General features: G+C 68.8%; 107 protein-coding genes and 1 riboswitch (2 of these 108 running past the window's edge). Of the genes, 61 read left to right on the top strand and 46 right to left on the bottom strand.

All coding sequences use genetic code 11. The features are described from left to right. On the top strand, positions 1-305 hold the end of the coding sequence (locus tag KOE53_RS10255; protein ID WP_188058497.1) for a DEAD/DEAH box helicase. Its footprint begins 1,291 nt before the window's first position; the window shows 305 of its 1,596 coding nt (coding positions 1,292-1,596); the start codon falls outside the window, past its left edge; it ends in the stop codon at positions 303-305. A gap of 105 nt (positions 306-410) precedes the next feature. On the opposite strand, the gene KOE53_RS10260 is transcribed toward KOE53_RS10255, so the two are convergent. The 3 genes from KOE53_RS10260 to KOE53_RS10270 form a co-directional block, all read right to left on the bottom strand. Continuing rightward, positions 411-860 (bottom strand): cupin domain-containing protein, encoded by a 450-nt coding sequence (locus KOE53_RS10260; protein ID WP_188058398.1) that lies wholly within the window; start codon positions 858-860, stop codon positions 411-413. Between the two features lie 149 nt (positions 861-1,009). Further along, positions 1,010-1,783 (bottom strand): IclR family transcriptional regulator, encoded by a 774-nt coding sequence (locus tag KOE53_RS10265; protein ID WP_188058399.1) that lies wholly within the window; start codon positions 1,781-1,783, stop codon positions 1,010-1,012. Between the two features lie 22 nt (positions 1,784-1,805). Next, the gene (locus KOE53_RS10270; protein ID WP_188058400.1) at positions 1,806-2,819 is read right to left on the bottom strand and encodes an AraC family transcriptional regulator; all 1,014 of its coding nucleotides are present in this window, start codon (positions 2,817-2,819) and stop codon (positions 1,806-1,808) included. A 160-nt stretch (positions 2,820-2,979) separates the two neighbouring features. Between KOE53_RS10270 and KOE53_RS10275 the strand changes: the two genes are divergently transcribed. From KOE53_RS10275 to KOE53_RS10290, 4 genes are read left to right on the top strand one after another with little or no spacing between them, the layout of a single operon-like run. Continuing rightward, the gene (locus KOE53_RS10275; protein WP_188058401.1) at positions 2,980-3,762 is read left to right on the top strand and encodes an SDR family oxidoreductase; all 783 of its coding nucleotides are present in this window, start codon (positions 2,980-2,982) and stop codon (positions 3,760-3,762) included. A 32-nt stretch (positions 3,763-3,794) separates the two neighbouring features. After that, the gene (locus tag KOE53_RS10280) at positions 3,795-5,048 is read left to right on the top strand and encodes a styrene monooxygenase/indole monooxygenase family protein (RefSeq protein ID WP_188058402.1); all 1,254 of its coding nucleotides are present in this window, start codon (positions 3,795-3,797) and stop codon (positions 5,046-5,048) included. A 20-nt stretch (positions 5,049-5,068) separates the two neighbouring features. Further along, positions 5,069-5,620 (top strand): flavin reductase family protein, encoded by a 552-nt coding sequence (locus KOE53_RS10285; protein ID WP_188058403.1) that lies wholly within the window; start codon positions 5,069-5,071, stop codon positions 5,618-5,620. Further along, positions 5,617-7,200 (top strand): phytoene desaturase family protein, encoded by a 1,584-nt coding sequence (locus tag KOE53_RS10290; RefSeq protein ID WP_188058404.1) that lies wholly within the window; start codon positions 5,617-5,619, stop codon positions 7,198-7,200. Before KOE53_RS10285 ends, KOE53_RS10290 begins: the two co-directional genes overlap by 4 nt. Before the next feature lie 109 nt (positions 7,201-7,309). Here KOE53_RS10290 and KOE53_RS10295 read toward each other — a convergent pair whose 3' ends face one another. The 3 genes from KOE53_RS10295 to KOE53_RS10305 form a co-directional block, all read right to left on the bottom strand. Then, on the bottom strand, positions 7,310-8,458 hold the full coding sequence (locus KOE53_RS10295) for an aminotransferase class V-fold PLP-dependent enzyme (RefSeq protein ID WP_188058405.1): 1,149 nt from the start codon (positions 8,456-8,458) through the stop codon (positions 7,310-7,312). 33 nt (positions 8,459-8,491) lie between these two features. Further along, positions 8,492-10,009 carry a Na+/H+ antiporter NhaC family protein gene (locus KOE53_RS10300; RefSeq protein ID WP_188058406.1) on the bottom strand — a complete coding sequence of 506 codons (1,518 nt, stop codon included), beginning with the start codon at positions 10,007-10,009 and terminating at the stop codon, positions 8,492-8,494. 63 nt (positions 10,010-10,072) lie between these two features. Then, positions 10,073-10,438, bottom strand: a complete 366-nt coding sequence (locus tag KOE53_RS10305; protein WP_188058407.1) for a hypothetical protein — start codon at positions 10,436-10,438, stop codon at positions 10,073-10,075. Between the two features lie 161 nt (positions 10,439-10,599). Here KOE53_RS10305 and KOE53_RS10310 point away from each other — a divergent pair, with 161 nt between their 5' ends. Then, complete coding sequence (locus KOE53_RS10310; protein ID WP_188058408.1) at positions 10,600-11,142, top strand: helix-turn-helix domain-containing protein; 543 nt, start codon at positions 10,600-10,602, stop codon at positions 11,140-11,142. Between the two features lie 79 nt (positions 11,143-11,221). Here the strand turns inward: KOE53_RS10310 and KOE53_RS10315 are convergent, their stop codons facing one another. From KOE53_RS10315 to KOE53_RS10335, 5 genes are all read right to left on the bottom strand, one after another. Further along, positions 11,222-11,623: a RidA family protein gene (locus KOE53_RS10315; RefSeq protein WP_188058409.1), complete on the bottom strand. Its 402-nt coding sequence runs from the start codon at positions 11,621-11,623 to the stop codon at positions 11,222-11,224. Between the two features lie 14 nt (positions 11,624-11,637). After that, positions 11,638-12,414: a cyclase family protein gene (locus KOE53_RS10320; RefSeq protein ID WP_188058410.1), complete on the bottom strand. Its 777-nt coding sequence runs from the start codon at positions 12,412-12,414 to the stop codon at positions 11,638-11,640. Between the two features lie 96 nt (positions 12,415-12,510). Beyond that, positions 12,511-14,892 carry a bifunctional salicylyl-CoA 5-hydroxylase/oxidoreductase gene (locus KOE53_RS10325; protein WP_188058411.1) on the bottom strand — a complete coding sequence of 794 codons (2,382 nt, stop codon included), beginning with the start codon at positions 14,890-14,892 and terminating at the stop codon, positions 12,511-12,513. A 71-nt stretch (positions 14,893-14,963) separates the two neighbouring features. Further along, on the bottom strand, positions 14,964-15,860 hold the full coding sequence (locus KOE53_RS10330) for an acyl-CoA thioesterase (RefSeq protein ID WP_188058412.1): 897 nt from the start codon (positions 15,858-15,860) through the stop codon (positions 14,964-14,966). An 11-nt stretch (positions 15,861-15,871) separates the two neighbouring features. Further along, positions 15,872-16,732, bottom strand: a complete 861-nt coding sequence (locus KOE53_RS10335; RefSeq protein ID WP_353055634.1) for a fumarylacetoacetate hydrolase family protein — start codon at positions 16,730-16,732, stop codon at positions 15,872-15,874. 173 nt (positions 16,733-16,905) lie between these two features. On the opposite strand from KOE53_RS10335, the gene KOE53_RS10340 reads away from it, so the two are divergent. Continuing rightward, entirely contained in the window at positions 16,906-17,301 is a 396-nt protein-coding gene (locus tag KOE53_RS10340) for a RidA family protein (protein ID WP_188058413.1), read from the top strand. Between the two features lie 69 nt (positions 17,302-17,370). On the opposite strand, the gene KOE53_RS10345 is transcribed toward KOE53_RS10340, so the two are convergent. After that, entirely contained in the window at positions 17,371-17,856 is a 486-nt protein-coding gene (locus KOE53_RS10345; RefSeq protein ID WP_188058414.1) for a VOC family protein, read from the bottom strand. Between the two features lie 162 nt (positions 17,857-18,018). Between KOE53_RS10345 and KOE53_RS10350 the strand changes: the two genes are divergently transcribed. From KOE53_RS10350 to KOE53_RS10390, 9 genes are all read left to right on the top strand, one after another. Then, positions 18,019-18,840: a PaaX family transcriptional regulator gene (locus KOE53_RS10350; RefSeq protein ID WP_188058415.1), complete on the top strand. Its 822-nt coding sequence runs from the start codon at positions 18,019-18,021 to the stop codon at positions 18,838-18,840. Between the two features lie 219 nt (positions 18,841-19,059). Further along, positions 19,060-20,262, top strand: coding sequence for an ABC transporter substrate-binding protein (locus tag KOE53_RS10355; protein WP_188058416.1), 1,203 nt, complete (start codon positions 19,060-19,062; stop codon positions 20,260-20,262). A gap of 12 nt (positions 20,263-20,274) precedes the next feature. Then, positions 20,275-21,051 (top strand): ABC transporter ATP-binding protein, encoded by a 777-nt coding sequence (locus tag KOE53_RS10360; RefSeq protein WP_188058417.1) that lies wholly within the window; start codon positions 20,275-20,277, stop codon positions 21,049-21,051. Further along, on the top strand, positions 21,048-21,764 hold the full coding sequence (locus KOE53_RS10365) for an ABC transporter ATP-binding protein (protein WP_215401696.1): 717 nt from the start codon (positions 21,048-21,050) through the stop codon (positions 21,762-21,764). The genes KOE53_RS10360 and KOE53_RS10365 overlap by 4 nt, the downstream gene beginning before the upstream one ends. Further along, complete coding sequence (locus tag KOE53_RS10370) at positions 21,761-22,642, top strand: branched-chain amino acid ABC transporter permease (RefSeq protein ID WP_188058418.1); 882 nt, start codon at positions 21,761-21,763, stop codon at positions 22,640-22,642. The genes KOE53_RS10365 and KOE53_RS10370 overlap by 4 nt, the downstream gene beginning before the upstream one ends. Continuing rightward, positions 22,639-23,727, top strand: coding sequence for a branched-chain amino acid ABC transporter permease (locus KOE53_RS10375; protein ID WP_188058419.1), 1,089 nt, complete (start codon positions 22,639-22,641; stop codon positions 23,725-23,727). The genes KOE53_RS10370 and KOE53_RS10375 overlap by 4 nt, the downstream gene beginning before the upstream one ends. A gap of 118 nt (positions 23,728-23,845) precedes the next feature. Continuing rightward, positions 23,846-26,014 (top strand): thiamine pyrophosphate-dependent enzyme, encoded by a 2,169-nt coding sequence (locus KOE53_RS10380; protein WP_188058420.1) that lies wholly within the window; start codon positions 23,846-23,848, stop codon positions 26,012-26,014. Continuing rightward, positions 26,011-27,639, top strand: a complete 1,629-nt coding sequence (locus KOE53_RS10385; protein ID WP_188058421.1) for an indolepyruvate oxidoreductase subunit beta family protein — start codon at positions 26,011-26,013, stop codon at positions 27,637-27,639. The genes KOE53_RS10380 and KOE53_RS10385 overlap by 4 nt, the downstream gene beginning before the upstream one ends. Before the next feature lie 48 nt (positions 27,640-27,687). After that, entirely contained in the window at positions 27,688-27,903 is a 216-nt protein-coding gene (locus tag KOE53_RS10390) for a hypothetical protein (protein WP_188058422.1), read from the top strand. Here the strand turns inward: KOE53_RS10390 and KOE53_RS10395 are convergent. From KOE53_RS10395 to KOE53_RS10405, 3 genes are read right to left on the bottom strand one after another with little or no spacing between them, the layout of a single operon-like run. Beyond that, positions 27,900-28,325 (bottom strand): YchJ family protein, encoded by a 426-nt coding sequence (locus KOE53_RS10395; RefSeq protein ID WP_241095549.1) that lies wholly within the window; start codon positions 28,323-28,325, stop codon positions 27,900-27,902. The two genes, KOE53_RS10390 and KOE53_RS10395, sit on opposite strands and share 4 nt — an antisense overlap. Next, positions 28,322-30,013: a DUF885 domain-containing protein gene (locus KOE53_RS10400; RefSeq protein ID WP_188058423.1), complete on the bottom strand. Its 1,692-nt coding sequence runs from the start codon at positions 30,011-30,013 to the stop codon at positions 28,322-28,324. Before KOE53_RS10400 ends, KOE53_RS10395 begins: the two co-directional genes overlap by 4 nt. Then, the gene (locus KOE53_RS10405; RefSeq protein WP_188058500.1) at positions 30,010-31,767 is read right to left on the bottom strand and encodes a long-chain-fatty-acid--CoA ligase; all 1,758 of its coding nucleotides are present in this window, start codon (positions 31,765-31,767) and stop codon (positions 30,010-30,012) included. Before KOE53_RS10405 ends, KOE53_RS10400 begins: the two co-directional genes overlap by 4 nt. A 123-nt stretch (positions 31,768-31,890) precedes the next feature. Here KOE53_RS10405 and KOE53_RS10410 point away from each other — a divergent pair, with 123 nt between their 5' ends. Together KOE53_RS10410 and KOE53_RS10415 are read left to right on the top strand one after the other, a co-directional pair. Continuing rightward, entirely contained in the window at positions 31,891-32,115 is a 225-nt protein-coding gene (locus KOE53_RS10410; RefSeq protein WP_188044591.1) for a hypothetical protein, read from the top strand. Between the two features lie 5 nt (positions 32,116-32,120). Further along, positions 32,121-32,954, top strand: a complete 834-nt coding sequence (locus tag KOE53_RS10415; protein WP_188058424.1) for an enoyl-CoA hydratase/isomerase family protein — start codon at positions 32,121-32,123, stop codon at positions 32,952-32,954. Positions 32,955-32,966: 12 nt separating this feature from the next. Here the strand turns inward: KOE53_RS10415 and KOE53_RS10420 are convergent, their stop codons facing one another. Then, positions 32,967-34,550, bottom strand: a complete 1,584-nt coding sequence (locus KOE53_RS10420; RefSeq protein WP_188058425.1) for an aminotransferase class I/II-fold pyridoxal phosphate-dependent enzyme — start codon at positions 34,548-34,550, stop codon at positions 32,967-32,969. Between the two features lie 124 nt (positions 34,551-34,674). On the opposite strand from KOE53_RS10420, the gene KOE53_RS10425 reads away from it, so the two are divergent. Beyond that, positions 34,675-35,613, top strand: a complete 939-nt coding sequence (locus KOE53_RS10425) for a LysR family transcriptional regulator (RefSeq protein WP_188044594.1) — start codon at positions 34,675-34,677, stop codon at positions 35,611-35,613. Positions 35,614-35,644: 31 nt separating this feature from the next. Here KOE53_RS10425 and KOE53_RS10430 read toward each other — a convergent pair whose 3' ends face one another. Continuing rightward, positions 35,645-37,171: an MDR family MFS transporter gene (locus KOE53_RS10430; protein ID WP_188044595.1), complete on the bottom strand. Its 1,527-nt coding sequence runs from the start codon at positions 37,169-37,171 to the stop codon at positions 35,645-35,647. A gap of 126 nt (positions 37,172-37,297) precedes the next feature. Between KOE53_RS10430 and KOE53_RS10435 the strand changes: the two genes are divergently transcribed. Then, the gene (locus KOE53_RS10435) at positions 37,298-38,167 is read left to right on the top strand and encodes a hypothetical protein (RefSeq protein WP_188058426.1); all 870 of its coding nucleotides are present in this window, start codon (positions 37,298-37,300) and stop codon (positions 38,165-38,167) included. Positions 38,168-38,251: 84 nt separating this feature from the next. On the opposite strand, the gene KOE53_RS10440 is transcribed toward KOE53_RS10435, so the two are convergent. The 6 genes from KOE53_RS10440 to KOE53_RS10465 form a co-directional block, all read right to left on the bottom strand. Next, positions 38,252-39,025, bottom strand: a complete 774-nt coding sequence (locus KOE53_RS10440) for an amino acid ABC transporter ATP-binding protein (RefSeq protein WP_188058427.1) — start codon at positions 39,023-39,025, stop codon at positions 38,252-38,254. Then, positions 39,022-39,876: an amino acid ABC transporter permease gene (locus KOE53_RS10445; RefSeq protein WP_188044734.1), complete on the bottom strand. Its 855-nt coding sequence runs from the start codon at positions 39,874-39,876 to the stop codon at positions 39,022-39,024. Before KOE53_RS10445 ends, KOE53_RS10440 begins: the two co-directional genes overlap by 4 nt. Before the next feature lie 64 nt (positions 39,877-39,940). Continuing rightward, the gene (locus tag KOE53_RS10450) at positions 39,941-40,756 is read right to left on the bottom strand and encodes an ABC transporter substrate-binding protein (RefSeq protein WP_188044598.1); all 816 of its coding nucleotides are present in this window, start codon (positions 40,754-40,756) and stop codon (positions 39,941-39,943) included. Between the two features lie 145 nt (positions 40,757-40,901). After that, positions 40,902-42,197, bottom strand: a complete 1,296-nt coding sequence (locus KOE53_RS10455; protein ID WP_188044599.1) for an amidohydrolase family protein — start codon at positions 42,195-42,197, stop codon at positions 40,902-40,904. A gap of 39 nt (positions 42,198-42,236) precedes the next feature. Next, positions 42,237-43,721 carry a carboxylesterase/lipase family protein gene (locus KOE53_RS10460; RefSeq protein WP_188058428.1) on the bottom strand — a complete coding sequence of 495 codons (1,485 nt, stop codon included), beginning with the start codon at positions 43,719-43,721 and terminating at the stop codon, positions 42,237-42,239. Positions 43,722-43,730: 9 nt separating this feature from the next. Beyond that, positions 43,731-45,044 carry an MFS transporter gene (locus KOE53_RS10465; protein WP_188058429.1) on the bottom strand — a complete coding sequence of 438 codons (1,314 nt, stop codon included), beginning with the start codon at positions 45,042-45,044 and terminating at the stop codon, positions 43,731-43,733. 193 nt (positions 45,045-45,237) lie between these two features. Here KOE53_RS10465 and KOE53_RS10470 point away from each other — a divergent pair, with 193 nt between their 5' ends. Beyond that, positions 45,238-46,008, top strand: a complete 771-nt coding sequence (locus KOE53_RS10470; protein WP_188058430.1) for a phosphatase PAP2 family protein — start codon at positions 45,238-45,240, stop codon at positions 46,006-46,008. On the opposite strand, the gene KOE53_RS10475 is transcribed toward KOE53_RS10470, so the two are convergent. From KOE53_RS10475 to KOE53_RS10485, 3 genes are read right to left on the bottom strand one after another with little or no spacing between them, the layout of a single operon-like run. Further along, entirely contained in the window at positions 45,981-47,870 is a 1,890-nt protein-coding gene (locus KOE53_RS10475) for an adenosylhomocysteinase (RefSeq protein ID WP_251364287.1), read from the bottom strand. The genes KOE53_RS10470 and KOE53_RS10475 overlap by 28 nt on opposite strands. Beyond that, positions 47,867-48,469 carry a hypothetical protein gene (locus tag KOE53_RS10480; RefSeq protein ID WP_188058431.1) on the bottom strand — a complete coding sequence of 201 codons (603 nt, stop codon included), beginning with the start codon at positions 48,467-48,469 and terminating at the stop codon, positions 47,867-47,869. The genes KOE53_RS10475 and KOE53_RS10480 overlap by 4 nt, the downstream gene beginning before the upstream one ends. Positions 48,470-48,522: 53 nt before the next feature. Further along, a complete protein-coding gene (locus tag KOE53_RS10485) occupies positions 48,523-49,035 on the bottom strand; it encodes a glutathione peroxidase (protein WP_188044604.1) in 513 nt (170 codons plus the stop codon). A gap of 60 nt (positions 49,036-49,095) precedes the next feature. On the opposite strand from KOE53_RS10485, the gene KOE53_RS10490 reads away from it, so the two are divergent. Beyond that, the gene (locus tag KOE53_RS10490; RefSeq protein WP_188044605.1) at positions 49,096-49,410 is read left to right on the top strand and encodes a GNAT family N-acetyltransferase; all 315 of its coding nucleotides are present in this window, start codon (positions 49,096-49,098) and stop codon (positions 49,408-49,410) included. A 60-nt stretch (positions 49,411-49,470) separates the two neighbouring features. Here the strand turns inward: KOE53_RS10490 and KOE53_RS10495 are convergent, their stop codons facing one another. Further along, a complete protein-coding gene (locus KOE53_RS10495; protein WP_251364288.1) occupies positions 49,471-50,859 on the bottom strand; it encodes an aspartate aminotransferase family protein in 1,389 nt (462 codons plus the stop codon). 166 nt (positions 50,860-51,025) lie between these two features. On the opposite strand from KOE53_RS10495, the gene KOE53_RS10500 reads away from it, so the two are divergent. Both KOE53_RS10500 and KOE53_RS10505 read left to right on the top strand, forming a co-directional pair. Further along, positions 51,026-51,988, top strand: coding sequence for a phosphotransferase (locus KOE53_RS10500; protein WP_188058432.1), 963 nt, complete (start codon positions 51,026-51,028; stop codon positions 51,986-51,988). Next, on the top strand, positions 51,985-52,641 hold the full coding sequence (locus KOE53_RS10505) for a GntR family transcriptional regulator (protein ID WP_188058433.1): 657 nt from the start codon (positions 51,985-51,987) through the stop codon (positions 52,639-52,641). The genes KOE53_RS10500 and KOE53_RS10505 overlap by 4 nt, the downstream gene beginning before the upstream one ends. A 4-nt stretch (positions 52,642-52,645) precedes the next feature. On the opposite strand, the gene KOE53_RS10510 is transcribed toward KOE53_RS10505, so the two are convergent. Continuing rightward, positions 52,646-53,308 (bottom strand): asparagine synthase, encoded by a 663-nt coding sequence (locus KOE53_RS10510; protein ID WP_188044608.1) that lies wholly within the window; start codon positions 53,306-53,308, stop codon positions 52,646-52,648. 150 nt (positions 53,309-53,458) lie between these two features. Beyond that, a riboswitch (guanidine-III (ykkC-III) riboswitch) is annotated at positions 53,459-53,524 on the top strand. Between the two features lie 11 nt (positions 53,525-53,535). Between KOE53_RS10510 and KOE53_RS10515 the strand changes: the two genes are divergently transcribed. The 6 genes from KOE53_RS10515 to KOE53_RS10540 all read left to right on the top strand — a co-directional run bounded on the left by KOE53_RS10515 (position 53,536) and on the right by KOE53_RS10540 (position 57,383). After that, entirely contained in the window at positions 53,536-53,856 is a 321-nt protein-coding gene (locus KOE53_RS10515) for a DMT family transporter (RefSeq protein ID WP_188044609.1), read from the top strand. Further along, positions 53,857-54,261, top strand: a complete 405-nt coding sequence (locus KOE53_RS10520; protein ID WP_188058434.1) for a DMT family transporter — start codon at positions 53,857-53,859, stop codon at positions 54,259-54,261. Then, the gene (locus KOE53_RS10525) at positions 54,258-54,656 is read left to right on the top strand and encodes an NUDIX hydrolase (RefSeq protein WP_188058435.1); all 399 of its coding nucleotides are present in this window, start codon (positions 54,258-54,260) and stop codon (positions 54,654-54,656) included. Before KOE53_RS10520 ends, KOE53_RS10525 begins: the two co-directional genes overlap by 4 nt. Positions 54,657-54,775: 119 nt before the next feature. Beyond that, on the top strand, positions 54,776-55,732 hold the full coding sequence (locus KOE53_RS10530; RefSeq protein WP_215401697.1) for a metal ABC transporter substrate-binding protein: 957 nt from the start codon (positions 54,776-54,778) through the stop codon (positions 55,730-55,732). Next, on the top strand, positions 55,729-56,526 hold the full coding sequence (locus tag KOE53_RS10535; protein ID WP_188058437.1) for a metal ABC transporter ATP-binding protein: 798 nt from the start codon (positions 55,729-55,731) through the stop codon (positions 56,524-56,526). Before KOE53_RS10530 ends, KOE53_RS10535 begins: the two co-directional genes overlap by 4 nt. Continuing rightward, positions 56,523-57,383 (top strand): metal ABC transporter permease, encoded by an 861-nt coding sequence (locus tag KOE53_RS10540; RefSeq protein WP_188044614.1) that lies wholly within the window; start codon positions 56,523-56,525, stop codon positions 57,381-57,383. The genes KOE53_RS10535 and KOE53_RS10540 overlap by 4 nt, the downstream gene beginning before the upstream one ends. Positions 57,384-57,392: 9 nt before the next feature. On the opposite strand, the gene KOE53_RS10545 is transcribed toward KOE53_RS10540, so the two are convergent. Both KOE53_RS10545 and KOE53_RS10550 read right to left on the bottom strand, forming a co-directional pair. Further along, positions 57,393-58,514, bottom strand: a complete 1,122-nt coding sequence (locus KOE53_RS10545; protein ID WP_188058438.1) for an enoyl-CoA hydratase/isomerase family protein — start codon at positions 58,512-58,514, stop codon at positions 57,393-57,395. 53 nt (positions 58,515-58,567) lie between these two features. Beyond that, complete coding sequence (locus KOE53_RS10550) at positions 58,568-59,899, bottom strand: MFS transporter (RefSeq protein ID WP_188058439.1); 1,332 nt, start codon at positions 59,897-59,899, stop codon at positions 58,568-58,570. A gap of 122 nt (positions 59,900-60,021) precedes the next feature. Here KOE53_RS10550 and KOE53_RS10555 point away from each other — a divergent pair, with 122 nt between their 5' ends. From KOE53_RS10555 to KOE53_RS10565, 3 genes are all read left to right on the top strand, one after another. Further along, a complete protein-coding gene (locus KOE53_RS10555) occupies positions 60,022-60,858 on the top strand; it encodes a DUF3097 domain-containing protein (protein WP_188058440.1) in 837 nt (278 codons plus the stop codon). A gap of 94 nt (positions 60,859-60,952) precedes the next feature. Continuing rightward, complete coding sequence (locus KOE53_RS10560; protein WP_188044617.1) at positions 60,953-61,813, top strand: arginase family protein; 861 nt, start codon at positions 60,953-60,955, stop codon at positions 61,811-61,813. A 20-nt stretch (positions 61,814-61,833) separates the two neighbouring features. Further along, entirely contained in the window at positions 61,834-62,214 is a 381-nt protein-coding gene (locus tag KOE53_RS10565; protein WP_188058441.1) for a Fe-S oxidoreductase, read from the top strand. Here KOE53_RS10565 and KOE53_RS10570 read toward each other — a convergent pair. Beyond that, positions 62,211-62,657 carry a hypothetical protein gene (locus KOE53_RS10570; RefSeq protein WP_188058442.1) on the bottom strand — a complete coding sequence of 149 codons (447 nt, stop codon included), beginning with the start codon at positions 62,655-62,657 and terminating at the stop codon, positions 62,211-62,213. The two genes, KOE53_RS10565 and KOE53_RS10570, sit on opposite strands and share 4 nt — an antisense overlap. Before the next feature lie 81 nt (positions 62,658-62,738). On the opposite strand from KOE53_RS10570, the gene KOE53_RS10575 reads away from it, so the two are divergent. From KOE53_RS10575 to KOE53_RS10605, 7 genes are all read left to right on the top strand, one after another. Beyond that, positions 62,739-63,722: an alpha/beta hydrolase gene (locus tag KOE53_RS10575; RefSeq protein WP_188058443.1), complete on the top strand. Its 984-nt coding sequence runs from the start codon at positions 62,739-62,741 to the stop codon at positions 63,720-63,722. Positions 63,723-63,895: 173 nt separating this feature from the next. Beyond that, positions 63,896-65,446: an ABC transporter substrate-binding protein gene (locus KOE53_RS10580; protein WP_353055636.1), complete on the top strand. Its 1,551-nt coding sequence runs from the start codon at positions 63,896-63,898 to the stop codon at positions 65,444-65,446. Then, complete coding sequence (locus KOE53_RS10585) at positions 65,443-66,396, top strand: ABC transporter permease (protein ID WP_188044621.1); 954 nt, start codon at positions 65,443-65,445, stop codon at positions 66,394-66,396. Before KOE53_RS10580 ends, KOE53_RS10585 begins: the two co-directional genes overlap by 4 nt. After that, the gene (locus tag KOE53_RS10590) at positions 66,393-67,355 is read left to right on the top strand and encodes an ABC transporter permease (protein ID WP_241095544.1); all 963 of its coding nucleotides are present in this window, start codon (positions 66,393-66,395) and stop codon (positions 67,353-67,355) included. The genes KOE53_RS10585 and KOE53_RS10590 overlap by 4 nt, the downstream gene beginning before the upstream one ends. Next, positions 67,352-68,158, top strand: a complete 807-nt coding sequence (locus tag KOE53_RS10595) for an ATP-binding cassette domain-containing protein (protein ID WP_188058444.1) — start codon at positions 67,352-67,354, stop codon at positions 68,156-68,158. The genes KOE53_RS10590 and KOE53_RS10595 overlap by 4 nt, the downstream gene beginning before the upstream one ends. Continuing rightward, positions 68,155-69,000, top strand: a complete 846-nt coding sequence (locus KOE53_RS10600; protein ID WP_188058445.1) for an ATP-binding cassette domain-containing protein — start codon at positions 68,155-68,157, stop codon at positions 68,998-69,000. The genes KOE53_RS10595 and KOE53_RS10600 overlap by 4 nt, the downstream gene beginning before the upstream one ends. Before the next feature lie 60 nt (positions 69,001-69,060). Beyond that, entirely contained in the window at positions 69,061-69,795 is a 735-nt protein-coding gene (locus KOE53_RS10605; RefSeq protein ID WP_188044624.1) for a tyrosine-protein phosphatase, read from the top strand. On the opposite strand, the gene KOE53_RS10610 is transcribed toward KOE53_RS10605, so the two are convergent. From KOE53_RS10610 to KOE53_RS10620, 3 genes are all read right to left on the bottom strand, one after another. Continuing rightward, on the bottom strand, positions 69,782-70,552 hold the full coding sequence (locus KOE53_RS10610; protein WP_188058446.1) for a DUF1684 domain-containing protein: 771 nt from the start codon (positions 70,550-70,552) through the stop codon (positions 69,782-69,784). The genes KOE53_RS10605 and KOE53_RS10610 overlap by 14 nt on opposite strands. A gap of 64 nt (positions 70,553-70,616) precedes the next feature. Then, a complete protein-coding gene (locus tag KOE53_RS10615) occupies positions 70,617-70,889 on the bottom strand; it encodes a zf-HC2 domain-containing protein (RefSeq protein WP_188044626.1) in 273 nt (90 codons plus the stop codon). Then, a complete protein-coding gene (locus tag KOE53_RS10620) occupies positions 70,886-71,515 on the bottom strand; it encodes a sigma-70 family RNA polymerase sigma factor (protein WP_188044627.1) in 630 nt (209 codons plus the stop codon). The genes KOE53_RS10615 and KOE53_RS10620 overlap by 4 nt, the downstream gene beginning before the upstream one ends. Before the next feature lie 128 nt (positions 71,516-71,643). On the opposite strand from KOE53_RS10620, the gene aroA reads away from it, so the two are divergent. From aroA to bcp, 3 genes are read left to right on the top strand one after another with little or no spacing between them, the layout of a single operon-like run. After that, complete coding sequence (gene aroA / locus KOE53_RS10625) at positions 71,644-72,999, top strand: 3-phosphoshikimate 1-carboxyvinyltransferase (RefSeq protein WP_188058447.1); 1,356 nt, start codon at positions 71,644-71,646, stop codon at positions 72,997-72,999. Next, positions 72,996-74,054, top strand: a complete 1,059-nt coding sequence (gene rsgA, locus KOE53_RS10630) for a ribosome small subunit-dependent GTPase A (RefSeq protein ID WP_188058448.1) — start codon at positions 72,996-72,998, stop codon at positions 74,052-74,054. The genes aroA and rsgA overlap by 4 nt, the downstream gene beginning before the upstream one ends. 9 nt (positions 74,055-74,063) lie before the next feature. Next, positions 74,064-74,546 (top strand): thioredoxin-dependent thiol peroxidase, encoded by a 483-nt coding sequence (gene bcp / locus KOE53_RS10635; RefSeq protein ID WP_188058449.1) that lies wholly within the window; start codon positions 74,064-74,066, stop codon positions 74,544-74,546. Between the two features lie 18 nt (positions 74,547-74,564). Here the strand turns inward: bcp and KOE53_RS10640 are convergent, their stop codons facing one another. Further along, on the bottom strand, positions 74,565-74,996 hold the full coding sequence (locus KOE53_RS10640) for a hypothetical protein (RefSeq protein WP_188044631.1): 432 nt from the start codon (positions 74,994-74,996) through the stop codon (positions 74,565-74,567). A gap of 203 nt (positions 74,997-75,199) precedes the next feature. On the opposite strand from KOE53_RS10640, the gene KOE53_RS10645 reads away from it, so the two are divergent. Next, positions 75,200-75,448 (top strand): WhiB family transcriptional regulator, encoded by a 249-nt coding sequence (locus KOE53_RS10645; RefSeq protein WP_188044632.1) that lies wholly within the window; start codon positions 75,200-75,202, stop codon positions 75,446-75,448. 143 nt (positions 75,449-75,591) lie between these two features. Here KOE53_RS10645 and argG read toward each other — a convergent pair whose 3' ends face one another. Together argG and KOE53_RS10655 are read right to left on the bottom strand one after the other, a co-directional pair. Then, positions 75,592-77,013 (bottom strand): argininosuccinate synthase, encoded by a 1,422-nt coding sequence (argG, locus tag KOE53_RS10650; protein ID WP_188044633.1) that lies wholly within the window; start codon positions 77,011-77,013, stop codon positions 75,592-75,594. Between the two features lie 58 nt (positions 77,014-77,071). Next, complete coding sequence (locus tag KOE53_RS10655; protein ID WP_188044634.1) at positions 77,072-77,923, bottom strand: aldo/keto reductase; 852 nt, start codon at positions 77,921-77,923, stop codon at positions 77,072-77,074. An 86-nt stretch (positions 77,924-78,009) separates the two neighbouring features. Between KOE53_RS10655 and hrpA the strand changes: the two genes are divergently transcribed. The 4 genes from hrpA (at position 78,010) to KOE53_RS10675 (ending at position 84,936) form a co-directional block, all read left to right on the top strand. Next, positions 78,010-81,852 carry an ATP-dependent RNA helicase HrpA gene (hrpA, locus tag KOE53_RS10660; RefSeq protein ID WP_188058450.1) on the top strand — a complete coding sequence of 1,281 codons (3,843 nt, stop codon included), beginning with the start codon at positions 78,010-78,012 and terminating at the stop codon, positions 81,850-81,852. Positions 81,853-81,878: 26 nt separating this feature from the next. Next, the gene (gene ppgK / locus KOE53_RS10665) at positions 81,879-82,685 is read left to right on the top strand and encodes a polyphosphate--glucose phosphotransferase (RefSeq protein WP_188044636.1); all 807 of its coding nucleotides are present in this window, start codon (positions 81,879-81,881) and stop codon (positions 82,683-82,685) included. A gap of 61 nt (positions 82,686-82,746) precedes the next feature. After that, positions 82,747-83,955 (top strand): MFS transporter, encoded by a 1,209-nt coding sequence (locus tag KOE53_RS10670; protein ID WP_188044637.1) that lies wholly within the window; start codon positions 82,747-82,749, stop codon positions 83,953-83,955. A 93-nt stretch (positions 83,956-84,048) separates the two neighbouring features. Beyond that, positions 84,049-84,936: a DUF4349 domain-containing protein gene (locus tag KOE53_RS10675; RefSeq protein ID WP_188058451.1), complete on the top strand. Its 888-nt coding sequence runs from the start codon at positions 84,049-84,051 to the stop codon at positions 84,934-84,936. 74 nt (positions 84,937-85,010) lie between these two features. Here the strand turns inward: KOE53_RS10675 and KOE53_RS10680 are convergent, their stop codons facing one another. Continuing rightward, complete coding sequence (locus KOE53_RS10680) at positions 85,011-86,366, bottom strand: HNH endonuclease signature motif containing protein (RefSeq protein ID WP_188058452.1); 1,356 nt, start codon at positions 86,364-86,366, stop codon at positions 85,011-85,013. Between the two features lie 256 nt (positions 86,367-86,622). Continuing rightward, positions 86,623-87,204, bottom strand: coding sequence for a helix-turn-helix transcriptional regulator (locus KOE53_RS10685; RefSeq protein WP_188044640.1), 582 nt, complete (start codon positions 87,202-87,204; stop codon positions 86,623-86,625). A gap of 140 nt (positions 87,205-87,344) precedes the next feature. Here KOE53_RS10685 and speB point away from each other — a divergent pair, with 140 nt between their 5' ends. The 7 genes from speB to KOE53_RS10720 all read left to right on the top strand — a co-directional run bounded on the left by speB (position 87,345) and on the right by KOE53_RS10720 (position 94,558). Next, positions 87,345-88,292 carry an agmatinase gene (gene speB, locus KOE53_RS10690; RefSeq protein ID WP_188058453.1) on the top strand — a complete coding sequence of 316 codons (948 nt, stop codon included), beginning with the start codon at positions 87,345-87,347 and terminating at the stop codon, positions 88,290-88,292. An 82-nt stretch (positions 88,293-88,374) separates the two neighbouring features. After that, positions 88,375-88,779 (top strand): nuclear transport factor 2 family protein, encoded by a 405-nt coding sequence (locus tag KOE53_RS10695; protein WP_188058454.1) that lies wholly within the window; start codon positions 88,375-88,377, stop codon positions 88,777-88,779. Further along, positions 88,776-90,185: a purine-cytosine permease family protein gene (locus KOE53_RS10700; protein ID WP_188058455.1), complete on the top strand. Its 1,410-nt coding sequence runs from the start codon at positions 88,776-88,778 to the stop codon at positions 90,183-90,185. Before KOE53_RS10695 ends, KOE53_RS10700 begins: the two co-directional genes overlap by 4 nt. A 4-nt stretch (positions 90,186-90,189) precedes the next feature. After that, positions 90,190-90,831, top strand: coding sequence for a cyclase family protein (locus KOE53_RS10705; protein WP_188058456.1), 642 nt, complete (start codon positions 90,190-90,192; stop codon positions 90,829-90,831). A gap of 140 nt (positions 90,832-90,971) precedes the next feature. Then, positions 90,972-92,327, top strand: coding sequence for an NAD-dependent succinate-semialdehyde dehydrogenase (locus KOE53_RS10710; RefSeq protein ID WP_188044645.1), 1,356 nt, complete (start codon positions 90,972-90,974; stop codon positions 92,325-92,327). A gap of 84 nt (positions 92,328-92,411) precedes the next feature. Beyond that, positions 92,412-93,401 (top strand): ABC transporter ATP-binding protein, encoded by a 990-nt coding sequence (locus tag KOE53_RS10715; RefSeq protein WP_241095543.1) that lies wholly within the window; start codon positions 92,412-92,414, stop codon positions 93,399-93,401. Then, positions 93,398-94,558, top strand: coding sequence for an ABC transporter permease (locus KOE53_RS10720; RefSeq protein WP_188058457.1), 1,161 nt, complete (start codon positions 93,398-93,400; stop codon positions 94,556-94,558). Before KOE53_RS10715 ends, KOE53_RS10720 begins: the two co-directional genes overlap by 4 nt. Positions 94,559-94,628: 70 nt before the next feature. Here KOE53_RS10720 and lysA read toward each other — a convergent pair whose 3' ends face one another. From lysA to KOE53_RS10740, 4 genes are all read right to left on the bottom strand, one after another. Next, positions 94,629-95,954 (bottom strand): diaminopimelate decarboxylase, encoded by a 1,326-nt coding sequence (lysA, locus tag KOE53_RS10725; protein WP_188058458.1) that lies wholly within the window; start codon positions 95,952-95,954, stop codon positions 94,629-94,631. A gap of 62 nt (positions 95,955-96,016) precedes the next feature. Further along, complete coding sequence (locus KOE53_RS10730) at positions 96,017-96,949, bottom strand: universal stress protein (RefSeq protein ID WP_188058459.1); 933 nt, start codon at positions 96,947-96,949, stop codon at positions 96,017-96,019. Beyond that, positions 96,946-98,412, bottom strand: coding sequence for an amino acid permease (locus tag KOE53_RS10735; protein ID WP_188058460.1), 1,467 nt, complete (start codon positions 98,410-98,412; stop codon positions 96,946-96,948). Before KOE53_RS10735 ends, KOE53_RS10730 begins: the two co-directional genes overlap by 4 nt. A 57-nt stretch (positions 98,413-98,469) precedes the next feature. Next, on the bottom strand, positions 98,470-100,053 hold the full coding sequence (locus KOE53_RS10740) for an aminotransferase class I/II-fold pyridoxal phosphate-dependent enzyme (RefSeq protein ID WP_251364290.1): 1,584 nt from the start codon (positions 100,051-100,053) through the stop codon (positions 98,470-98,472). Positions 100,054-100,193: 140 nt separating this feature from the next. Between KOE53_RS10740 and KOE53_RS10745 the strand changes: the two genes are divergently transcribed. Next, on the top strand, positions 100,194-101,114 hold the full coding sequence (locus KOE53_RS10745; RefSeq protein WP_188044650.1) for a LysR family transcriptional regulator: 921 nt from the start codon (positions 100,194-100,196) through the stop codon (positions 101,112-101,114). 74 nt (positions 101,115-101,188) lie between these two features. Continuing rightward, the gene (locus KOE53_RS10750; protein ID WP_188044651.1) at positions 101,189-101,932 is read left to right on the top strand and encodes an IclR family transcriptional regulator; all 744 of its coding nucleotides are present in this window, start codon (positions 101,189-101,191) and stop codon (positions 101,930-101,932) included. Positions 101,933-102,044: 112 nt separating this feature from the next. Here KOE53_RS10750 and KOE53_RS10755 read toward each other — a convergent pair whose 3' ends face one another. Beyond that, positions 102,045-105,704: a proline dehydrogenase family protein gene (locus KOE53_RS10755; protein WP_188058461.1), complete on the bottom strand. Its 3,660-nt coding sequence runs from the start codon at positions 105,702-105,704 to the stop codon at positions 102,045-102,047. Positions 105,705-105,774: 70 nt separating this feature from the next. Between KOE53_RS10755 and KOE53_RS10760 the strand changes: the two genes are divergently transcribed. The 3 genes from KOE53_RS10760 (at position 105,775) to KOE53_RS10770 (ending at position 109,298) form a co-directional block, all read left to right on the top strand. Next, positions 105,775-106,683: a LysR family transcriptional regulator gene (locus KOE53_RS10760; protein WP_188058462.1), complete on the top strand. Its 909-nt coding sequence runs from the start codon at positions 105,775-105,777 to the stop codon at positions 106,681-106,683. A gap of 165 nt (positions 106,684-106,848) precedes the next feature. Beyond that, entirely contained in the window at positions 106,849-108,645 is a 1,797-nt protein-coding gene (locus tag KOE53_RS10765; protein WP_188058463.1) for a thiamine pyrophosphate-binding protein, read from the top strand. A 56-nt stretch (positions 108,646-108,701) separates the two neighbouring features. Continuing rightward, complete coding sequence (locus tag KOE53_RS10770) at positions 108,702-109,298, top strand: TetR/AcrR family transcriptional regulator (RefSeq protein WP_188058464.1); 597 nt, start codon at positions 108,702-108,704, stop codon at positions 109,296-109,298. A 59-nt stretch (positions 109,299-109,357) separates the two neighbouring features. Here KOE53_RS10770 and KOE53_RS10775 read toward each other — a convergent pair whose 3' ends face one another. After that, positions 109,358-110,347 carry a methyltransferase gene (locus KOE53_RS10775; protein ID WP_188058465.1) on the bottom strand — a complete coding sequence of 330 codons (990 nt, stop codon included), beginning with the start codon at positions 110,345-110,347 and terminating at the stop codon, positions 109,358-109,360. 181 nt (positions 110,348-110,528) lie between these two features. On the opposite strand from KOE53_RS10775, the gene KOE53_RS10780 reads away from it, so the two are divergent. Then, positions 110,529-111,251 carry an alpha/beta fold hydrolase gene (locus tag KOE53_RS10780; RefSeq protein ID WP_188058466.1) on the top strand — a complete coding sequence of 241 codons (723 nt, stop codon included), beginning with the start codon at positions 110,529-110,531 and terminating at the stop codon, positions 111,249-111,251. Positions 111,252-111,257: 6 nt separating this feature from the next. Here the strand turns inward: KOE53_RS10780 and KOE53_RS10785 are convergent, their stop codons facing one another. Then, positions 111,258-111,679: the final stretch of an aldo/keto reductase gene (locus tag KOE53_RS10785; protein WP_353055637.1), read on the bottom strand. The gene runs 577 nt beyond the window's last position; the window shows 422 of its 999 coding nt (coding positions 578-999); its start codon lies off the right edge, out of view — the gene reads right to left on this strand; it ends in the stop codon at positions 111,258-111,260.

Consider the following 111,679-nt stretch of genomic DNA (forward strand, 5'->3'; position numbering starts at 1 on the left):
CCGGCAAGAACGCGCAGCGCAAGCGCGCACGCGGTCACGTCGAGGGTGGCCGTGGCGAGGGCCAGGGCCGCGCAGGATCGGGCCGTTCCGGCTCGGGCCGCGGCGGCCAGGGCGCCGGTCGCGGTGGCCAGGGCGCAGGATCCGGCCGTTCGGGCCAGGGCCAGGGTTCGGGCGCAGGCCGCTCGGGCCAGGGCGCAGGCTCGGGTTCGGGTCGCTCGGCGGCCCCCCGTGGCGGCGCCTCGCGCGGCTCGTCAGCGGGCGCCGGTGCTCCGGTTGTCGTGCAGCGTCGTCGCCGTACGGTGTAGCGCACACTAGCTCTAGCAGAAACAGGCAAGCGCCGATCCGATTGTTCGGGTCGGCGCTTGCCTGTTGTGTGCCCGGCGGACCTGGCACACGCGAAGCGTCCAGCGCTAGTCAGCCAGATCGACCACGAGGTCAGAGACGTCCTGATCCGTGAGGTTCACAACAATGTTGTCGGGGGTGCGCGTGGTTAGCCAGACGAGTTCCTGCGAGCGGCTCGCGTTGCCCTCGATGTGGGGCACGAACGGCGGGACGTAGACGAAGTCGCCCTGTTCGAAGTAGATAATCTCGTCGTAGCGCTCGCCGAAGCGGATGTAGCCGCGACCGTGCAGCACGTAGCCGCCGGTCTCTGCCTCGCCGTGGTGGTGCGGGTCGGAGTGCTCCCCCACCGCGGTATGCACGCGTCCGAACCACAGGCCCACGACGTCCGTGCTCTCCGCCGAGACGCCAGAGTAGCGCTGCGCCTTCGCGGTCTGGCCCGGGGCGAGCGGAAGCTCGGCGCCGCGCTGCACGCTGATGCGCTTGAAGGGGCGGCCCAGGGGATCGTTCTGTTCGGTCATGTTGGAGTCCTTTCGCGGTGCCACGCGGCAGCGCGGGCGAAGTCCCGCGGCGGCGCATGAGGTCATCTCCGACGGTACCCACTGGTCGGGACATGCCTTGAAAAATTCCACATAGCGGGAAAAGCACCGCCGGACGGATCCTGCCCGGACTAGAACGCGAGCAGGGACTCGATCGACGCGGCGGCAGCGCGGAGGGCATCCAGCACCTCACGCTCGTACGGTGACAACGGCGCGCCGGCGCTCGACGGGCCGATGCGCGAGAGCGGAGCGGCGATCGTCAGGCTGCTGATCACCTCGCCGTTCGGCCGGCGTACGGGGACCGCGATCGCGTACATATCGTCCTCAGACTCCCCCAGGTTCCGCGCAAAGCCGTGTTCGCGCACCCGCGAAAGTTCCGCGGAAAGCTCCTCATGCGAGGCGATGGCCGCCGGAGTTCCCGCGGCGAGCGCCTCATGCAAGTACACGTCGCCCAACCGGTCCTCGTCGAGCGCGGCGAGCAGGACTTTCCCGCCAGCCGCGGTGTGCGCGAACGGACCCTGGCCGACTCGGCTCGTCACCCGCACGCGCCGCTGGGACTCCACCGACGAGGCGAAGAGGCAGGTCTTGCCGCGCAGCACCGAGAGGTGCACGGTCTCGCCGGTCTGCTCCTGGAGTTCTTCCATCACCGAGCGACTGACGGCGACGCAGTGCTCGAGCGCTGTCACCTCGGACGAGAACAGCATCGCGGAGCCGAGCTCATAACGCTTGCCGCCGACTTCCTGTCGCACGAATCGCTGCTCGCGCAAGGTCGCCATGAGCCGATGCGCGGACGAGGTGCCAACGCCGATCTCGGCAGCGACCTCCGACAGGCGCAGCGGCCCGCGCCTGCGCAAGAGATGCAATATCTCGAGCGCATGCGTCACAGAGTTGAGCGTGGCGTTCATTGTTCCTGTCGGCGGCGCGCGGTCAGCTGCGCAGGGTCTCGGTGGGCGTCTCACCATATCGCTTGCGATAGTCCGAGGCGAAGCGCCCCAGGTGAGTAAACCCCGAGCGCTCCGCGATGCTCGTGATCGTGATCCGCGTGGGGTCGCCATCTAGCAGCAAGGCGCGTGCCTTGCGCAGCCGAGCCTCGCGCAGGATCGCCGTCGGGGTGCTGCCAGTCGCGATCCGGACGTGTTCCTGCAGCGTGCGCAGCGGTACGCCGAGTTGCTGCGCGATGTCGACCACGCTCACCCCCTGTTCGGCGGCGGCCTCGGCAGCTGTCTCGAAGCGGCGTGCGAGCAGGTCGCCGCGCGGGGCGCTGAAGCCCTGCGGGCTTTGCCACACGTCGAGCGATCGACTCACCGCGTTGTCGACGGCACCGAGCAACCTCGCGCAGAGCAGGTCGGCGCTGAGCTTACGGGCGTACTCTCCGCCCACCGTGGTGCGTTCAAGCACCTCGTGGAAGTCGATGACTGCGCGCAGGAAATCGGCGCCCTCCCTGGTGTCGAGGCGCATCTGCAGCCCGAGATCGAGCCGTTCGGCATCGACCAGGTACACGCTCTGTGCCATTGCCCGCAGGCGCTCGCGCTCGACGTACACGATGAGCGTCGGCGTGCCGGCGCCCCAGCGCATTGAGAAGCTGCGATCGATTGGGGGCACCGTGGCAATGAGAGGGGACGATTCGACCAGTGCGTTGCCGACATCGAGGGTAGCGCGGCCCTTCAACGGAATCTGCACGAGGTAGAAATTCTCCAGGCCGCCGTCGACGCTGATGCGCACCGCCTCGCCGTAGTCCAGCAGCTCGATCCCCACCCCAGACTGGTGCGCGGATCGCAGTCTCATGCGCACCTCACGGCGCTCCAGCGGGCTGAGGTCGTGCTCGCAAAAGAGCCGAGAGATCGTTTCGTGCGCCTCTCCCACGGCATACGCCGTGGTTGTCGGCCTCGATGACAGCACCTCGTCCGGGCCGAGCAGGGCCCCGAATGACCTCAGCGTCATCGATTTCCTCCGGCCTTCATTGGCAAGTCGCGCGAATCGGACAGGGCCTGCGTCATACGGATAGTCGCGCACACCATCTGGGCGATTTGCTGGCCTCAAGCATATTCGCCGATGTCCGCATCGGCCAGCACGAGTTCAACGGAGAACGGGAGAAGCTTTCATGGCACAACTGAGCAATCGAGTCGCCCTCGTAACGGGAGGGGCCACGAAGATTGGGCGCGGAGTGGTCGAGGCGCTCCGCGCCGAGGGTGCGACCGTCGTCGTCGCCGACATCGACGCCGCCGGCCTCGCCCAGCTTTCATCCGAGGTCGATGCGCAGCACTGCGACATCACTGACGACGCCCAGATCGCCGAGCTCGTCTCCGGAATCGTCTCACGACACGGCGGGCTCGACGTCGTCGTAAACCTCGCCGCAACCTACCTCGATAACGGCGCAGACACCTCGCGCGCCGACTGGCTGACCGGCCTCAACGTCAATCTGGTGAGCGGCGCCCGGCTGACCGCCGAGGCCCGCCCGCACCTCGCGAAGAGCGGCCACGGCGCGGTCGTAAACTTCAGCTCCATCTCGTCCTCCGTCGCGCAGACCGGGCGCTGGGTGTACCCGGTCAGCAAAGCCGCGATCGTTCAGCTGACGAAGCTGCAAGCGATCGATCTGGCAGACGACGGCATCAGGGTGAACTCCGTAAGCCCCGGCTGGACCTGGTCGAACGTGATCGAGGAAGTGTCTGAGGGAGACCTCGAGCACGCCGACAGCGTCGCCGCGAACTTCCACATGCTCGGCCGACTTGGACGGCCCGAGGAACTCGGCCGAGTGGTCGCGTTCCTCGCCTCCGACTCCGCAAGCTTCGTTACCGGCGCCGACTGGGCCGTCGACGGCGGGTACTCCGCCCTCGGCCCCGAGCAGCGCTCATCCGCGATCCCCCTGCTCGCTCCAAACAACTAATCCGATCTATTTCGCACCACGAAAGGTCTCTCATGTCACAACGTCACATCACCATCGTCGGTGCCGGCCAGTCCGGCCTGCAGCTCGGCCTCGGGCTGCTGCAGCACGGCTACGCCGTCCGCCTCATCTCAGACCGCACGCCCGAGCAGATCGCCTCGGGCCGTGTCGCGTCGAGCCAGTGCATGTTCGCGCAGGCCACCGGTTACGAACGTGCAGTCGGAGTTGAGCTTTGGGACAACGCTCCCCCCGTCGAAGGCATCGGCTTCACCGTGCCTCACCCCGAGCAGCCGGGTGAAAAGCTCTTCAGCTGGGCCGGCCGTCTCGACAGCCCCGCGTATGCGGTTGACCAGCGCATCAAGTTCCCAGCGCTCATCACCTCGTTCCTCTCCAAGGGAGGCGAGGTCGTCTATGAAGAGGCCGACATCGAATCGCTCGAGCGGTACACCCTCGAGTCCGAGCTCGTCATCGTCGCCGCGGGCAAGGGCGAGATCGCGCGCGGCTTCGAGCGCGACGCTGAGCGCAGCACCTACGACACTCCGCAGCGCGCGCTGGCGCTCACCTACGTGCACGGGCTCGAGGAGAGCCCGGACTTCTCGCGGGTGAGCTTCAACCTCATCCCGGGCGTCGGCGAGTTCTTCGTCTTCCCGTCGCGCACACTCAGCGGCGACTGCCACATCTTCGTGTTCGAGGGCATCCCCGGCGGCCCGCTCGACCGCTGGCAGGGCCTCACGCCTGAACAGCACCTCGATGCCTCCCTCGACGTTCTCAAGACCTTCCTGCCCTGGGAAGCCGATCGCGCAAAGAACGTCACGCTGACGGACGACCTGGGCGTGCTGCAGGGCCGCTTCGCGCCGACGGTGCGCAAGCCCATCCTGACGCTTCCGTCGGGCCGCACGGTGCTCGGCATGGCCGACGTCGTGGTGCTCAACGACCCGATCACGGGCCAGGGTTCCAACAATGCATCCAAGAGCGCGCAGAGTTACCTTGAGGCGATCCTGGACCACCAGAACCTGCCATTCGACCGCGCCTTCCAGCAGAACGCATTCGAACGCTACTGGGCTCGGATCAAGCCGGTGGCCGATTGGACCAACGCGCTGCTCATGCCGCCGCCACCCCACGTGCTGCAGGTGCTTGGTGCCGCGGCGCAGTACCCCGAGATTGCCCACCGCTTCGCCAACGGGTTTAGCGACCCGGTCGACTACGGCGACTACTTCCTCGACCCGGCAGGATCCGAGCGCTACCTCGCCGAAGTCGGGGCCCGTGCCGCCGTCCCCGTTCCCGCCTAGCCGAGAGAAAGCCCCTCATCATGTCGAATCGATCTCAACTTCTGGAGGAGTCGGTGCCCACGTCAAATGTCACGCCGGACAACTTCGATCCGCGCGATCTGCGCAACGCGCTCGGCCAGTTTGCGACGGGGGTGACCGTGATCACCGCGGTCACCCCCGACGGGCAACGCATCGGAGTCACGGCGAACTCGTTCACCTCAGTCTCGATGGACCCGCCCCTCGTGCTGTGGTGCCCGGGCAAGCACCTGCGCAGCCTCCCCGCGTTCCTGGCGGCCAGCCACTTCGCGATCAATGTCCTCGCGAGCGACCAGCATGAGCTCTCTCGCCAGTTCGCGGCGAACAACGCCGACAAGTTCGCCGGCGTCGCTACCCGCGACGGCGTCGCCGGAGTCCCGGTGCTCGAGGGGGCGCTTGCCACCTTCGAGTGCCGCACCGTAGCACGACACGACGCCGGGGACCACGTCATCTATATCGGGCAGGTCGAACGATACGCACACGCCCCCGCAGATCCCTTGGTTTTCCAGGGCGGAAGCTACCATGACACCAGAGCTCACTGGTCGGAGGATTCATGACAACGGTTGTCATCGGAAGCGGTATCAATGGCATGGTCGCGGCGGCGGAACTCGCCCTCGCAGGCCGGGAAGTGGTGCTCGTTGAGCGGGCCCCACAGATTGGCGGCTTCATCGCCGCCGGTGAGCGCACGCTCCCCGGTTTCGTGCACGATACCTATTCGTCTTGGCACCCGCTGTTTGTCTCCGGCGCCGCGTTCGCCGAGCTCGGTGACGCGCTCGCTGAACGCGGCCTGAACTACAGCAACAACGACACGGTCGTGACCGCGAGCACCGCGGAGGTCGCAGGCTCGCGGCGTACGGTAATCGGCTATCGCGACCCCGCGCGCACCGCAGAGGCGTTTTCCAGCCCGCAGGATCGCGATGCGTACCTGGGCATGCTCGAGGAGTTCGGCCCGCGCGCGCCGTTCGTCTTCGGCGCACTCGGCGCCGAGCTCGGGTCGAACCGTGTCGCTGCCGGGCTCGGGTGGAAGGCGCTGCGCGCCCTCAAGCCCAAGGGCCTCGAGTCGCTTGCCCGTGACGCGCTCACGAGCGGGCGCGGCTACCTCCGCCGCAATTTCACGGGTTGGGAGGCCGACCAGCTGTGGACGGCTTGGCTGCTGCACTCGGGGCTCGGCCCGGACCAGGCGACCGGCGGAATGATGCTCCCGGTCTTCGCCGCCGCCATGCACCAGTTCGGCCTGCCCATCGTCACGGGCGGCGTCGGGTCCTTCCTCACCGCTTTCGAGCGGCTGCTGCGCGACTCGGGCGTCGAGATTCGCACGAGCGAAGAGGCTGAGGAGATTGTCGTCGTGAACGGCAAGGTCTCGGGCGTGCGCACCTCATCCGGGTTCATCGCGGCCGACACCGTGCTCGCGAGCGTCTCGCCGGGCGCGCTGTACGACACCTTGTTGGGTGCTGCCCCCCAGGTCGCGGCGCAGCGCGCGGGCGCCCAGACCTACCGACCCGGGCGCGCGGCCATGCAGTTGCACTTTGCCTTGGATCGTCCGCTGCAGTGGGAGGACGAGGCACTAAGCGAGGTCCCTCTCGTGCACCTGAGCGACGGCGCTGGCAGCACCGGCATCGCCTGCGCGCAGGCCGAGGCAGGCTTCTTGCCTACAACCCCGACCGTGGTGGTCGGCCAGCAAAGCGCCGTCGACCCGAGCCGCGCGCCGGAGGGCAAGGCCACTCTCTGGCTGCAGTTGCAGGAGGTGCCGTTCGCGCCGATCGGCGACGCCGCCGAAAAAATCGACGTCACCGGCGGCTGGGACAGCGCCGACCTGCGCGCCCGCTACGTCGATCGGGTGCTCGACCGGCTCGAGCACTTCGCGCCGGGCACCCGCGAGACGGTGCTCGCGAGCGACATCATCGCGCCCACCGACCTGCTCGCAGCGAACCCGAACGCCATCGCGGGCGACCCGTACGGAGGCTCCGCCGAGCTCGATCAGAACCTGCGCTGGCGCCCCTTCCCCGGGGCTGCCGAGCACAAGACGCCCGTGGCGGGCGTGTGGCACATTGGCGCGGCGACACACCCGGGTCCCGGCCTCGGCGCAGGGTCAGGCCACATTGTCGCCCAGCGCCTCATCTCGGGCAAGACGAGGTAGTCACCCCTCACGATCGTTGCCGGGGCAGTGCCGCGGGCACAGAAGACGCCAGGAGCCCGGGTTTCCACCTGAGCTCCTGGCGTTTTCTGACGGGCCGAGAACGAACTCGCTACAGGGCCCGCAGCGCCTCGACGAGCGCATCAATGTCGCGCTGAGCCGAATAGGCGTGCAGCGACAGGCGCAGCCGAGAGCCGCGGGGCGAGGTGCCGATGCGTGATTCGGCGAGCTTCGCCGCGAGCGCGTCAGGGTCGTCGGTCACAATCGCGACCTCTGGGCCGCGGTGGGCCGGGTTCTCGGGGTAGTCGATCTCGTAGCCGAGCGCTTGCAGCTCGGCAGCGAGCGACTCGCGCAGGGCCTCGATGTGAGGCCAGCATTCGGCGAGGTCGATTTGCTCGAGCATTTGATACCCGGCGACCGCTGCGTACGCCGACGGAATGGCGTGCGTTCCGGTCTCGAAGCGGCGTGCACTGTTCGGGTAGTCGACGAGCGCGGGGTCGAACTCGAACGGGTTTACCCGCCCAAACCAGCCGGTCAGCACTGCGTTGCGCTCAGCACTCTCGGGCTCGCGCACGAAGAGTGCGGCGATGCCCGGGAGTCCGAGCAGGTACTTCAGGTTGCCCGTCACGAGGAAGTCGCACTGCAGCTGCTCCACCGAGAATGGGAGGACACCGGCCCCCTGATAGGCGTCGACGAACACGAGCGCGCCGACCGAGTGGGCGTACTCGATGACGCGGTCAATCTCGGGGCGGGTGCCGTTAATGTAGCTCACGAGTGGGATCGAGACGAGCTTCGTGCGCTCGTCGATGCGCGAAATCCAGTTCTCTGCGAGGAGCGAATCCTCGATTCCGGGCACGTTCACGACCTCGATCCCGTCGCGCTGGGCTCGCCATACGTTGCCCACCGATGGGAACTCGAGGTCCGAGGTCACGAGGCGATTGCGCGGGCCAGACCAGTCGAGCGATGACACCACCTGGAAGGCGCCCTCGCTCGCGCATGACAGCACCGCAACCTGGTCGCCTTCGCACCCAAGAAACGCGGCGCTCAGGGCGCGGTACTGCTCGACGACGCCCACCCAGGCACCCCAGGGCGCCTGGGAGTCGATCAGCGACGCCGTCATCCGCTGCATGGTGTGGGCGAGGTGGTCTGAGAGTGCGCCCTGGCTGCACGTGGCGAAGTGCGGTGCGGTGTTGAGCTGTGAAAACTGCCGTCGGAACTGCTCTGGGGTGAGCGGGGCGGCCGACGTAACGTTGAGTGACATGATGCCTCGATTCTGTAGTGAGTGCGTGGGGGGCTAGCCGAGCAATTCCGTGGCGGGCCGCGGCGCCGCGGCGCCTCCCACCGATTCCGCACGGACGGGCTCGGGATCCGGCACGATGTCCTCGAACCGCTTGACGGGTTCGCCGTTGATGGACTCGAAGCGTCGCCCCCAGCCGGTGACGATCGAGAAGATCATCACCAGGCTGAACATGATGGGGTAGAAAGAGACGAATGCCGCGGTGACCGGCGAAATGACCGGCATCCCCTCGACGTTGGTGGTGAGCTGGTTGATGATGAAGAGGAAGGCGCTGAACGACGGCACGATCGCCGCGAAGCCCATGGCGAACCCCTCCATCACGTTCGCTCGGCGGAAGGGGTGGAGCTTCACGCGCCCTCCGATCTCGTCGGCAATGACCGAGAACGGCACGATCGAAGGCCCGACGACGCCCGCGAAGATGGTCGTAGTAACCGTCTGGCCGATCGCGATGGCGGCCTCCGCTCCGCGCGGGCTCCGCGCCCACTTGCGGCGAGAGAGCGCGGAGATGATGACCTCGAAGACTCCCGCCTCGCGCATGACGCCGATCATGCCGAAGACCGCGATCGACAGGCAGATCAAGGGCAGCATGCCGTTGACACCGTCGAAGAGGAACCCGCTCGGGGCGCCGTCAGTAACGTACATGATGTCCTGCGGGGTGAGCAGGCCGGCCAGGAGCGCGACGACGGTACCCGAGATGAGGCCGACGGTGATCGCGAGGTAGAGGCTGCGCTTCCAAAAGGCGACGACGAGCAGCGCGAGCACCGGCAGTAGCATGATGAGCCCCCGCGGCGAGTAGCCGGTCGCGTCGACGACCCCGTCTTGCAGCGCGGGAGCCGCAATGTTGCCGAGCACCCAGAACAGCACGAAGCTGATTCCGGCGGCGGTGAGCGCGTACTTCGCACGAGTGCCGACCACTCCCGCAACCTCCGCGCTGCCCGCGCGACGGCGGTAGCGCTGCGTGGACGCTGAAATGATCGTCGTGTCCGAGATCGGGGCAAGGCTGTCGCCGAACATGGCGCCCGAGAAGATCGCGCCGGCGAGCAACAGAGCGTCTGCCCCGACCGCACCGCCCGCGGGGTAGAAAATCGGGAACGCGGTGAACATTGTGCCGAGCGAGGTTCCCGTCGACATTGACATTGCGCAGCACGCCAGAAAAACGATGGCGATGAACAGGCCGCCGGTGACATTCAGCTCAGCGGCGAGCCAGACAAAGCCCTCGGAGACTCCGGTCGATTCGAGCAGGGACGAGAGGGGCCCGACCGCGAAGAGAATCATGACGACCGTCATTGCAATGGGATTGGCGAGGCCCTTGACCACGCTATCCCAGTAGCGGCCGTACTCCTTGGCGAAGACGCCCGCGAGAATAATGCCGACGATGCCGGCGGTCGTGAGGGCCGACATGTCAAAGGCCTTGAACACGACGAAGTACATAGTCGCGCCAATGAGGAAGATAATCGGCGCGATGAACGCTCCGAATAGGCCTACTCGGAATTTGAGGGGTTGGGTGGAGTCCACGTTGACGCCGCCTTTCTGGGTGGGGTTGCAGCACGCTGCGAGTACCGGGCCGGAGGGCACGGTCTATCGAGGAAGGAGAAACAGCTTTCGCCCAATGCGGGTCTCGAATCGGTAGTACCGGTCAGCTCGCTCGCCATTCACGGTCGTGCGGGCGCGGTTCATCATCTGCACGACGGTGTCGAGCGACGGCACCTCGCCGAGGATGGTGATGGGGAACTGCAGGGATCCCGGCTGGCCGACGAGGAAAAAGTCGTCGTCGAAGGAGTGCAGCAGTTCGAAGCCGAGCCCGTGCCAGTCGTCGATTAGGTGTTGGAGCGTCGGCAGCGCGACCGCGCTCCGCTCCTCGTCGCTCGCCTCGTACCAGGATTCGCGGCAAGCCGCGAGGATCATGATGCGGTGCGGCGGCACGGCGGTCGGTGTCACAAACATCGTGAACTCTCTTCGTTGAAAGTAGGATCAGTGGATGGTGCGGGTCGAAGCGCTCGCCTCGGTGAGTAGATGTCTCACTTCAGTGATGCTCGTAAATTAAGTGTACTGAAGTTTTATTAGATCACACCAATTTTTCTGAGTTTGCGATTCAAGGACGGTCCATGAGGTCACCGCTACGCGTGCGACAACTGCGTCAGGCGAAGGGTATGAAGGCGAATGAGCTCGCCGCGGCGGCGGGGATCTCGGCGCCTATGCTCAGCCAGGTCGAGCGGGGCCTCGTCGACCCAAGCCTTGAAACGCTCCGTCAGGTCGCGCGAGTACTGAGCGTGCCGCTCTTTGAACTCTTCGTCACCGAGGTCGACGAGGAGCAGGTGCACGTGATGCGCTCAGGCGACGAGACGACGTTGACGACGCCCTCGGGAGACATGAGCTATCGCCGAAAGTCCACGGTCGGCAAGCAACTCGAAGTGTTACTGGGCGAGCTACGTCCCGGCGGCGCGTCGCGCGAAACCGTATGGAGCCACGAGGCCGAGGAGTGCGTCGTGGTCACCCGCGGACAACTCGTGATCGAGACCAATCGAGGTCGAACGGAGCTCGCAGAGGGCGACAGCTGCCACTTCGACTCGCGCATTCCGCATCGTTTCCTCAACGAGACCGAGGCGACCACAGAGTTCATCATCTCCGTGACGCCCCCGAGCCACTGACCCGGCAGCGAGGCGCAACGCAGAGGACCGCGCCTCCGAAAGAAGCGCGGTCCTCTTGCTGTGTTGCGTCGGGTCGCTGCTAGCCGCCAGCGGGAATGACTGCCGTCACCTCGATTTCGATCAGCAGTCCGTCGATGGCGAGGCCAGAGATCCCGACGATCGTCTGCGACGGGTGGTCGCGGCTCCCCTGCACCTCCTCGATCGCTGCGGTAATGACCTCGTACTCGGTGGGATGCAGCGTGTAAATCGTGCGACGCACCACGTCACCCCAGTCGGCACCGGCCGCGCGAAGCGCGATTCCCACGTTCTCCATCGCCGCACGAGCCTGCGCCGCGAGATCTCCCGCGCCAATCACCTGAAAGTCGGGCGAGAGGGCGATCTGCCCCGAGACGTAAACGACCGCGCCAGCGGGCGCGATCGTCACGTGGCTGAAGCCCGGAGCGGGATGGATCTCCGGCGGGTTCATGACGGTTCTTGACATCGTGCGGCCCTCCCCTACCCCTCGTTGACGAGCGCGAAGACGCGCGACGGGCTGCCGCCACCGCCCACGATGGGCAGCGGTGCCACGACGATGACCGCGCCGGTCGGCGGCAGTTTGTCCAGGTTCTGCAGCGACGTCACGCCGTACTTGTCGTTGCCCAGCAGGTGATAGTGAGCGGCGAACGGCGGGTCGAGCTCGGCCCCGCGCCCGGCATCGATGCCGACCGTCTCGACGCCAATGCCCGAGATCTTCGTCTCTTCGGCAAGCCACTTCGCAGTCTCCGCCATCATGCCAGGGGTGTGTGAACCCGTCGCATCGGCGTTGAGGAAGGCGTCCTGGTCGTTCGAGAATTTGTCCCAACCGGTGCGAAAGAGCACCCACGCGTTCTCGGGAAGCTCACCGTGTTCGGCCTCCCACGCCTTGATGTCGGCCACCGACACCAGGTGGTCGGGGTCAGCCGCCACCTGTTCGGTGAAGTCGAGCACGACGGCCGGCCCCATCAGGCGCGCCGGAGGGATGCTCGCGACGTCGTGGCCGTCCTTGCCGCTGATCCAGTGCACGGGTGCGTCGAGGTGAGTGCCTATGTGCTCGCCGGTGTGGATGTTGTTGTGCATCCAGAAAGGACCTGGCGCGTCGTACCGGCTCACTTCTTCGATGCTGAAGTCGATGAGGTTTGAGAACGGCTCGGGCAACTTCAGCGTGGGGGTGCTGGACGAGAGCGTGTTCGTCAGGTCGATGATGCGCAGGCGCCCCGAAGCGAGTGCCGCTGCAATGTCAGTCGTCGATGTCATGTGTACTGTCTCCTCGTTGAGATGTTCTGGTCAGTGCCAATAGGTGTGATGCTAGCGGCGCGAGCGAATCCCGCGCCGCTAGCGAGAAGGTGTGGTTTAGCTGACGGTGACGGTGCGTCCGCCGACCCACCGGCTGTGGGCGGCCTCGTCCTCCGCAGAGCTGGTGAACAGCTCGAGGCGCGGGCGAACCGCGTCGGTCCGGGCGGTCGGCGGCTTACGCGAGCCTGCCTTGTAGGGCAGGATCCACGCGGCCGCGTCTCCGCGGTAGCCCTGATCGGCGGCGGCGTGCAGCGTCCAATTCGGGTTCCAGAGGTGCGAGCGCCCGATGGCGATGAAGTCCGCACGGCCCGCGAGCAGCACCGAGTTCACGTCATCGTAGGTAGAGATCGCGCCCACCGCGATGACGGGCACGCCGGCCTTCGCGGCGACCTTGTTGCGGATCTTGTCGGCGAACGGAGTCTGGTAGCTGCGACCAAATTGCGGCTTCTCTTCCTTCGCAACCTGCCCGGAGGACACATCGATCGCATCCGCGCCGTGCGCGATGAAGGCTGCCGCGACCTCGACCGCGTCGTCGTCGGTATTGCCGCCGGCGATCCAGTCGTGCGCGGAGATGCGCACGATCAGTGGCCGCTCGGCGGGCCACGCGGCGCGCACCGCGTCGAACACCTCGAGCGGGTAGCGTAGGCGGTTCTCGAGCGAGCCGCCGTACTCATCGCTTCTTCGGTTCGAGATAGGCGAGATGAACGAGGACAACAAGTAACCGTGCGCCGCGTGCAGCTCGAGCAGGTCGAAGCCCGCGTCGGCCGCACGAAGCGCAGCCGAGACGTGGTCGGCAGTGATCCTGTCAAGATCGGCGCGCGTCGCCTCACGCGGGACCAGGCTGCCAGGGCCGTAGGGAATCGCCGAGGGGCCGATGACCTCCCAGCCGCCCACCTCGACCGGGTCGTCGATACCCTCCCACATGAGCTTCGTCGAGCCCTTGCGCCCCGAGTGACCCAACTGTGCACCGATCTTGGCGGTCGAGTTGTGGTGCACAAACTCCACCACCCGTCGCCAAGCGTCGCGCTGCTCGTCGGTGTAGAGGCCGCCGTCCGCGGGCGAGATCCTGCCGTCCTCGGAAGGCGCGATCATCTCCGTCATCACGAGGCCGGCGCCGCCGACCGCCTTGCTGCCCAGGTGAACCAGGTGGTAGTCGCCGACCACGCCGTCGACAGCCGAGTACTGGTCCATCGCCGAGACGATGATGCGATTCTTGAGCTCGAGCTGGCCGATCTTGCCGGGCTGGAACATCGCCGGTACGTCCTCGCCACTCGTGCGCTCGGCAAAGTCTGCGTTGACCCGATCTGAGAATTCCGGGTCGCGCACGGCGAGGTTCTCCTTGGTGATTCGCCTCGAGCGAGTCATCAGGTTGAACGCGAACTGCAGCGTTTCCTGGTCCGAGTACTGTCCAATGTTCTCGAACCACTCGAGCGAGGCCTGCGCGGCGCGCTGCAGCGAGAGCACGACGGGGCGCCGCTCCGCCTCGTACGTCTGCAGCGCCTCGCCAATGCTGGGCTGCTCGTGGAGGTTCGCGGCAAGCGCGAGGGCGTCCTCGAGGGCAAGCTTGGTGCCCGAGCCGATCGAGAAGTGCGCGGTGTGGGCTGCGTCGCCAATCAGCACGACATTCTCGTGGCTCCACTTCTCGTTGCGCACCGTGTTAAAGGTGATCCACTTCGAGTTGTTCGTGAGCAGCTCCGCGTCGCCGATCTCGTCGGCGAAGATCTCCGCGAGCTTCGCGACCGATGCTCCGTCACTGACCCCGGGCGGGAAGTGTTCGCCCTCGCTCGCGTCAAACCCGGCGGCCCGCCACACGTCCTCGTTCATCTCGACGAGGAAGGTGCTTTCCTTCGGCGCGTACGGGTAGCCGTGCACCTGGATGATGCCCCACGGAGTGTGCTTGACGTGAAAGGTGAACGATTCGAGCGCTCGACTCAGGCCCAGCCAGATGAACTTCGACTTGCGAGGGTCGAGCGTCGGCCGAAATGATTCCGCGTAGTGCGGCCGGATCCGGGAGTTGATGCCATCTGAGGCGACCACGAGGTCGTAGTCGCGCGAAAGCTCGTCAACGTCGGGAGCCTCGGTGCGAAAGTGCAGCGTCACGCCGACCTCGCGGGCGCGATCCTGCAAGAGCATCAGCAGCTCCTTGCGGCTCGCCGCGGCGAATCCCTGCCCGCCAATCGTGTGCTGATCTCCCTTGAAGAACACATCGATGTCGCTCCACTTGGCGAAGCGTTCCTGCGTCACAGCGTAGAACTCCGGGTCGGCGTTCTCGATTCCACTGAGCGTCTCATCGCTAAACACGACCCCGAACCCGAAGGTGTCATCGGGGGCATTGCGCTCCCAGACCGTGATGTCGTTGCTCGGATCCAGCTTCTTTGCGAGCACAGAGAAGTACAGGCCAGCTGGCCCGCCTCCGATGACAGCAATTTTCTTTCCCATGCGCGACTCCTTTCTGCGAATAATGGTGAAGTTCGGCGCCCCGCGCTCGGGGGCCGAGAGAACTTGGGGGCCTACCGCCTGCGGATCATGCCCTCTTGCGCGACCGTGGCGATGAGCTCGCCCTCTTCGGTGAAGAAGCGGCCGATGTTCAGCCCTCGCCCGCTCTGCACGCCGGCCGACTCCTGTGCGTACAAGATCCACTGGTCCGCCCGCGCGGGGGCGTGAAACCACATGCTGTGGTCAAGGCTCGCGGTCACGAGCCCGGGCGACGACCAGTTCAGCCCCAGCGCCCGAAGCGACGGCTCGAGGATGGTGTAGTCGCAGACGTAGCTCAGGGCGATCTGCTGGGTGCGCGCGTCGTCCGGCAGCTCGTCGAACGCGCGAATCCAGACGCCCTGGTGGGGCACTTCGGCGCCCTCCACGTGCAGGTACAGGGGGCCGGGGACGTGCCGCATGTCGAAGCTGCGGCCGTTGGCCCAGTAATCGCCCGCGTCCGATGCCGCGGCGTCGCGGCCAGTCAGGTACTGCGCCGAACTCGGCAGCTCGTCCGGGTGCGCCACGCTGGGCATTTCGGGAGCAAATGCGGGCCCCTCTTCCGGAACCTGGAAGGACGCGGTGGTCAGAAAGACCACCTTGTCGTTCTGGTAGCCCCGCACGTGCCGGGTGGAGAACCCGCGGCCGTCACGCAGCAGCTCGACCTCGTAGCGCACGGGGGCACCCGCCTCAACGGGGCGGAGGAATGAGCTGTGCAGCGAGTGGAGCTCACGGTCGTCAGCAATCGTCGCGATCGCCGCCGCCGCGGCCTGCGCGACCGAGTCTCCGCCGTAGGCCTTTGGCCACGGCACGTACTGGGGAATCACCGTGAAGGCGCGGTCGAACACCTGCGCGTCGGCCTCGGTGAGCGCGATCGCACTCAGGAATCGATCGGAGTCCTGGCGGTTTTCCCGCACGATGCTCGGCACGTTCATGTCTGCTCCAGTCACAGTTCGGCCCCGTCAACTGGGGCAATGCGGAAGAGGTTTCGCAGGGTCCCGATGCCCTCGATGTGGGTCGTGAGGACCTCGCCGTCGCGCAGCCACCGCTGCGGGGATCGGCCCAGCCCGACTCCGCCGGGGGTGCCGGTGAGGATGATGTCGCCCGGCATCAACCGGGTGAACTGCGAGACGTACGCAACGAGATCTGCGGCGTCAAACACCAGCTCGCGGGTATTGCTCACCTGCATGACTTCGCCGTCAATCTCGGCCCGAATCTCGAGACCGTCGGTGGGCGAGATCTCGTCGGCCGTCACGACAACGGGACCGATCGGCGTGGTCTCGTCCCAAGCCTTGCCCTGCAGCCACTGCAGGGTGCGGGACTGCCAGTCGCGCAGGGACACGTCGTTCGCGACGGTGTAGCCCAGAATCGCTGCCGCCGCCTGTTCCCGGGTGGCACCGCGAATCGGGCTGCCCACCACCACGGCGAGCTCCGCCTCCCAATCGATCTTCGCCGAGCGCGTCACCTCGATGACCGCGTCGGGCGCCGTGAGTGTGTCCGCGTACTTTGCGAAGAGGGTCGGAAACTCGGGCGTCTCGCGGCCGGTCTCGACAATGTGGTCGCGGTAGTTCAGCCCGCAGCACAAGATCTTGGCCGGGCGTAGGATCGGCGCGAGCAGGCTCGCGCCCGCCACCAGCCGCCGCTCGGCGTCAGGCGATGCGACCGCGGCTGTGACCGCCGCCCGCCAGCCGTCATGGGCGACGAGTTCGCCGATGTCGGCCGCATCGAGCAGCACCCACTCCTCGCCGTTCTGCACGACTGCGCGGCTATGGCCGTCAGTGTCGCGAATGGTCCCTAAGCGCATCATTGCTCCTGTGAAGGATAGATCGCGGGGGCCATCGGAGATGATTGACCAAAGCGCCCGGCGCGAATTTCGACTAAGTATGTCAGAATATTCACGAACGTCACAAGTACGTAATGAAATGACTTTTCACCGCTACACCCGACTCGGCGATGGTTCGCCGGAGAAACGAGACGACGATGTCCTCAGAGATCATCAACCCCCCGCACATGGCCAAGCCCATCGGCTTTTCCCACGGGGTCAAGGCCGGACCATTCGTGTACCTGGGCGGGCAGACCGCACTCAATGCCGACTACGAAATCGTCCCCGGCGGCATCATCGAGCAGTTTGTCCAGGCCTTCGGCAACGTGCTGGACACCCTGAAGCACGCCGGTGGCCAGCCCACCGACCTCGTGGACGTCACGATCTATCTCACTGACGTCGCCGACTACCAGCGCAACGGGCGCGAGATCGGCAAGCGTTGGCGCGAGATGGCCGGGACGGAATACCCCGCGATGGCGGGCATCGGCGTCACGGCACTGTGGCAGCCCGAAGCGCTGATCGAGATCCAGGCGGTCGCGTATCTGGGCGAGTAAGCCCGATCCGGTTCGAAACGCACTCGAGGCTGGCCGCATTCCTGCGGCCAGCCTCGAGTGTTTGCGTACCTAGAGGCTCCACATGTATGGGTAGAGGTGCGAGCACACCTCAAACACGTTGCCCCAGGGGTCCTCACAGTAGACGATCTGGAAGCCCTTGACCGCGTCCGTTGTCACGACCTCGCTCCGCTGCTTGCCACCGGCCGCCACCACGGTCGCCGCGAACGCCGACACGTCCGCCGCGGTCACCGCAAAGTGGTTGATGCCACTGCGCCAGAACTCGAAGCTCTCATCCCTCCGCTCGTACGCGGGTGAGTCAAACTCGAAGATCTCGAACCCGGCGCCGTCCGCCGATGCCATATGGGCGAACTGGAACCGCGAAAAGCCCGCGCCGTAGATCCCGGCGGCCGCCTTCCCGAGCGGACTATCGTCCTCATGCACCTCCAGGGGGCCCGCGAGCAGAAAGTATCCGAAGGTTTCGCGATACCACTCGATCGCCTCGGTTACATTGGGGACGGTGATTCCCACGTGCGAGTAGGTCGGCAGTGCGTTCATGGATGCTCCCTTGCAGTCGAACGGCTCGGCCCTCTCGAGAGTTCGAGGGTCACGCGAGCGCACCGCCCCAACGTGTCACGATTTTTTGATGACCGCAACACCAATGTCGATAGAATCGCCCCCGAACGCACTGATGTTCCTTGAGAGAAAGCTCAGCGTCGCATGCATGCAAACACCTCACGCACCCTGCTCGTCACCCTCCTCGGGGCGTTCGCGAGACGGAGCGACGGCTGGATGCCCGTCAGCGGAATCGTCTCACTGCTCGAGGAGGTTGGGGTCGACGAGTCGAGCGTCCGTACCGGGGTGTCTCGCCTCAAGAAGCGCGAATGGCTCACTCCCGAGAAGCGAGACGGCCGCAGTGGCTACCGGTTGACGTCACTCGCCAACCACATTCTCGCCTCAGGCGACCAGGTCATCTGGCACGCACGACAGCCCGCAGCACTCGAGGACGGCTGGTGCGTCGCGACGTTCTCGGTGCCCGAGCAGCAGCGCGCACAGCGCCACCTCCTCCGCTCACGCCTCGCCGGCCTCGGCTTTGGAAACGCGGGCCAGGGGGTCTGGATCGCCCCCGCCCGCATGTCCGCGGACGCGCGCGAACTCATCGGCTCGCTCGACCTGCGCGACAATACCAACATGTTCGTCGGGCGTCACGCCGGCGGCCAGGACCTCACACGAATGGTCCGCGAGAGCTGGGACCTCGACGAGATCGATCTGAACTACCGCGCATTCATCACGCGCCACCAATCCGATTTCGACGCCCTTGTGCGCAAGTACGGCGACGAGATTCCGCCGCGAGAGGCGTTCGTATTCTACATGCGCGCCCTCGATGACTGGCGGGTACTCCCCCTCCGCGATCCCGGCCTGCCGCGCGAACTCTTGCGGAGCGATTGGGCTGGCGACCCCGCTACCAAGCTCATCGAGCAGATCGTCCAGCGCTTCGAACGCCCCGCCCAAGGCTTCGTGTTCGACGCTGTCGCGCACTAGCTCTTTCTGCCGCGTCGAGTATACGACGAACTATTGACGAACGTAACGTAAGTGGGATATTACTTAGTCTTGTCAATGACGACTCTGGTGTTGCGGCACGTTTCCTACGGTGAAGTGGACGGCCGCCTGCCTGCGTGCCAACGTCACTGACTCCCATCGATCAGTTGTGACGAGCGTGCCGCGAAACCGGCCCTCGTCAGCGAAGAGAGGCAGTTGCACATGCGGAAGTCCTTCCTGTTACCCCTCGTGGCGCTCGCCGCGAGCTCGCTCGCCCTCACCGGCTGTGTCTCCTCCGCCGGAGGCTCCGATTCGGGCGACGCTGCCTCGGAAACGGAGAGCGGGAAGATCTTGATCGGCGCAGCAATCGCCGAGACCGGCTTTATGTCCCCATTCGACACACCAGCGATGAACTCAATGAAGATCGCGATCGACGAGCTCAACGCCAACGGCGGAATCGACGGCAAGCAGGTCGAACTCTCCATCATTGACACCGCCTCGGACCCTGAAAAGTACGCACCCGCAGCGCAAACGCTCATCGACGAGGGCGCCAAGGTCATCATCGTGACCTGCGACTACGACACCGCCTACCCCGCGGCCCAGGTCGCCGAGGAGAACAACATCCTCAATATCGCCCCCTGCGTGGGCGACCAGATCTACGGCCCCGCGGGCGGCCTGAACATCGGCTTCTCGATGGGCAACGGCGTTCCCGGCGAAGCCAGCGTGATGGCGGAGTACGCCTTCGATCAGGGCTGGAAGAACGCCGTGTTCCTGACCGATACGTCGATCAAGTACACACAGAACCAGTGCGACACCGCGCGTAAGCGCTTCCTCGAGCTGGGCGGAACCGACATCGGCAGCTACGACTTCGTCCAGGGCGACAAAATCCCCGAGAGCGTCTCGAAGATCGCCGGCGGCGCCGCGCCCGACGTCGTCTTCAACTGCAGCTACGCCCCCGGCGGAGCGCAGGTCGCCAAGGATGTGCGTGACGGCGGCATTACCGCTCCGATCATCTCCGGCTTCGGCATGGACGGCACCTTCTGGTTTGACTCGATCCCCGGCCTGTCCGACTACTACGTCGTGACGTACCCGTCGATCGGCGGCGATGATCCGGACCCCAAGGTCAACGAGTTCGTCAAGAAGTACGAGGAGACCTACGGTGAGGCACCCTCGGTAGGCAGCTTCGCCACCGGGCCCTCCTCGCTCGAAGCCATCCGCCTCGCCTACGAGGACGCGAAGTCCTGGGACGGCGACAAGCTGGCCGAGGCGTTCCTGAACTTCGAGGACGTCGAGCTGCTCGTCGGCCCCACGAAGTTCAGCGAGGACCTGCACATCAACGTGGAGCGTCCGCAGCGAGTCCTGAAGATCACCGACGGAAAGCGCGAGTTCATCGAGAGCCGCGTACCCGAGAAGATCCTCCTCTAACTGGATCGGTACATGACACAAGTAGCTACCACTCCCCCCGCAGGCGCACAGCGCCTGCGGGGGGAGTCCATCTCTCGCGCCTACAGCGGCGTCAAGGCCCTCGACAACGTCACCATTGAGGTCCCCCGTGGCCAGGTCACCGGGCTCATCGGATCCAACGGCGCGGGCAAGTCCACGCTCGTGAACATCCTCACCGGCTATGACCGCCCCGATCATGGTCGGGTGCTCGCCGATGGCGTCGATGTGACGGCGGTGAGGAGCGCCAAGCGCGCCCGCGGCGGCATCGGCCGCACCTTCCAGCATGGACTGCTGTACAAGCAGCTCAGTGTGCTCGAAAACGTCGAGGTGGCCGCGCTCGCGTGCGGCGCAGGCCGCAAGGGCGCCCGAGCCCTTGCTCTCGAGCTCCTCGAGGAGCTCGACCTGACCGACTGGATCCTGCACGACGCCGATCGCATTCCGCACGGCGTCGAGCGCCGGCTCGGCGTTGCCCGGGCCCTCGCGATCCGCCCGAACTACGTGCTGCTCGACGAACCGGCCGCCGGCCTGAACGACGGCGAAGCCGAGCACCTCCGGGGCATCATGCGCGCCCTCGCCGCCCGGAACCTCGGCGTGCTCCTGATCGACCACAACATGCCCCTCATCTTCACCAGCTGCGATCACATCTACGTGCTTGGCGCCGGCAAGAACGTGCTCGACGGCCCACCCGACGAGGTGCGCCACGATGAGCGCCTCGCCACGAGCTACCTCGGCAGCACCGCCGCCTCCATTGCGAAGGGATCGACCGAATGAGCGAGCCGCTGCTGAACGTCGAAGACCTCACGGTCTCCTACCGTGGAATTCCCGCTGTCAGCGGGGTGAGCTTTCATCTCGATGCGGGCGAACTCGTCGGCATCATCGGCCCGAATGGCGCCGGCAAGTCCTCCACGATGCACGCCCTCATGGGGCTCGTGCGCGCGGGGGCGAGCAACCTGAGCTTCGCGGGCACAAACCTGCTGGGAGTCCCCACCGAACGCATCGCGAGATCAGGTCTTGCGCTCGTACAGGAGGGCCACAATGTCTTCGGCCGGCTCACGGTGCGAGAGAACCTGCGGCTGGGCTCGACCGCCCGAGCGTCGACCGAGGGCCTTGCGGACGACCTCAAGTGGGTGCATTCGCTGTTCCCTATCCTTGAAGAATTCGCCGAACGGCCCGCGGGCCTGCTCTCCGGTGGCCAACAGCAGCAGCTCGCCATCGGCCGCGCCCTGCTCTCGGCCCCGCAGCTGCTCGCGCTCGACGAGCCTTCGCTGGGTCTGTCCCCCACCGCCGTCGACACAGTGTTCGCCTCCATCGCGAGCATCCGCGACCGCGGCACCGCCGTCTTGCTGGTTGAACAGCGCGCGCAGCAGACCGTTGCCGCCGCCGACCGCACCTACGTGTTGAGCGAGGGGCGCATCACGATGACCCTCACGCCCGCAGACGCGCAGGACTCCGCCCTTCTCATGAAAGCGTATTTAGGTTCATGACATTCCTGCAATCTCTCATTGACGCGACGTCCGCGGGCGCCGTCTACGCCCTCGCGGCACTCGGCATCGGCCTGGTGTTTGGCGTGCTGCGCCTCGCCAACTTTGCGAACGGTGAGATCATCACCGCCGCGGGCTACACGCTGATATTCCTGTGGCAGGTGTCCTGGCCGCTCGCCCTCATCGCTTCGGTGGTCGTGGCGATCGGCTTGTCCCTCCTCATGGACGCTGCGGTGTTCCGCTGGATCCGTTCGCAGTCGGCGGCCACACTGCTGATCGCAAGCTTCGGGGTCAGCATCTTGCTGCAGCGCATCTACGACGGCCTCTTCGGGACGAACGTGCGTACCGCCGCGGTCGCCCCGTCCCTCACGTCCTCCTTCATGATCGGGGGGCTCCGGATCAACCTCATCGCGATCGTGTCCATCGTGTTGGCGGCGATCCTGCTGCTCGGCGTGCACCTCTTTCTTTCGCGCACCCGCATGGGACTGCAGGTACAGGCGGCCTCGGCCGACTTCCAGGCCGCCCGCGTGCTCGGCATCCGCGCCGGGAGCGTGATCGCGCTCACCTTCGCCGTCAGCGGTGTGCTGGCCGCGGCCATCGCTTTTGTGCTGACCGCGCAGTCCGGTGCGGTCAACCCGACGTTCGGCGTCCAGGTCACGCTCTTCGGCCTGATCGGCGCCGTGATCGGCGGCCTCGGGCGACTCGGTGGCGCGGTCGTCGGCGGCTTCACCGTCGGCTTCGCCGTGTCGATGTTTACAACCTGGCTTCCCGCCTGGATCAACGACTTCCGCGTCGCGTTCGTCTACTTGCTGGTCGCCATCGTCCTGGTGATCGCACCCAACGGCATCTTCTCTGGAAAAGTCTCGAAGGATCGCACATGAGCCAGCCAAACCGTGCACGCACCATTGGCGGCACCCGCATCGCCGTCCCCGAATCACTCGCTCACCTGTGGACGCTGGCCGTCCCGCTCGGCGTGGTGTGGCTCGTCGCGATCATCGCGAGCGCAGCGTCGAAGTCCGCCTCGATCGACCTCGGCTATGCACTCGCGAACCTCATCATTGTGGTGGCTATGTGGACATTCATCGGCAACAGCGGAGTGCTCTCGTTCGGCCACATCGCGTTCGTCGCGGTCGGGGCCTGGACGCTCGCGCTACTCACCATCAACCCGGCCATGAAGCACTCACTCATGCCCGATTTGTTCCCGTTCCTCGCTGAGGCGAGTGCCAACCCATTCGTGGCACTGCTGCTAGCAGCGGCCGTCGGCGGCGTTGTCGCGCTCGTCAGCGGCCTGGCACTCATGCGCTTGCACGGCCTCGAGGCCGGCATCGCCACCTTCGCGCTACTCATGCTCGTGGTGCAGATCCTCACCTATTGGAAGCAGATCGGCCCGAAGTCCGGCCAGTCGATGGCGGGGTTGCCACACAGCTTCGATCTGCAGACGATCCTCTTCATCGCGCTCGGAGTCATCGTCCTGGCTTGGCTGTACGGACGAAGCCGCAGCGCCCGGATGCTGCGTGCCTCACGCGACAACGTGCAGGCGGCGCCCGCATCGGGCATCAACATCACCCTGCACCGGCTGATCGCGTTCACCGTTTCTGGCGCACTCGCCGGCATTGGCGGCGCGGTATGGGTGCAGATGAACGGGCTCGCGCAGGCCTCTCAGTTCTCGCTCGATTTCACGTTCACGACCATCGCGATGCTGGTCGTCGGCGGCATGCTCTCGCTCTGGGGCGCGGTGGTGGGTACGCTGCTGATCTCGGCGCTCAATCACGTGCTGGGTATCTTTGAGAAGGGGGCCCAATTCGGCGACGTGATCGTGTCGATCCCCTCGGGGAGCAGACTCATCGTCCTTGGCGCGGTCATGGTGTTGATCCTGATCTTCCGACCCTCCGGCCTCACGGGAGGGCGCGAGGCGATGTGGCCGTTCCGGCCGCGGATCCAGGTGCCCGCAAAGCCCACCGCCTAGGTCGGGCAGGCCGAACTTCTGTGAATTTCATTGCAGATACGTGACGCTCGACAATTTTAGGATATGTTAGACGCGGTTAGAGATCCTGGGTCAGAGTTGACACGGAAAGGCACACATCATGGCTGAGCGCTCATTCGCAAATGAGGTCAAGCTCCTGCGTTCCGGCGCGGGCACGCCGCTGCACGTCGAGGGCATTCTCGCCGTCACGAAGGCACTGCTCGAGTCGGGCGTCTCGTACGTCGGCGGCTATCAGGGCGCGCCTATCTCGCACCTGATGGACGTGCTCGGCGACGCCCACGAGATCCTGGAAGAGCTCGACGTCTACTTCGAGAACTCGGCCTCCGAGGCAACGGCGGCCGCGATGCTCGCCGCCTCGGTGCACTATCCACTGCGCGGAGCGGTCACCTTCAAATCGACCGTCGGGCTCAACGTCGCCTCCGACGCCCTCTCGAACCTCGCCAGCGGCGGCGTCAAGGGCGGCGCCCTCGTCATCCTCGGCGAGGACTACGGCGAGGGCAGCAGCATCATGCAGGAACGCTCGCACGCGTTTGCCATGAAGTCCCAGATGTGGCTGCTCGACCCGCGGCCGAACATTTCGGCCATCGTCAGCTCAGTCAAGCACGGCTTCGCGCTGTCGGAGGCAAGCAACACCCCGGTGATGCTGCAGCTGCGGCTGCGATCCTGCCACCTGCAGGGCTCGTTCGTCGCGGAGGACAACCAGCGCCCCCCGATGACCATCACCGAAGCCGTCGAGAACCCCAAGCGCGACACCAGCCGCGTCGTGCTGCCGCCCGCGAGCTTCCTCCACGAGCACGAAAAGGTAAGCTCGCGCTGGCCTGCGGCCGTCGAATACATTCGTACCAACGGCCTCAACGAGTTCTTCGACGGCGACGTCTCAGACATCGGCATCATCGTGCAGGGTGGCCTGTACAACACCCTCAACCGCGGTCTCGAGCTGCTCGGCTGCTCCGACGCGTTCGGCAACACCCGAGTGCCGATGTATGTCATGAACGTCACCTACCCCGTCATCGACGAGGAGGTCATCGAGTTCTGCGCCGGCAAGCGTGCGGTGCTACTGCTCGAGGAGGGACAGCCCGACTACATCGAGCAGAATCTGAATTCGATCCTGCGCAAGGCCGATTCGAAGACCGCGCTGCACGGTAAGGACCTGCTGCCGATGGGCGGCGAGTACACCACGCAGGTGGTCACCACCGGGCTTAGCCCATTCCTCGAGCGCTACTCGCCCGAGCTGATGGCGATCCGGCCCTCGCTGCTGTTGGCGGCCGATCACCCCGGCAGCCCCTTCGCACCGCGGGTCGACGCCGAGCAGGTACAGGCCCGCCCGCCCGGGCTGTGCACCGGCTGCCCGGAGCGGCCCATCTTCGCGGCGATGAAGCTCGCTGAGAAGGAGGTCGGACAGGATCACCACGTCAGCGCCGACATCGGCTGTCACCTCTTTGCCATCAACGAGCCGTTCAACCTCGGCGCGACCACGATGGGCTATGGTCTCGGCTCAGCCGGCGCGTCCGCCCTGAATCCCAAGGACGCGGATCGCTCCACGGTTGCGGTCATGGGTGACGGCGGGTTCTGGCACAACGGCCTCACCAGTGGCGTGGGCAACGCAGTATTCAACAAGAACGACCAGCTGCTCGTGATCGTTGACAACGACTATGCGGCCGCGACCGGCGGCCAGGACGTGCTCTCGTCTCGGTCGAAGAGCAAGATTCGCTCCACGCAGCACCCCATCGAGCGCGCGGTGCGCGGCGTCGGAGTCAAATGGGCCGAGACGATGAGCAACACGTACGACGTCGGCAAGCTCCGCGACCTGTTCGTAAAGGCGTTCACCAGCGAGGAAGAGGGCCCCAAGGTCATCATCGCGGAGAGCGAGTGCCAGCTCAACGCACAGCGTCGCGAGAAGCCGAAGACCCAGAAGAAGATCAGCGAGGGTAAGCGGGTCGTGCGCCAGCGCTTCGGCGTCGACGCCGACACGTGCACGGGCGACCACGCCTGTATCCGCATCTCGGGCTGCCCGTCGCTCACGCTCAAAGACAACCCCGACCCCATGCGCACCGACCCCGTGGCGACCGTGATCGACAGCTGCGTGGGCTGCGGCGTCTGCGGCGCGAACGCGCACGCGGCGTCGCTGTGCCCGTCGTTCTATCGCACAGACGTCGTCATCAACCCCAACTGGGGCGATCGCTTCCTCGGCAGCATCCGCGCCGCCTGGATTTCACTGTTGTCCGCGCCCATCGAGCGGCGCGCGAGTAAGTACGAGGTAGCAGCATGACGACTTGGGACACGGGTCGTCGGCCCCTCACCATCGCAATTCTCGCCATGGGCGGCGAGGGCGGCGGCGTGCTCGCCGACTGGATCGTGTCGCTCGGCGAGGCGTCGGGGTACCACACGCAGAGCACCTCGGTGGCGGGCGTGGCCCAGCGCACCGGCGCCACCGTCTACTACGTCGAGCTCTACCCCAAAAGCGACACCGCGACCGCGGGCAGTGCCCGCACCGAGCCCGTCCTCAGCCTGTTCCCGACCCCGGGGCAGGTCGATGTGGTGATCGCGTCGGAGCTCATGGAGGCGGGCCGATCGCTGCAGCGCGGCTTCTGCACGCCTGACCGCACGACGTTGATCGCTTCGACGAACCGGGTCTACTCAGTGACCGAGAAGATCGCGATGGGCGACGGCCGCGTCGACAACGAAAGTCTGTTGGCTTCCGCGCGCGCAGGCTCGAAGCTGCTGATCTCGGCCGACTTCAGCGAGCTCGCCGGCCGCGCCGGAAGCGTCATCTCGTCCTCACTCTTCGGGGCGCTCGCCGCCTCGGGGGCGCTTCCCTTCCCACGCGCGGACTTCGAGGAGTCACTGCGCCGATCGGGCAAGGCCGTCGAACGCTCGCTCGCGGCGTTCGCGCTCGGCTTCGACGCCGCCCAGCACGCGGCCGAGGCCGCCGCCGCCCCCAAGCGCCCCTCGGGCCTCGGCCCGGTGCGCGTCACGATCGGCCGGCGCCCGCCGGCCGACCCGGTGGCCGAGGCGGCCGCCGCTGAGCTGCAGCGCCACACCGACCTCGCGATCTCGGACCCCCGTCAGCTCGTGGGCGGTAAGCTCGCGGACCGCATGGATCGCGTTGCCGAGTTCGCGGAGCCCGCGCGCTCCATGGTCGTGCACGGCTGCGTGCGCACCGCGGTGTACCAAAACCTGGCCTACACCGACCGATTCCTCGACCGCGCCGCGCGTGTGATTCCCTTCGAGCAGATGCGCGCCGATGCCGTGGCAGAGCTCTCGGTCGAGGTCGCCCGGCACACCGCACTCTGGATGTCTTATCAAGACACCAGCCACGTGGCCCTGCAGAAGCTGCGCGCCCACCGCATGGAGGGCGTGCGCACGGAAGCGAAAGCGAGCACCGGCCAGCTCACACAGGTGCGCGAGTTCCTGCACCCCCAGGTCGACGAAATCACCGACACCCTGCCGACCGCGCTGGGTCGGGCGCTCTCACGCTCGAAGCTCTTCGAGAAGGTCGTCTCGCGCATCACCCGCAACGGGATGATCGTGAACACGACCTCCGTCTTCGGCTTCAGCTCGCTCTGGCTCATGGCCTCCATGCGGCCGATGCGGCCCCGCTCGCTCCGCTTCGGCCGTGAGCAACTCGCGATCGATGCCTGGCTCGACCTCATCGTCGAGACCGCTGCGGTCGACTATGAACTCGCGTGCGAGGTGGCGAAGTGCGCGCGCGTCCTCAAGGGCTATGGCCAGACACACGCTCACGGCAGCGAGAGCTTCGGCAAGCTGATGGAGGTTGTGCCGTCGCTCACGGGCCGGAACGACGCCGCGAAGGCGCTTGCACGCCTCAGCAAGGCCGCGCTCGCGGACGAAGACGGATCCGCACTGATTCGCGCCTTGGAACTGGCCGCGTAATCCGGCGAACTCTTGCGAACGCCGCGAAGGGCTGCCTAGTCTCGAAGCATGAACCGAGCAGAGGACAGCGTGAGAAGCGCCGAGGCCCAGAGCGGCGATTCATCCGAGCTGGAGTACGAGAAGCCCAAGAAGGAGCAGGAGCTCCGGGCGGATCTCGAGGAGCTGTGGCAGGACGAGTCCCCCGCGACGGCATGCGAGACCGACTTCGCCGACGAGGTGGACGGCCGCCTGGGCACCCGGCACCGCGGGAGCGAGACTCCCTAGTCCATCGAGTCCCCGTCGACGTACTGCCACCCGGTGCTTCCGCCGCGCAGGAAGCGGCTGTGCTCGCGCTGTTCGAAGCGCCCCTCGGACGTGCGCCCGATCGCCGCGAACGTCACCGTCCCGGTCTGATCGAACGGGCCGCCGAGCTCGGTCGCCTCGACCAGCAGCCGCAGCCACTTCGTGTCGGCTTCGAGCTCGAACTCGGACGCGTCGGGCCTGGTGCCCGGGTGCCACGACGCCAGCAGGAAGTCGGCGTCGCCCACCACGAATGCGCTGTAGCGCGCCCGCATGAGCCGCTCGGCCGTCGGTGCCTCCGCGCCCGCGTGCATCGCCCCGCAGCACGATCCGAAGCGCTCGCCCCGCCCGCACGGGCAGGGGTCGCTGGCAGCCACGACGGCGAAACCGGCCGCCAAACCTGTCACGCCCCGAGCTCCCCGCGCAGCACCCGCTGCAGGGTGTCGAGCCGCACGCCGCCGATTCCGAGGGCGCGGCTGTGGAACGCGCGCAGGTCGAAGGTGGCCCCGGAAGCAGCCGCCCGCGCCTCAGACTCGTCGCGCAGGTCTTCCCAGACCCGCTGCCCGACTTTGTAGGAGGGTGCCTGCCCGGCCCAGCCGAGGTAGCGCAGCACCTCGAAGCGCACCGAGGCGTCACTCATCGAGACGTTGTCGTGCAGGAACTCGAAGGCGTAGTCGCCGTCCCACACGCCTCCGCCGTCGGGCCGCTGCTTGCCGAGGTGCACGCCGATGTCGAGCACCACGCGCGCCGCGCGCAGGCGCTGCCCGTCGAGCATCCCGAGGCGATCCGCCGGGTCGTCGAGGTAGCCGAGCTGCTCCATCAGGCGCTCGGCGTACAGCGCCCAGCCCTCGGCGTGACCCGAGGTGCCGGCGAGCTGGCGCCGCCACTCGTTCAGGCTGCCGCGGTTCACGACGGCCTGCCCGATCTGCAGGTGATGCCCGGGCACCCCCTCGTGGAAGACGGTGGTGAGCTCGCGCCACGTGGCGAACTCGGTGTCGCCCTCGGGCACCGACCACCACATGCGGCCGGGCCGTGAGAAGTCGTCCGTCGGGCCCGTGTAGTAGATCCCGCCCTCTTGAGTCGGCGCGATCAGGCACTCCAGCGTCCGGATCTCGGCGGGAATATCGAAGTGAGCCGCGCCAAGCTCGGCAACCGCGCGGTCGCTCGTCTCCTGCATCCACCGCTGCAGCGCGTCGGTTCCGTGCAGTTTCCTCGCGGGATCCTGGTCGAGGAACGCGATCGCCTCGGCGACGCTTGCGCCGGGCAGGATCTCGCGCGCGATGCGTTCCTGCTCGGAGACCATGCGGGCGAGCTCCTCGATGCCCCACTCGTAGGTCTCGTCCAGGTCGACGGCGAGGCCGAGGAAGCCCTCGGAGGCGAGCGCGTACCGCTCGCGCCCGAACGCGTCGGCCTCGGGGGCGTGCGGCGCGACTTCCCGGGTCAGGAACTCGGCAAACTCGCCGTACGCGGCGCTGGCCCCACCGGCCGCGGCCTCGAGCTCGGCGCGGAGCGCGGGCGACAGCGTCGCTGCATCAGCCCCGGTGACGAAGCTCGTGAAGTGCCCGGCGGCAGCGCCCGTCCCAGCGTTTCGCCCGGCCTGCTCGGCGACCTCGCGCACCTGGCGGATGGCGGGTGCCCTCCCCCGCGCGGCGCCGAGCGCGAGCGACTCACGGTGCCCCGATAGCGCGGCCGGGACGGCTCGCAGGCGCTCGGCCACGGCCTCCCAGTCGTCCGCGCTCTCGAGCGGCATGAGGTCGAAGGAGTCGCGGATGTCCTGCACGGGCGACGCGATCACGTTGAGGTTTCGCAGGTGCTCGCCCGACTCGTGCTCGGCGAGCGAGAGCCGCAGCTCGGCACCAAGGTCGGCCTGGGTCACCGCATCGACGGCGTCGACCGGCACCGCCGCCGAAAGCTCGGCCAGGGTCGCCCGAGCGTCGGCGGCGTATGCCTCGGCGCCCGCGGGCGAGAGATCGGCGAGCTTGCCGTTCGCCTCGTTTCGACCGATCATCGTGCCGATCGTGGGCTCGTGCGCGACGAGTGTGTCGACCCACGCCTCCGCGATCTGGTCGATCGGGGTAGGCGTGCGCTCGCTCATCGGGCGTCGCCTTCCGCGGACGCCTCGCCCGCTGTGGCGGCGGCCCCGGCGGCAGGATCCTGCCCGAACAAGAGCGCCTTGACCTCGCGGCGCAGCACCTTGCCGATCATCGACTTCGGCAACGCGTCGACCTTCACGATGCGACGTGGCACCTTGTACGCCGTCAGGGTGTCGCGCAGCTGGGCGCGCATCGCCTCGGGGTCGAACTGCGCGCCGGGCTTCATCACGACCGCGACGACGACGTCCTCGCCGTTGCGTAGGCTGACCTCGCCGACCGCGGCCGCGTCCTCGACGCCGTCGAGCGCGCGCATCGCTTCCTCGACCTCAGACGGCGAGACGTTAAAGCCGCCCGTGATGATGAGCTCCTTGATGCGGTCGACAATTGACACATAGCCGTCCTCACTCATCGTCACGATGTCGCCGGTGCGGAACCAACCGTCCTGCAACACCTGAGCGGTCTCGTCCGGCTTTCGCCAGTACCCCGAGAACACCTGGGGCCCGCGGACGACGAGCTCGCCGGGCTGACCGAGCGGAACCTCGGTGGCGGGGTGATCCGGGTCGACGATCTTCACGTCCGTGTCGGGCAGCGGGATGCCCACGGCACCGATCCTGCGCCCATCGGACACCGGGTTGACCATCAACACGGGCGAGCACTCGCTCAGTCCGTAGCCCTCGACGAGCACGCCCTGGGTGCGCTCCTCCCACGGCGTGACGAGCGCGGTGTCGAGCGGCATGGCTCCCGAGACGGCGATCTGGATGCCCTGAAGGCTCACGCCCGCCTCGTCGGCGGCGTTCATGAGGCGCTGGTAGATCGGCGGCACCGCGGGCAGCACGCTCGCCGGGCGCTTCTTGATGACCTTGAGCACGAGGTCGGGGTCAAACTTCGGGAAAAGCACGAGGCGCGCGCCCATGCTCATCGCGTAGGTGAGGCAGAGCGTCAGCCCGTAGGCGTGGAACATCGGCAGCACCGCGTAGACGACGCAGCCCTCGCCGCGCGTGACCGTCGGGGTCCAGGCCTGCGCCATAGCGGCATTCGACAGCATGTTTCGGTGGCTGAGCATTGCGCCCTTGGGTGAGCCCGTCGTGCCGCTCGTGTATTGGATGACCGCGACGTCGCCCTGTTCGGGCTTCGGCACGCGATCGCTGATCGGGCGGCCCTTCACGAGCTCGGCGAAGCTGCGCACCCCCTTCGCCGGCTTCGTGAGCTGTGCCCGCTTGGTGCGAATGGATGGGACCGGGAGGGTCAGCGCGAGGCGCATCGCGCGCGGCATGCCCTTCGTGATGTCGACGGCGACGATCTCGGCGGGCAACACGTCGGCCGGGAAGTCCTGAATAGAGGGGACGACGGCGTCCCATGCGAGCACGACGCGGGCGCCGTGATCCTCAAACTGGTGCCGCAGCTCGCGCGGCGTGTACAGCGGGTTATGCTCCACGACGATCGCGCCGAGGCGCAGGATCGCGTAAAACGCCACGATGTGCTGCGGGCAGTTCGGCAGCACGATCGCGACCGGGTCGCCATGCTGTACGCCGAGCTTCCGCAGCGACTCGGCCACGCGGTCGATCTGCTCGCCGAGCTTCTTGTAGGTCGTCTCGGCCCCGAAGAACTCGAGCGCGACGGCCGAGGGGAACTCGGCGATTGAGCGGTCCATCAGCTCGGTGAGGGATCCGGGCAGCTCGCCGAGCGTGTGTGGCACGTCCGGGGCATAGCTGGCAAACCAAGGGGACGAAGCGTCGGGGAGGGGGGTGTCAGCAATCACAGGCCAACTTTACCCGGGTCGCGGAATTTCGGGCGCTGCGCGGCATCACACTCCAGATAAGATGGGAGGGCGCGGCACCCATGACTATCGGCCGCGCCCCTGAACCCAAGGAGATCCCTCGTGAAGACCCGCACTCGCCTCGCCGTCGCTTTCACCGCGGTTGTCGCGTCACTGTTCGCGGCCGCGCCTGCTTTCGCAAGCGAGGGCGCCGTCGAGCACGTCAACGAGTTCTCCTCCGCCGGCCAGCCCGTCGACGCGGTCGCGATCTCGATTGTCATGCTCGTGCTGCTCGCGTTCGTGCTCATCAGCTCGACCCTGATCGGCAACCTCTTCGAGAAGAAGTAACCCTCATGGCCGCGTCGTTCGTCAACCAGCTCTCGCAGCTCGACCCGGAGACGATCGAGCTGCAGCTCGACGGCACGACGCTCACCATCCGCGTCAACCGGCCGAAGGCGCTGAACGCCCTCTCACCGCAGGTCATCGACGAGATGCGGGCGGTCGTCGGGCTGGTGCGCGAGTCGCTGACCGGCACCGAGTGGCCGGTGCGCGGCGTCATCATCACCGGCGCAGGCCCGAGGTCGTTCGTCGCCGGCGGCGACATCGCCCAGATGAACGGCATGGACTCGACGGCCGCCGCGGCGTATGCCGCCGAGGCGCAGGAGCTCACGACCTGGCTCGAGACCCTGCCCGTCCTCGTGATCGCGGCGGTCAACGGCTTCGCGCTCGGCGGCGGCTGCGAGCTCGCCATGGCCTGCGACGTCATCCTCGCCTCCGAGAACGCGAGCTTCGGCCAGCCCGAGGTCGCGCTCGGCCTCATCCCCGGCTTCGGCGGCAGCGTCCGCCTGCCCCGCTACGTTGGCGCGGCCGCGGCGCGCGAGCTGATCCTCACCGGTCGCAGGATCGATGCCGCCGAGGCTGCTCAGCTCGGCCTCGTCTCGCGGATCCTGCCCGACCACGGCAAGCTGATCGAAGCGGCCCACGAGATGATCGATCTCTCGGCCGCCCAGTCCCCCGTCGCGGTCGCCGCCGCAAAGCGCGTGCTGCGCGAGGCCGGCTCGCTGTCGATCGACGCGGGCCTTGAGGTGGAGCGCGCCGCGTTCGCGGCCTGCTTTGATACGGCCGACATGGCCGAGGGCACCGCCGCGTTCGTCGAGAAGCGCCGCCCGGAGTTCCCGGGGCGCTAAGGCTGGAGCGCCCTACGCCTCGCGGACCACGCGGATCGCGGAGACCAGCGGATCGATTGCGCCACGGACGTAGCCGGTGGGCGACGCCGCAACGGCCGTCAGGAAGCGAACCGTCTCGGCCGTGATCTCCTCGCCCGGGAGCACGTTCGGGATGCCCGGCGGGTAGGCGGCGAGCGAGTCCGACGACACGCGTCCGACGGCCTCGGCGGCCGGGACGACCTCGGTCTCGGCGAAGAATGCATCGCGCGGGAGCATACGCAGCTTCCCGGCGGTCGGCAGCGGCGGGAAGCTCACCTCGACGGACTGCCCGGCAGCGCGCAGCGCATCCGCCTCGTCGGCGACCTCGCGCATCGCGTTCATGATGAAGTCCAGGTCGGGCACCTGGCCCGCGCCAATCACGGCGACGATGCTGGTGGCCGTCGACATCTCGAAGTACAGATGGTGTTCCTCGACCAGGCGGTCGCGCACCCAGTGGCCGCTCTGGCCGAGGCCCGAGACATCGACGGGGACGCGCAGCAGGTCGGTCTCGACAATGTCGGCGAACCGGTCAAAGTCGTCGCTGATGATCGCGAAACGGCCGTCGGCGCGCAGGCGTGCCCGCAGCTCCTGCGCCATCGCGATCGATTCGCCGATCTTCTCGGTATTCGCGACGATCGCCATGCGGGCGATATCGAGCGAGCCCATGAGCAGCGAGCTCTCGGAGGTCGAGGCCGTCATGGTGACCGCGCGGGCGACGAGCGGCTCCAACCGGTCCGCGAACGGGCCCTCTCCCAGGTGCAGCATGGCGGACTGGGTGAACGAGCCCGCGAGCTTGTGCGTGCTCGAGACGACGAGATCGGCGCCCAGCTTCGCGGGCGACTCGGGCAGATCGGGGTGGAAGCCGAAGTGCGCACCCCAGGCGCCGTCGACGATGAGCGGGGCGCCGTGCGCGTGGGCGACGCGGGCGAGGCCGGCGACGTCGGCGACCGAGCCGAAGTAGCTCGGCGAGATGACATAGACAGACGCCGCCGGGCGACCCTCGGCCTCGGCCAGCACGAGCGCTGCCTCGAGGGCCTCGGGCGTCACGCCGTGCGCGATGCCGTGGCGCTCGTCGACCGTCGGGGCGACAAAGCTCGGGTTCAGCCCCGCGACGAGCACGCCGTCGCTGAAGCTCGAGTGGGCGCTGCGCTGCGACAGGATGTTCGCGCCGAGACCGCGCACGGCGATCGCGGCGGTGCGGTTCGCCTGCGAGGCGCCGTTCGTCATGAACCAGGTGCGGCGCGCGCCCCACGCCTCGGCGGCGAGCTGCTGCGCCTGGCGCAACGGCGAGTCATCGCCCAGGTCGATGCCCTTGAGCATGAGTGGGATGTCGAGGGTGACCGCCTGCTCGCCGAAGAAGTCGGCCAGCTGGCTGGCGCCCTCGCGGGCGGTGCCGCCGTGCCCGGGGACCATGAGGTTCACCGGGTGAGCGGCGACGTGGCGCTGCAGCGCCTCCGCATATGGCGCACACGCCTGGCTCAGCGGCGCGGGCGCCGCGTTCTGCGCACCCGAAATGGCCTCGGCCGCCAGGGCGGTGGTGAGCTGGTGGGAGTCGGCGTGAGTCTTGGCGTGCAGCATAAGACGATATTCCCGCAGCCGACTCACCGAGTGAACCCCCGCTTTGCCTCCCCCGGCACCAGATACTCTCTGGTACCTGCACCCACTCTGGGGACCGATGCGCTATAGGCAGTAATGTGGAGCCGTGATAGATCTGCGCCAGCTCGAAGCCCTCCGCGCCGTCGCCCAGGAGGGCTCGGTCTCGCGGGCCGCCCTGCGACTCGGCTGGAGCCAGCCCACGGTGGACTACCACCTCAAGAACCTCGACCGGCTCGCGGGCACGGCCCTCCTGTCGCGTTCAAGCCGCGGCAGCACGCTCACGACGGCGGGTTCGGTCATGCTCGAGCGGGGCATCGAGATCCTGAGCCTCTCCGAGCGCGCGCTCGTGGACGTCCGGGACCTCTCGCAGCTCGGCAGGATCCGGCTGCGTTTTGGCACCTTCCCCACCGCGGCGGCGCAGCTGCTGCCGCAGATCGCCGCGCGCCTGTCAGAGGTCGGCGTCGAGATCGACGCGGTGCTCGAGGAGGTCACGCCGCTCGTGACCCGGATCAACCAGCGCGAACTCGACGCCGCCCTGCTCTATACCGCAGGGGACTACGACCTGCCGTTCCGCGCGGACGTCCACACGACGCACGTCATGCGGGACCCGCTGCTGCTCGCGCTCCCCCGCACGCACCCGCTCGCCGAGCTGCGCATCATCGACAATGAGGCGCTGCTCACACTCGCGGACGAGCACTGGGTGCTCGGCGCGACCGCCGGCGACACAATGGACGACATCGTGCGCGATGTCTTCGCCGAGGCGGGGCACGAGATCGACGTCGCCATTCGCACCGACGATTTCTCCGTCGTGCTCGGGCTCGTCGCCGCCGGCATGGTCATCGGGCTCGTGCCGCGCCTCGCGGCGACGACGATCCCGGCGGGCGTCGTGATCCGGCCCATCGCCGATGATCGCTTTGCGCGCGAGATCGTGCTGGCCGCGCCGGGCGAGGGCCCTGGCCGCCAGCCCCCGGTCGCGGTGCGCCAGCTCGCCGACGCCGTGCGCCGCTCGATCGAGGCGATCCCCGAGGTCGACGACTGGGCGTAGGCCCGAGTCCGGGTGAGGCGCCGGCTCCTGACTAGGCTCCGGCCTGCGCCTGAGCCTGCGCCTGGGCTTCGACGCTCGCCGGCTCAACAACACCCTCGACCGTCTCCTCGTGGACGATCGGGTCGGCCTTCACGAAGATCGCGACGACGGCGGCAAGCGTGGCCACTGCACCGCCCAGCAGGAACGCGGCCTGCATGCCGTTTGCCATCGCGGGCACCTCGCCGATACCGCGAGAGATCGCTCCGGCCGAGACGACGCTCATGACCGTCACGAACACCGCGGTGCCGGCGGCCCCGGCAACCTGCTGAATCGTCGAGATCGTCGCGCTGCCGTGGGCCGCGAGGTGCGGCGGCAGCGATCCGAGCGAGAGCGAGAAGAGCGGCGTGAACGTGCACGCGAGGCCGATGCTCAAAATGAGGTGGGCCACCACGGCGAGCCAGATCGGGGTGAACTCCCCGAACGTGCCCATCAGCCAGAGGGCCGCAGCGGTCATCGCGGTACCCGGGACCAGCAGGGGCTTGACGCCGTGGCGGTCGACGATGCCGCCGACGACCGGGCCGAGCAGTCCCATCAGCAGACCGCCGGGCAGCAGCACGAGGCCGGTCGCGAGCGTGTCGGCGCCGAGCACGTCCTGGAGGTAGATCGGCAGCAGCACGAGGGTGCCAAACAGGGCGATCATGCTGACGGCGAGCAGCAGCACGGACAGCGCGAACGGGCGCGAGTTGAAGGTGCGAAGATCGAGCAGCGCGCGGTCGTGGCGCTGCAGGCTGAGCTGGCGCCAAACGAAGAGGCCGAGCGAAATCACTCCCACGATGATCGGGATCAGAGGCTCGACCGCCTCGCCTCCGCTCGCCCGCTGCCCGACGGCACTCAGGCCGAAGACAATACCGCCGAAGCCCAGCGCAGAGAGCACGACCGAGATCGCGTCGATGCGCGTGTAGCGACGCTCGCCGACGTTGGGCAGTTTGATGGCGCCGATGACCAGCGCCGCGGCCGCGATCGGCAGCATCACGATGAACAGCCAGCGCCAGCTGAGGTGCTGCAGGATCATCCCGGACAGCGTCGGGCCGAGCGCCGGGGCGACCGACATGACGATGGCAATGCGCCCCATCAGCGCGCCGCGGTGCCGCTCGGGCACGAGCGTGATGACGGTCGTCATGAGCAGCGGCATCATGATCGCGGTGCCGACGGCCTGCACGATGCGGCCAAGCAGCAGCACCGCGAACCCGGGCGCGATCGCCGCGACCGCAGTGCCCGTCACGAAGAACGCCATCGCCACGATGAAGAGCGTGCGTGTCTTCATCCGCTGGATCAGCATGCCCGTAATCGGGATCACCACGCTCATCGTGAGCAGGAACGCGGTCGTCAGCCACTGCCCCGTCGACGGCGAGATGTCGAGGTCGAGCATGAGCCGCGGCAACGCCACGCCCATCACGGTCTCGTTGAGAATCACCACGAACGAGGAGACGAGCAACAACCAGATCGCCAGGTTCTCGCGCGGCCCAATCTTGTCGTCGACTGCGTGCTCGCTGGAGTGCACGGCGGAGGAACGAGACATGACGAAGGGCCTTTCGGTGGTGGCGCGAGAAAATGGGGAAAGGTACAGCATACCCGCACTTTCGGACGCGGCACCAATCCGCGCTAGGCTCGAAACACCGACCCGGACATCCGGGGCACCCGACGAATGGAGACCACTCAGCTTATGGATGACTACAACGACGGCATGGCGGACTTCGCCGCCGGCATGGGCGCGTTCTTCGCGTTCCTCATCATCTTCTTTGCGGTCTTGGCGCTCTTCGTAGTCGCCGTGTACGTCTTCTCGAGCATCGCGTACATGAAGATGTACCAGAAGTCGGGTCACCCCAACCCCTGGGGCGCATGGGTCCCCTTCTACCGCGAGTTCCTCCTCATGGAGCACGGCGGGGTGAGCGGCTGGTACTACCTCATCTGCTACGGCGCGACACTCGTCTTGAGCGGCATTGGTACGGCACTCACGGCCACTGCCCCGCTCGGCGCGCTCAGCTCAGTCGGTATGTCGGGCGAGTTCGACAGCAGCGCGAGCGGCGCAATGACCGGCATGATCGTCATCGGCTACCTCTTCAGCCTGCTGTCGTATCTCCCCTCGCTCGCCATGATCGTGCTGCAGATCTTCGTGGTCATCAACCTGAACCGCGCGTTCTCGCGCCCGGGCGCCGGCATGATCGTGCTCGGCATCCTGGTCCCGCTCGTCTGGATCGGCATCCTCGCCTGGGGCAAGAACTCGGTCTGGCGACCCGAGGGCGCTATCCACGGCACCCGCGGCATCTTCTTCCCCCGCCAGGGCACGACCTACCTTGAGCGTCAGATTGCGGCGCGCTTCGGCGGCGTCATGCCCGCGCACGCGCAGAAGCAGCCCAAGGCGCAGCCCATGCCGCAGGCAGCGTACGCGCAGCAGCAGCAGCAGCAGCAGGCTCCGGCTCAGCAGCCGGTCCAGCCGCAGGCCCCGGTCCAGCCGCAGGCCCCGGTCCAGCCGCAGGCTCCGGTCGACCCGGCTGAGGGCAACCAGCAGCAGTAGTTCGCACATCGAAAATGGGCGGTATCCCCTCGGGGGTGCCGCCCATTTTTCGTCGGCGCAGCGCGCAGCTACACGCGAGCCGGCCTAGGCGAACGGATCGCCAAGGCGCGCCAAGAACTCGATCGTCTCAGGCTTCTGGGGGGCGTCGAAGATCTGCTCGGGAGTGCCCGACTCGACGATCACGCCGTCCTTCAGGTACACGACCCGGTCGGCCACGCGGCGCGCGAAGGACATCTCGTGGGTCGCCATCACGATCGTGGTGCCGCCGGCCTTGAGCTCGCGCACGAGATCGAGCACCTCGCCCACGAGCTGAGGATCGAGGGCGCTCGTGATCTCGTCCAGCAGCAACAGCTCGGGGTCGGTCGCCAGGGCCCGCACGATCGCGACGCGCTGCTGTTGGCCCCCGGAGAGGCGATCCGGGTATTCCTTCGCCTTGTCGGCAAGGCCGATGCGCGCCAGGAGGTCGCGACCGGTCTGCTCTGCCTCCGCCTTCGGCACGCCAAACACCTTGCGGGCGGCGAGCGTCACGTTGTCGAGGACGTTCATGTGCGGGAAGAGGTTGTAGTGCTGGAATACGACGCCGATGCGCGCGCGCACCTGGTCGACGTTCACGCGCGGGTCGCTGATGTCCGTATCGCCGAGGAAGATCTGGCCGTCGTCGATCTGCTCGAGCAGGTTGATCGTCTTGAGCAGGGTGGACTTGCCCGAGCCGCTCGCGCCGATGAGCACGACGACCTCGTGCTGCCCGACGTCGAGCGAGATGCCGCGGAGCACATGCGCCTCGCCGAACGACTTGTGGACGTCCTCGACCCGCAGGACCGATTCGGCGCCGCGCGCCGGGGAAGCGGTCTCGGTCATACCGAGCCTCCGATCTGCTCGCGCTGCTGCTGACGTGCCGTCACCCAGTCGGTGAGGCGGATCATCGGCCAGGAGATGATGATGAACAGGATTCCTGCAACGACGTAGGGCGTGAAGTTGTAGCTGGAGGCGACCTCGATCTGCGCGGCGCGCACGGCGTCGACCGCTCCGAGCACCGAGATCAGGCCGACGTCCTTCTGCATCGATACGAAGTCGTTCATCAGCGCGGGCGTCACCTTGCGCACGCCCTGCGGCAGCACGATGAGCCGCAGCGTCTTGGTGCGGCTGAGCCCGAGCGAGCGAGCGGCAAGGCGCTGCGAGGGGTGCACGGCGTCGATGCCGGCGCGCAGCACTTCGGCGACGTAGGCCGAGTAGGTCAGGATCAGCGCGATGGTGCCCCAGAACTGGGCGGGCATGCGCCCGAACAGTTCGAGCCCCGGCAGGCCGAAGCCGACCAGGTACAAGACGAGCAGTACGGGGATGCCGCGGAAGATGTCGGTGTAGCCGGCGGCGAGCAGCCTGAGCGGCGTGAACACCGCGCCCTTGAGCGTGCGCGCGACGGCCAGCAGCGTGCCGAGGATCGCGACGCCGATCGCCGCGACGAACAGCACCTGGATGTTGAGCCAGAGGCCCTTGAGGATCGCCGGGAACGAGTTCACCGCGGTCTCGAAGTTGAAGAACGTGGTCTGCACGCGATCCCAGCCGGGGCTGTTCACGATGACGACGCCAATCACGACGGCGAAGACGAGCGTGCTGACGATACTCAGCAGGATCGAGCGCGAGCGCTGCCGGCGACGGAAGTCGCGGCGGTCAAGCTCGATCCTGCTGAGTGCGCGTGAGCCGTCCCCGATCCGACCCGCCGGGGCGGGATCCTGCGGGTTGGCCGGAATGGTTGAGAGGCTCACTGGGTCAGACCTACTTCAGGACGGGAGCGCCCTGGTCGGCGAGCCACTGGGTCTCGAGCTCGGCCAGCGTGCCGTTCTCGCGCAGGGCGTCGACCGCTGCGGTGGTCTTGGCGGTCAGCTTCGAGTCCTTGGGCAGCACGATGGCGAACTCATCGCCGCCGTCCGTGGAGTTCAGCTGACCGACGATGACGCCGTCATCGAGCTGCGCGCCCACCGCGTAGAAGGCGCCGGGGAGGTCGGTGACGAACGCATCGATCTGGCCGCTCTGCATGGCGGCGATGACGTCGTCCACCGAGTTGAAGACCTGGATCTCGCTCGTCGGGTCGATCTCGGCCTTCGCGACGTCGTAGGAAGTGGTGCCGGCGGCGACGCCGATCAGCGAGCTCTTGAGCCCGGCCAAGTCCGTCGCGTTCGCGGCGTCCGTGCCGGCGTTCGCGACGACCGCCTGGGTGGTCGTGTAGTACGGCGACGAGAAGTCGACGGCCTGCGCGCGCTCCTCGGTGACCGAGAACTGCTGGAGGTTCAGGTCCCAGTCCTTGGGGCCCGGCGCGATGGCCGAGTCGAAACTCGAGCGCACCCAGACGACGTCCTTCGCGTCGAAACCGAGCTCCTCGGCGACCGCGAACCCGACGGCGGCTTCGAAGCCTTCGCCCGACTCAGGCTTGTCGCCAACGACCCAGGGCTCGTATGCCGGCTGGCCGGTCGCGATGGTCAGCTTGTCGGGAGTAACCGTCTCACTGTCCGAGGCGGGCGCGCAGCCCGAGACGGCGAGAACTGCGGCGGTTGCTGCGGCGACAAGCGCGCCGATGCGGATGGTGCGAGACATGGGAATCCTCCGGGTACGAGCGGGGCGGGACCGAGGTTGTGCCGTGGCGTGGGCACACGACAACCCCTCGATCCTACGGCAAAGCGTCAACGGGCGTGACAATCTGCGTCACCTGACGTCACGCAGCGGGCGCGCTGGGCTGACGCTAGCGCGCGAACCGTTCGGCGCCCGCGACGACGGTGCGGGCGCAGGATCCTGCCCCGCTCTCGACGAGGTGCGCGAGCGTGTCGTCGGGGTTCGTCACGGGAACGTCGAAGAAGGCGAGATCGGCGAGGGCGCCGACGACGAGCTGGCCGATCCGGCGGGTACCGACGCTCAAGCCGAGCGCCGCGGCCCCGCCGAAGGTTGCGGCCGAGAACAGTCGGGCGTGGAGGTCGCGCCCCGCGTAGCCCTGCTCTCGCGCCACCCGGTAGAGCAGCGCGACGTCCGCGAGCGGGTCGAGGGACGGCGACGACGACAGTGAGTCGGTGCCCACCGAGATCGGGCTGCCCTCGCGCAGATAGTCGGCGATCGGCGGCATGTCGAGGCCGATGATCTCGTTCGAGCGCGGGCAGAGCGCGACGCTCGTGCCCCGGGCGCGGAGCAGCGCCCGGTCCTCGGCACTGACGTACACGCCGTGGGCGATGTGGCAGTCGGGTCCGAGCACGCCGAGGTGGTCGACGAATTGGGTGGACGAGACGCCGATGCCTCGCGAGCGCAGGGCGCGGAAGCTGTCCGCGCCGAGCTCGGGCCACGTCTCGTGGGAGCCGCGGAGGCCGCGCTCCATGTGCGCCTCGGCGAGGTGGATGTGCAGGCGAAGCCCCTGCTCGCGCACCAGGTCGGGGATCTCGAGCAGCGGCTGCACCTCGAGGGAGTAGGGGGCGTGGGGCGAGACCCCGGCTCCGGGGGGCGTCGGGATGCGACGGATCTGCTCGAGCACGTCGGCGCGCGCCTCGTCGGTCCAGTCCGCGTTGCTCTTGCCGTACACCTCCCAGTAGGCGATGCCGTGCAGGCCCGCATCGTGGAGGGCGCTGAGCGCCGACTCGTCGGTGACGACATCGGCGGCGGCCGTCACGCCGGCCGCGAGCGAGCTCGCCGCCCCCTCCGCCGCGGCGGCGGCCCAGTCGTGCCCGCCGCGGTCGTAGACGACGTCGAAGGCGTCGCCCCAGTCGTCAAAGCCGGTGTAGTGGCGCTGCGCCAGCTCGCCCATGTGCGTGTACTGCAGGTGGGTGTGCGCATTGACGAGGCCTGGCGCAAGCACGCCGTCGAAGCGCTCCTCGCGGTATGCGATCCCGCGCTCCTCGAGCGCCTGGCGCACCCAACGCCGGTCCCCCACATGCAGGATCTTTTCGCCGCGCACCGCGACCGCGCCGTCCGCGATGCGCGGTCCCACGACGGGCAACACGAGGTTCGCACTATAGAGGACGGTCTCGGGGGGCGTTGCGGCGGGATCAGCGGTCACGAGAACCCAGTCTAGGCGCTCGGACGGCCGCCCCGGCCGTCACAGCAGCGGGCGAACGCCCGCGTATCCGTCGCCCACGACCGACGACGGGGTATTGAAGACCCGGGTCTGTCGCGACGGCTCGGAGTACTGGGGCCACCCGGGATCGCCCGTCGTGATGAACGCGACGGCTCCGCCGTGCACCGCATCCGCCAGGCCCTGCGGCGGGTTCGGCCCGGCCAAAGCCTCAATGCCCACCGGGGAGTCAAGGCAATCAAAGAAGAACGGCACGTCGATGCAGTGCTCAGCGAAACCGAAGACCCCCGACGGCCAGGAGAACCGATACACCCACGTGGGGGCGCCCTCGCGCCGCGCGACCGTCTCGACGAGCGCCTTGCGGAACATGAGGTCGGTGAGGAAGCGGCCGCCGATGCGGGCCGTTCCCTTGCTCACCGCGTCCTGATTCGCCGCGAGGTATCCCTTCATCGCAGCCTTGGGCAGGCCGAGTTTGCCGAGCAGGAGCCGCTTCGGGACCCAGCGCAACTTCTTCGCCTGCTCCGAGAACACCATCGAGAACTCGTCGTCCGTCGTGCCCATGACGAGTGGCTTGTCGGCGCCGACCCCCGCCTTGAACGAGTCGGTCGTCGCGCGCAGGATCAGGTCGCCGTCGATGGTCGGGCCGAGGGCGAGGCCCTCCTTGATCATGTCCTGGAAGCCGTCGGCCGTCATCTTGGTCGACTCCTGCTGTGCCTCCAGGACCTGCGCCTCGGTGCGCGAGCCGAAGCCGGCCACGGTGGGGGCAACGCCGAGGCCCGCCGCGAGCTTCCGACCGAACGCCTCCGCCCGCGCCGGGGTCACATCGGCGAGCGCGCCCGAGACCGAGTACACGCCATGGAAGAGGTGCTGGGCCGCCTCCATGCCGAGCAGGGTCTGCACGGCCCCGCCGCCGGCCGACTGGCCGGCGATCGTCACGCGACTCGGGTCGCCGCCGAAGTCGGCGATGTTCTGCTGTACCCACTCGAGCGCCAGCAGCCAGTCACGTACGCCGCGGTTCGACGGCGCGTCCTCGATCCAGCCGAAACCGTCGAAGCCGAGCCGGTACGAGATCGTCACCGTCACGACGCCGTCGCGGTTGAAGCCGCGGCCGTCGTACCAGAGGCTCGCGGGTGAGCCGGCGAAGTAGCCACCGCCGTGGATCCAGACAAGCACGGGCAATCCGGCCCCCGACTGCGGCTGCTCCGGAGACGGGGTGAACACGTTCACGTTCAGGGTCGATTCGCCCGGCACGCTCGGCTCGGGAATGAGCGTGACCCCGGGGTCGCCCCGCTGTGCCGTCGGGCCGAACTCGAGGGCGTCGCGCACGCCCTCCCACGAACGGTGCGGCACGGGGGCTTGGAAGCGAAGCTCCCCCACCGGCGGTTCGGCGAACGGAATGCCGAGAAACGCCGCCGAACCGTCGGCCGCACCCGGCACGCCCCGCCAGGTGCCGCGCACCCGACCGGCCCGGGTCTCGACCTCAACGAATGACGTGGTGGTGTTCGACACGGTGTGCTCCTAACGAACGCTCTTGATCGGGATGATAGCGAGGGCCGCAATGATCGAGAAGACGATGGCGAACACGAAGAGCATCGAGTAGCCGCCGAAGTAGGTAATGATGAGGCCGGCGATGGCCGGGCTGAGCGCCTGCGGGATATTCGTGGCGATGTTCAGAATACCGAGGTCCTTGCCCGCGGCCGCTCCCCCGCCCGGCAGCACCTCGGTCATGAGCGCCGCGTCGACAGACATGTACAGCCCGAAGCCGAATCCGTTGATGATGCTCATCGCGATCATGCCGGTCATGTTCGGCATCATCAGCGGCATCGCAAGGCCGATGACCATGATCACCGACGCGGCATAGATGAAGACCTTGCGCCGGCCGGCCTTGTCGCTCCACCAACCCGACACCGCGATCGCGACGAGCGTCGGCACGAAGGCGACGAGGGTCAGCGTGATGACGGCGCCCTGCGCCTCGACGAGCGGCATGCCGATGAAGTCGGTGAGCAGGTACAGCTGGAACGCCGCGATGACGAAGTACCCCAGAATGAGCAGGAAGCGGGCGGCGAAGGCCCACGCAAAATCGGGGTGGCGCTTCGGGCTGACCCAGAATCCCGAGAGGAAGGTCTTCCAGTTCCACGGGTCGACCGCGGCCTCCTTGCTCGACCAGTCACGGTTAATGAGGACAAAGATGACGGTGACCACCATGACCACGATGCCGAAGACCGCGTAGGCGAGGCCGAGGCTCGCGGCGAGCGCTCCGGCGGTAATGACGCCGACGGTGCTCCCGAGTTGCATGCCGATACCAGACATCGCGCTCGCCGTGCCCCGCTTGTCGCGCGGGAAGCGGTCGGGGGTGATCGCCGACAGCGGCCCCTGGATCGCGTTGAGCGCGACCTGGATGACGACCCAGAACACGGTGATCCAGACCAGCGAGGTGAGCGAGCCCATCCCGAGCAGCAGGATCCCGCCGACGAACGCGCCGATCAGCATCCACGGGGAGCGCCGCCCGAGCTTTGACCGGGTGCGGTCGCTGAGCGCGCCGACGATGGGCTGGGCGAACAGGGTGAACACGAACGAGACCGTGGTCACAATCGCGAGGTTCGCGACCTTGTTCGCTTCGTCCAGCAGCAGGACCTGCGAGGGCAGCAGGATCGCGATGAGGCCCGCGTAGGTCGCAAACAGGGTGAACGACGACATCAGGATCGCGGGCAGCGTGGCCTTGCTGGCCGGCGGGCTCGTGGGCGGCTCGCCGGCGACCGGCTGGGCGGTCGAGATAATTCCGGTCGGGGCGACCGGGATGGTCGGATCACCGACGTTGTAGGGCTGAGACATGCGGGCTCCTCGTCATTGAGTTGGCCAAAAGGGGGCACGACGCCCGAAACCGAGCGACGTTCGGGAACAGTGTCCCGCGTTGTCCACACGAGCGCAAGCTCATTGACATTCCGATTGCGTCAAGAAACCGTACATTGTAAGGTTTTCACAATTCCGCCCAACGCTTCACCGTCGAAGCTACGAAAGGACCCTCATGGTCATGGATCCAGGCACCGCTCCCGTCACGACCTCGGCACCACCGGCCCGCGCAGGGAAAACGCGCCGCCCCTCCTGGCCACTGGCCACCGGGCTCCTCGGCATGCTGGTGTTCACCGCGTTCGGCTTCGCCGTCGCGGCGAACGTCGAGCACCCGTTCACCCAGCCCCTCGACGACTGGTGGCGGGCGCTCGTCGGCGCGACCAACGAGGCGCAGATTCAGAACCCGATCGTGATGCTGTTCCAGGAGATCGGCCAGATCGGAGGGGCCGTGCTCATGGTCATCGTGATTCCCGGCTGGCTGTTCATCATCCGTCGCTGGCGGTCGGCACTGTTCGTGCTCGCCGCAGAGTTCGGCGTCAGCATCGTCGTCTCGCAGGTGGTCAAGAATCTCGTCGATCGGCCACGCCCCGCCGCAGATGCGGCACTCGGCCTGTCCGGCCCGCTCATCCCCGTCGACCACGGCTCGTTTCCCTCGGGGCACGGCGTGAGCGTCGGCATCCTGGTCGTCGCGATCGCCGCGATCCTGCCCGTCGCGGCCCGCAAAATCTGGTGGATTGTCGGCGCGGTGCTCGCGATCGGCATGATCTGGCAGCGCACCTTCGTCAACGCCCACTGGATCTCGGACGCGATTGTCGGGGTGATCGGCGGCGCCTCAGCGACGCTGCTGCTCTGGTGGCTCTTCTGGCGCCTGCTCGATCGCGATCGAGGCAAGCCGCTGTTTCGCCGGGTGCGCGCGGATCAGCCCCGGGAGTCCGTCGCGCGGTAGCGGTGAGCGGTCCAGTGCTGGGCCGCTCCCCCCGGGCGGACCGGCCCCGACCCCAGCGGATCCACCTCGCCGCCGTGCGCCTGAAGGGCGGCGGCGGCGACCCGGCGCTCCGCCGCGGCGTCGAGCACGTGCACGCCGACCGCGTCCAGCCCCTCGGCGATCCTGCCGAGCGAGCTGAGCTGCGTCGCGAACGAAAGGTCCATGACCTCGATGGGATTTCCCTCGCCCGCGGTGTAGTTCACCCCGGCGCCGTCCGCCAGCACGAGTGGGCCTCCGGCTTCCCCCGGCGCGCGCCAGGTGGCAAGGTGCGGGCCGTGGTGCTCGGCCTGCCAGCCGCGTTCGCGCAGCTCGTCGAGCGCGAGCTCGTCGTCGATCCCTCCGGCCACCGCGACCGCGGCACCCGGCCGAAGTCGCGCGAGGTCGTCGCCGCTCAGCGTGTGCCAGACGCCCGTCGCGCTCACGGCGACGTCCGCGATGGGCAGGGCCGAGGCGAGCGTGCTCGCCTCAAACCCGTCGTGGAGCGCCTGCAACGCCCGGACGGGGTCGCGCTCGACCACGGTGATCTTCGCCCCGAGCGCCGCGGCAAAGCGGGCAACTCCCGCCCCGACCGGGCCATAACCGACGACGACCCAGCGCGTCCCCCCGATCCCGGTCGCTCCCGCGCCGGCAGCGTCGTGCCCCGGACGCGCGGCGGAGTCGAGCAGATCGGCGATGGCGAACACGCAGGACTGACCCGTCCCGATGCGGTTGTCGAACTCGGACTTCGTGCGGGCGTCGTTGACGGCGATCACCGGGATGCAGAGCGCCCCCTCGGCGGCCATCTCGATCAGCGGACGCACCCCGCTCGTCGTCTCCTCGCTCGCGGCACGGAGCCTCTCGAGCGCGCCGGGGCGCTCGGTGTGTGCCAGGCGGACGAGGTGCGAGCCGTCGTCGATCAAGAGCTCGGGGGCCCAGTCCAAGATCCCGGCCGCGTGCGCCGCGTCGAGGGCCAGAGTGTCGGCGTCCGCGCCGTCCTGGTCGGCAGGAACGGGATCGAGGCCGAGCTTCGGGGCGAAGACCTCGACGCCGAGCTCGGCGAGCGCGGTCGCGACCGCGGGGTCGGTCTCGCCGTCGGCTGAGAACACGGCCACCTCCGCGCCGGCATCGCGCAGGGCGATCGCGAGGGCCGCGGTCTTGGGCTCGAGCACCAGGCTGACGCCGACGCGGGTGCCCCGGATCGCGCCTGTCTCGGCGAGGGAACGCGCAAGCCCCGCCGTCGCCGGCATGCCGCGCCCCGCCCACTCAATACGGGCGGCCGATTCGGAGATGCGGGTGCGCGCGTCGGGCACGGTCAGTTCGCTCGCCGGGATCGCGAGGGCAACGGCCCGACCGTCCAGCCGGAACTCCGCAACCTGCGCGCGCGGCTCGCGGCGGCGCCAGCGCAGCGCCCGGGAGCGCGTGGCGTCCGCGGGCAGCTCTGCCCCGCTCGTCACCGAGAGCGAGCCGAGCGCCGACTCGAGCGCGTCGAGGTCGGGGCTCTCGCCCAGGCAAACGAAGATCGCGGGCAGGCGGGTGACGTCGCGCAGACGCTCCCCCATGAGCACGGCCAGCTCGGGCTCGCGGATCTCGCCGTCGACGAAGACGTAGTCGGCCGGGCCCCGCGCGAGGGAGCCGCCTGTGCCCAGCAGGCGCGCCCCCATTCGGGAGAGCGCCGAGCGCAGCACCGTGGAGAGGGCCTCACCGGCCAGAATCTCCACGACCGCGCCGGACAGAAGCCCGTTGCCGCAGCCCGCCGCCAGCCTGAGCGCGCGCTCGGCGGCCAGTTCTGGGGCGAGCTCAACGGGAGCGCCGGACGCGGAATGAGTTGTCTCACGATGGGTCATGGCTTGGCTCCCTCGCCGGGCTTGGTGGTCTCTTCTGCCGGAGTGGGCTCAGGGCGTGGCCGTTCGGCACACGCCGCGGCACTGTCTGCGGGCAAGCCGAGCGCGGCGCGCGCGGCCGCCGCGGTCTCGGCCGACTCGGCGACGTCGGGCCAGCTCAGCTTTGCGGCCTTTGCCGGGGTCAGCTTCAGCGCCCGCGCAGCCTCGGCGCCATCGGCGCGAAGCGACTCGGCGACCTGAGCCACCAGGCGGGCAGAGCCCGCCGGCCACACCTGGTCGGGGTCCTCGAGCTCCCGCGCCGCACGTATGCTCGCAGATCCCAGGTCGTCGAGCGCTTCCGAGAGCGCCGCCTCGGCCGCCGGCGATACTTCTCCCGCGTCCAGCGCGAGGCGCACCTGATCGACCGCGAGGTCGAGCTCGTCCCAGGAATCGTTGACGGGGCACACGGCATCGAGATACGCGCCACCCGCCTCGCTGATGCTGAGCTGCACCGGTTCCGGCTCGGGTTCTGGCGCGCACGCGGTCATCAACATCGGCGCGCAGACGACGATCAGCGCGAGGGCGAACGCTCGTCGCGGGGCAGGAAATCGCAGGGCAGACACGTTCCTGAAGTGTAGCCGCCCTCGACGCGAGGACCGTGCGAGCGGCCGGTCGATCAGGCCGAGACCGAGCTCAGGGCTGCCTCAACCGCGGCGACGATCTCGTCCGAATCGGGTTCGGTCGTCGAGCGGAAGCGTACGATGCGGGGCTCGCCGTTGCCTGCCGGGTCCGGCCACACGAGGAACTTCTCGAAGTTCCAACGCACGACGCCCGCGACGCCGTTCGCGTCCTTCGCGCGGCGGAGCGCATCGAACAGGGGCGCACGACCGCGACCGTTGACCTTGCCCTTGGCAAGCAGCGGGAAGGTCACCCCGAAGTTCAGCTGGCAGAACTCGGCGATATCGGCGTCGCTGCCCGGCTCCTGGCGCAGGAACTGGTTGCACGGCATCCCGACGACGGTCAGCCCCTGCGGCCCATACTTCTCGGACAATTCCTCAAGCCCGGCGTATTGCGGGGTGAAGCCACACTTGGAGGCGACGTTCACGACCAGGGCGGCGCCCGGCGCGATGTCCCCGAATCGGCGGGTTTCTCCGTTGGGCAGGGTCACGGGAGTATCTCTGATCGACATGACTTCAGACTATGCCCGCGGGCCCGGGCGATCCAGGATCCCCGGCGTAGACTCAGCGACATGGCACGATTCACCGATGAAACGGCGGCCCGCGAGGCCGGATATCTGATCACGCACGAGCCCGAGCGGCAGCGCTTCGTCCTCACTGCCCAGGGCGTCGAGGTTGGCGAGGCGCATTACTCGCCCCTTGCGAACGGCGGCTTCGACTTCGATCACACGGTGGTCGACCCGTCGCTGCGCGGCACCGGGCTCTCTGCGTTGCTCGTGCGGCACGCGCTCGCCGACGAGACGGTGTACGGAAAACCGTTGCAGGCATCCTGCTGGTTCGTCGCCGGCATGTTGGAAAAACACCCGGAGCTCGCGGGGCCCGCCTAATCAGGCGAGCCCGCACGAACTCCTTCGCCACTCGACGCTGAGTGCGCGACTGACCCCAGGCTAGAGCGTTCGCGTGACTGCGTCGAATCCGTCGAGGAACCGAGCAACATCCGCGTCGCTGAACACCAGCGGCGGGCGAATCTTGAGAACGTTTTCATAGGTGCCCGATGCACTCACGAGGATGCGTCGCTCCCGCAGCGCGCCGACGACGGCGAGCGCCGTCGATGCGTCCGGCTCGTCGCCCCCGGGCAGCACGTACTCGACGCTGAGAAAGAGCCCGGCGCCGCGGTTCTCGGCGACCGTGCGGCGCCCCGATCGCTGGGCCTGCGCGTCGCTGATCTCGGTGATGCCGGCCAGCAGCCGGGCGCCGGTTGTCGCGGAGTGCACGAGCAGCGCGCGATCCTCGATCTCGTCGAGCACGGCGGTGGCCGCAGCGATGCTGACCGGGTTTCCGGCGAACGTGTTGAAGTAGCGCGTGCTCTGCCCGAACGCGTCGAACAGCGCGCGCGAGCCCACGACAGCCGAGATCGGCACGCCGTTACCCATGGGCTTGCCCAGCACCACGAGGTCGGGAACGAAGCCGTGGCGGCTGAAACCCCACCACTCGCCCGTGCGCCCGAATCCCGGCTGCACCTCGTCGGCGATGTACAGGCCACCCGCCGCACGAACGGTGGCCGCGGCGCGGGCGAGGAAACCGGCAGGATCCAGCCGCAGGCCGTCGCTCGAGAGCACCGAGTCCACGATCATGCCCGCGAACGGGATGCCACGCTCGGCAAAGCCGGCGATCGCGCGCTCGATGTCGCTCACCCACCGCTGGAGCGCAGCCTCCCCACCCGGGCCGCGCACCGAGTCGGGGGCGTCGACGAGCGCGACGGTCTCGGGGATCCGGTTGTTCGCCCCGAGGCTCGGGGAAATCTCCGCGACCGCAGCGGTCGTGCCGTGGTAGGCGTTGCGGGTCACGATGATGCCCTGACCACCGGTGGCGTGACGGACGATCCGCAGCGCGAGATCGACCGCCTCGCTGCCCGTGCAGGCGTACATGACCTGGGTGAGGGGGTCCGGGAACTTCTCCGTGAGGCGCTCGGCATACTCCACGACCGCGTCCGTGAGGTAGCGGGTGTGCGTATTCAGCTCGCCGAGCTGCCGGGCGACCGCCGCCTGCACCCGGGGGTTGCTGTGCCCGACGGCGGGGACGTTGTTGTACGCGTCGAGATAGTCCCGCCCCTGTGCGTCGAAGAGATGGGACCCCTCGCCACGCACGAGGTGCAGCGGCTCGGAGTAGAACAGCCGGTTCGCCGCGCCGAGCACCCGCTCGCGGCGATCGAGCAACGCGGCCATGGCCGGATCGAGGTTCGTCGCGTGCTCGCGCGAGAACGCGTTCACCATCAGCGAGCGTTCGGCCCCGCTGTCTGCCGCGACGTGCGTGGGTGCGTCCTCGTGCTGCGTCATCGTGATAGTCCCGCCTCGTCGCTCGGTGTGGGTCCGCGGTGGCCCGCCCCCGGCAGGGCCGCGAATCTCAGATTGTTCACCAATATACATGACCTTCCCCTAGAATCAGGCTCAGCTTTCGCAATATTTCGGCGACATCGAGAACTATGCCACGCACAGGAGACACATGATCGAGCTCACCCTGACCCCCGCCGAGGCCACGGCGATCCTGCGGGGCACGCACGGCATCGCCGCCGAGTCGATGCGCCCGCTGGGCAGCGAGCTCGCCAGCACGTTCGCCGCGCAGAGCTCCGAGGGACGCCTCGCGGTCAAAATGCAGGGCTCGAGCCCAAGTGAAGCCCCCGTGCAACGCTGGCGCGCACTCGTCTCGGACGAACTCACCCGTCGGGGCCACCCGGTCCCCGCCCTACGCCAGGCCCTCGACGGCGGGCTGATCGCCGCTGCCACCCACGAGGGAACGCCGGTGCAGGTGCTCGCGATGGACTGGGTCGACGCCGCCCCCTACGGCGCCATCGTCGTCCCGGACACCTTCGGCGTCACCCTCGGCCGGGTCGCCGCACGGCTGCAGCACGATCTGCTCGAGATGCCCCGCCCGCCGCACGAGATTACGCACACCTGGGACTCACGCGAGAGCGCGGCCGTCATCGCCGAGCACCTCCCACTGATCGACGACGCAGAAATCCTCGCGGTGGGCGAGGCCGCGCTCGCCGTGCACGAGCAGCTGATCGCGCCGGTCGCGGACGAGCTGCCCCTCGCGCTCGTCCACCAGGATCTCCACGACTCGAACGTCCTCGCCACCGCGGCCGGCGAGGTCGCCGCCATCATCGACTTCGACGACATGCTCGTCGGGTGGCGGGTCGCCGAGCCCGCGATCGCGGCCGGGTATCTGGCGCGCAATAGCGCCGACCCGGTGCGCGCCGTCCTCGGCGTCGCCGAGGGCTGGGAGTCCGAGATCCCCTTCACCGACGCCGAGCGCCGCGCGTTCCCCGCAATCGCGACGGTGCGCCTCGCGCTCAACACCGTCGTCTGGCAGGCGCGCATGCAGAGCAACCGCGGGGCGTACGCCGGCGCCCGCTCGAACGGCTCCCTCGCGGCCTTCCGCGTACTCGCCGACTGGCTCCGGGCATGAACTCCCCCGCCCAGATTGCCCAGGCGCTCCGCACCCGCATCCTCGCGCTCGAGATCGCCCCGGGGTCGCCGCTGCGCGAGGTCGCCGTGGCCGAAGCTTTCGGGTGCTCACGCCGCACCGCCCGCGAGGCCCTCATGACCCTCGGCCACGAGGGCATCGTGCGACACGAGCGCAATCGCGGCGCGAGCGTGCGCAGCTTCACCCGGCTCGACGTGCAAGACCTGTACCGAGTGCGCCGCACGCTCGAAGCGCAGGGCGCCCGGGCGTGCAGAACGGCGCCGCAGGAGCTCCTCGACAACGTGCGCGACGCGTACGCCCGGCTCGAGGCCGCCGCGCGCACGGGCCAGGACTCCCCGGCTCATGCGTTCGCCGACGTGGAGTTTCACGCGTCGGTCATCGCGCTGCTCGGGAGCCCCCGTATCGACGCGTTCTTCGCGAACCTCTCGGTCGAGATGGTCTACGCGATTCGCCTGCTGCACCGCGACGAGGTCGAGTCCGCGGTCGGCGTGAGCGAGGCGCTCGCGGACCACCGCAGCATTGCGGATGCGATCGTCGCCAGGAACTCGACGCTGGCCCGGCGCGAGGTGCTCGCGCACATCGCGGAGAACGAGGCACGGCTGATCCGGCTCAGTACGGTCGCATCACCCCGGTGACGCCTTAGCCCTCGCGCGCTGGTTCGTCCTTGCGGCGGAACAGCCCGCGCTTGCCGCCTGACTCGCTGGCGGTCTTCTCCTCCATGAGCCGGGTGAGGTCCTGCGAGATCAGCTGCGCTATGCGGCCCTCGCGCTCCTGCTTGTACTCCTCGTCGCGGCCGCCGCCGTAGTAGGGGTGCGCAGCGCGCACCTTGAGTGAATCGCCGATCTCTTCCCAGGCCGCGTCGCGCGCACGCTTCGTGCTCTCGTTCAGATACTCGTCGTTCGCCGCGCGCTCGCGCAGTTCCTTGGCGAGGGTCTCGTAGACCTCTTGGCGGTGGCGCAGCGTCCGATTGTCGTCGTTGCTGTACTCAGACTCGCTCCAGGCACTGCGCCCGTAGTCGCGGATCTCGTCGCGCATGCGGCGGATGTGTTTCGCGTCACGCTCCCGCTCGTCCGCGAGCTCGGTGAGCGCGGTGCGGGCAAGGTCGCGAATCATCTCTTCGTCGTAGTCGACGTCGCGGCGCAGCGCGTTCATGATGATCGCGTTCTTGACATTCATGCGGACGGCGACGTCGGCGACCAACAGGCCCTGCTCGACGATCTCTTCAACGGGGGCGAGGACCTTGCGCGGAATACCGCGGAGAGATCGCCCACCTGGGCGCCGGCGCTTGCGTCGACCAAACATGGTGCCCCCTTGATGTGAATGATCACGAGATCTCGGGGCCGGTGCGACCCGAGGAACGCGAAGTACCTCCCTAGTATCTCGCACGTACACACGCGCACGGGGAACATTGCGCAGGACGTGCACAGATCGGACTGCCAAGATAGAACTCAGTGCCCGCGAGATACTCGCCGGCGGCGGACGAGGGAGCAGTACCCGCACAGCGACAAGACTGCCAGGAAGAGACTCCCGTGACGCTCGCGTGGGTAGTACTGATTGGAAGCGGCGTTCTCGAAGCCGTATGGGCCACTGCGCTGTCGCGCAGCAACGGCCTGAAGAAATTGTGGCCGACGGTCACCTTCGTCGTGTCGATCGTGGTGAGCATGGCGGGTCTCGCCTACGCGCTTCGCGAGCTCCCCGTGGGGACGGCGTACGCGGTCTGGGTGGGCATCGGAGCCGTACTGACCTCGGCCTGGGCGATCATCAGCGGGGCCGAGCGCGCGACGCTGCTGCGCGTCGTGCTCCTGGTCGGCCTGATCGCCTGCGTCGCCGGGCTGAAGGCGGTGAGCTAGATGTACTGGCTCATCCTCCTCATCAGCTCCGTACTCGAAGCTGTCTGGGCGATCGCGCTCAGCGAGTCCGACGGCTTCTCGCGCCCCGTTCCGACGATCGTGTTCGCGGTCGCTGTGACGCTCAGCATGATCGGGCTCGGCTATGCCATGAAGGGCATCCCCACGAGCGTCGCCTACACGGTGTGGGTCGGCGTCGGGGCAGCCCTCACGGTGACCGCTTCGATGCTCACGGGCTCGGAAGAGCCGTCGCCCCTCAAGCTCGTCTTTCTCGCGGGCATCATCGCCTGCGTGATCGGGCTCAAGTTTGCTCCCGCGGGCAAGCCGGCGGCCGAGCAGGCAGCCCCCGAAACGTCCGGGCAGGATCCTGCCCGCGCGAGCACCCCCAGCAGTGATGCGGGCGCATGAACGACCTCCTCGTCTCGGCCATTGCGCTGATCCGCGATCGCCGCGTGCTCATGGTGACCGCCCGCGGGCGTGACGTCTGGTATATGCCCGGCGGCAAGATTGACCCCGGCGAGAGCGGGGCCGAGGCCGCCGCGCGCGAGGCCTTCGAGGAGGTCGCGCTGCGCCTCGACCCCGCGCAGCTCGACGAGCTCTTCACCGTCGTCACGCAGGCGCACGGCGAGCCCGATGGCCGGCTCGTGCGCATGCGGGTGTTCGCCGCGTCCTCGCCCGACGAGCCGGAGCCGTCCGCCGAGGTGAGTGCGGTGCACTGGGCGGGCACCGCCGATCGCGACCGCTGCCCGCCCGCCGGGCACGAGGTGCTCGACCGGCTCGCGGCGCTGGGGCTGATCGACTAGCGTTCCCCGGGTTTCCGGGGAACAGCGCCATTCGGCGCACCCGCCGAATCGGTCTTAACTTAAATGTTCGGAGCACCGAACATTTGCGCAAGTACTACGCAAACATTATGGTTGACGCCATGAGACAACGTGCCTGGTGGAGCGCGGCGACGGCGACGGCCGCCCTGCTGCTTTCGGCGTGCGCCCCGTCCCCCGCGGGCACGCCGACGGCGACGCCAGGCGACGATCGCCCCGTCATCCTTGCCACGTTTACCGTGCTCGCCGACCTCGCGAGCGAGGTCGCTGGGCCCCACCTGCGCGTGGAATCACTGACCCGCGTGGGCGCCGAGATTCACGGGTACGAGCCCACCCCGGCCGACGTGGCCCGGGCGAGCGAGGCAGATCTCATCCTCGACAACGGCCTCGGCCTCGAGGCCTGGTTCGCGCAGTTCGTGCGCGACTCCGGCGCGCCGCACGCCGTGCTCTCGGCGGGCATCGAGCCGATCGCGATCGCGGGCGGCGAGGCAGCTGGGCACATCAACCCGCACGCCTGGATGTCGCCGGAGAACGCCGAGCACTACGTCGAGAACATCGTCGACGCGTTCAGCGAGCTCGACCCGGCGCACGCCGCCGACTACCGCGCCAACGGTGACGCCTACCGTGCGAAGATCGAGTCGGTGTTCGCCGATGCCCAGGGGCGCATCGACGCGCTCCCCGCCACCGACCGCACCCTCGTCACCTGCGAGGGCGCGTTCAGCTACCTCGCCCGCGACCTCGGCCTCTCCGAGCACTACCTCTGGCCGGTGAACGCTGAGCAACAGATCACCGCGCGACGCATGGCCGCCGTCATCGATGCGGTGCGCGCCCAAGACGTCCCCGCGGTGTTCTGCGAGTCCACGGTCTCTGACCGGGCGATGCGCCAGCTCGCCGACGACACCGGCGCAGCGTTCGGCGGCACCCTGTACGTCGACTCGCTGTCCGCACCCGACGGGCCCGTGCCCGACTACCTCTCGCTGCTCCGGGTGAACCTCGACACGATCGCGACCGGGCTGAGCACGAACCGCACCGCCTCCCCATCGGAAGGAACCGCCCCATGAGCCACGACTCCCCCGCACGGGTGGCGCCTACAGGCCCACCCGCGATCGACATCCAAGAGCTCTCCGTGCACTACCCGGGCGGGGCGAACGGCACGATCGCGGCGCTCGAACGCGCGACGCTGACGGTGCAGCCCGGCCGCATCTGCGCACTCGTCGGCGCGAACGGGGCCGGGAAGTCCACCCTCTTCTCGGCGATCATGGGGCTCGTCACGCCCGCGCACGGCAGTGTCAGGCTGTTCGGCGAACCGCCCGTCGTGGCCCGCCGCGCCGGGACGCTCGGCTATGTACCTCAAAGTGAATCTGTCGACACGACCTTCCCCGTCTCGGTGCGCGACGTGACCCTGATGGGGCGATACGGGCAGCTCGGTTTCACCCGCCGTCCGGGCCGGGCCGACAAGGCCGCGGTGGCCGACGCGCTCGCCCGCGTCGAACTCACCGACTTCGCGGACCGGCAGTTGGGCCGGCTCTCCGGGGGCCAGCGCAAGCGCGCCTTCCTCGCCCGCGCGATCGCACAGGAGGCCAGGATCCTGCTGCTCGACGAGCCCTTCGCGGGCGTCGACAAGCGCAGCGAGGCGACCATCACCCGCGAGCTGCGCGCCCTGGCCGCGAGCGGGGTCACGGTGCTCGTCTCGACCCACGACCTGCAGGCGCTGCCGGGCCTCGCCGACGAGGCCGCGCTCATCCTGCGAAGCGTGCTCGCGCACGGCTCGCCGGAAGAGGTACTGGCCCCGGGCCCGCTGGCCCGGGCGTTCGGGATCGACGTGTTGGCCGGAAGCGAACGGGGCGAGCGATGACCGCGATGGAGTTCCTGCTCGAGCCATATTCCTACGAGTTCATGCAACGCGCGCTCGTCGCGACGCTCGCCGCCTCGGTGGTCTGCGCGCTGCTCTCATGCTGGCTCGTGCTGATCGGCTGGTCGCTCATGGGCGACGCGGTCTCGCACGCCGTGCTTCCGGGGGTCGTGCTCGCCTACATGGTCGGCGCACCATTCGCGCTCGGCGCGGTGGTCTTCGGGTTTCTCTCGGTCGGCCTCATCGGCGCCGTGCAGTCGCGCACGCCGATCAAAGAGGACGCCGCGATCGGGATCGTGTTCACGACGCTGTTCGCGCTCGGCATCGTGCTCATCTCCGTAGTGCCGAGCCAGACGGACCTCACGCACATCATCTTCGGCAACCTGCTCGGGGTCGGCCCGTCCGAGCTCTGGCAGGTGCTCGGGATCGCGGCGTTCGTCGCGGCGGTGCTCCTGCTGAAGCGCCGGGACTTCACGCTCTTCGCGTTCGACCCCACCCACGCGCACGCCATCGGGCTGCGCCCCAAGCTGCTCGGCACCGTGCTGCTCGCCCTCCTCGCACTCACCGCCGTCGTGGCGCTCCAGGTGGTCGGCGTGGTGCTCGTCGTGGCGATGCTCATCATTCCCGGCGCGACGGCGCAGCTGCTCACCGACCGGTTCGCGGTGCGGCTGGTCGTCGCGCCGCTGTTCGCGGCGATCTGCGGCGTCGTGGGGCTTACGGTCAGCTACTTCACGAACACGGCGCCCGGCGGCGCGATCGTGCTCGCGCAGGGCATCGCTTTTCTGCTCGTGATCGGCGGCCGCGCGGTGAGCCGATCCGTTCGGGCGCGCGCCCGCCAGCGGGCCGCGATCGCGGTCTAGCCGTGCGTTCTAGACCAGTCTGAAGCGCGCCGAACCCGGGTCTGCCGGGGCCAGGATCCGCGCCACGCGGTCCTCGCTCACGTCCTCGATGCGGGCCGGCTTCCAGCCCGGTTGTCCGTCCTTATCGATCACCGCGGCACGCACCCCCTCGAGGAAGTCGTCCCGCTGCATCAGCCGGGGCAGCAGGCGCAGGTCGTCGTCGAGCACCTCCGCGAGCGTCAGCCCCTCGTCGCGCGTGTGCCGCAGCTGGGCGATCGTCACGACCACCGCGGTCGGGCACATGAGCCGCACCGTCCGCGCGGTCTCTCGCGCCGCCTCACCGCCCCGTTCGAGCGCCCGCAGGAGCAGCACCGCGGCCTCGACCGGCGCCCGGTGCTCGTCGGCCAGCGCCTCGTCCGCAATCGGATCAAACCACTCCCGCGCCCGCAGGAGCATCGACTCCGGCGCCGGTTCGGCGAGCGCCTCCACGGCGAGCGCGGGGTCGTCCCCGGCCGCGAGCCGCTGGCTCAGCTGACCGATCCGGGTGCTCGGCACAAAGTAGTCCGCGAAGCCGAGCGCGAGCGCGTCGCCCGCGGTCATCGACCCCGCGGTGATCGCGAGCAGCTCGCCGAGCCGTCCTGGTGCGCGCGCGAGCAGGCGGTGCCCGCCGACGTCGGGCACGATGCCGATGCGCACCTCAGGCATCGCGAGGCGGCTGCGCTCGGTGACAATCCGGATGGCGGCGTGCCCGGTGAGCCCGATGCCGCCGCCCATCGTGATCCCGTCCATGACGCCGACCACGGGCACCGGCGAGACATGCACCGCATAGTCGGTGCGGTACTCGGTGCGGAGGAACTCTTCCGCGAGCGCCGGCCCGTCCCCCGCCATGCGCTTGATGTCCCCGCCGCCGCAGAACCCGCGCTCCCCCGCGCCATCCAGCAGGATCGCCGAGCTGCCGTCGGCCTGGGCCGCCGTGAGCCCGGCGGTGATCGAGTGCAGCATCGGCACCGTCAGCGCGTTGATGACGGCCGGCCGGTTCAGCGTGATCCGGGTGAGCGCGCCCGTGCGGCTCACCAGGACGGGCGCCTCGGCGGCGGTCGGGGTATTCGATGGTTCGGCGGCATTCGATGCGGCTGCGGCGTGCGTCGTCATTGAGATCCTCTCGCGGGTACCTCCACGCTACCCGGTACTCGCGCGCCCGGCGGCTAGGGCTGCGGGTGCCGAGCGTCGTAGGCGAGGAAGCTGCGATACGAGCGGGCGAGCACCAGCATGAGTGCGACGATCGCGAGCCCGCCGATCAGCGGCGGCGCCCACAGCGCGACCGCGGTGGCGAGCAGTCCGGCGTAGAGGTCGCCGACCCGGGGGCCGCCCGCAACCACGACGAAGAAGATCCCCTGAAGGCGTCCGCGCATGTCGTCCGGGGCGGCGGCCTGCAAGATGGTGCTGCGGAACACGGCGCTCACCTCGTCCGCGGCGCCGGCCGACGCGAGCGCGAGGCAGGCGAGCGCGAGCGGGAGAATGCGGACCGCCTCCCCCTCGCCCAGGTGGCCGAACAGCATTGCGCTGCCCAGCACCGCCCCAAATCCGGCGATCGCAACGCCGTACGCTGCGATCGCCTGGGTGACTGCTCGGCCCTGCCGTTGCACCCCGCCGAGCCGTCCTGAGAACACCCCGCACAGGAGCGAGCCGATCGCATAAGACGCGGTGAGCAGACCGACGGTGACCGCGCCTCCGCCCAGCACGAGGGCGCCCGCCGCGGGGAACACGACCCGCGGCTGGCCGAGCGTCATGGCGACGATGTCGAACAGGAACGTGGCCCGGATATTGGGGGCAGCTCGGAGGAAGTTCCAGCCCTCGACGAGCGAGCCGAGCCCTGGCCGTGCGGCGTTCCCCTCGGGCTCGATGGCCGGCAGCGACGCAATCCCGAGGAACGCGGCGGAGAACAGCAATACGTCGATCAAGTACGTCCAGGCGTAGCCGACCCCCGCCACGGACAGTCCGGCAATGGCGGGGCCCAGCGTGACCGCGAAGCCGTGCCCGATACCACTGAGGGCCGCAGCGGCCGGCAGCAGTTGGAGCGGCAGGATGCGGGGCAGGATGGCGGATCGGGTCGCCCCCAGGATCGTCGCGGCAGACGCGTTCACTGCGGCGAGCGCGTAGTACGGCCAGGTCACCTGCACGTCGAGGAAGGCGATCACCGTCATCGTGCCGACCGACCCCCAGGCCGCGATCGCGGTGAAGAGTGCGAGCTTGCGGCGGTCGAACACGTCGGCGAGCATGCCGCCGTATAGGCCGGCGACGATCATCGGCCCGATCGCCCAGAGCGCGACCAGCGCCACGGCGAGCGTCGACTGAGTGAGGTGATAGATGTGTAGACCGACGGTGACGACGGTCACCTGCGCGCCGATGCCGGCGATCGACGATCCCGCCCAGAGCCGAGCGAACGCGGGGCTCGTGCGCAGGGGCGTGAGGTCTGCGAAGAAGCCGCGACGCGATCGATTGGCTGCGTCGTCGGCTGCGCCGGGTTCCCCACTCATTCGCCCCAGTCTGCCGCAAACTCCGCGCGTTCGCCCCACGGGCAGGATCCTGCCGCTCGACACCCGCCCGCGCCGCGTGCCGGGCGAGACCTCGCGGTGCCCGGCGCTAGCCTGGATGGGTGATGGATGATCGCTACGGAAACGATGTGCTGGCGGGCTTCAAGACGCGACGCGGGCCGACGGAGCGCACCCCCGTGGTGCTCGCACGCGGACTCGTGATCGAGCACACCGAGTCCGAGTTCTGCGGCGCGGTCGTCGCGGCCCGGCAGGGCTTTGTCGACCTCGAGGACTACCGCGGCAAGGTGCGCACGTTCGCGCTGACCGACGGGTTCCTCATCGACGGCAAGTCGGTGGCGCTGCAGATGCCGAAGGCCGCCCCCGCCGCGCGCAAGCGCACGGCATCGGGGTCGTTCGCGGTCGCGCAGGAGCGCGCGAAGGTCGCGATGCCGAGCCGCATTTTCGTGGAGGGCAAGCACGACGCCGAGCTCATCGAGCAGGTCTGGGGTGACGACCTCCGCGTCGAGGGCGTCGTCGTCGAAATGCTGCAGGGCGTCGACCACCTGGCCGACGTGCTGCGCGAGTTCGGCCCGGGGCCAAATCGCCGCGCCGGCGTCTTGGTGGACCACCTCGTCGCGGGCAGCAAGGAGACCCGGCTCACCACCGCGGCGATCGCCCCGTACCGCGGCACCGTGCACGTCGTCGGCCACCCCTACGTGGACATCTGGCAAGCGGTGAAGCCCGAGCGAGTCGGGCTCGTCCAGTGGCCCGTGATCCCCCGCGACATCGAGTGGAAGAAGGGCATCTGCCTCGCGCTCGGGTGGCCGGCGGACGAGCAGGCCGACATCGCGCAGGCGTGGCAGCGCATCCGGGGTCGGGTGCGCAGCTTCCGCGACCTCGAGCCGAGCCTGGTCGGCAGGGTCGAGGAACTCATCGACTTCGTGACGCTGCCGCCGCAGTAGCGGACTCTCCGCCGCCGAACAGCTTCTGCGGCGTACGATGAGACCAGAGGGCGCCGCAGACGCTACGCCCATTGAGTGTTCTCGGAAGTGATGAATGCCTGGACCGGTTTTCCTCCTGATGCCGCAGTGGCAGGGATCTTCGTCGTCGCGGGCCATGCGCATCGTCGACGGCGCGAACGCCCTCCGCGGCGACCTGCCCGCCTCCGCCCTGCACGAGGTGGCCGTGCCGCTCGAGGCGGGTGACTCGCTCGGCACCCCGGCGCTTCGCCTGAGCAGCCTGCTGCAAGCCCGCGCCTCGGCGAGTGAGGTACTGCGCTCGCTCGTCTCGCCCGCGATCACGCTCGGCGGCGACAGCGCGTCCTCCCTCCCCGGCCTCGAGCACGCGATGGCGCGCCACGGCGCCGAGCGCGTCGCCGTGCTGTGGTGCGACGCCCACGCCGACTTCCAGCACCCCAGCACCTCGCCGTCGGGGGCGGTCTCGCCGATGGCGCTGCGCACCGCGATGGGCGACGGGGTGAGCGAGCTGCACTTTGCCGCTCCGCTGCCCGCCTCGCTCGTGGCGCTGCTCGGCACGCGCCAGGTCGACGAGGACGAGCAGCACGAGCTCGACGTCCGTGGCATCTCGCCCGTCGACCACGTCGAGCCCGAACTGCCGAGCCGCTTGGGCGAGCGGCTGCGCTCCATGGGCGCCACTCACCTGTACGTGCACATCGGCCTCGACGTGCTCGACCCGTCCGAAATCACCGGCGTGCACTCCCCCGTGCCGTTCGGGCTCACGCTCGCACAGCTCACCGCCGCGATCAGCGAGGCTGTCAGCGTGCTGCCACTCGCGGGCGCCGCGATCTGCGAGTTCGCCCCGGCAAGCGAGGAAGAGGCAGCCGACGACATTCCGACCGTGCTGCGCCTTCTCAGCGCGCTCACCTCGGGCACCGCGAAGCACGGCCGCGCCGCGTGACGCACGAAGAACCGCGCCGCGTGGCCGAATCACGCCCGCTCCCCGGCGCCATCCTGGGCTACTGGTACGCGACCCTCGTGGGGCTGGTGTGGGGTTCGCTCCTGAGTACCGGCAGGATCGAACGACACGGGAGGCTCTTCGTCTTCCGTGGCCTCCCGAAGTGGGCGTTCGGCCGCGGGGGCAACTGCGTCGGCGCGTGCTACCTCACCGACCAGAACGTCACCCCGGATGTGCTCGAGCACGAAGAGGTGCATCGCCAGCAGTGGCGGCGGTACGGGATGGCCATGCCGATCCTGTACTGGTTTGCCGGCCGCGACCCGCTGAAGAACCGCTTCGAGATTGAGGCCGGGCTCGAAAAGGGTGGGTACGTGCGGCGAGGTGTGCCGGTCACGAAGCGCTAAGCGCGCGCGGCGCCAAACCCCGCGCCGGTACGCAGCGCCGTTCCCGGCAGGCCGTGGCCCTCACAGAGCAGGTGGCCCAGCTCGTCGATGAATGCCGCGTCCGACCCGGCGACCCAGGCGACGACGCGTGGCTCGGACGGGTCGTCGCGCTCGCTATCGCAGAGCATCTCGCTTGCCCAGGCGTGCACCGTCTGGAGTGCGGCCGCAGCCGCCCCCTGCTCGGCGCGGCGCACCCGGACCGTCACACTCATGCGCGAGGGCAGCGCGAGCGGGGCGATCTGCTCCCCCGGCTCGGCGACCACAATGACCCGGCCGTGCGCACAGATCGGCAGCATCGCAAGGGTCAGGCGAAGATCATCGAGGTCGGCGCTCTGCGCGACCACCAGGTACGACGGAATCGCTCTGGTGCGCACGCGGCGCAAACGTCGAACTGATGCAGTCATATCCGCTTCAGTATAGGTGAGGCTGCCCTTACCTCGCCACTGGGAGTTCCCTGGGGCACCGAGCCCGCATAGGCTGCACGCATGAGTTTCGATGTCGCAGACGATTCCACGAACGAGTTCCGCTTCCTCGCGAGCGATGCCGCGGGTGTCGGCCTCTCGGGCCCCCTGCCTGAGGTGCGCCGCGTGAGCGTCCCGTTGCCGGACGGCCGCCAGCTCAGCGCGCTGCGGTACGGCGACGAGCACGAGGCGCCCGAGTTCGTCCTGCTGCACGGGATGGGACTCAACGCGCACTCCTTCGACCCGACGGCGCTCGCGCTCGGCCGCCCGGCGCTCGCGATCGACCTCGCGGGTCACGGCCGCTCGGACTGGCGAACGGACGCGAACTACCGCCCCGATCTGCTCGCCCAGGACATCGTCGTGGCACTCGACGCGCTGGCGTCTGGCCCCGTCGCGCTCGTCGGGCACTCGCTTGGCGCCCTCACCTCGATCGTCGTCGCGGCGCTTCGCCCCGACGCGGTCAGGAGCCTCGTCATCGTGGACCTCACCCCCGGCGTGACGCCGGCGTCAGACGCGGCCGGCATCACCGAGTTCATCGCCGGGCAGCGCGCCTTCAACACGATCGACGAGATTGTCGACCGCGCGGTCCAGTTCGGCATCGGCTCGGACCGCACGGCGCTCACGCGCGGGGTCGCCCTGAACACCCGGCTGCGCGCGGATGGCAAGCTCGAGTGGACGCACCACTTTGCGCACCTGCTCCCGGATCCCAACAACCCGGCGGAGGTCGAGGCCGCCGCGAATGCCGCCCGGGAGGCTGGCAGCACTCCCGCCGACCCCACCCAGCCCTACGCGGGCCTCTGGGCGCCGCTCGAAGAGTTCGCGGCCCCCGTCTCCCTCATTCGCGGCACCACGGGCATGGTCTCGGACGCGATGCTCGCCGAGTGGCGCAGGCGCCTCCCCCGGGCGGCAGATTTCGACCTCGACACGGGGCACAACGTCCACGAGCAGGATCCGGTCGGGCTCGCTCGCCTGCTCACCGGAATCGCACAGCAAGTCACGGACCGGTAACACCGGGGTCACAGTGTGACAACGAGTGTCGGTCCCGCTGGCGCAGCGCCGCGCGCCGGGCGTACGCTATCGAATCCGACGTCCGCGCAACGCTGCGCTCCGTCCGCCAGTTCAATTGACCTGTGCGCGGCCGTCCTCTGAACGGTCGACGCGCGCCACCCAAGGAGCACACCGTGACCGATCCCCTCGCCGGCGTCGACCAGACGCCCGAGCCGCAGTCGTCGCAGACGGCCTACCGCAAGCGCACCAAGTCGAAGCGCCCGCTGATCATTGGCGCCGCCATCGTGGTCGTCGCGGCCGTCGCCGTCGCGATCGGCTTTGCCGTGAGCCGCCCGGCCGGGACCACGGGGGCTGACGCGAAGTCAGAGCTCACGGTCGGCCTGCTGCTCGAGCCGACGAACCTGAACGTCCGCGAGACCGCGGGCGTCGCGCTCGACCAGGTCCTCGTCGACAACGTCTACCAGGGCCTCGTCGGCCTCAAGTCGGGCACGCTCGACGTCGAGCCGGTGCTCGCCGACGCCGTCGAGACGAGTGACGACGGGCTCACCTACACCTTCACGCTGCGCGACGACGTCACGTTCCACTCGGGTGCAAAGCTCACCGCGGACGACGTGGTCGCCTCGCTGAGCTCCACGCTCGGCGATACCGCCGTCGTGTCCGCCCCGGACGCCGCGACCGTCACCGTCGTGCTGCCCGAGCCGGACAGCCAGCTGCTCTGGCGCCTCGCGGGCCGCGAGGGCCTCATCCTTGAAGCCGCCGCCACCAACGACCTGAACAACACCGCCAATGGCACGGGCCCGTACACGCTCGAGCGCTGGAAGCAGGGCGACAGCATCACCCTCGCGAAGAACGCGACGTACTGGGGCGAGCCCGCGACCCTCGACCGCGCGATCTTCCGCTACATCCCGGACGGCAAGGCCGCGGTCAACGCCGCGCTCGAGGGCGAGCTGGACGTGCAGACCGCCGTGCTCTCTGACTTGCTCCCCGAGTACGACGGCAACGAGGACTTCACCCTCGTGCGCGCCGCGAGCACCGACGTGTTCACCCTCGCCTACAACAGCGCGCGCGAGCCGCTGAGCGACCCGCGCGTGCGTGCGGCGCTGAGCATGGCGATCGACTCGGACGCCGTGATCGAGCTGCTGAACGGTGACGGCCTGCCCCTCGGCGGCCCCATCACCGAGATCGAGCCCGGCTACGAGGACCTCACCGCCGTGAATGCGTACGACCCCGAGGCCGCGCGTGCGCTGCTCGCCGAGGCCGGGCAGCAGAACCTGAGCCTCACGCTCACCGTGCCGAACTTCTACGGCACGACCGTGCTGGACCTCCTCGTCACCCAGTTCGCCGACGTGGGCGTCAGCCTCAAGGTGAACAGCGTCGAGTTCCCGACCTGGCTCGAGGATGTGTACACGAACCACGACTTCGATCTCAGCTACGTCGACCACGCCGAACCGCGGGACTTCGCCAACTACGCGAACCCCGAGTACTACTTCGGCTACCAGAACCCCGAGGTCACGCGCCTGATGCAGGAGTCGATCAACTCGCTCGACCCGAAGGCCGCGGACGAGCTCATCGCCGAGGCCGCGCGCATCGTCGCGGACGACGCCCCGGCCAAGTGGGTCTACAACTACACCCCCTCCAACGCGGTCGGCACGCACGTTCTCGGCTTCCCCGAGAGCAACACCAACTCGCGAATCAACCTCGAAGGCGTCACAATCAAGAAGTGACCCGTTTCCTCGTAGTCCGCGCGCTGACGCTGGTGCTCGGCTGGACCCTGGCGAGCCTGATCATCTTCGTCACGCTTCGCCTGCTTCCGGGCGACGTGGCGCAGGTGATCGCGGGCACGCAGGCAACACCCGAGCGCATCGCTGAGCTGCGCGCACAGCTGGGGCTCGACCATCCGTTGCCCCTGCAGTACCTCGACTGGATCGGCGGGGTACTGCAGGGCGACATTGGCACCTCGATCGTGACGGGCACCCCCATCGGCGGCGAGCTGCTCGAGAAGGCGCAGGTCACCATCCCGCTCACGATCGGCTCGCTGGTCTTCGCGCTGCTGTTGGCCTTCCCGTTCGGCGTGCTCGCCGCGCTGCGCCACGGGCGCGTCACCGGCCGTCTCATCTCGGCGCTCAGCGTCGTCGCCGCGGCGGTACCCGTCGTCTGGGCGGGCCTGCTCGGCATCGTGTTGTTCTCCACCTGGCTCGGCTGGCTACCCGCGCAGGGCTTCCCGCGCGACGGCTGGGACGATCCCGCTCAGGCGCTGCGCTCGCTCGTGCTGCCGATCCTGACCATCGGACTGATCGAGGGCGCGATCCTGTTCCGCTTCGTGCGCAGCGCGACCCTCGACGCGCTCGGGGCCGAGCACGTGCGCACCGCCCGGGCACAGGGCCTCACCCGGGTGCGCGCGCTTATCTCGCACGGCCTGCCGGGCGTCGGCCTCTCCATCGTGTCGATGCTGGGCATCCAGGTCGCCGGCCTGCTCGTGGGCGCCGTCGTCGTCGAGCAGCTGTTCAGCCTGCCCGGCCTTGGGCGCATGCTCGTCTCGGACGTCGGCAATCGCGACCTCGTCAAGGTGCAGAGCACACTCCTCGTGCTCACCGGCGTCGTGCTCGCCATCGGGGCCCTGGTCGACGTCGTGCACCGCGCAATCGACCCCCGGCTCAGAAACGCGACCTCGTGAGCGCGCCGCACTTCGAGGGCGCGCGCGCCGCCGCCCCCGCAGGATCCGCGGGGACCCGCCTCGATCCCAGCCGCGCAGGCGGCCTCGGGCCGTTCCGCCGCGTGCTCGCCCAGCCGGGCGGCGCGGCCGCCGTCGTGATCCTGTCGCTCGTGGTGCTCGCCGCCCTCGTCTCGCTCGTCTGGCTGCCGCACGACCCGAACCACGCCGACGCCTACCGGCTGTGGCAGGGACCGTCGTGGGAGCACCCGCTCGGCACCGACGGCAGCGGCCGCGACATCGCCTCGCGCCTGTTGGCCGGCAGCCGCATCACCGTGCTCGTCGCGCTCGGCACCGGCGTGCTCGCGGGGCTGCTCGGCCTCGTGCTCGCCGCCCTCGGCGGGCTGACCCCCAAGGCCGTGCGCGAGCCCGTCGCCGTGCTCATCGACGTGCTCGTCGCCTTCCCCACCCTGCTGCTCGCGATGATGCTCGCCGCGGTCTACGGCGCCGGAATCCCCGTCGTCATCGCCGCCGTGGGCGTGGGCTACGGTGTCGCGATCGGCCGCGTCGTGCGCGCCGAGTTCCAGCAGGTCGCCGGCGCCGAGTTCGTGCTCGCCGCCCGCGCCGCCGGTCTCTCGCGGGCCGCGATCTTCCGCCGCCACCTGCTGCCGAACGTGTTCCCCGTGCTCGCGGTGCAGCTGTCGCTCTCGGTCGGTCTCGCGGTGCTCGCCGAGGCCGGGCTCAGCTACCTCGGCTTCGGCGCCCCGCCGTCGGTGCCGTCGTGGGGCCGCATGCTCGCCGAGACCCAGCGCTACATCGGCGTGCACCCTGAGGCGGTGCTCTGGCCGGGCCTCGCGATCACCCTCGTGGTGCTCGCCTGCTACCTGCTCGGCGACGCCCTGCGCGACGCCCTCGACCCGTCGCTGCTGCGCCGCGCGCGCGGCCAGGCCGGCAAGATCGCTGCGCGAAAGGCGGCCGCATGAGCGACACTGGGCTTTCCCTCACCGTCACCAACCTCTCGGTGGCCATCGGCGGCCAGCCGCTGCTGCACGAGATCACCTTCTCTCTGCCCGCGGGCGGCCGTCTTGGGCTCATCGGCGGCTCGGGGTCGGGCAAGACGCTCACCGCGCTCGCCATCGCCGGGCTGCTGCCCGAGGAGGCCGAGGTCGGCGGGTCGATCCGGCTGGGCGAGGTCGAACTCGTCGGTATGAGCGAGCGCGACCTCGCGGGTGTACGCGGCGACCTGATCGGCATGGTGTTCCAGGAGCCGCGCACCGCGCTCAACCCGATGCGCCGGCTCGGCCGGCAGATGACCGAGGCCCTGGCCCAGCACTATGAGCTCGGCCGTGCTGAACGCGCCGACGCCGCGCGCTCGCTCGCCGCCCGCGTCGGGCTTGACGACCCCGAGCGCATCATCCGGGCCTACCCGCACGAGGTGTCTGGCGGCCAGCGCCAGCGCGCGGCGATCGCCGCCGCTATCTCGGCCAGGCCCGGGCTCCTCCTCGCCGACGAGCCGACCACCGCGCTCGACGTCACCGTGCAGCGCGGCATCCTCGCCCTGCTGCGCGAGCTCTCGGCCGGCGAGGGGCGCACGCTGCTCTTCATTTCGCACGACCTGGCCGTCATCTCCGAAGCGACCGACCACGTCCTCGTGATGCACGAGGGGCGCATCGTCGAGCGCGGCGCAGTCACCGCTATCTTGGCGGCCCCCGAGCACCCGGTGACGCGCGCGCTGATTGCGGCGGCGGACCCGACGTACGTCGTCACCCCGGAGGACCGCGCATGACCGCCCCCGCACCAGCGCCGACACCCGCACCGGACCTTGCACCGGCGGGATCGGTCCTGTTGTCGGGGCGCGACCTCGTGCAGACCTATCAGGCCCACGGCGGAGCGCTCTTTCGGCGGGCGCCCCGCGTGCGCGCCCTCGATGGCGTGAGCGTCGAGATTCCGCGCGGCGCGGGCGTCGCGATCGTCGGCGAGTCCGGCTCGGGCAAGTCGACGCTCCTGCGCCTGCTGCTCGGGCTCGAGCGGCCCGAGGCCGGCACGGTCGCCTTCGACGGGCGCGAGGTGGTGGCGAAACGCTCCGATCGCCTGCTCTGGCTGCGCAGCAGGACGGGCATCGTCTTCCAGGATCCGTACGCGTCGCTCAACCCCCGACGCACGATCGGCCAGACGGTCGCCGAGCCGCTCGAGGCGATCGGTGCCCCGGGCGACCACGCGGCTCTCGTGCGCGCGATGCTCGCCCGGCTCGATCTCCCCGAAGACACGGCCGAGCGCTACCCCGCGGAGTTCTCGGGGGGCCAGCGACAGCGGATCGCGCTTGCCCGCGCGCTCGTGCACGGCCCCGACCTACTCGTCGGAGATGAGCCCGTCAGCGCCCTCGACGTTCTGGTACGCCGCCGCATTCTCGAGCTCCTCGCCGAGCTGCGCGCCGAGCTGGGCCTCACCCTCCTCACGGTGACACACGACCTCGGGATCGTGCCCGACCTCGCCGAGCACATCATCGTGATGCACCGCGGGGTTGTCATTGAATCGGGGCCCGTCGAGCAGATCCTGGGCGCGCCTCGAGAGCCCTACACGCGCGCGCTCGTTGCGGCGATCCCGCGCCTGCCCGGGCGCACTCCCTGACCAATACCTACTGTTTCACGGTTTCTGCAAATCCCCGGGATTCCCTGCCAAGATGGGGGCATGACCACTCGTGAACGCCTCATCCCGATCGACGGCACCGCCAACTTCCGCGACCTCGGCGGCTACCGCGCCGACGGCGGATGGACCAACTGGGGCGCACTGTTTCGTTCGGACGGCCTGCACCGGGTGAGCGAAGCGGGTCAGTCAGCCCTCGTCGACCTGGGCGTGAAGCGCGTCATCGATCTGCGGGACGCGGCGGAGCTCGAGATGTCTCCCGATGCCGAGATCCTCGGCGCAGAGGCGATCCACCACCCGATCTTCGCGAGCGCGCGCGAGCACGTCGCGGCAGAGCTCGGGATCATGGAGCTCACCGAGGTAATCTACCTCTCACACGGCGACACCCTCACGGCAGCGGTGCGGCTGCTCGCCGACGATGTTTCCGGCGCGACGCTCTTCCATTGCACCGCCGGAAAGGACCGCACGGGCGCGGTTGCGGCCCTCACGCTGACCGCCGTGGGCGTCGATCGCGACGACGTGCTTGCGGACTACGAGGTGACCGCGGCGAACCTCGCCGGCCCCTGGCTCGACGCACATCTCGAACTGCTGCGGTCCTTCGGGGTGACGCTGACTCCGAAGATTCTGGAACTCGTCGGCGACAGCCCCGCCCCCGCGTTGGAGCGCGCACTCGACCAGGTGGAGTCGCGCTTCGGATCGGTGCGGGACTATCTGTTCGAGCACGGCCTCACCGAGGCGGAACTCGCGCGCCTGCACGCGCGGCTCGTCAGCGCCGAATAGGCCCTGCCCGCAGCACCCGTCGCTCGCCCGCGGTGATCGCGGTCTCGAGGCGATTGCTGGCCGCCGGCATGGGGCACAAGTAGTGGTCGCTGAACGAGCACGGCGGCAGGTAGGCGCCCGAGAAGTCGAGCGTGATGACGCCGTCTACTGCGGGGCCGATGCCGAGGAAGCGGAAGCGGTGCCCGCCGTCCCGGGCAATACCGTCCGCGAACACCAGCGAGAAGCCGTCGTCGTCCCGAGACACCACGAGGTTCGCTCGCTCGCCACCGGGCAGCTCAATCTCGACCGTGCCATCGAGCGACGCCGAACGCGAGGTCCCGTCGACGCTCTGCACGGTGCGCGTCGCGCCGTCTGGGGAAGGCACGAACCGCCCGGACACCACCCAACGCCCGGGGGCGTCTACGAAGCGTTCGATCCCCGTCAGCGTCGTGCGGCTCTCTGCCATCGGGTCGAGCACGCGCAGGGCGATCACCCCGTCGCGCTGGTGCGCTTTCAGTACACGCCCGCCCGCCTCGGCCGTCTCGCCGGGGGCAAGCACCCACTCGGGCGCCCCGCCGTCGGACAACGTACCCACCGCGCAGCTACCCTCGGCGCGCCAGAGCCCCGGCGCGCCGTCGACGGGGCGGGCCTCGTCATCCAGCCACTGCGTGATGCGCAGCGAGGCGAGTCCGAACGGACCCGCGACCTGCGCCCAGCGCTCGGGCGTGACCTCTGTCGTCAGGGTGGCGCTGGGCGATGGGCTGGATGCGTGCGTCATTGGCGTCTCCGGGTGTGTCCGCCGCGGGCATGCGGCGGAGTCTTGCGTGGTGGTGGTGGGTCGCCTACTCGGCCCCGTGCGCCTGACTGAGGCGGGCGAGGATGACGGCGCGGAGGTCGGCCGGCGCGGGCTCGGTGCAAGCGCGCCGCACGGCCTCGGTGAGCAGCTTCGAGACGCGCTCTTCGTCCCGGCAATCGGGGCAGTGCGCGATGTGCTCGCGCACCTCGGTGAAGTCCGCGCTGCAGAGCTCGTTGCGCACGAACTCCTCAAGATTCTCTTGGGCCTTGGCGCAACCGCAATCGCCGGTCTGCGCGTCGGCGCGGATCTCTCCGGTCATCGCGCCGCTCCTTCCGTGTTCTGTGGTGCGGCATTCTGTGGTGAAGCAACGGCGAACCCCTGCTCCTGCGCGTAGCCGGCGAGCAGCTGCCGCAGCTGCTTGCGCCCGCGGTGCAGGCGGCTCATGACCGTGCCCGTCGGGGTCTTCATCATGTCCGCGATCTCCTGATACGAGAACCCCTCGACGTCGGCCAGCACGACCGCCATGCGGAACTCCTCCGAGAGCTGGCCGAGGGCCTCGGTGATGACGGCGGACGGGGTGCGATCGATCGCCTCAGCCTCGGCCGAGCGCGATGACGTCGCCGTCGTGGATTCCGCCCCGCCGAGCTGCCAGTCCTCGAGCTCTTCTACGACTCCGAGGTATGGCTCGCGCTGGCGCTTGCGGTACCCGTTGATGTAGCTGTTCGTCATGATTCGGTACAGCCAGGCTTTGAGGTTCGTGCCCTCGGCAAACGAGGCGAACGCCGAGAACGCCTTGAGGAATGTCTCTTGGACGAGGTCTTGCGCGTCACTGGGATTGCGCGTCATCTTCATGGCAGCCCCGTACAGCTGATCCAGGTAGGGAAGCGCGTCCCTCGTAAATCGAGCCTCGAGTGCTGCCGCAGACTCCTGCGTGGTCTCGCTCATGAAGCCCGATCCTACGCGCTCCGCGACCATGCTCGGCATCAGGCTCCTCTGAATGAACGGCGAAGAAGTGGGCGGATGCGCACTCACGACGGCCAGAGCACACCTCGGGCCGGTATGGTGAATAACTGATGCTGACTGCAAAATATTCCCGAGGTGACGAAGATCCCGGCCGCCCGAGTGAGGGCGGCGACGGCGAGGTGCCCGCATGGGCCGCCCCCGTCGCGACAAGCGCACTGAGCGCGGTCGTACCGCTGCCCGGCTCGAAGTCGCTGACGAACCGCGAACTCATCCTTGCGGCGCTGGCCGACGGCCCCGGGGTCTTGCGCGCGCCGCTCCACTCGCGCGACTCTGAGCTCATGATCGAGGCCCTGCGCGCCCTCGGCACGCAGATCGACGCGCTGCCGGATCCCGGCCCCTTCGGCCCGGACCTCCGGATCACGCCGGCGGACGAACTGATCGGCTCGACCACCATCAGCTGCGGCCTGGCCGGGACCGTCATGCGGTTCGTACCGGCCGTCGCGGCGCTCGCGCTCGGCCCCACCGCCTTTGACGGCGACCCCTACGCGAGAAAGCGTCCCATGCGCGCGGTGCTGGACGCGCTCCGCGCGATCGGTGCAGACATCGCCGACGAGGGACGCGGCGCCCTCCCCTTCACCGTGCACGGCACGGGCGGGCTGCGCGGCGGGCGCGTCGAGCTCGACGCCTCGCTGTCGAGCCAGTTCGTCTCGGGCCTCTTGCTCTCGGCCCCGCGCTTCGCCGAGGGCGTGCACGTCGTGCACCGCGGCGAGCGGCTGCCGAGCGTGCCGCACATCGAGATGACCATCGCGACGCTCGTCGCGCGGGGCGTCACCGCGTACTCCCCCGCCGAGGGCGAATGGGTCGTCGAGCCCGGGCCGATCGCCGCGCGCGAGATCGAGATCGAGCCCGACCTCTCGAACGCCGCCCCCTTCCTCGCCGCCGCGCTCGTCGCCGGCGGCAGCGTGACCGTGCCCGGCTGGCCCGGCTCGACCACGCAGGTCGGCGACCAGCTGCGCAGGATCCTGCCCGAGTTCGGGGCGACCGTGACCCTCGAGGGCGACCGCCTGACGGTCTCGGGCGACGGCACGATTCGCGCCGTGCGCCTCGACGTTCCCGAGGCCGGCGAGCTCGCGCCGACCCTCGTGGGCCTCGCGGCCCTCGCGGACGGGCCGAGCGAGATCACCGGCATCGGCCATATCCGTCACCACGAGACCGACCGGATCGCGGCCCTCGTCGCCGAGATCCGGCGCCTGGGCGGCCAAGCCGAAGAACTGCCGGACGGCATCGCCGTCACCCCCGTCCCCCTCACGGGCGCGCGCTGGGAGAGCTACGCCGACCACCGCATGGCGACGACGGGCGCCCTCATCGGCCTGCGCGTGCCGGGCGTCACGATCGACGACATCGGCACGACCGCCAAAACGCTGCCGGAGTTCACGCAGCTCTGGGACGGGATGCTCCCCCGATGAGCTGGCTCGACGGCGGCTCCTTTGACGACGCGGAAGAACTCGAAGACAAGTACGAGCAGTACGACGAGCAGCACATCCGCGCGCGCCCGAACCCCAAGGCGAACCGGCCCCGCACGAAGATCCGCCCCGACCGGGCGAATGCCGAGATCGGCATGATCACGGGGGTCGACCGCGGCCGCTACACCGTGCTCATGCACCAGAACGGCGAGGGCGGCGAGCCGGAGCGCGAGATCGTGTGCGCCCGCGCCCGCGAGCTCGCGAAGACCTCGATCGTCACGGGCGACCGCGTGCGGATCGTCGGCGACACGACCGGGCGTGAAGGCACGCTCGGGCGCATCGTCGAGATCGTCGAGCGCACAACCTTGCTGCGCCGCAGCGCCGACGACACCGACCGCGTCGAGCGCGTCATCGTCGCGAACGCCGACCAGATGCTCATCGTGGTCGCCGCGGCGAACCCCGAGCCGCGCGTGCGCCTCGTCGACCGCTACCTGGTTGCGGCCTACGACGCCGGCCTCCAGCCGATCCTGTGCATCACGAAGACGGACTTACAGGATCCGGCCCCCTTCCTCGACCAGTTCGCGGCGCTCGACGTGCCCGCGTTCCTCTCGGCGCCCGGCAACGAGCCGCTTGACGAGATCACGCAGGCCCTGCTCGGCCACACCACCGTGTTCGTCGGGCACTCGGGCGTCGGAAAGTCGACCCTCATCAATGCCCTCGTGCCGAGCGCCGAGCGCGCCACCGGCCACGTCAACGCGGTGACCGGCCGCGGCCGGCACACGTCGTCCTCGACCGTCGCACTGCGCCTGCAGCAGGGAATGCGCACGGGCTGGGTCGTCGACACCCCCGGCGTGCGCTCCTTCGGGCTCGGCCACGTGACGAGCGACGGGATCCTGCGCGGGTTCAAGGATCTTGCCGAACTCATCGAGGACTGCCCGCGCGGGTGCACCCATCTCGAGGGCGCGCCCGACTGCGAGCTCGACGCGGCGGTGCGCGACGAGCGGCTTGACGCCGCCGGTGCCGCCCGGGTGGAATCGCTGCGCCGCTTGCTCGGCTAGCCTGGAGCCATGACGGAACGCACGATACTTGCCGCTGGTGACCAGGCCCCGGAGTTCGCCCTCCCCGACCAGGACGGCGTGGTTCACAACCTTTCCGGCCTCCGCGGCGAGAAGGTCATCCTCTTCTTCTACCCCGAGGCGATGACCCCGGGCTGCAGCATCGAGGCGTGCGACTTCCAGGAGTCGACCGGCGCGCTCACCGCCGCCGGGTATCGCGTGTTCGGCATCTCACGCGACGAGGTCGAAAAGCAGCGCCGCTTCGCCGAGCGGGACGGTCTTGAGTACCCGCTGCTCAGCGACCCCGACCTCGCCGTGCACCACGCGTATGGCGCGTTTGGCGAGAAGAACAGCTACGGCAAGATCGTGCAGGGCGTCATCCGCTCGACGTTCATCATCGACAAGAACGGCATCATCACGAACGCGCTCTACAACGTGAAGGCGACGGGCCACGTGGGCCGCATCCGCAAGCTCGTGGGGCTTGGCGCGGCGTAGCCGCTCGCTCGAACCGGCTTAGAACTCCGGCTGCTCCGCGACACGGTCCGCCGGGCGGGCGAGCACCGATCCCAGGATCCCGGCCGCGGCCAGCACGATGAGCCCCCACCCGATCGCGCTCGCGCTCGGCACGCCCGCGCCGAGCATGCCCTGCAGGATCCCGCTTGCCGCGGCGATCAGCAACAACTGCAGCGTGAGGTTTGAGCCGCGCGCCCAGCCTCGCCCGCGCAGCGCGCCAACGAGCGTCGCGAACACCCAGACGACCGAGGCGAGCGCGACAATGAGCACGCTCATGCGGTCAGCGAACGGGTCGTCGGTGGCGGCGAGAAAGCCCGAAACGGCGATCCAGGCGAGCGCGATCGCGAGAACCGATTGCACCCCCAGGACGATGCACAGCAGCCTCCAGGCGCCCTTCGCGCGCGTATGAATGCGGGGTGAATCGTCAGCCACGGCTCCCTTTCGAAAAGATTACGTGAAAACTATTGCTTTGCCTCTGCGTCCATGAAACTATATATCCCGTCGAGTTTCGCGCACACCGTCGTGGGCATTCTCAGCCTCATTCAGGCGGTGCGGGAACCAGACATCGAAGATTTCTTCGGCGCGTTCCCTCACACCGCACTCAACGGTTGTATTGCACGAAGGAGCACATCAAGATGGATTGGCGCGAGCAGGCTGCTTGTCTCACAGTAGACCCCGAGCTGTTTTTCCCGGTCGGGAACACCGGCCCCGCGGTCGAGCAGATCGAGCGAGCCAAGTCGGTATGTGCACGTTGCACCGTCACCGAGCTGTGCCTGCAGTACGCAATGGACACCGGGCAGGACTCGGGCGTCTGGGGCGGCCTCAGCGAGGACGAGCGCCGCGCGCTCAAGCGCCGCGCAGCACGCGCACGTCGCGCGTCCTAACCAGCTTCACAACGGGATCCACGACGGCCCGCGCGAACACTACAGAAAGGCCCCGCACCAATCGGTGCGGGGCCTTTCTTGTGCCTGCGGCGCGAACGCCCAGGCCGAGGGGGCGCTGCCAGTGGCAGCACCCCCTCTCGCAACTAGTCCGTGCCCGCGTCGAACGCGGCCGAGAGGCCGAGCGTATCGGCATCCTCGCTGATGCCCGAGACGGCGTTCGCGATCTCTTCTGCCCCGCCGGCCTCGAGCTCGCCCACCAGGGCAGCGATCGGGCCGCCCACGAGGCCAAGCGCCGCGTACTGCTCGAGGCGCTGACGCGAATCAGCGATGTCGAGGTTGCGCATGGTCAGCTGGCCGATGCGATCCTGCGGGCCGAACGCGGCGCCCACGGTGCGCTCCATCGAGAGCTTCTCGGGGTGGTAGCTGAGGTTCGGTCCCGTGGTGTTCAGGATCGTGTAGTCGTCGCCGCGGCGCAGGCGCAGCGTGACCTCGCCCGTGACGACCGAGCCGACCCAGCGCTGCAGCGCCTCGCGCATCATGAGCGCCTCGGGGTCGAGCCAGCGGCCCTCGTACATCAGGCGGCCGAGCTTGCGGCCGTCGTTGTGGTAGCTAGCGAGCGTGTTCTCGTTGTGAATCGCGTTGACGAGGCGCTCGTAGGTGATGTGCAGCAGCGCCATGCCCGGGGCCTCGTAGATGCCGCGCGACTTCGCCTCGATGATGCGGTTCTCGATCTGGTCGGAGATGCCGAGGCCGTGGCGGCCGCCGATCTCGTTCGCCTTGTAGACGAGCGCCACCGGGTCATCGAAGACTTCGCCGTTGATCGCGACGGGGCGGCCAGCCTCGAAGCGCACCGACACCTCCTCGGTCAGCACCTCGACGTCCTCGCGCCACGCGGCGACCCCCATGATGGGCTCGACGATGTCGAGGCCGTTGCTCAAGAATTCCAGGTGCTTCGCCTCGTGGCTCGCGCCCCAGATGTTGGCGTCGGTCGAGTACGCCTTCTCCGTCGAGTCGCGGTAGGGGTAGCCGCGCGCCACGAGCCACTCGCTCATTTCCTGGCGGCCGCCGAGCTCTTCGACGAAGTCCTCGTCAAGCCAGGGCTTGTAGATGCGCAGGCTCGGGTTGGCCATGAGGCCGTAGCGGTAGAACCGCTCGATGTCGTTGCCCTTGTACGTCGAGCCGTCGCCCCAGATGTCGACGCCGTCTTCCTTCATCGCGCGCACCAGCAGCGTGCCGGTGACGGCGCGGCCGATGGGCGTCGTGTTGAAGTACGTCTTGCCGCCCGAGCGCACGTTGAATGCGCCGGTCTGGAGGGCGACGAAGCCCTCCTCTACGAGCGCGTGCTTCGCGTCGATATGACGGGCGAGCTCGGCACCGTACTCCATGGCGCGGGCCGCGACGCCGTCGAGATCAGGCTCGTCGTACTGGCCCAGATCAGCGGTGTACGTGCAGGGAATCGCGCCCTTTTCACGCATCCAGGCAACGGCACACGAGGTGTCGAGACCACCAGAGAAAGCGATGCCGACGCGCTCGCCAACAGGAAGAGAAGAGAGGACCTTGGACATGGTCATCATTCTAAGCGGCGCGCCTCCTCCACCGTGAATCGGGCGCCTCAGCGCACGACTAGCGGACGTTGAAGCTGCGCGGGTCGGGGCCGTAGTTGTGGCCCGACTCGAGCGCCGTGATGGCGGCGTGCTCCTCCGGGCGCAGCGCGAAATCGAAGAGGCCAGCGTTCTCGATCATGCGCTCGCGGCGGCTCGTCTTCGGGAACACGATCGTGCCGTTCTCGATGTGCCAGCGCAACACCACCTGTGCGGGGGTCTTCCCGTGCGCCGCGGCAGCCCCGGTGATCACGGGCAGGCCGAGCAGGTCGCTCTTGCCCTGGGCGAGCGGGCCCCACGCCTCGATCGCGATGCCGTTCTCGCGGCAGTAGGCCACGAGCTCGCGGCGCTGGTGCTCGGGGTGCAGCTCGATCTGGTTCGCCGCGGGAACCTCGTCGGTAGCCTCGATGATGCGTTCGAGGTGTTCGATTTCGTGGTTCGAGACGCCAATCGCGCGCGACAACCCCGCGTCGCGCACCTCGATCATCTGCTCCCAGGCCTGCACGAACGTGTCCTGCTCGGGCACGGGCCAGTGCACGAGATAGAGGTCGACCCGTTCGAGGCCGAGCTTTTCGAGGCTCTCCTCCGCGGCGGCGCGCACGTCGCCCTGGCGGTTGTTCCACAGCTTCGTCGTAATGTACAGCTCGTCGCGCGGGATCCCACTCTTCGCGATGGCGGCGCCGACCTCGGCCTCATTGCCGTAGATCGCGGCCGTGTCGATGTGCCGGTAGCCGACCTCAAGCGCCTCGCTCACGTTGCGTTCAGTCTCGCCCGGGTCGACGAGAAACACGCCAAGTCCGAGCTGCGGGATCGGCGGGCCCTCGGTGAGATCGATCGTGGGGATGTTGAGCGCGGATGAGTTGAGCGCAGACATACGAGTCCTTTCGAGGGTGGCAGCGGTGACGGAAAGTCTACGCCCGCGCGAACACACGCAGCCCGAGCCGCGATAATGGACGAGCCATGACAGAAACGACCCCCTCCGTGCCCGCACTGCACATCAACTTCCCGCCCGAGCTGCCCGTCAGCCAGATGCGCGAAGAACTCGCGGCGGCGATCGAGGCGCACCAGGTGGTCATCGTCGCGGGCGAGACCGGTTCAGGCAAGACCACGCAGCTTCCCAAGATCGCGCTCACGCTCGGTCGCACCAAGATCGCGCACACACAGCCCCGCAGGATCGCGGCCCGCACGATCGCCGAGCGCATCTCGGAGGAGCTGGGCGAGGAGCTCGGCGGGATCGTCGGCTACCAGGTGCGCTTCACCGATCGCGTCTCGGAGCGCACCCAGATCAAGCTCATGACCGACGGGATCCTGCTCAATGAGATCCACCGCGATCGGGATCTGAAGAAGTACGACACGATCATCATCGACGAGGCGCACGAGCGCAGCCTCAACATCGACTTCCTGCTGGGGTACCTGCAGCGCCTCCTCCCCCGCCGCCCCGATCTCAAGGTCATCATCACCTCGGCGACGATCGACCCGCAGTCGTTCTCGAAGCACTTCGGCGACGCCCCGGTAGTCGAGGTGTCGGGCCGCACCTTCCCGGTCGAGATTCGCTACCGGCCGCTGGTGACCGAGGTTTCGGTTCCGGATCCGAAAAACGGGCCGCCGAAGGTCCGCCGCGAAGAGCGCGACCTGTTCGACGCGATCGGCGACGCCGTCGACGAGCTGGCGCGCGAGGACTCGGGCGACGTGCTGGTGTTCCTCTCGGGCGAGGCCGAGATTCGCGACGCGGCGGACGCGCTGAACGGCCGGCTCCGCGCCAGCGGGCGCGAAGGCCGCACCGAGATCCTGCCGCTGTATGGCCGGCTCACCTCAGCCGAACAGCACCGGGTCTTCGAGCGGAGTGGGCCGGGCATGCGCCGCATCGTACTCGCGACGAACGTCGCCGAGACCAGCCTGACTGTCCCGGGCATTCGCTACGTCGTCGACGCGGGCACCGCGCGCATCTCCCGCTACAGCGTGCGCAGCAAGGTGCAGCGCCTCCCGATCGAGGCCATCTCGCAGGCCAGCGCGAACCAGCGCTCGGGCCGATCCGGTCGCACGAGCCCCGGCATCGCGATCCGCCTGTACTCGGAGGAGGACTTCCTCTCGCGCCCGGAGTTCACGGAACCCGAGGTGCTGCGCACGGGCCTCGCGTCGGTCATCCTGCAGATGCTCGCGCTGGGGCTCGGCGATATCGCCGCCTTCCCGTTCCTCACGCCACCCGACAAGCGCGGCATCGCCGACGGGTTGGGCCTCTTGGGCGAGCTCGGCGCGGTGAATGAGGGCAAGATCACCCGGATCGGCCGCGACCTCTCGCGCCTGCCGATCGAGCCGCGCTTCGCCCGCATGGTGCTCGAGTCGAAGCGGCGCGGTGTCACCCGCGACGTCCTCGCAATCGTCGCGGGCCTCACCATTCAGGACGTGCGCGAACGCCCCCAGGCCGAACGCGGCCGGGCCGACGAGGCGCACTCGCGCTTCAACGACCCCCAGGGCGACCTGATGACCCTGCTGAACCTCTGGAACTACCTGCAGGAACAGCAGGAGCAGAAGTCTTCGAGCGCGTTCCGCCGCATGTGCAAGGCCGAGTACCTGAACTTCCTGCGCGTGCGGGAGTGGATGGACCTGAACCGCCAGCTCACCCGCATGGCGAAGTCACTGAAGCTCGAGATCGGCGAGCCCTCGACCGACTCCGAGGCGATCCACCGGTCGATGCTCGCGGGCCTGCTCTCGCAGCTCGGCGTGCGCGACGAGCGGCAAGAACGCCGGAGCGCGCCGGGCAAGCGCAAGCCGAACCAGGAATATCTCGGCTCTCGCGGCACCAAGTTCGTGCTGTACCCGGGCTCGGTGCTCGCGAAGCAGCCGCCCGAGTGCGTCATGAGCGTCGAGCTCGTCGAAACGAGCCGTCTCTTCGCGCGCGGCAACGCCGCAATCGACCCCGCCTGGGCGGAGGAGCTCGCGGGCCCCCTCGCGAAGCGTCAGGTCAGCGAGCCGCGCTGGGAGCGGAAGCAGGGCGCCGCGGTCGCGACCGAGCGCGTCACGCTCTTCGGGGTGCCGATCGTGCAGGATCGCCGCATCCAGTACGCCCGGATCGACCCCGAGCACGCCCGCGAGCTCTTCATCCAGCACGCCCTCGTCGAGGGCGAGTGGGACTCACCCCAAGCTTTTGATCGCCAGAACCGCCAGCTGCGCAAGGAACTCGAGCAGCTCGAAGAGCGCACCCGTCGCCGCGACATCGTGTCCGACGACGAGACGATCTTCGCGTTCTACGACGCGCGCATCCCCGCCGAGGTCGTGTCGACGCGCTCGTTCGAGGGGTGGTGGCGGCGCACCCGCGAGGCGCAGCCGAAGCTGCTCACCATGCAACGCTCGGACCTCATTGAGGCGGAAGAAGAGGTCGACGAGTCGGCGTTCCCCCGCAAATGGACCCACGGCGACCAGACGTTGCAGCTCAAGTACCGCTTTGACCCGACCGCCGGCGACGACGGCGTGACCGTCTCGGTACCACTGCCCCTGCTCCCCCGCCTCGACCCTGGCGACTTCGGCAAGCTCGTGCCCGGGCTTCGCGAAGAGCTCGTGACGGCGCTCATCAAGCTGCTGCCGAAGGCGATCCGGCGCAACGTGGTGCCCGCCGCCGACTGGGCGAAGAAGCTGCTGGTCGCCATCGAGCCGGCGCTCGACGACCCGAACACGACGACGCCGATCACCGAGCTGCTCGCGGCCGAGATCAAGCGGCGCACGAGCGTGCTCGTGACCGCCGCCGACTTCGACATCGCGCGGCTGCCCGCCCACCTGACCCCGACGTTCCGCGTCGTGGACGAGCGCGGGCGCACGCTCGGCACGGGCAAGGACCTCGGCGAGCTGCAGGCCGCGAACAAGGACCGGGCGCGCACGGGCGTCGCCAAGGTCGCCGGCGCGAAGGCCCCCGTCGCGAGCGAGCTCAACCGGAAGGGCGTCACCGCCTGGGACTTCGGTGATTTGCCGCGACACCTCGACGCGAAGCACGGCGGCGGTGTCGTGCGGGCATACCCGGCAATCCTCGACCGACGCACTGCGGTCGACATCGTCCTCGTGACCGACGCGAGCGAGCAGGCCCGGGTGTCGCGGCGCGGCATCCGCCGCCTGCTGCAGCTCAGCTCACCCTCCCCCGCGAGCTACGTGCGCGATCACCTCTCGAACGAGGAGAAGCTGCTGCTGGGTGCAGGCCCCTACCGTACGCTCGACGCTGCCATCGCGGACGCGTCCCTGGCGGTGGCCGACCGCGTCATCCGGCGCGTGGCCCCGGACGGCCTCGTCTGGTCGGCGGCGGCGTTCGAGGCACTGGCCAACGACTACGCGCGCGCCCTGATCAACGACCTGTTCACGACGATCTCGCTCACCGCGAAGGTACTGAACTCGGCCAGGCTTGCGCGCAAGGCCATCGGCGACGCGAAGTCGCTCGCGGTGCTCAGCCAGGTCGCGGACGCCGCGCACCAGGTCGACGGCCTCGTCTACCAGGCCAAGGGTGACGCCGGTTTCGTCTCCCAGACCGGGCTCGATCATCTCGAAAGGCTCCCCTTCTACCTCGACGCGGTCGCGATCCGGATGCGCGGACTCAGCGCCCAGCCGGGCCGCGACCGGGCCTGGCAAAACGAGATCGACCGGGTGACCGCGCTGTTCACCGCCGCGGGCGGCACGATCCCCCTCGGCCCGGATCCGGCTCCCCATCTCGAGCGCGCACGCTGGCTCATCGAGGAGTTCCGCATCAGCCTCTTTGCCCAGCCCATGCGCACCGCGGAGCCGGTGTCGGCGCAGCGTATTCAGAAGGTGTTGCGCGGCGAATAGTCGCCGTGCGCGAGTACGCTGGACGCATGAACGCAACGTCGCCTGCATCGTCCTCTGCACCGCACCTGAGCACGGCGGTCATCGGCATCGACGTCGGGGGCACCGGGGTGAAGGGCGCAGGAATCAATCCCGCTACCGGCGCACTTCTCACCGGGCGGCACAAGGTGGCAACGCCCGAGGGCGGCCGACCCAACGACGTCATCGCGGTCGTCGCGGACATGGTCACCGACATTCGCGCCGAGCTCTCCAGCCGCGGCATCCCCGTCGCCCCAGAGGTCGGGATCTGCGTGCCCTCGGTGGTGCGCCACGGCGTCACTCTGACCGCGGGGAACATCGACCCCTCCTGGGTGGGCCTCGACGCCCTTCCCCTGCTCGAGGCCGCGATCGGCGCCCCGTGCACGCTTGTCAACGATGCCGACGCCGCGGCGGTCGCGGAGGCGCGGCTCGGCGCCGCGCAGGGCATCGCCGGCGTCACGCTCGTGCTCACGCTCGGTACCGGGCTCGGCTCGGGCATGCTGCTCGACGGCGCCCTCGTCCCCAACACCGAGCTCGGGCATCTCGAGTTCGACGGGCACGCGCCTGTGGAGCGCTTCATCTCCCCCAAGATCATCGAGCGCGACGGGCTCCCGCTCGCGGAGTGGGCAGCGCGCCTCGCACGGGTGCTCGCCCACATCGAGCGCCTGTTCACGCCCGAGCTCATCGTGCTCGGCGGCAGCATCTCCAAGTCGGCCGACGACTACCTCCCGCTGGAGGGCGTGCAGGCCACCGTGGTCCCCGCCCAGTTGCGCAACAACGCGGGAATGGTGGGGGCCGCACTGCTCACGCAGCACTAGGTGCCGCCAGACTCGCCGGGATCGCTGTACCGGCTGGACTGTTGGGCACTAGTATTTCGACGTGGGAATCTATCGTGAACTGGCCAAGAGCCCGGGAGTCTTCCGAATCATTGCGGCCCAGCTCACGGCCCGATTCCCGTTTGGCATGCTCTCGATCGCCATGCTGCTGCACATCGAGCTCACCTACGGCAACTACACCGCCGCCGGCATTGTGCTCGCCGCGGAGAGCATCGGCCAGGCCATCTCAGGGCCCGTCACCAGCCGCCTGATGGGGCGCTGGGGCATGCGCCCCGTGCTCGGCGTGACCTCCCTCGTCTGCTCGGCCATGATCGCGATCATCGCGCTCATGCACATGCCGATCTGGGCGATTGCGATCATCGCGTTCTTCCTCGGCATCACAACGCCGCCGGTCACCCCCGCCGTCCGCACGATCTATCCGAAGATGGTGCCCTCGCGCCAGCTCTCGGCGCTGTTCAGCCTCGACGCCTCGGCGCAGGAGATCATCTGGATCATCGGCCCGGTCGTCGCCGTCTTCGTCTCGACGCAGATCAGCACGACGGTCGGCCTGCTGGTCGCGATGTCATTCATGCTGCTCGGCGGCTTCTGGTTCATCGCCTCCCCCGAGGTCGGCCGCGTGCGTATCCCGCTCTCGCGCCGCCGCCTCGGCGCCGTGCTCAGCCGCCCCACCGTCATCGTCGCGACGATCGTCGGCTTCCTGTTCGTCGCGTCGTTCGCGGCGGTTGAGGCAGGCATCGTCTCCGTGTTCGGACACGAGGGCATCGATTCCGGGATCGTACTGGCCATCTTCTCTGCCGGATCGATCGTCGGCGGTCTGCTCATCGGCGGCCGGCAGATCACCCCCTGGTCGCTGTTCTGGCGCATCCTGATTGTCGCCGGCGGCACGCTCCTGTGCCTCTTCAGCCTCGATATGTGGTGGCTGTCGCTGGTGCTGTTCTTCGCCGGCTTCGGCGTCGCCCCCTCGCTCGCCGCCATCTTCACGATCGTCAGCTCGACCGTGAAATTCTCCGAGACCGCGGAGGCCTTTGGCTGGGTCGGCACGGGGCAGCTCATCGGCGTCGCCCTCGGCTCAGCATTCGCCGGCTTCGCGATCGACCGCTTCGGGCCGATGGGCGCGATCTCCGCCTCCGCCGCGTTCCTCGTGCTGGCCGCCATCGCGGCGGCCATCAGCAGCCGGTGGATCCCTGACATGCGGGGACGCGACGCCGCCCCGATTCCCGACACCGCGCCGATCACCCTGCCGCAGGTCTAGCCCGTCTGCGCAACCTGAGCGCCGCGGGATCGTCACCGCATCGTTGCCGAGAGCTCCTCCCGCGGCCCTGACCGGCCGCTCTACAGTGATGCTATGACTCGTCTCAGGATGACCCACCGCACCGCGTCCCGCGCTCGACTGGCGAGCGTTGGCCTTGTCGCCGCGCTTGCCCTGATGCTCGCCGGCTGTGCATTCGGCGGCCCCAGCGGCGGCCCCACCGGAGGGAGCGCAGAATCAATGCCGCAGACCGAGGCGCTGCAGGACCTGGCGGCGTCGCCCGAGCTCGCGACGGTCGATGGAAAGTCGGCCGCCACCGGGGAATCAATCATCCGCACGAGCGATGTGGTGATCGAGGTGTCAGACCCGCAGGCCGCGGCTGATGACGTCGTTGCCGCGCTGAAGCCGCTCGACGGCCGCGTCGAGTTCAGTTCGGTCGGGGCGGCCGGCGAGTGGGGCCCGGCCAGCGCCAGCCTCACCGTGCGCGTGCCCTCGGATCGCCTGGAGGACGCGATCACCGCGATCTCGGGCGTCGGGAAGGTGGTCTCGACGAGCCGATCCACGAGCGACGTGACGCTGCAGCGCCAGGACCTGTCGGCCCGCGTCGCGGCGCTTACCGTCTCGACCGAACGCCTGCGCGCGCTGATGGCCGAGGCGAGCAACACCGCCGACCTCATCGCCGCGGAGAGCGCGCTCACCGCACGCCAGGCCGAGCTCGACGGGCTGACCAGCCAGCTCGACTACCTCGACAATCAGGTCGACGAGGCCACCATCTCCGTTACCCTCAATGCTCCGGGTACCGCACCCGTCAGCGGACCCGAGAACTTCTGGGAGGCGATCCTGCTGGGCATCAGCTCGCTCGGGGCAGCCATCGTCGGCCTGGGGCTCGCCCTCGGCGTGGCATTGCCCTGGATCATTGCGATCGCGCTCGTCGTCGGCATCGTGGTCACGATTGTGCGTGCTGCGCGTAGGCCAAAGGCGTAATCTGACTGGCGCGGGGACGCTTCGATCATTGACCGGTGATCCTCGCCCAGCTGGGACCGGAAGCACCTGAGCCGTTACGCCGCCATCTTCGTGACGCCGGGTGTGTTACGCAGCGTGCGGTCTGGCCGGTCGAGGTATTCCGCGCCGGTCGGGCTGGTCCAGACGAACTCCCCGCCCGCTTCTTGTCTCACCCGCCACTGGATCTGGTGCGCGAGATCCGGATGCTTCAGCAGATGGTGTGTGGGACACAGATGTCCGAGGTTCGAGAGTTCGGTCGGGCCGCCGGCTGCCCACTCGATCGTGTGGTCAATCTCGCATGATCTGGTGGGGGCGGCGCAGCCCGGGAACCGGCAATGCTGGTCGCGTGCTCGCAAGACGCGCTTCATTGCCTCCGTGGGGTGTCTGCGTTCGGTCGAGAGCACTTCGCCGTCGGCGTTGACGGTGACCGAGTCCCAACCGGGCGCCACCGCTGCAAACTGGCGGGCTGTTATGGAGTCGATGGGGCCGTATCCCTCGAGGGTGGCGGTGCCGCCGACGGGGATCGTGATCGAGATGTTCGCCTGAATGCCAGTCGCGAATTGGCGGGTCATGGTGGCATTTCCCGAGTCGGCAGGTCCCGAGGCACCGGCGGCTTGTTGGGCGCTATCGGGAATGCCTGTCAGCAGCAACTCCGCGAACACGTCAGCCCGGTACGTCCCGATGCTGCGTTCCCGTCCAACAGCCCGGCCCACGGGCTCGGACTCGTCCGATGCCGCCGGCACGGACTTGGCCCTGGCGGCTTCTTCGCGCACCACTTCCCGCTGCACTGCCGTGGCGATGCGCTGCACCCGGTCGTAGATCCCGTACGCGAGGGCCGCAGGCAAGACCGCGCCGAGTTCGGCCATGCCATCGGGAAGTTCGCTCACCCAGATGCAGCGCTGCGCTGCCGCGATCGCATGCATCTCGTCGAGTGTGCGCGGCTGGAGCTCGAGCGCGATCAGCTTCGCCTGTACCCGCAGCCGCCCTGCGGAGGTGTGTGCCGCGATTTCGAGGCAGCGCGCCTCGTACTCTGCGCGCAGCCGGCGATCGACCCCGGACCCCTCGGACACGATGACCTTCGCGTGTTGCATCGTGATCTTGACGGACTCGACCGCAGCGATCGTCGCGGGGTAGGCGTAGACGAGCGTGTGTGCCTCGGCCATGCGACTCAGTACGGATCGTTCGCTGACTCCCATCGCGGCGGAACACTCTGCCGCACGCGAGCGGAGCGTGAGGAGAATTTCTTCGTCCGAGCGGGAGTGCACGAGTACGTCTTCGTGTAGCTCGGCAAGCGCCCGTACTTCTTTGGCACCCGCGAGGGCAGAGCGTTGGGCCGTGGCGATCACGTTGTCGCGCAGCTTCCCGGCGCGAAGCAACTTCCGCGGCCCGAGATCAAAAGGTTCGAACCGCACTCGCGACAATTTCTGTCGGGGCTTAGCCTCCGAGGCCGCGCCATGATCTGTGCCATGAGGCGCGCGCTCGAGGCCGCGCTCGCCATCTCGGGGTGTGTGTTTCATGGCTGCAGCACACCATTGACGTCCGACATTCGATCCCCGAAATCAGTCAGCTGTTGGACGCCCGAGAAATCTTTTCGGAAGCATACAAGCGAACCCGAAAACTGTTGATGAGGACTCTACAAAGAAAGAGGCCGTCGGCAGCTGCGAAGCCTCAGGCCGCGCCGCTCCAGGCCGCCGGGATCAGCGTCCACACCACCTCGGCGGGCTCGGCCCCCGTGCGCCAATTGTGGGGAGTGCGACCCGGGAAGGTCAGGGTATCCCCCGCGTGCAGCGCCTCGTCGCGATCAGCGAACTGCAAGGTCACCGCGCCCGTGATGACGTGCAGCACTTCGACGTCGCAGTTGATCGAATAGAGCGCGTCACCGCCGGTCGCGTGCGCCGACATTCGTGACCGAATCACCTGCACCCGCGATTCCTCGCGCGCGGTGATCAGCCACTCGTCGACGCCTCGTCCGCCCATGTTGATGCGGGGGGCGTCATCGAGCGCGATCCGGTTGATCTCGGGAGTTTCGAACAGTGACCCGATGGGCAGCGACAGCGCCTGACACAACTGCACGAGCGTCGACACGCTCGGCGAGGTCTCGTTGCGCTCGACCCGGCTCAGAAATCCCTTAGTGACGCCGATGGCAAGCGCGAGCTGCTCGAGTGTCAGGCCCTGCGCGGCCCGAGTGGCACGCAATTTCGCACCGATTGGGGCGATCTGTACCTCTGCGCTGGGGTGCACGGGTCGCATGGGCTCTCCTGTCTGACGCCGGTGTTGCATCGCTCACAGTATCAGCGCAGTTGACCAAACCCAGACGGAGGCCTAGAGTTGCCACGTTCACCCTGACGATTCACTTGTTGCCTATTGGGCAACCAGAGAGGAATGTGCACATGAGCACGCACGAGCCACAGGGTCCCGTCGACGCGAGCCTGACGCCGCGCTACGCAGGGATCGCCACCTTCGCCAAGCTGCCCCGTATCGAGGATGTTCCCGAGGCCCGCGTCGCGGTCGTCGGCATTCCGTTCGACACTGGCGTGAGCTACCGCCCCGGCGCACGGTTCGGCCCGTCCCACGTGCGCGAGGCCTCGCGCCTGCTGCGCCCCTACAACCCGGCGCAGGACATCGCCCCCTTCACGGTCCAGCAGGTCGTGGACGCCGGCGACATCGTCGCGAACCCCTTCAACCTCGAAGAGGCCGTGAACCAGATCGACGCCGCGGCCACCGAGCTCGGCGAGCGCGTCGAAAAGATCGTCACGGTCGGCGGCGACCACACGATCGCGCTGCCGCTGCTGCGCGCCATCAACAAGAAGCACGGCCCGGTCGCCGTGCTGCACTTCGACGCGCACCTCGACACCTGGGACACCTACTTCGGCGCCCCCATGACGCACGGCACCCCGTTCCGCCGGGCTTCGGAAGAGGGCCTGATCGACCTCACCGCCAGCATGCACGCGGGCACCCGCGGCCCCCTGTACGGCAAGGGCGACCTCGAGGACGACGCGCGCCTCGGCTTCACCATCGTCACGACCGAGTATGTCGAGGAGAACGGCGTTCCCGCCGCCCTCGAGCGCATCCGCGCCCGCGTCGGCGACAAGCCGCTGTACATCTCGATCGACATCGACGTGCTCGATCCCGCGCACGCGCCCGGCACCGGCACCCCCGAAGCCGGCGGCCTCACGAGCCGCGAGCTGCTGCGCATCATCCGCGGCCTCTCGGACCTGAACATCGTCGGCGCAGACGTCGTCGAGGTGGCCCCCGCTTACGACCACGCCCAGATCACGGCCGTCGCGGCAAGCCACGTCGTCTACGAACTGATCAGCGCGATGGGCCACTCGGCCTAGCCACCCGCTCGAGGGGGCGGCACCCACCGCCCCCTCCGCACCTCTTCATCACCACGCTCGAAAGAGTCCAACGGAGCACTCCATGCACACCCCCTCAGAAGCCCAGGTCCTCGCGGCCGCCGACGCGATCGTTGCCGCCTTCGCCGCCACCGATACCGACGCGTACTTCGCCGGCTTCGCCCCCGACGCCACGTTCATCTTCCACCCCGAGGCCGCACGCCTCGCCTCGCGCGCCGAGTACGAGGCACTCTGGGCCGGCTGGGTCGCCAGCGGCTGGAGCGTTGCTTCCTGCACTTCCAGCGACCGCCTCGTCCAGGCATTCCCCGGCGGCGCCGTCTTCAGCCACACGGTCGCCACAGCCGTAAACACCCCCGCGGGCGACGACTCCTACGTCGAGCGCGAGAGCATCATCTTCCGCACGGAGGGTGACAGCCTGATCGCCATCCACGAGCACCTGTCCACGACTCCGGAGGCCGCACTCTCATGACCAGCACCAAGACCATGGCCGTCACCCTCGACGGCCACGACGACTCGGCCGGCCCCGTCCGTGGCACCCAGTCGCTCCTGAAGATCGGGCTCATCTGGCTCGCCGCGAACCTCGTCGTCACGACGCTGCTCACCGGCACCCTCTTTGTGCCGAGCGTGTCGTTCGGCACCGCACTCACCATGATTATCGTCGGCACCATCGGCGGCGCCGTCGTGCTCGTATTGATCGGCAACATCGGCACGCGCACGGGCCTTCCCACCATGGCTATCACCCGTGGCTCGTTTGGCATCAGGGGCAGCCTGCTGCCGGCCGCGGCCAACCTCATTACGCTGATGGGCTGGAGCTGGGTGCAGGCGATGCTCGCCGGCGTCACCGTCAATGCGCTCGTGTATCAGGCGACCGGGTTCTCGAACCCCGTGCTGTTCTCGGCGCTCTGCCAGGGCATCGTCGTGGTGCTCGCCATCTTCGGCCACACCGGCATCTCGCGCATCGAGCCGTGGCTCGGCCTCGCGATCCTGGTCGTCATGGGCTTTGTGTTCGCCGCGGCCTTTGGTGCGTTTAGCCCGAGTGAGTTCGCCGCGATTCCGGTGGACACCGAGCTCGGCGGCAGCGGCATCAGCACGCTTGACATCGTGATCTCCACCGCAATCTCGTGGACCGTTCTCTCGGCCGACATGAATCGCCACGCGCGCAGCAGCAAGGCCGGAATCATCGGCTCAGGCATCGGCTACACGCTCTCGACCATCATCGCGATGACCCTCGGCCTGGTGGCGTTCAGCACCGTGATCCTGAAGGGTGGCGACGCAGTCGCGTTCGACCCCACGGTCATCGTCGCCGAGTTTGGCTGGCCGCTCGGGCTCGCCATCTTCCTTTCAGTGATGGCGACGAACACGATGGTCGTCTTCGGCATGGTGACCTCGGCCGTCAATGCGCAGTCGAAGTGGCACCTGAAGTTCCTGCCGACCGCAATCGTGCTGGGCATCATCTCGATCATCGGCTCGACCTGGCTCGCGTTGCTCGGCCAGTTCACCGACTTCCTCGTCATGATTGGTGCCTTCTTCGTGCCGGTGTTCGCGATCATGATCGTCGACTACTACCTGCTCAAGAAGCGCGGCTACTCGCGCCAGATCCTGACCGAGACCTCGGCCAGCCGCTACTGGTACCAGGGCGGCGTGAACTGGGTCGCGATTGCCGTCTGGGTGATCGGGGCCGGGCTGTCCTACCAGCTCACCTATGTCACGCCCAGCCCCCTCGGCGCGACCATCCCCGCCTTCGTGGTGAGCTTCCTGCTCTACCTGGTGCTCATGGTGGGCCTCGGCCGCACGAAGATCCCGGGCCTGCGCGACCCACGCGACCAGGCGCCCGCCGGGCACCTGCTCGACGCCCCGACCGACTCGGCGGAGTAGTCACGTGCGCGCCGTCGATCTCTCCCTCCTTGTCCGCTCGGGCATGCAGGTCTACCCGGGTGACCCGGAAGTCGAAATCGACGGCGCGCTTACCGTCGCGCGCGACGGCGTCGCGGTGGCCCGGTTGGGGCTGAACTCCCACACCGGCACCCACCTCGACGCCCCCGCGCACACGATCGTCGGCGGTCGCACGGTCGAAGAGATCCCGCTCGAGTGGCTGGACGGCGACGCGCTCGTGTTGCGAGCGCTCGACCCACAGCCTCACACCGCTATCGACGCGGGCGGCATCGCGGGCGGGCTGCCCGAGCGGCTCCCCGGCATCGTGTTCGTCGCCACCGGCTGGGACCGGCACGCGGGTACGCCCGAGGCGCTCGCACACCCGCACCTCTCCCCCGAACTCGCCGCGTTGATCGTCGCCCGCGGCGCCCGGGTCGTCGGCATCGACGCGTTCAGCCCCGACCCGACGGGCGATCCAGGATCCGACTTCCCGGCGCACGCCGCGATCCTGGGAGCGGACGGCGTGATCGTAGAGAACCTCACGGGTCTGGACCGCGTGCCCGATCGGGTGCGCGTGAGCCTCCTGCCGCTGCGCGTCGAGCGCGGCGACGGCTCCCCCATTCGCGCCGTCGCCTGGCTCGATACCTAGGCCCCGTGCAGCGGGAGCATCGGCCCGAAACGCGGGCGCTGAGCCCCGGCTGGAAAACCGTCTCGCCGGTATAGTTAAAGGGAGTGGGGTGTGCCAAACTGGCATCGTCCCAAGACAGAGAAGTTTACAAGGAGTGATCCATGGGTAAGTACGCCGTCATCAATCCGGCAACCGGCGAGACCGTCACGGAGTATCCCGACGCTACCGCTGCAGACATCGAGCAGGCGCTCGCCTCCGCCCAGAGCACGTACCGCGAGTGGTCACGCAACACCACCGTCGCAGAGCGCGCAGCGCTCGCGCAGAAGTTCGCTGATCTGATGGTCGAGCGCAAGGACGAGCTCGGCGCCATCATCAACCGTGAGATGGGCAAGCCCCTCGACCAGGCAATCGGCGAGGCTGAGTTCTCGGGTGCGATCGCCGAGGCGTTCGCGAAGAACGCCGAGAAGTGGCTCGCCGACGAGGAGCTCGAGGTCGAGGACGGCCTGCGCACCTTCATCCGCAAGCAGGGCATCGGCGTCATCCTCGGCATCATGCCGTGGAACTACCCCTACTACCAGGTCGCCCGCTTCGCGGTGCCGAACCTGATCCTCGGCAACACGGTGGTCCTCAAGCACGCCGAGCAGTGCCCCGAGTCGGCCGCGGCCCTCGAGTCGCTGTTCCTCGAGGCGGGCTTCCCCAAGGGCGCGTATGTCAACGTGTACGCCACCCACGACCAGATCTCGACGATGATCGCTGACGACCGCGTGCAGGGCGTCTCGCTCACCGGTTCCGAGCGTGCCGGCGCGATCATCGGCGAGCAGGCCGGCCGCAACCTCAAGAAGGCCGTGCTTGAGCTCGGTGGCTCGGACGTCTTCCTCGTCCTCGACACCGACAACATCGACTTCGCCGTCGAGCACGCCGTCGGCGGCCGCATGGAGAACACGGGCCAGGCCTGCAACGGCTCCAAGCGCATCGTCGTCCTCGACAAGTACTACGACGAGTTCGCGGCGAAGTTCCAGGCGGCCATCGCTGGCCAGTCGCTCGAGAACGGCGACTTCGGTCCCATGTCCTCGGACAAGGCGACCGAGGGCCTCACCGCCCAGGTGCAGAGCGCGCTCGACCAGGGCGCGACCGTCCTCGCAGGCAACAACACGCCCGAGGGCAACGTCTACACGCCGACCATCATCACGGACATCACGCCGTCGATGGACGTCTACAGCCAGGAGCTCTTCGGTCCCGTCGCGCAGCTGTACAAGGTATCGAGCGATGAAGAGGCGATTGACCTCGCCAACTCCTCGCCCTACGGCCTCGGTTCCGTCGTGATCTGCGACGATCGCGAGCGCGCAGAGCGTATCGGCAACCAGCTCGACGTCGGCATGGTCTTCATCGGCGCCGCCGGCCTCGAGGGCGCTGACGTGCCCTTCGGTGGCGTCAAGAAGTCGGGCTACGGCCGCGAGCTCGGCAAGGGTGGCATGGAGGAGTTCGCGAACAAGAAGCTCTTCCGCTTTGCGTCCTAGGCTCTCGCCCTCACTGACGTGAGACGGCGCCCGATCCCCTCGTGGGGTCGGGCGCCGTTTGCGTATGCCCCGTAGGCTGGCCGCATGATGGCAGAGACGGAATATGCGATCCAGGTCACCGGGGTCTCGCGGGCGTTCGGCAAGGTGCAGGCGGTGCAGGACGCAAGCCTGAGCGTGCCGCCGGGCGGCGTCACCGCGCTCATCGGCCCGAACGGCAGCGGCAAGACGACCCTCATGCTGATGCTCGCGACGCTCTTGCAGCCAGACTCCGGTTCCATCAGGATCGGCGGGCACGACGCACTCGGGGACACCCGTCTCGCCCGCGCGGCGCTCGGCTGGATGCCCGACACGCTCGGCGTCTGGGAGACCCTGACCGTGCGCGAGGCCCTGCAGGCGGTCGCGGCAATGTACGGCCTGCGCGGCCCGGCCGCGACCTCACGCGTGACGACCCTGCTCGCGGCGACCGGGCTCGACCGCCTCGCGAGCCAGCGCACGCAGGTGCTCTCGCGCGGCCAGAAGCAGCGCCTGAGCCTTGCCCGCGCGCTCGTGCACGAGCCCCGGGTGTTGCTGCTCGACGAGCCTGCCTCGGGCCTCGACCCCGAAGCCCGCGTCGCCCAACGCCAGGCCCTCTCCGAGCTCGCCGCGTCCGGCGTCGCCGTCCTCATCACTAGCCACGTGCTCGATGAGCTCGAGCAGCTGGCCACCGAGGTCGTCTTCCTGCGCGACGGGACGACCGAGACCCCACAGGCCGTAAGCGCGGCGCTGCGCCCAGCAACCGCCTGGCGGATCCGCGGGATCGATCCTGAGCGATTGGGGATCGCCCTCACCGCGCTTGGGGTCAGCGGCACCACGACCGTCGGCCTCGGCGGTGAGCGCAGCACGATCGTCGAGGCGGCCGACGAGGCGGCGGCGGCCGACCTGCTCGCCCGGCTCGCGGCCGTCGGCGCACAGGTCATCGAGTTCGGCCCGGCCTCTGGCCGGCTTGAGCAGGCATTCGTCAGGCTGCAAGACCCGGGTTGGCGAGACGGGCAACGCGATGCACAACGAAGCGACGAGCACGGGGGCGCACGATGACTGAGACGATGGTTGGCCCCGGGATCCTGCGGGGAACCGCGCTGATCGCGAGACTGGAGCTCACGCAGCGGCTGCGCTCGCGCACCCTCCTGGTGCTCGCGATCGTCTGGTTCGCGGTCATCGGTGCCGTCACGCTGCTCGCCTGGGCGGGGATCGCGACGAGCGCGGCGGCGTACGGCGGCGAGGCCGACGCGTTCCCGCTCTTCTCCTTGATCGTCTACTTCGTGCTGCTGTTTGGCACGCTCGTCGCGCCCGCGATCTCGGCGAACGCCATTAACTCCGAACGCGCCGGGGCGACCCTCGCCACCACGCAAGTGACGCTCGTGCACTCGTGGTCGATCGTGCTCGGCAAGGTGCTCGCCGCCTGGGCAACGGGTATCGCCTTCCTCGTCGTCGCCCTGCCGTTCGTGCTGTTCAGCCTGGCGCTCGGGAAATGGCAGTTCAGCACGCTCGTGCTCGCGACCCTCGCCCTCGCGCTCCAAATCGGCGTCTTCACGGCCATCGGTGTCGGGCTCTCCGCGCTGATCACCTCACCGCTGTTCTCGATCGTCGTCGGGTACCTCGTCGTCGCCGCCTTCTCAGTGGGCACGCTCATCGCGTTTGTGTTGGGCCTGTCGATCGGCACGAGTTACCACGATGTCGAGACGCGTCAACCGACGAGCGAGTACTGGGACGAGCTGCTCGCGTGTCAGAACGAAGCCGGCGATGACAGCGGCGACTACGACGCCTGCGCCGAGACGGTGCCGCTTCAGTGTGAGACAGAATCGTATCCGGTGCCGGTTGTCCCGAGCGACAAGCTCTGGTGGTTGCTGGCCGCAAACCCGTACGTCGTTGTCGCCGATTCGGTGCCCGCCCACCTCGACGAGTGGGGCGGGCCGGCCGACCTGTTTGGAATCATTTCTGTCGGCGTGCGCTCGCTCCAGTTGAGCGACCCGGCCGATGCCGCCGCGTTCCGCGACCACTGCACCCCCGGCGGGATAGGCGGGCCGTACGGCCCACTCGGCGAGGACACGACCGACCCGCTCGCGGGCACCGTCCCGGTCTGGTGGATCGGCCTCGGCATCGAGCTGCTGCTCGCGGGCGCGTTGCTCGTCGCGGGCGAGCGCCGGGTGCGCACCCCAGCGAGAAAGCTCACGCGCGGGACGCGGATCGCGTAGCCCGGACGCACGCCGCCAGACGCAGTGTGGCCCGCACCAACCGGCGCGGGCCACACTGTCTGAACACGATTTACGGCATCGAGGGGGCGTGCGTCGCGAGCAACTCGGCGTACGTCTCGCGGCGCACCACGAGGCGGCTCTCACCGTCACCGACAAACACGACGGCCGGCTTGAGCGCGCCGTTGTAATTGTTCGCGAGCGTGTAGCCGTAGGCGCCGGTCGTCGCGACGACGGCGATATCGCCGACGCGGGCGGCCGGCAGCGGGGCCTTGTCGATCAGGAGGTCGCCCGACTCGCACTGGCGCCCAACGAGCTGCACCGTCTCGTCCCACGGCTCGAGCACCCGGTTGCCGAGCACGGCCTCGAAGCGCTGCCCGGTGAGGGCCGCGTCCATCTGGTCGGCCAGTCCCCCGTCGACCGCAACGAAGACGTGCCCCGTGCGCTTGACCGTGGTGACGCGATACAGGCTGACGCCCGCGCGGGCGACAATCGAGCGCCCCGGCTCGATCATGATGCGCACGCCCTCCGGCAGGTGCGCCTTCGCGGCCGCGACGATCGCGTCGAGGTAGGACTCGACGCTCGGAGCGTCGTCCGTGTAGGTGTACTTCACCCCGAGCCCTCCGCCCACGTCGTACGTGCCGAACTCGCCGGCAGATGCGATCTTCGTCACTGCCTCGGCGAACTGCTCGACCTCGAGGATCTGCGAGCCGATGTGCAGGTGCACGCCCTCGAAGTTCATGAGCGGGTGCGCCCGCATGCGCTCGATCGCGCGCATCGCCTGGTCCATCGGCAGGCCGAACTTCGAGTCGTTGCCGCCGGTCGCCTGTGAGGCGTGGGTGTGCGCCTCGACGCCGGGGATGACGCGGAGCAGGAGGTTCTGCGGCCGCGTGAGCAGGCGCTCGAGGCGGTCCAGCTCGTCCTCGTTGTCGACGATGATCGTGTCGACGCCCGCATCCAGCGCCATCACGAGCTCCGCGTCGGTCTTCGCGTTGCCGTGGAAGTGCAGCTTCGCCGGGTCCACCCCGGCGGCCAGCGCCAGCTGCAGCTCGCCGCCACCGGCGATGTCCACCGAGAGCCCCTCTTCGAAGGCCAAGCGGTACATGCCGACGGCGGGGAACGACTTCGAGGCGAACAGCACCTCGGCGTTCGGCCAGCGCGCTGCCAGCCCGTCGATGAAGCGCCGGATCTGGCGGCGCATACCGACCTCGTCGTACACGTACAGCGGGGTGCCGTACTGCTCGGCGAGATCGGTCACCGGCACCCCGCCGATCGCGAGCACGCCGTCATCCGTCACCGAGGACTCCTCCGGCAGGATCGACCACAGCTCGTCCAGGCGAGTGCCCTCCACATAGGGGGCCGACTGCGCGTGCTTGGGCGAGTGAGAATCGATCGACATGCCTGAATTCCTTACGGTGTGGTGGGTGGTGACGGACGACGGCAGCCTGGCTGCCGCCCGGACTACCGGTTGCTTGACAGCGTATCGACCTGGGCGGCGTACGCCTCGGTCGCCTTGCGCGGCACGACGACGACCGGCACCGGGCTGTGGCGGAGGATCTTTGTCGCGTGCGAGCCGAGCGAGACGCGCGCGAGCGCGCCGAGGCTGCTTGAACCGACGAGCAGCACCTCGTTCTCGAGCCACTCGATGCTGCGCATGGCCTCGCCCCAGGTGCCGCCGACGCCGACGGAGACCTCGGCGGCCACGGGCTGGCGCGACAGGTCAGCGATCGCGCCGAGCAGCTCGTCGGTGTGGGCGCGGATCACACTCTCCCACTCCTCGATCACCTCGTCCTGAATGTCGAGGCCGATCGCGGCGGTCGTGATCGCCTGCGGCCGCATCGCGAACGACGCGATCCGGATCCCGACGCCGGCGTCTGCCGCGATGGCCGCGGCCCCGAGGATCAGCTCCCCCGACGTCTCCGAGCCGCTGTAGGCCGCGGTGATCCTGCTGAGGCGGTCGTGCGCCGCGATCGTGAACCCGTGCGGGGCAATCGCAACCGGCAGGTGCGCGCTCTGCAACAGGCCCTGCGAGATCGAGCCGAGGGTGAGCTGACCGTGCTCGGCGTCGCGGGAGGCCCCGACGACGAGCCGCACCGCGTGGTGCTCCTCGCTCACCTGCAGGAGGCCCTTGCGCGCCGAGGACGCGTTCGCCACTACCTCGGTCACGACGATGTCCTCCGGCACGACGGCCCGTGCCGCGGCGATCGCCGCTTCAGCCCGCTCGCGCAGCGCCTGCTGGTACGCCGGGTCCTTCGACTGGCGCGACGGCGGCCAGGACTGCGCGATCACCGAGGCGATCACGAGGTCTTCGCGGTACGAGCGTGCGAGCAGCACACCCAGGTGCACGGCGGCCTCGGTCGAGTGACCGGGCGCGACGCCTACGACGATGCTCACAGTGATGACCCTTCGTTGGTGGAGTGGTTGGATGCGCGGAGCGCCTCGACGGCACGATCCTGTTCGAGCTGCTTGCCCAGCGTCGAGTTCTTGCGCCCGGTAAAGAAGTACCAGACGAGCACGAGCGCGGTCCAGATGGCGAACACGATGATGGTGATGGGGCGGAGATCCTTGATGATCCAGAGGCAGCCGAGAATCGACAGGATCGGCACGACCGGGTAGAACGGAACGCGGAACTTGCGCTCGAGGTTCGGCTCGCGCCTGCGCAGCACCATGACGGCGATCGAGACCACGAGGAACGCGGCGAGGGTGCCGATGCTCGTCATCTCCGCGAGGAAGTTGATCGGGAGCACGCCGGCGAGCACCGCGACGATCGCGGAGACGATGACCGTGTTCGCGACCGGGGTCATGGTGCGCGGGTTGACCTTCTGGAAGATCTTCGGCGCCATGCCGTCACGCGACATCGCAAACAAGATGCGGGTCTGGCCGTAAAGCACCACGAGCGTGACCGAGAAGATCGAGATCACGGCGCCCGCGGCGACGACGGTGCCGGGCCAGCTGGCCCCGAGCAGGTTTTCCAGGATCACGGAGAGCCCGGCCGACTGGCCCTCGAAGTCCTCGCTCGGCTGCGCGCCCAGCGCCGCCATGGCGACGATGACGTAGACGACGATCACGATGACGAGGGCCGAGATGAGCGCGATCGGCAGGTTGCGGCGGGGGTTCTTCGCTTCGTCGCCCGCGGTGGCCACGGCGTCGAGCCCGACAAACGAGAAGAAGATGATGCCGGATCCTGCCATCACGCCGGCGAAGCCGAGTGGGGCGAAGTTCGCGAAGTTGTCGACCTGCCAGCCGGTGAAGGCGATCGCCGCGAAGAAGAACAGCACGGAAACCTTGATGAGCACCATGATGGTGTTCGTGACGGCCGACTCGGTGGTGCCGCGAATCAGCAGGATCGCGCACATGGCGATCAGCAGGATCGCGGGGAGGTTGATGATGCCTCCCTCTTCGGGCGCGTAGGAGAGCGCGTGGGGCAGCTCGAACCCGAAGAGGTTGTTGATGAGCTGGTTCACGTACTGCGACCAGCCCACCGCGACAGCCGCGGTCGAGACGCCGTACTCGAGCAGCAGACAGGCGGCGACAGCCATGGCCGGCATTTCGCCGAGCGTGCTGTAGGCATAGGAGTAGGACGAGCCCGAGACCGGGACGCTACTGGCGAGCTCGGCGTAGCAGAGCACCGAGAGCCCGGCGACGATGCCGGCGATCACGAACGACCAGATCACCGCGGGGCCCGCGATCGGCACCGCCTCGGAGAGGATGAAGAAGATGCCGGTGCCGATCGTGCCACCCACACCGATGAGGGTGAGCTGGAACAGGCCGATGGACCGCTTCAGACCGGATTCGGACTCGCTGAGTTCTTTCGGTACCGGTTTTACTCGGAACAGCTGCTCACGCACGGTTGTCATGCGGTTTCTCCAAACTTCGTTGTTGTGAAAGGGGGAAAATCTGTGGGGCGGGCGGCGCTATGCGCGCACGACGCGGAGCTTCGACACCTCGGGGTCGACGGCGCCGCGCACGTAGCCCGAGGGCGAGGCGGCCACCGCGGTGAGAAAGGCGACGGCCTCGGCCGTGATCTCCTCGCCCGGCATCAGGTTCGGGATGCCCGGCGGGTACGCCGCGAGGGTGTCGGCGCTGACCCGGCCGATCGCAAGAGCCGCGGGCACGAGATCGGTCGCCGCGAAGAACGCGTCGCGCGGCAGCATGCGAAGCGCGCCCGGCGCCGGAAGCGGGGGGAACGCGACGTCCGCCGCATGACGGAGGCGCTCAGCGGCGGCGGCGGGCGAGTCGACGACGACGTCCAGCGCGGAGAGCACTCGAGCGACGTCCGGGGTCTTCCCGGCGCCGATCACGGCGACGAGCGTCGTCGCGGTCGCCATCTCGAAGTAGATGTCGTGCTGCGCGATGAGGCGGTCGCGCATCCAGTGCCCGCTCACCCCGGCCGCGCTGAGGTCGATGGGCACCCGCAGCGGGTCGACCTCGACCGTGTCGGACAGCTCGAGGAAGTGGTCGCTGACCACGCCGAAGCGGTCGTCGGCACGCAGCAGCGCGCGGAAGCGCTCCGCCACCTCGATCGAGGCGCCAATGCGGGCGTGCCCGGTGACGAGCGCGAGGCGGGCGACATCGATCGAGCCGCGCAGCAGCGAGCTCGCCGAGGTCGACGAGGTCATGGTAAACGCCCGCTCGATCAGCGGCTCGAGGGCGTCGGCATAGGCTCCGTGTCCGAGCAGGAGCAGCGCGGACTGGGTGAGCGAGCCGGCAAGCTTGTGCGTGCTCGAGACGACGAGGTCGGCGCCGAGCCGGGCCGGCGACTCGGGCAGCGCCTCGTGGAAGCCGAAGTGCGGCCCCCACGCGCCGTCGACGATGAGCGGAATGTCGTGGGAGTGCGCGACGTCGGCAAGCCCGCGAACGTCGGCGACGGAACCGAAGTAGCTGGGCGAGACGACGTACACGGCGGCGGGGGTCTCGCCCGCGAGCGCTGCGGTATTCAGCGCCTCGGCCAGCATCTCGGGCGAGACGTTGTGCGAAATGCCGTGCACCCCGTCGACGGTCGGCAGGACGAACGAGGGGGTGAGGCCCGCGGCCAGGATCCCGTCGCTGAAGCTCGAGTGGGCGCTGCGCTGGGCGAGGATGCGGTCGCCGAGGCCGCGCACCGCGATCGCCGCCGTGCGGTTGGCCTGCGAGGCGCCGTTCGACAGGAACCAGGCGCGCTTCGCGCCCCAGGCCTCCGCAGCCAGGTGCGACGCCTCGGCGAGGGGTTCGTCGCCCGCCATGTCGATGCCGTCGATCATCGGCGGGATGTCGCGAAGGGCGGCGCGCTCGCCGACGAAGTCGTGCAAGAGGGCGCTCATCTCGTCGGTGACGCAGCCGTGCCCGGGCACCATCAGGTGCAGGGGCGCGCTTGAGGCGTGGCGAGCGAGCGCGTCGGCGTAGGGCGCGCGGAGGTGGCGCTCGGGGACGGGGCCCGCACCTGGGCGCCAAGAGTCCAGGGTGGCCCGGGGCGAGAGAGCGAGCGTGGTCTGCTCGTCCATTGACGTATTTGCGGTCATCTTCGCACCTGCTCTTCGGGTTACACACTGAGTCGAACGCCTTATTCTGCGCCGCGGATCGGAATTGCACTATCCCCGAAACCTCCAATCCAGCTTCAGATAGAATATGAAGCTTGCCCCACATGCCAGAAAGGCACCGCATGATCGATCTCCGCCAGCTCGAGGCGCTGCGCGCCGTCGCGCAGGAGGGCTCGGTGGCGCGCGCCGCGAAGCTGCTCGGGTGGAGCCACCCGACCCTCGACTATCACCTGCATAACCTCGACCGCCTCGTCGGCGAGCCGACGACGGTGCGCGGCCCCCGAGGAACCAAGCTGACGGCGGTCGGACAGCTGCTGCTCGAACGCGGCGGCGAGATCCTGACGCTTGCGAGTCTCGCCCTGTCCGATGCGCGCGAACTCACCCAGATGGGGCGGGTGCGTCTGCGCGTCGGCATGTTCCCCACGGCCGCCGCCATGCTGCTGCCGGCGACCGTGGCGCGGCTCTCGAGCGTCGATATCAAAGTGGACACTGTGCTCAACGAGCTCGGCCCGCTAGTCAACGCGGTGAACCAGCGCGAGGTGGACGCGGCCCTCGTGTACTCCATCCCCGGCCACCGCCTCTCGCTCCGAGCGGACGTCCACACCGTCGAGGTGATGCGCGACCCCATGCACCTGGCGCTCCCCGCTTCCCACCCCCTCGCTGGGCGGTCGAGCCTCGACCGCGCCACGCTGCTCAGCCTGTACGACGAACCCTGGCTGCTGGGCGCCGCGAACGACGACCCGATCGACCGCGTCATCACCGACGCCTTCGCGGCGGCCGGGCACCGCATCAAGCCCGTCATCCGCACCGACGACTTCCAGGTCATGCTGGGCATGATTGCCGCAGGCGTGGTCATCGGCCTGGTGCCGCAGCTCGCGATGCGGACCCACCACTCGGGAATCTCGTTCGTGCCGATCGACGACCCCTCGTTCACGCGCACGATCCTGCTCGCAACCCCGCGCCCCTCCGTGGCGACGGCGCCGTCCGCGGCCATGAAGCATCTCGTGGCGGCCCTTCGGCACGCGATCCAGGCCACCGACTGAGTCGGCCGGCCTGCGGCGCCGTTCCCCCGGCGCGGCAGGCGGGCACGGTTTCAGGCGTGCGCGAGAATAGGCGCATGGTCGCCACCCCCGAATCCCCCGCGCCCGCGCGCGCGGCGGTCGACGGATCCCGCTCACAGACGCTCTCCCGCGGGCTCGAGGCGCTCGAGATCCTCGCCGACGCCGGCTCCCCGATGTCCATCGCGGACCTCGCCGCGGGCCTCGGGCTGCACCGATCGAACGCCTACCGGATCCTGCGCACCCTCGAAGATCATCGCTTCGTGCTGCGGGACGCCGCGGGGCTCATCCGCCTCGGGCCGAAGATCGCGCTGCTCGCGCACGGGGTCTCGAGCTCGCTGCAGCAGGCCGCGCGGCCCGAGCTGACGGGGGTCGCGAACGAGCTCGGCGCGACGGCGTTCGTCGCGGTGCTCGACTACGATTCGGTGCTCACCCTGCTCAGCGCCGAGCCCGACCGCGCCCACGCTGCGATCGCGCAGCGCCCGGGCACCCGTCACCCGATCGGGCTCGGGGCGCCCAGCCACGCCATCGAGTCGATCTTGACCCCGACCGAACGTGCGGCTTTCCCCGAGGGCACGGTGCCCTCGAGGAAGCCGCTCGACGCCGGGTACGCCATCAGCCAGGACGAGGTCATCCCTGGGCTGACCTCGATTGCCGTACCGCTGCGCCTCACGGGCGAACCGGCAGCCGCCATCGCGATCGTCTACGTGGGCTTGAGCCTCTCGAACGAGGCCATCGCCGAGCGCCTGCGGCTTGCGGCGTCACGCATCACGACCACGCTCGGCAGCCTCGCGCGGGGCTAGCGGCGGGCAGCGCTGCAGCGTCCACCCCATCTCGTGAGCGCAATGTGTCGCTTCAGCGCGCGCGAACCTGCACATTGCGCTCACGAGATGTCAGGGCGAGCGGGGCGAGGAGCTAGATCACGCCCTCCGAGAGCCGGTTCGGCGTGCCGAAGCGATGCGCGGTGATCGAGATGGCCTGCTCGTGGAGGTGGGGCAGCATCTCCACCCGACCGGCCGAAACGACCGGTCCTCCGTACACCGCGACGTCGGGCTTGCCGCCCGTGGCCGCGTAGGTGTCGGCCACCACCGAGGCGCGGGCCGCGCCGGCGACGACGCGCACACGGGCCCCGGCGTGCGGACCCTCCTGGGCTGCCAATGCGCGGGCGCGGGATGCCCAGGCCGCGGCGTCCTCCACCGCGACCGTCACCCCGGCCGATGCGAGCGCCTCGCCAACGGGCTGGGGCAGCGGGAATGCCGCGCTCACGAGCGGCGCGGCGCCAGCCGAAAGGCCTGCCGCCACCGCGCGCACCGCGTGGTGCAGCGGAGCGTCGGCGGAGACGCGAATCGTGACCGGCACCGGCAGGTACCGCAGGATATTGCGCTCGACCCCGAGCGCCGAGATGTCACGGGCCGTGCCGAACTCCTCGTCCCAGGCGTTCGCGTCAGAGCCGAGGGCCGCGCGCAGCCACTCAAGCTCGGCGCCCTCGACGCCGGCGCGCGCCGCAGCAGACAGTAGCGGTCCCGCGGTGGGGCGCGGGCTTCGCGGCGCGGCCGAGATCGGCGCGTCCGTCCAGTCGCCGAGCCCGTGCAGGTAGTTCGGGCCGCCGGCCTTCGTCCCCGCGCCGATCGCCGACTTCTTCCATCCCCCGAAGGGCTGGCGCTGCACGATCGCGCCGGTGATGCCGCGGTTGACGTACAGGTTGCCCGCCTCGATGCGCGACAGCCAGCGGTCGAGTTCATCGCGATCGAGTGAGTGCAGGCCGCTGGTGAGGCCGTAGTCGATCTCGTTCACGATGTCGATGGCCTCGTCGAGCGTTTCGGCCGTCATGATGCCCAGGATCGGCCCGAAGTACTCGGTGAGGTGGTACTCGGAGCCGCGCTTGACGCCGTCCCGCACACCCGGACTCCAGAGCTTGCTCTCCCCGTCCGGCCCGGCCGCGAGCGGGCTGTTACTCGCGACCGGGGCGGGCTGAATGAGCCAGCTCTCCCCCGCGCTGAGCGTCGTGAGCCCGCGCAGCAGCTTGCCCGTGGGCGGCGCGATGACCGGCCCCATCTGGCTCTCGATCTGCTCAGGTGTCCCGACCTTGAGCGAGCGCACCGCGTCCAGCAGCTGACCGCGGAACCGCTTCGAGGTCGCGGCCGAACCGACAAGCACGACGAGCGAAGCCGCCGAGCACTTCTGGCCGGCGTGGCCGAACGCCGACAGGGCGACGTCCTTCGCCGCAAGGTCGAGGTCGGCGTTCGGGGTGACGATGATCGCGTTCTTGCCGCTCGTTTCGGCGAGCAGCGGCAGGTCTCGCCGCAGCCCACGGAACGTCTCGGCGGTCTCGTACGCGCCGGTCAGGATCAACCGGTCCAGCCGCGGGTCGCCCACCAGAAGTGAACCGAGCTCCCGGTCAGCGAACTGCACGAACTGCAGCACCTCGCGGGGCACGCCCGCCTCCCAGAGCGCCTCCGCCATCACTGCGCCTGAGCGGGCCGCCTGCGTCGCCGGCTTCAGGATCACGGCGGATCCTGCCGCGAGCGCGGCAAGCGTGCCGCCCGCGGAGATCGCGACGGGGAAGTTCCAGGGTGGGATGACGGCGGTGAGGCGCTTCGCCTCGAAGCGCGCGCCGTCGACCCGCTCGACCCGCTGGCCCAGGCCCGCGTAGTAGTGGGCGAAGTCGATCGCCTCGGACACCTCGGGATCGCCCTGGTCGAGGGTTTTGCCGCACTCGGCACCCATCACCTCGAGCAGCTCGGCGCGGCGCGCTTCGAGGCGTTCGCCGGCGCGGTGCAGGATCTCGGCGCGGCCGGCCGCGCCCAACGCCTGCCAGTCCGCGGCCGCCGCGATGCCCCGCTCGATGATCTTGCCGAGTGCCTCAGCGCTCTCAACCCGGCTGCCGAGGACGGTCCCGGATCCGAGCTGCGAGCCCGCCATGCGGCCGACGATCGCGCGGCCCCACAGCCGGTTGCCGGGCAGATCGGGGTCGGTGTCGGGCGTGTTCTCGAAGGCCAACGCCTCGGTGGCCCGGGCGTTCACACGACGCTCGACGCCGGCCTCGTCGAAGTGGCGGCGATCCTGCACGCGGTTGGGGCGCGGTGCGTGGCGGTTGTCCTCGCTGCCGGCCATCGCGTCGAGTGCCCCGAGGGAGGCGAGGAAGCGATCCTTCTCGCGCTCGAACAGCGCTGCGCTGTCGTTGAGCTCGAACACCGCCGACATGAAGTTCTCCTGGCTCGCGCCCTCCTCGAGTCGGCGGATCAGGTACGCGATCGCGACGTCGAACTCGGCGGGGTGCACGACGGGCGTGTACAGCAGCAGCGAGCCCACCTCGCGCCGGACGGCCTCGGCCTGCCCCGTCGCCATGCCAAGCAGCATCTCGAACTCGATGCCGTCGGTGACGCCGCGCGCCTGGGCGAGGCGCCACGCGAGCGCCACGTCGAACAGGTTGTGCCCCGCGACGCCGACCCGCACATTGCCGATCCGCTCGGGGTGCAGCGCGTAGTCGAGCACGGCCTTGTAGCTCGTGTCCGAGTCCTGCTTCGTGCCCCAGGTCGCGGCGGGCCAGCCGTGCACGGCGGCGTCGACGAGCTCCATGGGGAGGTTGGCGCCCTTCACGACACGCACCTTGATCGCACCGCCGCCGCGTGCGACTCGGGCGGCGGACCACTCCTGCAGGTGCATCATCGCGCCGAGGGCGTCGGGCAGGTAGGCCTGCAGCACGATGCCCGCCTCGAGCTCCAGGAACTCCGGGCGATCCAGGATGCGCGTGAACACCGCGAGGGTGAGGTCGAGGTCCTTGTACTCCTCCATGTCGAGGTTGATGAACTTCGCCGGGCTCGCCTGGTTGGCGCGCTCGAACAGGGGCACGAGGTGGGCCTCGATCTTGTCCACCGCCTCGTCAAATGCCCAGTGGTTGTGGGGCGCGACCGTCGAGGAGACCTTGATCGAGACGTAGTCGACGTCGGGGCGGGCCAGTAGCGTGTGGGTGCCGGCGAGTCGACGCTCGGCCTCGTGCTCGCCCAGGATCGCCTCACCCAGCAGATTGACGTTCAGCCGGACGCCATCGCGCTTGATCTTCGCGATGGCCGGGCCGAGCTTGGCATCGCTCGCGTCGACGATCAGGTGGCTGACCATCTGGCGCAGCACTCGCCGCGCGATCGGGACGACGACGCCGGGCAGCACGGGAGCAGTCGCCCCACCCAGGCCGATGGCGCCGCGCAGCGCTCCGGGCAAGAACTTCGGGGTCAGGGGCACGAGCTGCTGCAGCTGCTTCGCCGCCACCTTCAGGTCCTCAGGCCGCACCACTCCGTCGACGAAGCCCACCGTGAAGTCGAGCCCGTTCGGGTCGCGCAGCACGCCCGCGAGGCGCGCGGCCGAGGCGTCGGCCGGGATCGCCGCGGCCTCCGCCAGCCAGCGGCGCACGAGCGCGATCGCGTCGTCCGCGAGATCCTGCGGGCGGGCCAGGGCGCTCGGGCTGGTGTCGGCTGCGTGGGAGGAGGTCAACGGTGGGCCTTTCGTCGCGGTGTGGGCGGACGGGGCGGGCGGTTTGGCCCGCGTAATCACGTCTTGTGGCAAGTGTGACTCGCCCATAAGGTGAAGTAAAGCGACGCTTACTGAGCAATAGCATGAAGCAAAACTGCACAATAGAAGGGACCGAGCCATGCTCGACATGAAGCGGCTGCGGCTGTTGTGGGAACTCTCCGTGCGCGGCACCGTGGCGGCCGTGGCGGAGGCGCTGAACTACAGCCCCTCCGCGGTGTCCCAGCAGCTCGCGATCCTTGAGCGCGAGGCGGCCGTCCCCCTGCTTCGCCGCACGGGGCGCACGCTCGAGCTCACCGCGGCGGCGCGCGCGCTCGTCGCCGAGACCGAGGCGCTCCTCGCCGGGCTCGAACGCGCCGAGGCCGCGCTGCACCGCGGACTCCCCGAGGTCTCCGGCACCATCCGCGTGGCCGTGTTCCAGACCGCGGTGCTCGCCATCATGCCGCAGGCGCTCAGGCGGTTGCGTGCGCTGCACCCGCACTTGCGCGTCGAGATGGTGCAGCACGAACCGGAGTCGGCACTCCACGAGACGTGGGCGCGCGGTTTCGACCTTGTGGTCGCCGAGCAATATCCCGGCCACGCAGCGGCCCACTTCACGGGCCTGGATCGCGAGCCGCTCACCGAAGACCTCATTGAACTCGCGCTCCCCGCCACCGGTTCGGGCGACGCGGAGTTCGACCGGGCACGCACCCTCGCTGACGCGGCGCTGCTCCCGTGGGTGATGGAACCGCGCGGCGCCGCCTCCCGGCACTGGGCGGAACAGGCATGTCGCAGCGCCGGGTTCGAGCCCGACGTGCGCTACGAGACGGCCGACCTCCAGGCCCACGTGCGCCTCATTGAGTCCGGGAACGCCGTCGCCCTGCTGCCCGGGCTCGTCCACGTGGGCAGCACCCGCCGCCTCCGGCTCGAGGCCCTGGCCGGCGAGCCCCGCCGCACGATCTTCACCGCCGCACGGGCCGCGGGCGGCGCCCACCCCGCGCTCGCCGCCGTGCGGGAGGTGCTCGGCGAGGAGGCGCGGGCGCTCGGGTAGGCGTATAGACTTACCGCGTCAGGCGCTGGTGAAAGCGGCGCCGGTGTTCGAAAAAGGAGCACACGAGCGGCATCGAGGCCGGCGGCATTCTCGCCAGGCACCGGCTCGCCCCAGTCGCCGAGAGACACATACGGATCCTGCCCCATCGCACCGTAAGGTTTCTCCATGCCCCAGCCCGACTCGTCGAACCCCACAACCGTTTCCGCCCGACTCGCCGAGGTCCTCGCCGGTCACACGCGCCAGGCCTTTGGGCTCATGGGCAACGGGAACGCGCACCTCATCGACGCGCTCACCGCACAGGGCGTCACGTTGACGACCGTGCGGCACGAGGCCGGAACGGTCGCCGCAGCGGACGCCTACACTCGGGTGTCCGGCAAGATCGCAATCGCCACTACGACCTATGGCGCCGGGTTCACGAATGCCCTCACCGCCCTCGCCGAGGCTGCCCGCGCGCGCACCCCGATGCTCGTCGTCGTCGGCGACGCCCCGAACAGCGGGCCAAGGATGTGGGACGTCGATCAGGACATGCTCACCGCGGCCCTCGGCATTCGCTTGTACTCGCTCTCCCCCGCCGGCATCGCCGAGACGGTCGCCCGCGCCGTCGCGACCGCTGAGCGCGCCCGGAGGCCCGTCGTCCTCGCGATTCCCTACGATCTCGCGAATGCGGTCGTCCCCGCGCCCGCTGCTCCAGTCGTCGCGTCGACCGAGATCGATCTCAGCGACCCGGATCTCTGGCGCTCGCTCAGCGCGGCGCCCGCCGACGCGACGCACCGCCCCCCGTCCGAGTCTCCCAGGCGGGCCGCAGCGGTGGCGGCAGACACCCCCACCGACCTGTCCGCAGCCCTCGATGCGCTGAGCGGCGCGGCGCGGCCTCTCGTGCTCGCAGGCCGGGGAGCCTGGCTCGCGGGCGCGGGCAACGAACTCGGCCAGATCGCCGACACCCTCGGTGCCTTGACCGCCAGCACGGCCCTCGCGCGCGGCATCTTCCCGGACGAGCGTTACGACCTCGGGATCACCGGCGGCTTCGGCCAGGAGGCCGCGATGGCGGCGGCCGCCGCGGCCGACGTCGTGCTCGTCGTCGGGGCGAGCCTGAACCAGTTCACGATGCGCTTCGGCGAGCTGTTCGGCCCCGGCGCCACGGTCATTCGCATCGACCTCGATCAGGTGGCGCCGCCCAAAACGGCGCACCCGATCGCACACGTGCTGCTGCAGGGCGACGCTCAGGTGCTGGTTCGCGCTCTGGGCGAGGCGTTGCTCGGCGCCCGCCCCAACCCCAGCGCCTGGCGCGAGAGCGTCGCCGCCGAACTCGTCCCCGGCGGCGCGCTGCGCGTACTCAACGACGGCAGCTCCGAACACCCCGATGGGGTCTGCGCCGACGGCCGACTCGACCCCCGCACAGTGGCCGCGCGCATCGCCGAGTTGCTTCCCGCGGACCGTCACGTCACCACCGACGGCGGCCACTTCATCGGCTGGTCGAACATGTTCTGGCAGGCCGCCTCGCCCGAGCGTTCGATCATGGTCGGCACGGCCTACCAGACCATCGGCCTCGGCTTCCCCACCGTCGCGGGCATCGCGGCTGCCGTCCCAGACACGACCGTCGTGCTCGCGATCGGCGACGGCGGCGGGCTCATGGCGCTCGCCGATCTCGAGACCGCGATCCGTACCGCGAATCGCTGCATCATCGTCGTGTTCAACGACGGGGCCTATGGCGCGGAGGTGCACCTCTACGGGCGCATGGGGCTCGATCAGACCCCCATGCTCATCCCTGACGTCGACTTCGCGGGGCTCGCGTCCGCGCTCGGCGCGACCGGGGTGCGCGTGGACCGGCTCGACGACCTCGCAGCGCTCGAAGCATGGACGGCGGCGGGCGGCAGCGGCACGATCCTGCTGGACTGCCGGGTCTCTCGCACGGTGATCGCTCCGTACCAGGAGGAGATTCTGCGCGCCAACGGCGTCTCGTAGATCTTTTCTGTCTACACTGGAGAAAATCCCGCCCCGCCCTCGTCGCAAGGAAGCGCATGCCCAAAATCATTGACCATGATCAGCGACGTGAAGACATTCTCGATGCAACCTGGGAGCTCCTCGTGCGCGGTGGCATCGAGGCGGCGACGATGCGCGAGATCGCGGCGCAAGCCGGGTTCGCGAATGGCGCCCTCAAGCACTACTTCCCCGGCAAGGACGACATCATCAAGGGCGCCTACGAGCGCTCACTGCACCGCCTGGGCGACCACGTCGCGGCGGCCACCGAGGGCATGCGCGGCCTCGCGGCGCTCGAGGTCGCGCTGCGCGCAACGTTGCCGACGGCGGCGGCCGACCAGACCGCATCGCGGATCCTGTTGTCCTTCTGGGAGCGCGCCGCGTTCAGCCCCGAACTGCGCGACGGCTACGGCGACCACCTCGCTAGCTGGCGCGCCGGGCTTGTGCAATACCTCGAAGAGGCGCGCGAGGACGGCGACATTGACAGCCCAGTCTCGAACGAGCAGCTGGTAGACGAGGCCGTCACCATGAACATCGGGGCGACGCTCTTGCAAGCGCTCGGCACCGACTACGTCAACGGCGACTATCTGGCGTCGCACGTCGACGCGTTCCTCGACCGGATCCGGGTAGCCCGGTAGCAGCGAACAGGCGCGCGGCCCACTACGGAGCCGCGCGCCTTGCTGCTGCCCGTTCGGGCCTACGCCGCGGTCGCGACGAGCACGCGCGGGCTCCCGTCGAGCTCGACGAAGCGCTCCACCTGCCAGCCCGACTCGGCAAGCCACGACTCGACGTCCTCGATGGGGTACGCGACGGTCCCGTCGATGTTGAAGTACTCACCCGCGTGTAGGGCATCGATCTTGCGCTGCACCCCGTCCTGGTCGAGGAAGAAGTCGAGCAGCAGGAGCGTCGCCCCGTCCGCCGCGGCGTCGCGCACGTTCCGCAGAATGGTGCGGTTCTGCTCGGCGTCGAAGCGGTGCAGCACGTGGGTGAGTAGTACGAGGTCGTGCGCACCTCCCGGCACGGCCGACTCGGTCGCCCCGCCCTCGACAGTCGTGCGATCGGTCACCCCGGCATCATCGAGCGCGACCGCGACCGAATCGACGAAATCGGGCGCGTAGACGAAACGGGCAGACAGCTCGGGGTTGCGGCGCAGCGCCTCGAGGGTGAACCCGGGGGCCAGCCCGCCAAAGTCGAGGGCGTTGCGGAACGAGCTGAAATCGAAGGCGTCTCCGAACTGCTCGGCGTGCAGGGCGTTGTAGGTCATGACGCCCGCCATGAAATCACTCCAGCCTGCCTCGTCCAGGTCGAGCGTGCCGGCTTCGTCGGAGTCGACCGTGCGGTCGTAGTTTAGCCACTGCGGGTAGCTAATGTCGTTGAGGAAGGCGAGGAACGGGGTGAGGTCGATGTCGCCCGTGCCCGAGAGGTATGCCCGCGCGTCGTCCGCCAGCGAGTACGTGGCGTCCGAGCGCTCGAGGAGCCCCTGCGCGTTCGCGGAGTCGGCGAGGATCCGGATCTGGCGCTCGGAGACGCCGGTCGCGGCCGCCAGCTCGGGGATGGTCTTCGACCCTCCAGCCAGCGCACGGAAGAGCCCGACGCGACTCGCGGCGAAGAGCTGCTTCGCTCCCATGAACCCGATGGCGATGTCGAGAATGCGGTGTGGCGTTGCGGGTACTGACGATGCAGTCATAGCGTCTCCTGAGTGTGGGCCGCCCCTCGTGCGGTGACGAGCGGACGGCAATGTCCGATAAGTGGTACTGCGGAAACTCTACAAACGTTGAAAATAAAAGTCCAGCCGCTCGTCGGTTTATTTTCTACTACCATAGACAAACGCGCAGTCGCGCGCCCCTTCACTGTCGAAAGAGCGCATCATGCCCCTCTCCACCCACCGCTCCCCCGCCACCACAGGCACCCTTCCCCCCGTCCTCCTCGTCCACGGCTTCGCGTCGAATGCTGCGGCGGACTACGTGGACACCGGATGGCTCGCGGCGCTCCATGCAGCCGGGCGGACGGCCGTCGCGATCGACCTTCCCGGTCACGGCGACAGCCCGAGCATCGAGTCGCCCGAGCACGCGACGACGAGCGCAGTCGTAGCCGCCATCCTCGACGCCGCCGAGGCCTCGTTTCCCGAGGGCAAGTTCGATGTCATCGGCTACTCGCTCGGCGGCCGGCTGTCCTGGGAACTCCCCACCGCGAGCCCGCGCATTCGACGCCTCGTCCTCGGCGGCGTCAGCCCGTTCGAGCCGTTCGCCGCAATTGCGCCCGGGGAGATCGAGACGGCGCTCGCCGGCGGCGATAGTGGCAACCCGCTCGCCCAGATGTTGGCCGGGATGATCAGCTCCCCCGGGCGCGACACGGCATCGCTCTCGCGCCTGATTGCGGGGCTCGCGAGTGAGCCCTTCCAGCCAGAAACAGGCGGGCCCGCCGTCCCCACCCTGCTCGTCGCGGGCGACGACGACCCACTCACCGGGGGCATCGAGTCGCTGGCGACGGCGATCCCGAACGGCAGCCTCGTCCGGGTGCCCGGCGACCACCGCGGCGCGCTCGACAGTGCCGAGTTCCGCGCCGCGGCGATCGCGTTCCTCACCGAGTAGGCGCCGCTACAGCTGCCAGACACCGTCCGAGCGCACCTCGCGGTCGAGCCACAGCTCGGCCGTGAGTGCGCGGAGGCGTTCGTCACCGACGCGCTCGAGCAGCGCGAGCGCCCCGAGGTTGTCCTCGAACTGCGCAACGCTTGAGGCCCCGAACAGGACGTTTGCCGTGGCCGGGTGCGTGAGCGCAAACGCGATGCCGAGCTGCGCCGGCGTCGCCCCGAGCTCTTCGGCAATCTGGAGCGTGCGCGGATAGATCGCCACGATCTGCTCGCGGATCCCGCCGACATCGGCGCCTATTTTTCGACTCGGCGCGAGCTTGCCCACCAGGATCCCGCCCTCGAAGAGGTCCGACGCCTGCAGCGCGAGGCGACCCTGCTCAAACCAACGGCCGTAGTGCTCACCCTCCGCCATGCTGCGCCGCACCAGCC

The sequence above is a fragment of the Leucobacter sp. CX87 genome, from assembly GCF_018682295.1.
Taxonomy (GTDB): domain Bacteria; phylum Actinomycetota; class Actinomycetes; order Actinomycetales; family Microbacteriaceae; genus Cx-87.

What these genes read in the sequence shown, in the direction of transcription:
- KOE53_RS10260 (WP_188058398.1), bottom strand. Translation starts at nt 860, where the DNA reads ATGACCGAACAGAACGATCCCCTGGGCCGCCCCTTCAAGCGCATCAGC.
- KOE53_RS10265 (WP_188058399.1), bottom strand. Translation starts at nt 1,783, where the DNA reads ATGAACGCCACGCTCAACTCTGTGACGCATGCGCTCGAGATATTGCAT.
- KOE53_RS10270 (WP_188058400.1), bottom strand. Translation starts at nt 2,819, where the DNA reads ATGACGCTGAGGTCATTCGGGGCCCTGCTCGGCCCGGACGAGGTGCTG.
- KOE53_RS10275 (WP_188058401.1), top strand. Translation starts at nt 2,980, where the DNA reads ATGGCACAACTGAGCAATCGAGTCGCCCTCGTAACGGGAGGGGCCACG.
- KOE53_RS10280 (WP_188058402.1), top strand. Translation starts at nt 3,795, where the DNA reads ATGTCACAACGTCACATCACCATCGTCGGTGCCGGCCAGTCCGGCCTG.
- KOE53_RS10285 (WP_188058403.1), top strand. Translation starts at nt 5,069, where the DNA reads ATGTCGAATCGATCTCAACTTCTGGAGGAGTCGGTGCCCACGTCAAAT.
- KOE53_RS10290 (WP_188058404.1), top strand. Translation starts at nt 5,617, where the DNA reads ATGACAACGGTTGTCATCGGAAGCGGTATCAATGGCATGGTCGCGGCG.
- KOE53_RS10295 (WP_188058405.1), bottom strand. Translation starts at nt 8,458, where the DNA reads ATGTCACTCAACGTTACGTCGGCCGCCCCGCTCACCCCAGAGCAGTTC.
- KOE53_RS10305 (WP_188058407.1), bottom strand. Translation starts at nt 10,438, where the DNA reads ATGTTTGTGACACCGACCGCCGTGCCGCCGCACCGCATCATGATCCTC.
- KOE53_RS10310 (WP_188058408.1), top strand. Translation starts at nt 10,600, where the DNA reads ATGAGGTCACCGCTACGCGTGCGACAACTGCGTCAGGCGAAGGGTATG.
- KOE53_RS10315 (WP_188058409.1), bottom strand. Translation starts at nt 11,623, where the DNA reads ATGTCAAGAACCGTCATGAACCCGCCGGAGATCCATCCCGCTCCGGGC.
- KOE53_RS10320 (WP_188058410.1), bottom strand. Translation starts at nt 12,414, where the DNA reads ATGACATCGACGACTGACATTGCAGCGGCACTCGCTTCGGGGCGCCTG.
- KOE53_RS10325 (WP_188058411.1), bottom strand. Translation starts at nt 14,892, where the DNA reads ATGGGAAAGAAAATTGCTGTCATCGGAGGCGGGCCAGCTGGCCTGTAC.
- KOE53_RS10330 (WP_188058412.1), bottom strand. Translation starts at nt 15,860, where the DNA reads ATGAACGTGCCGAGCATCGTGCGGGAAAACCGCCAGGACTCCGATCGA.
- KOE53_RS10335 (WP_353055634.1), bottom strand. Translation starts at nt 16,732, where the DNA reads ATGATGCGCTTAGGGACCATTCGCGACACTGACGGCCATAGCCGCGCA.
- KOE53_RS10340 (WP_188058413.1), top strand. Translation starts at nt 16,906, where the DNA reads ATGTCCTCAGAGATCATCAACCCCCCGCACATGGCCAAGCCCATCGGC.
- KOE53_RS10345 (WP_188058414.1), bottom strand. Translation starts at nt 17,856, where the DNA reads ATGAACGCACTGCCGACCTACTCGCACGTGGGAATCACCGTCCCCAAT.
- KOE53_RS10350 (WP_188058415.1), top strand. Translation starts at nt 18,019, where the DNA reads ATGCATGCAAACACCTCACGCACCCTGCTCGTCACCCTCCTCGGGGCG.
- KOE53_RS10355 (WP_188058416.1), top strand. Translation starts at nt 19,060, where the DNA reads ATGCGGAAGTCCTTCCTGTTACCCCTCGTGGCGCTCGCCGCGAGCTCG.
- KOE53_RS10360 (WP_188058417.1), top strand. Translation starts at nt 20,275, where the DNA reads ATGACACAAGTAGCTACCACTCCCCCCGCAGGCGCACAGCGCCTGCGG.
- KOE53_RS10365 (WP_215401696.1), top strand. Translation starts at nt 21,048, where the DNA reads ATGAGCGAGCCGCTGCTGAACGTCGAAGACCTCACGGTCTCCTACCGT.
- KOE53_RS10370 (WP_188058418.1), top strand. Translation starts at nt 21,761, where the DNA reads ATGACATTCCTGCAATCTCTCATTGACGCGACGTCCGCGGGCGCCGTC.
- KOE53_RS10375 (WP_188058419.1), top strand. Translation starts at nt 22,639, where the DNA reads ATGAGCCAGCCAAACCGTGCACGCACCATTGGCGGCACCCGCATCGCC.
- KOE53_RS10380 (WP_188058420.1), top strand. Translation starts at nt 23,846, where the DNA reads ATGGCTGAGCGCTCATTCGCAAATGAGGTCAAGCTCCTGCGTTCCGGC.
- KOE53_RS10385 (WP_188058421.1), top strand. Translation starts at nt 26,011, where the DNA reads ATGACGACTTGGGACACGGGTCGTCGGCCCCTCACCATCGCAATTCTC.
- KOE53_RS10390 (WP_188058422.1), top strand. Translation starts at nt 27,688, where the DNA reads ATGAACCGAGCAGAGGACAGCGTGAGAAGCGCCGAGGCCCAGAGCGGC.
- KOE53_RS10400 (WP_188058423.1), bottom strand. Translation starts at nt 30,013, where the DNA reads ATGAGCGAGCGCACGCCTACCCCGATCGACCAGATCGCGGAGGCGTGG.
- KOE53_RS10415 (WP_188058424.1), top strand. Translation starts at nt 32,121, where the DNA reads ATGGCCGCGTCGTTCGTCAACCAGCTCTCGCAGCTCGACCCGGAGACG.
- KOE53_RS10420 (WP_188058425.1), bottom strand. Translation starts at nt 34,550, where the DNA reads ATGCTGCACGCCAAGACTCACGCCGACTCCCACCAGCTCACCACCGCC.
- KOE53_RS10430 (WP_188044595.1), bottom strand. Translation starts at nt 37,171, where the DNA reads ATGTCTCGTTCCTCCGCCGTGCACTCCAGCGAGCACGCAGTCGACGAC.
- KOE53_RS10435 (WP_188058426.1), top strand. Translation starts at nt 37,298, where the DNA reads ATGGAGACCACTCAGCTTATGGATGACTACAACGACGGCATGGCGGAC.
- KOE53_RS10440 (WP_188058427.1), bottom strand. Translation starts at nt 39,025, where the DNA reads ATGACCGAGACCGCTTCCCCGGCGCGCGGCGCCGAATCGGTCCTGCGG.
- KOE53_RS10450 (WP_188044598.1), bottom strand. Translation starts at nt 40,756, where the DNA reads ATGTCTCGCACCATCCGCATCGGCGCGCTTGTCGCCGCAGCAACCGCC.
- KOE53_RS10465 (WP_188058429.1), bottom strand. Translation starts at nt 45,044, where the DNA reads ATGTCTCAGCCCTACAACGTCGGTGATCCGACCATCCCGGTCGCCCCG.
- KOE53_RS10470 (WP_188058430.1), top strand. Translation starts at nt 45,238, where the DNA reads ATGGTCATGGATCCAGGCACCGCTCCCGTCACGACCTCGGCACCACCG.
- KOE53_RS10475 (WP_251364287.1), bottom strand. Translation starts at nt 47,870, where the DNA reads ATGACCCATCGTGAGACAACTCATTCCGCGTCCGGCGCTCCCGTTGAG.
- KOE53_RS10485 (WP_188044604.1), bottom strand. Translation starts at nt 49,035, where the DNA reads ATGTCGATCAGAGATACTCCCGTGACCCTGCCCAACGGAGAAACCCGC.
- KOE53_RS10490 (WP_188044605.1), top strand. Translation starts at nt 49,096, where the DNA reads ATGGCACGATTCACCGATGAAACGGCGGCCCGCGAGGCCGGATATCTG.
- KOE53_RS10495 (WP_251364288.1), bottom strand. Translation starts at nt 50,859, where the DNA reads ATGACGCAGCACGAGGACGCACCCACGCACGTCGCGGCAGACAGCGGG.
- KOE53_RS10500 (WP_188058432.1), top strand. Translation starts at nt 51,026, where the DNA reads ATGATCGAGCTCACCCTGACCCCCGCCGAGGCCACGGCGATCCTGCGG.
- KOE53_RS10505 (WP_188058433.1), top strand. Translation starts at nt 51,985, where the DNA reads ATGAACTCCCCCGCCCAGATTGCCCAGGCGCTCCGCACCCGCATCCTC.
- KOE53_RS10510 (WP_188044608.1), bottom strand. Translation starts at nt 53,308, where the DNA reads ATGTTTGGTCGACGCAAGCGCCGGCGCCCAGGTGGGCGATCTCTCCGC.
- KOE53_RS10520 (WP_188058434.1), top strand. Translation starts at nt 53,857, where the DNA reads ATGTACTGGCTCATCCTCCTCATCAGCTCCGTACTCGAAGCTGTCTGG.
- KOE53_RS10525 (WP_188058435.1), top strand. Translation starts at nt 54,258, where the DNA reads ATGAACGACCTCCTCGTCTCGGCCATTGCGCTGATCCGCGATCGCCGC.
- KOE53_RS10530 (WP_215401697.1), top strand. Translation starts at nt 54,776, where the DNA reads ATGAGACAACGTGCCTGGTGGAGCGCGGCGACGGCGACGGCCGCCCTG.
- KOE53_RS10535 (WP_188058437.1), top strand. Translation starts at nt 55,729, where the DNA reads ATGAGCCACGACTCCCCCGCACGGGTGGCGCCTACAGGCCCACCCGCG.
- KOE53_RS10540 (WP_188044614.1), top strand. Translation starts at nt 56,523, where the DNA reads ATGACCGCGATGGAGTTCCTGCTCGAGCCATATTCCTACGAGTTCATG.
- KOE53_RS10545 (WP_188058438.1), bottom strand. Translation starts at nt 58,514, where the DNA reads ATGACGACGCACGCCGCAGCCGCATCGAATGCCGCCGAACCATCGAAT.
- KOE53_RS10550 (WP_188058439.1), bottom strand. Translation starts at nt 59,899, where the DNA reads ATGAGTGGGGAACCCGGCGCAGCCGACGACGCAGCCAATCGATCGCGT.
- KOE53_RS10555 (WP_188058440.1), top strand. Translation starts at nt 60,022, where the DNA reads ATGGATGATCGCTACGGAAACGATGTGCTGGCGGGCTTCAAGACGCGA.
- KOE53_RS10560 (WP_188044617.1), top strand. Translation starts at nt 60,953, where the DNA reads ATGCCTGGACCGGTTTTCCTCCTGATGCCGCAGTGGCAGGGATCTTCG.
- KOE53_RS10570 (WP_188058442.1), bottom strand. Translation starts at nt 62,657, where the DNA reads ATGACTGCATCAGTTCGACGTTTGCGCCGCGTGCGCACCAGAGCGATT.
- KOE53_RS10575 (WP_188058443.1), top strand. Translation starts at nt 62,739, where the DNA reads ATGAGTTTCGATGTCGCAGACGATTCCACGAACGAGTTCCGCTTCCTC.
- KOE53_RS10595 (WP_188058444.1), top strand. Translation starts at nt 67,352, where the DNA reads ATGAGCGACACTGGGCTTTCCCTCACCGTCACCAACCTCTCGGTGGCC.
- KOE53_RS10600 (WP_188058445.1), top strand. Translation starts at nt 68,155, where the DNA reads ATGACCGCCCCCGCACCAGCGCCGACACCCGCACCGGACCTTGCACCG.
- KOE53_RS10605 (WP_188044624.1), top strand. Translation starts at nt 69,061, where the DNA reads ATGACCACTCGTGAACGCCTCATCCCGATCGACGGCACCGCCAACTTC.
- KOE53_RS10610 (WP_188058446.1), bottom strand. Translation starts at nt 70,552, where the DNA reads ATGACGCACGCATCCAGCCCATCGCCCAGCGCCACCCTGACGACAGAG.
- KOE53_RS10615 (WP_188044626.1), bottom strand. Translation starts at nt 70,889, where the DNA reads ATGACCGGAGAGATCCGCGCCGACGCGCAGACCGGCGATTGCGGTTGC.
- KOE53_RS10620 (WP_188044627.1), bottom strand. Translation starts at nt 71,515, where the DNA reads ATGAGCGAGACCACGCAGGAGTCTGCGGCAGCACTCGAGGCTCGATTT.
- aroA (WP_188058447.1), top strand. Translation starts at nt 71,644, where the DNA reads ATGCTGACTGCAAAATATTCCCGAGGTGACGAAGATCCCGGCCGCCCG.
- rsgA (WP_188058448.1), top strand. Translation starts at nt 72,996, where the DNA reads ATGAGCTGGCTCGACGGCGGCTCCTTTGACGACGCGGAAGAACTCGAA.
- bcp (WP_188058449.1), top strand. Translation starts at nt 74,064, where the DNA reads ATGACGGAACGCACGATACTTGCCGCTGGTGACCAGGCCCCGGAGTTC.
- KOE53_RS10645 (WP_188044632.1), top strand. Translation starts at nt 75,200, where the DNA reads ATGGATTGGCGCGAGCAGGCTGCTTGTCTCACAGTAGACCCCGAGCTG.
- argG (WP_188044633.1), bottom strand. Translation starts at nt 77,013, where the DNA reads ATGTCCAAGGTCCTCTCTTCTCTTCCTGTTGGCGAGCGCGTCGGCATC.
- KOE53_RS10655 (WP_188044634.1), bottom strand. Translation starts at nt 77,923, where the DNA reads ATGTCTGCGCTCAACTCATCCGCGCTCAACATCCCCACGATCGATCTC.
- hrpA (WP_188058450.1), top strand. Translation starts at nt 78,010, where the DNA reads ATGACAGAAACGACCCCCTCCGTGCCCGCACTGCACATCAACTTCCCG.
- ppgK (WP_188044636.1), top strand. Translation starts at nt 81,879, where the DNA reads ATGAACGCAACGTCGCCTGCATCGTCCTCTGCACCGCACCTGAGCACG.
- KOE53_RS10675 (WP_188058451.1), top strand. Translation starts at nt 84,049, where the DNA reads ATGACTCGTCTCAGGATGACCCACCGCACCGCGTCCCGCGCTCGACTG.
- KOE53_RS10685 (WP_188044640.1), bottom strand. Translation starts at nt 87,204, where the DNA reads ATGCGACCCGTGCACCCCAGCGCAGAGGTACAGATCGCCCCAATCGGT.
- speB (WP_188058453.1), top strand. Translation starts at nt 87,345, where the DNA reads ATGAGCACGCACGAGCCACAGGGTCCCGTCGACGCGAGCCTGACGCCG.
- KOE53_RS10695 (WP_188058454.1), top strand. Translation starts at nt 88,375, where the DNA reads ATGCACACCCCCTCAGAAGCCCAGGTCCTCGCGGCCGCCGACGCGATC.
- KOE53_RS10700 (WP_188058455.1), top strand. Translation starts at nt 88,776, where the DNA reads ATGACCAGCACCAAGACCATGGCCGTCACCCTCGACGGCCACGACGAC.
- KOE53_RS10710 (WP_188044645.1), top strand. Translation starts at nt 90,972, where the DNA reads ATGGGTAAGTACGCCGTCATCAATCCGGCAACCGGCGAGACCGTCACG.
- KOE53_RS10715 (WP_241095543.1), top strand. Translation starts at nt 92,412, where the DNA reads ATGATGGCAGAGACGGAATATGCGATCCAGGTCACCGGGGTCTCGCGG.
- KOE53_RS10720 (WP_188058457.1), top strand. Translation starts at nt 93,398, where the DNA reads ATGACTGAGACGATGGTTGGCCCCGGGATCCTGCGGGGAACCGCGCTG.
- lysA (WP_188058458.1), bottom strand. Translation starts at nt 95,954, where the DNA reads ATGTCGATCGATTCTCACTCGCCCAAGCACGCGCAGTCGGCCCCCTAT.
- KOE53_RS10735 (WP_188058460.1), bottom strand. Translation starts at nt 98,412, where the DNA reads ATGACAACCGTGCGTGAGCAGCTGTTCCGAGTAAAACCGGTACCGAAA.
- KOE53_RS10740 (WP_251364290.1), bottom strand. Translation starts at nt 100,053, where the DNA reads ATGACCGCAAATACGTCAATGGACGAGCAGACCACGCTCGCTCTCTCG.
- KOE53_RS10745 (WP_188044650.1), top strand. Translation starts at nt 100,194, where the DNA reads ATGATCGATCTCCGCCAGCTCGAGGCGCTGCGCGCCGTCGCGCAGGAG.
- KOE53_RS10750 (WP_188044651.1), top strand. Translation starts at nt 101,189, where the DNA reads ATGGTCGCCACCCCCGAATCCCCCGCGCCCGCGCGCGCGGCGGTCGAC.
- KOE53_RS10755 (WP_188058461.1), bottom strand. Translation starts at nt 105,704, where the DNA reads ATGGGCGAGTCACACTTGCCACAAGACGTGATTACGCGGGCCAAACCG.
- KOE53_RS10760 (WP_188058462.1), top strand. Translation starts at nt 105,775, where the DNA reads ATGCTCGACATGAAGCGGCTGCGGCTGTTGTGGGAACTCTCCGTGCGC.
- KOE53_RS10765 (WP_188058463.1), top strand. Translation starts at nt 106,849, where the DNA reads ATGCCCCAGCCCGACTCGTCGAACCCCACAACCGTTTCCGCCCGACTC.
- KOE53_RS10770 (WP_188058464.1), top strand. Translation starts at nt 108,702, where the DNA reads ATGCCCAAAATCATTGACCATGATCAGCGACGTGAAGACATTCTCGAT.
- KOE53_RS10775 (WP_188058465.1), bottom strand. Translation starts at nt 110,347, where the DNA reads ATGACTGCATCGTCAGTACCCGCAACGCCACACCGCATTCTCGACATC.
- KOE53_RS10780 (WP_188058466.1), top strand. Translation starts at nt 110,529, where the DNA reads ATGCCCCTCTCCACCCACCGCTCCCCCGCCACCACAGGCACCCTTCCC.